The following is a 112,551-nucleotide window of genomic DNA, read 5'->3' on the forward strand; positions in this document are numbered from 1 at the left end:
AGTGAAACGATGCATCGCCGATGGTAGTGTGGGGTTTCCCCATGTGAGAGTAGGTCATCGTCAAGATTCAAACAAAAAGCCCCTGTCTGCGTTGCAGACAGGGGCTTTTTCTTTTCCGGGCTACAGCCCCCTGGCGTTGAGCGCTAGCGGGCGAGTTGTTTGTCCAGGTAGTTTCTGATCACCCGCGATCCATTGTTCAGATGCTGCTCCAGCACCCTTACCGCCTCGTCGACCAATTTGTCAGCAGCGGCATCGACCAGGGCGTTATGGTCGTCCTGAGTCAGCTTACCCAGTCCCATGGATGACAAATGGAAGCGCAAGAAGCGTTCTTCCTCGTTCAGCTCGTTCTCGATCAGGCGCAGCAGTTTCTGGTTGGATGCCTTGCCATAGAGCGCCATGTGGAACAGCCGATTGAGACGGCCGATTTCCGCATGGCTGGTTTCGTTTTCCAACTGCTGGATATAGCCACGCGCGCTGGCAATGTCGCTGGCATCGAGCAACGGAATCGACTGGCGCAAAGCTTCGCTCTCGAGAAGCACGCGCAATGCATAGGTGTCGACTGCATCCTCGCCAATCAACGGTGCGACCACCGCACCCTTGTGCATTTCCACCTTCAGCAGCGATTGCGCCTCCAGCTGGCGCAGCGCCTCGCGCACCGGCATGCGGCTGACGCCGTACAAGTCGGCGATTTCCTGTTGGCGCACAGCGGTGCCAGGTGGCAGGCGGCCATCTAGGATGGCGCTGCGCAGGCGCTCTTCGATGACGCCACGGGCCAGGTGTGCTGGCAGCTGTTCGCTGGCCAGCACGTTACTGAGTTTGATTTTCTCGGCCAAGCGGAGTGTGCCTCGACGACAAAAAAGTTGGATCCAATGACACTAGTGACAGGTATGGGGGCTTGTCAAACCTGTGCCGCGACGAAGCGAGCGGCCTAGGTTCACAATAATGGTGGATGAGTTTTCCCGGCAAAGGAAGCGACACACACTAAGCGCTAACAATAAAGTTATAGCCAGCCGACCATCGGCTACATGATTGCGCGGTGCCATTGTCTTTTATGTGCCCAACCCGCACCATCGCTGCTCTGGACTGATCTGAACAGGGCTTCGCAGTGGCGACATCCTGGTTGCTCAAAACCACCGTGCGCCGCGCCTGCCTTGCGCTGTTGCTTGGCAGTCTGTTGCTGGGCGGCCTGCATGCGGATTGGAACTTCACCGAGATCAGCCGCAAGTCCCAGGCCCTGTATGGTCCGCTAGGGGCAGGCAAAGCCCGCATCGATGCCTGGCAGAACCTGATGGCAACGCAGCGCCAAGGCACCGAATTGCAGCGCCTGCAGGTGGTCAACCTGTTCTTCAATCAGCAGCTGCGTTATGTCGAAGACATCGACCTGTGGCATGAAGTCGACTACTGGGCCACGCCAATCCAGGCCCTGATCAAGGGCGCCGGCGACTGTGAAGACTATGCCATCGCCAAGTACTTCAGCCTGCGCCGCATGGGTATCCCTGCCGATAAGCTGCGCATCACCTATGTCAAAGCCCTGCGCCAGAACCGGGCGCACATGGTCCTGACCTATTATTCAACCCCACAGGCTCAGCCGTTGGTGCTCGACAGCCTGATGGACGCAATCAAACCGGCCAGCCAACGTACCGACCTGCTGCCGGTCTACGCCTTCAATGGCGAAGGCTTGTGGCTGACCGGCGCCGCAGGCAATAAGAAGGTCGGCGACACCAAGCGCCTGTCACGCTGGCAGGACTTGTTGAAGAAAATGCAGGCCGAAGGGTTCCCGGCCGAACCGGTCTACTGAAGGAGCGCAGATGTCACTGTTCAAACAACTGCTGTTGGCCATTTGTCTGTTCCTGATAGTCGCCTTCAGTGGCAGCTTCATGGTCAGCCTGGAAAGCTCGCGTAGCCAGTACGTCAACCAGCTGCGCTCGCATGCCCAGGACGCTGCCACTGCGTTGGCGTTATCACTGACACCTAATATCGATGACCCGGCCATGGTAGAGCTGCTGGTCAGCTCGATCTTCGACAGTGGCTACTATGCCAGCATCAAGGTCGTCGACATGGGCTCCAACGCCGTGCTGGTGGAGCGCCACGCTGAGCCGGACCCAGGTGGCGTGCCTGCCTGGTTCATCCACTTGATCGGCCTGGAAGCGGCTGGCGGCGATGCCATTGTCAGCCGTGGCTGGCAGCAGGCCGCACGGGTCGAGGTGGTCAGCCACCCGATGTTTGCCATTGGTAAAGTCTGGCAGAGCGCGTTGGGCAGCTTGGGCTGGCTGCTGCTGTGCGGTGCTGGCAGTGCGGCGCTGGGCGCCTTGCTGCTGCGTCGCCAACTGCGCCCGTTAGATGCGATGGTTGAGCAATCACAGGCCATTGCCCGGCGTGAGTTCCACAGCCTGCCGGAGCCGCGTACGCCAGAGCTGCGCCGGGTAGTGCAGGCAATGAACCAGATGGTTGAAAAGCTCAAGGCGCTGTTCAGCGAGCAGGCTGAGCGCAGTGAGCGGCTGCGTGCCGAGTCTTATCAGGACAGCCTGACCGGGTTGTCGAACCGGCGCTACTTCGAAATGCAGCTCAACGCCCGCGTCAGCAACATGGAGGAAGCCCGTGCCGGTTACCTGCTGTTGCTGCGTGTACAGGGCCTGGCAGGGCTCAACGCACGTCTCGGCGGCCAGCGTACGGACCAGCTGCTGCAAGCGGTAGGTGAGCAGCTAAGGCGCACCTGCGCCACCTTCCCGGAGACCAACGACCTGATATCCCGCAGCCGTGGTGGTGAATTCGCCGTCCTGGCGCCCGGGATGGTCCACGAAGACGCTGTGCAGCTTGCCCAGGCCCTTGAGGCGGCATTGCACAGCCTGCACGAAACGGGTGCCAGCGATATCTCGCCGGTCGCCTGCATTGGCCTGGCGCCGTTCAGCCCGGGCGATGCGCCGCAGGTGCTGCTGAAGCTGGCTGACGAGGCTTTGGCGCGTGCCGAGAATCAGCCGACGTCGGGTTGGGTATGTCTGGAGCAGGGTGCCGCTGCCGTTGCTGGCGACAGCCAGCACAAGTGGCATAAGCGCCTGGACGAGGCGTTTGTCAAAAGCCGCTTCGAGCTGTTCTTCCAGCCGGTGGTCCAGACCCAGGCCCCTCAGCGGGTGCTTCATTACAAAGTGATCTCGCGGCTGCTCGACGAGCAGGGCGAGGCCTTGCCCGCTGGCCGCTTCCTGCCCTGGCTGGAGCGTTTTGGCTGGATGGCGCGGCTGGACCTGCTGGTGCTGGAAAAAGCGCTCGCGCACCTGCGCAGTCACGGCCCGGTGCTGGCCCTGAACCTGTCTGCTGCAACTTTGGCCGACCCGAAGGCTCTGGAGAGGGTTTATGAGCTGCTGAGCCAGAACACGGCGCTGGGTGCGCGGTTGATCCTGGAGATCGGCGAGGAGCAACTGCCGAATCAGGCCGCGCTGGAACAGTTGACCTGGCGCCTGCGCGAGCTTGGTTTCGGCCTGGCTCTGCAGCGCTTTGGTGGGCGCTTCAGCATGATCGGCAACCTGGCGCATCTGGGCCTGGCCTACCTGAAGATCGATGGCAGCTACATTCGCAACATCGACCAGGAGCAACACAAGCGGCTGTTCATCGAGGCGATCCAGCGTGCGGCGCACAGTATCGACCTGCCATTGATCGCCGAGAGGGTCGAGACCGAAGGCGAGCGGCAGGTACTGCAGGACCTGGGCATCGAAGGGGTTCAGGGCCTGCTGTCTGGGGAGCCCGCGCCCTGGCGCTGATCTCAGATCAACCCGCCTTCCTCCTCTTCTTCGATCAGGTTGTTCAGGCTGCCCAGCGCCTTGCGCGCCGTCGAGCGGCTGAGCAGCTTGGCCTGAGCCCCGGCAGGCAGGTCGGTGATGCTGATCACGCCCTTGGTGGTCAGCACTTCGATCAGGTCTTCGAGCACGCGGATCATGTCCAGGTCGCTCTGCTTGAGTTGCTTGAGGCTGTTCTCGACAACATCGTCGGCGAACCATTCCTGGATTTCCGCATGGTCGGCGGGCAGGATTTCCGTGTACTCGGCATAGGGCGCGGCTTCCACCCGCGCCAACTGCCCCTCGCCGTCGCGTTGCACATAGAACATGGCGTCCATCCTCATCATGTTGAAGCCTTGGGATCGGCTCTGGCGCAGCATAGGCAACTTTGCCCTGCTGCGCCTGCCAGTCGGCTGAGCATCGGCATGGCACGGCACGTCAGATCACGATTGGCAAACGTGTGCGGCAACTCACAAATATCATCTTGACACTATTTTCACCTGGTGCTGTAGAATTGACGGACTAAACCTAAGCCTACTCTGCAGTAGTCGTATTTTTGACACTTTTGCTCGTCAAAAAGTCGCTAGCGCGCACGTGCGGCCTACGTCTTTGAATCAGCTCCGATTTCGAATTCAGAGTCATCGTTTTGACGAAAAGTATTCCGTTGTTGGCTATTCCCGGACTAGGTGCCGAGCATAGTCAGTTCCATGAGCAAGGCCTGTATTGGTTGGCCTGTGACACCACAGAAAACGCCGCTACGCTCTGCCGCCAAGTGATCGAAGCCATGCCTGAACAAGGCCGGGCGGCGTTGCTGGGCGGTGCGCGCGTGATACAAGAGGCCCTCGCAGGCCTGGACCCCGCTTGCGGTCCTGGCGAACTGACGTTGTTCGAGGCTGACACGCGGGCCATTCTGCACCTGAAAAGCGACCTGCCGCGTATCGACTTGCCTGGCCGAGTGCTGCTGGTCATCGTGCCATCGGCTGCCTGGGAAGGTGGCACCGCCGAGCACTGGTGCCAGGCGCTGCGCCAGGCGGCGCTTGCGGCCGGTGCGCTGGTTCTGGTGATCAGTGAAGGGCAGAGTGCCTCGCTGGTCGAGCGCCTGCGCGCATTCAACCAATCGCTCGACGGGCTCGCCCAGCTGTATCGCGGCCAGGGTGGCACGCGTTACCTGCAGCACTTCTGGAGCAACAGGCTCGGCGTTGCCGGCACCCAAGACTTGGAACTCGCACGCCATGCCGGTGGTTTTGCCGTTGCCAGGCGGCCGCTGCCGTTGACCGATGCCGGCGGTGATGAGCTGCTCTGCCTGGCCCAGAGCCAGGTCCTCGAAGGTGCGCCTGCCTTGTCGGAGCACTGGCAGGTGTTCGACAGCATCAGCGAGGTTGGCGCCAAGGCCAGTCGTGCTGTGTCGGCAACCGTGATTTTCGCCATGGATGGGGGCCAGCGCCTGGATGTCCTTGCCCGCCAGTTGCACACGTTGCGACAGCTGCGTGGCAATGCCCTGAAGCTGGTGGTGCGGGAAATGGCGCCAACCCTGCGCTACCAGGACGAACAGCTGTTGCTGGCCTGTGGTGCAAGCCAGATTGTGCCGTTCGGCGCCAGCCTGTCGCGTTTCCTGACCATGGTCGACAGCATCCAGGGTTATGTCTGGCGCCGCCACCTGCCGGCCGACTTCGATGCCTTGCTCGCTCGCCTGCGGCCAATGCCGGTCTGCGGCCTGGTGGCACCTCGGGTGTTTGCCGAAGCGGTGCGGCAGATGTGGCACGGCCATCGTAACGGCGAAATCGTCCACCAGCTCTTGGTGTTGCGCCCGGCACCGGGCCTGAGCCCGCTGCAGGCCTGCTCGCGCACGGTGTTCCGCCGCGATGGCGACATCGCCTGCGTGGTCGGCGAGGTGTTGTTCCTGTTCCTCTTCGCCTGCCGCTCGGAGGGCGTCGAGCAGGCGCTTGACCACATCTTCCAGTTGTCCTGGAAGGAACTGTTCATCAACCAGGATCTGTTGGTCAGCCTCGACAGCCTGGACGCTCCGGCATTTCTCGACGAAACCGTACCGCAGCCGCCACTGGCCGAGTCGGTGGTGCTGCCAGCGGCGCTGAAACGGCCCACCCTGGTGCCTCGGCGGATCGCCCTGGACCCTGGAGGGGCCGCATGAACTTCGTGCAACTGCTTCAGGTAATTGGCATCAGTGCGCTGGTTACCTTGATCCTGGTCCTGTTCGTGGTGAGCATGCGTGCCACCGTGAAGGGCTGGCTGAACCGCCTTTTGCGACCTCGTTACCTGAAGCCGGTGGGTGTACGCCGCCGTGTGGTGCGTCAGGACACTGAATAATGACTAGTTCGACATTTTCCGCCCAGGTGCCGGCCCGTTGGCACGGTCTGGGTGCCTGGAACCTCTATTTCCTGGCCAAGTTCCTGTTGGTCGCGGTTGGCATGCTGGACTTCCAGGCACTGCCCAATCTGCTGTTCGCGGCATTTCTGCTGATCCCGCTGCCGAGACGCTGGCTGCGCGTCGGGCGCCAGGTCGTGGCCGTACCCGTGGGCATCGCGCTGTTCTATCACGACACCTGGCTGCCACCGTTCCGGCGCTTGCTGGCGCAGCCGGGGGTGCTCGATTTCTCGTGGGATTACCTGTTGGAGCTGCTGGCCAGGTTCATCAACTGGAACCTGATCGGCGCCCTGGTGCTGCTGCTGGTGGGCTACCTTTACCTGCGTCATTGGCTGCGCCTGAGCACGCTGAGCTTGGCCGGCCTAGCATGGCTGGCGGTCGGCGGCCTGCCGGCGCTGAGCATCGGTGGTGGCCAGCCAGCCGTCGCCGGTGCTGGCAATCCGGCTGCCACGGCCGCTGTTGCACCGGCTGCGGCCGTGGCCGACACGGCGACCCTGAATGCCTGGCTGGAGCGCTTCTTCGCCAGCGAGCGGCAACGGGTGACCACATTCCCTGCCGTGAAAGCGGACGAGCAGAACTTCGACTTGCTGGTAATCAACGTGTGCTCCCTGGCCTGGGACGACCTCTCGGCTGTCGGCATGCACGACAACGCCTTGTTCTCGCGCCTGGACGTGGTGTTCGATCAGTTCAACTCGGCGACCTCCTACAGCGGGCCGGCGGCGATTCGCATGCTTCGCGCCAGCTGCGGCCAGTCGTCCCATGCGGGCCTGTACCAGCAGGCGCCCGAACAGTGCCTGCTGTTCCAGAACCTGGCCAAGCTTGGGTTCCAGAGCCAGACGCTGCTCAACCACAGTGGGCGTTTCGACAACTTTATCGGCGACATCACCACCCAGCACATGCCGCAGCCAGGTTTCAGCGTCAGCGACTTCCCGCGGGCGCTGGTCAGCTTCGACGGCTCGCCGATCGCTGGCGACCTGGACGTACTGCACGGCTGGTGGGGCAAGCGCAAGAGCTCCGGCGCCGACCATGTTTCGTTGTTCTACAACACCATCAGCCTGCATGACGGCAACCGCATGGTGACCGCCGACGGCGGCACGCGCCCGGCCGATTACGCCACGCGGGCCAACCGCCTGTTCGGTGACCTCGGCAAGTTCCTCGACGAGCTCGAAGGCAGCGGCCGTCGCGTGGTGGTCGCCATCGTTCCCGAGCACGGCGCGTCCTTGCACGGTGACCGCATGCAACTGTCGGGCATGCGTGAGATCCCGACACCGTCGATCACCCATGTGCCGGTCGGCCTCAAGTTCATTGGCATGGGCCAACCGGCGCGTGGCGAGCCTCTGCGGGTCACCGCGCCTACCAGCTTCCTGGCGCTGTCCGAGCTGGTTTCCCGTGTGTATGCGGGCCTCGGGGCGGGGCAGACCCTCGACCTGCCAAGCCTGCTGACCGACCTGCCGACCACCGAGCGCGTGTCGGAAACCTCCGGTGCCCAGGTGCTGGACTACCAGGGCCAAACCTATATGCGCCTGCAAGGCCAGCCGGACTGGCAGCCTGTTCCGAAGGAGAGCCCATGAAGACTGGCAAAGCAGACCCATCCGACCGCAGTGATGATATCGCCCAGTTGCGCCAGTACCTGGCCATGCCTGCCTTGAGCTATCAGGACATTTCCATGATGGTCGGTGTGCAGCAGGCGTTGCAGCGCTGGCCGCTGCTGGGCGAAAGCTGCATGGCCCGCCTGGAAGAAGCTGCCTTGGCGCGGACCGAGCAGTCGAAGGCCGTGCAGTCATGATCAGCCTGGCCTTGCATGGACTGCGTGGTGGGTTGGGCCGTACTGCGCTGCTGGCGGCGCTGGGCTATGCCTTGCGTGAGCTGGGTGAGCGCGTGCTGCTGGTCGACATGAGCCCGGATAACCTGCTGGGCCTGCACTTCAACCTGCCGCTCGAACAGCGCGACGGCTGGGCCTGTGCCGAGCTGCAGGGGCGGCCCTACGACGAGCCCCTGTATGAGGTTCTCGACGGCCTGTGCGTGATGCCCTTTGGTGAAGTGGATCCGCACCGGCTCGGCGAGCTGAACGGCTACCAGCAGCCCGAAGTGTGGCGTACTCGCCAAGCCGCACTGGCCAAGCATTTCGACTGGCTGCTGTTCGACCTGCCTCACCCGTCAGCGACCAAGGCCACACGTGGTTTCGTCACTGACATGCGGGTCCTGGTGGCCGAGGCTGAGATGACCAGCCACATCCTGCTGGGGCGTCAGCAGGTCGAGCGTTTCGACATGCTGCTGGTCAACCGTTTCGACCCGGCCAGCAGCCTGCAGAGCGATGTGCTGATGGTGTGGCGTGACCTGTTCCGCAAGCGCCTGCCGATGCAACTGGTGCACCGTGACGAAGCGTTCGTCGAAGCCTTCGCCTGCAAGGCGCCGGTAGGCCATTACGCGCCGCAATGCCTGGCATCCCGGGATGTGCAAAGCCTGGCGGTACGTTGCCTGGCGAGGCGCGAAGCGTGAACGTGACCCCGCTCTCGGCCTACGCCCACTTCACCGCGCGCGGCGCACAACGTGGGGTCGCACTGCTGTTCACCCTGGGGGTGTGGCTGGCGTTCCTGTTGCTGCGGCTGGAATCACCGGCCTGGCAGGCACTGCTGGCTGAGCGTCAGCGCTTGTTCCCGCAGTTCGTCGGCAAGCGGCCGACGCTGGGCGACCCGCTGCGGCTGTTGATCCAGTGCGGCTGGCTGCTGCTGCGGCGGGTGCCACAGCCGCGCAAACCCGGTCGGCCGCTGCGCATCTTGTCGTTCGCGAGCGGCTATCTGCGCGGCGCCTTGAAGGTGCTGCGCAACTGCCGTGCGCGGGTGGCCGAAGCCATGGGCCAGGTGCCGGCGCGTTTTCGCGACAGCGACTTGCAGCAAGGTGCGGCCCAGCGCCTGAAAAGGCTGGGCGTGTTCGGCCGGCGCCTGTTCTATACCGTGCTCACCTCGTTCGCCGTGCTGCTGGCCGTGCTCTGCGTGACCGAGCCGTTCGGTTACTTGGCACAGCTGGTGTTCATCTTCCTGCTGTGGGGCATCGCCATGCTGGTGCGCTACATGCCGGGCCGCTTCCCGACCCTGATGCTGATCGTACTGTCGACGATCATTTCCTGCCGCTACTTGTGGTGGCGCTATACCTCGACCCTGAACTGGAACGACACCCTCGACCTGGTCTGCGGGGTGATTCTGCTCGCGGCAGAAACCTACTCCTGGTTCGTGTTGATCCTCGGTTACATCCAGACCTGCTGGCCGCTGGAGCGCAAACCGGCGAACCTGCCGGAAGATACGACGCGCTGGCCCAAGGTCGATCTGATGATCCCCACCTACAACGAGGACCTTTCGGTGGTGCGTACCACCGTGCTCGCTGCCCTGGGCCTGGACTGGCCGCGCGAGTGCCTGCGCATCTACATCCTCGACGATGGCAAACGTGCGGAGTTCCGTGCCTTCGCCGACGAGGTCGGCGTGGGCTACATCGTGCGTCCGAACAACAACCACGCCAAGGCGGGTAACCTCAACCATGCGCTGGGGGTCACCGACGGCGAGCTGGTTGCCATCTTCGACTGCGACCACGTGCCGGTACGTTCCTTCCTGCAGATGACCGTCGGCTGGTTCCTCAAGGACCCGAAGCTGGCGCTGGTACAGACGCCTCACCACTTCTTCTCGCCCGACCCGTTCGAGCGCAACCTCGGCTCGTTCCGCCGCCGCCCCAACGAAGGCGAGCTGTTCTACGGGCTGATCCAGGACGGCAACGACATGTGGAACGCCGCCTTCTTCTGCGGCTCCTGTGCCGTGCTGCGGCGCACCGCGATTGAAGACATTGGCGGCTTTGCCGTGGAAACGGTCACCGAGGATGCCCATACCGCGTTGCGCCTGCACCGCAAGGGCTGGACCTCGGCCTACCTGGGCATTCCCCAGGCGGCGGGCCTGGCCACCGAGAGCCTGTCGGCGCACATTGGCCAGCGCATTCGCTGGGCGCGCGGCATGGTGCAGATCTTCCGTACCGACAACCCCCTGTTCGGCCGCGGCCTGAGCCTGTTCCAGCGGATCTGCTACGCCAACGCCATGCTGCACTTCCTCGCCGGCTTGCCGCGCTTGGTGTTCCTCACCGCGCCGCTGGCGTTCCTGCTGTTGCACGCCTACATCATCTATGCGCCTGCCGTGATGATCCTGCTGTACGTGCTGCCGCACATGATTCACGCCAGCCTCACCAACTCGCGCATGCAGGGCAAGTACCGGCAGACCTTCTGGGGCGAGGTCTACGAGACCGTACTGGCCTGGTACATCGCCCGCCCGACCACGGTCGCATTGTTTGCCCCGAAGAAGGGCAAGTTCAACGTCACCGCCAAGGGCGGCCTGATGGAGGAGGGCCAGTTCGACTGGCGCATCGCCCAGCCGTACCTGTTCCTCGCAGGCCTCAACGTGGCCGGCCTGGGCTTTGCCGTCTGGCGCCTGTTCACCGGCCCGGCTGCGGAAATCGGCACGGTGATTGTCAGTTCGTTGTGGGTGACCTACAACCTGCTGATCCTCGGCGCCGCCTGCGCAGTGGCCGCCGAAGTGCGCCAGGTGCGCCGTGCACACCGCGTGCAGATGCACCTGCCGGCCGCACTGCAGCTGGAGAGTGGCCACGGTTTCCCCTGCACCCTGGTCGACTATTCCGATGGTGGTATCGGCCTGCAACTGGGTGACGGTGTGAAGCCTGCCTCAGGGGCGCGCGTGCGCCTGCTGCTGAGCCGCGGGCAGCGAGAGTTTGCCTTCAATGCACGGGTCACCCGTATTGTCGGCCGGCATGTGGGCCTGACCTTCGAGGGCCTCAACCAGCAGCAGCGCATCGACCTGGTGCATTGCACCTTCGCCCGCGCCGATGCCTGGCTGGGTTATCAGGACAAACACGAAGTCGACCGCCCGCTGCGCAGCCTGATGGACGTGCTCAAGTTGGGTGGCGTTGGCTACCTGCGCATGATCGAACACACCCCCATCTGGCTGCGCGGGTGGCTGCTGCCCCTGTACGAACTGCTGCGCTGGCTGGCTAGCTACCTGCCGCATACACCCCGACCTCTTCCTTCCACGACCCTTGCTGACCGAGACGCATGATGACTCGTTATCCCGCACGCACCTGGGGCCTGGCGATGGCGCTGCTTGCCTCGCTGTTCCAGAACGCTGCTGTCGCCGCTGTAGCCCCCCTTGCCATGCCGGCCGAGCCATTGGTGCCCAACTGGCCCGTCACCCAGACCTTCGAGCAGCTTGGCCGATCGGCCGACAGCCTGATGCTGGGCGTTCGCAACAGCGAAAACATCGAGTTCGGCCTGCGCCGGGATCGCCTGGCCACCGACGCGGTGCTGCAACTGGACTACACCCCGTCGCCAGCCCTGCTGCCGAACCTGTCGCATCTGCGCGTGTACCTCAACGACGAGCTGATGGGGGTGGTGCCGATCGAGAAGGACCAGCTCGGCCAGCGCGTGCGTCGTCAGCTGCAGCTGGACCCGAAACTGATCAGCGATTTCAACCGGGTACGCCTGGAGTTCGTCGGGCACTACACCGATATCTGTGAAGACCCGGCGCACAGTGGCCTGTGGCTGAACGTCAACCGCAAGAGCCAGGTGCAACTGCGCGAGCAGGCGCTGGCGCTGGAAAATGACCTGGCCTACTTCCCGCTGCCGTTCTTCGATGCGCGCGATACCAACAAGGTCGAGTTGCCGGTGGTTTTTGCCGACACCCCGACCCTTGGCGAGCAGCGTGCCGCTGCCATCCTGGCGTCGTACTTCGGCAGCAAGGCCGGCTGGCGCAAGGCGACCTTCCCGGTGTCGTTCAACAGCCTGCCTGCCAGCGGCGAAAAACCGCAGCCAGCCATTGTCTTCGCCACCAATGATCGGCGCCCGGCGTTCCTCGCCGACCTGGAAAAATTCCCCGCGGTCGATGGCCCGGTGGTGCAACTGATCGATCACCCGAGCAACCGCTGGAGCAAGCTGCTGCTGGTTCTGGGCCGCAATGACGAAGACCTGGTCAAGGCCGCCTCGGCGCTGGCCGTTGGCAGCGACCTGTTCCGCGGTTCGCGGGTCAAGGTCGAGCAGATGACTGCGCTGCAGCCACGCAAGCCCTACGACGCGCCGAACTGGACGCGTACCGACCGCCCGGTGCGGTTCTCCGAGCTGCTTGACTACCCCGAGCAGTTGCAGGTCAGCGGCTTGCAGCCACGCCCTATCACCCTCGACGTGAACCTGCCGCCCGACCTGTTCGTCTGGCGCAACCAAGGCATTCCGCTGCAGACCCTGTATCGCTACACCCCGCCAGCGGTTACCGATGAGTCGCGCCTGAGCATCAGCGTCAACGACCAGTACATCACCAGCATGCCGCTGGTGGGCAATGACCGCCGCAGCAGCACCCTGGAAGAGATGCGCCTGAACGTGCTGTCCACCGACAGCACCGCGCTGACAGAGCAATCGTTGGTTCCGGCCCTGAAGATCGGCGCGCGCAACCGCCTGCGTTTCGACTTCAGCTTCGCCAGCACCCTGGGCAGCGCCCAGCGCGACCACTGCCAGACTTCGCTGCCGGTAGACGTGCGTGCGGCGATCGACGAAAACTCGACCATCGACCTTTCCGGCTACTACCACTACATGGCCATGCCTGACCTGCGCGCCTTCGTTCGCAGTGGCTTCCCTTACAGCCGCATGGCCGACCTGTCCGAGACCCTGGTCGTGGTGCCAGCTAAGCCGACGGCGATGCAGGTCGGCACGTTGCTTGACGTCATCAGCAGCATCGGCGGGCAGGTGGGCTACCCGGCCCTGAATGTGCGGCTGAGCGACAACTGGAAGCAGGCCGCGGACGCCGATGCCGACCTGCTGCTGATTGGCAGCCTGCCCGAAGACCTGCGCGAGCAGCCGAACCTGGGTTTGTTGCTGAACGCTCAGCGCGACTGGATGGTGCAGGGGCGTGCGGTGGAGCAACCCGGCATCCGCCGCTTCGACACGGCCCCCGTGATGTCCAACAACCGCATCGAAGTCAGTGCGCAGGCGCCGATTGCCGCGATCACCGGGCTGAAGTCGCCGTTCCATGAGCAGCGCAGCGTCGTTGCCTTGCTAGGCAGCTCCGATGAGGCGTATGCCTTGCTGCGTGAAGTGTTGGCCGACTCCGGCAAGCTCGACGCCGTGGCAGGCTCCGTTGCCCTGGTGCGCAGCAGTGGTGTCAGCAGCCAGTTCGTGGGCGAGCACTATTACGTTGGCCAGCTGCCATGGTGGTTGTTGATGTGGTTCCACCTCTCCGATTACCCGGCACTGATCGCAGTAATTGCCGTCATCAGCGTGCTGCTGTTCGCCTTCCTGTTGTGGCGTGCGCTGCGTTGGGCCGGGCGTCGCCGCTTGAGTGGGGCTGATTGACCATGCGCCAGCTGTTGGCCTTGCTGATGGTGTTGTGCATGCCCACCGTCGCCAGCGCGGCGGCGGCTTGCCCGTGGCCGGCCTGGGAGCGCTTCAAGACCGACCTGATGAGTGCGGATGGCCGGGTGCTCGACCGCAGTGATGAGCGCCTGGTCACCACCTCCGAAGGGCAGAGCTATGCGCTGTTCTTCGCCCTGGTCGGCAATGACCGCCAGGCGTTCGACAACCTGCTGCGCTGGACCGGCAACAACCTGGCCGAAGGCGACCTTTCCCGGCATTTGCCGGCCTGGCTCTGGGGCCGCGGCAAGCAGAAGCAATGGCAGGTGCTGGACAGCAACAATGCCAGCGATGCCGACCTGTGGATTGCTTACAGCCTGCTCGAAGCGGGGCGGCTGTGGAACGAGCCGGCGTATGCCCGGCTGGGCACACAGATGCTCTGGCGCATCGCCGCACAGACCGTGCGCAAGTTGCCGGGCCTGGGTGTGATGCTGCTACCGGCGGATTACGGCTTTGACGACAACCGTGGCTGGCGCCTGAACCCCAGCTACCTGCCGCCGCAATTGTTCGACCGCTTTGCCCTGGTAGACCCACTGTGGGGCGAGATGGCCAGCAACGTACGTCGCCTCTGGTTGCAGTCATCGCTCAATGGCTTTGCCCCGGACTGGTTGCTGTGGACGCCAGCGGCAGGCATCGAGCCCGACCCTGAGCACGGCAGTGCCGGGAGCTACGACGCCATCCGCGTGTACCTGTGGCTGGGCATGCTGGCCAACGGTGCAGCGCAGCGCGACGAGCTGCAGCGTCACTTCGCACCGATGGTCGCCGCCACGGCCCAGGGCGGCCTGCCGCCGGAGAGTGTCGATGCCCGCACTGGTACACAGAGCGGTCATGGCCCGGTGGGCTTCTCCTCTGCGCTGTTGCCGTTACTGGCCAGCGCCGCAGATGGCCACGCTGCGCTTGAAGCCCAGCGCAAAAGGTTGCGCGAGCAACCTGCCGAGCCACAGGCGTATTACAACCAGGTCCTTGCCCTGTTTGGGCAAGGCTGGGACCAAGCCCGCTATCGCTTTGACAACCAAGGTCGTCTGCTGCCCGCCTGGAGTGCTCCATGTTCCGAATGATCGGCGTGCTGACGCTGACCGCTTTGTCCTGTGCCGTGGCCGCGCAGCCGAAAGACCGCGATGAGCAACGCCAATGGCTGCTGGAGCAGGTACGTATTGGCGAGGCGCTGCACCGCGACGACCTGATTCACGACGCCCTGGCCAGGCTGCGTTTGTTGGAGCCGCGCAACCCTGATGCCTTGCTGGCCTCGCTGAGCCTGGCGCTGCGTGAGCAGAAACCTGAAGAAGCCGAGCAACTGCGTGCAAGCATCGCTGCAGTGGCACCGGGCAGCCTCCAGGATCGGCAAGCCCGACGTCTGATGGCGCTGCAGCAGCCCGAGCAGGCGCAGCGTTTGCAGCAAGCGCGGCTCATGGCAGTGACGGGGCGCTATGAAGAGGCTCTGGTCGCCTATGACCAGTTGTTCGGCGGCGAACCGCCCAGCCTGGACCTGGCCTTGGACTACTGGCGCGTGCGTGGCAACCTGGCCGGTCAGCGGCCGGAAGCGATCCGCCAGTTGCAGCAGCTTGATCGCCAGTACCCTGGCAATGTCGGCTTGCGCCAGACCTTGGCCGCCTGGCTGTTCAGCGAGGACCGTGACAGTGAAGCCCTGGCCATCCTCGACCAGCTGTCGCGTGACCCGACGGCACGCGATGCCGCCGCCCAGCGCGAGTTCGACTACCTGTCCGAGCAACCGGTGAGTGCCAACAGCGTCGCTGCCTGGCAGGCATTCGCCCAGCGTTATCCGGCGTCGCCGCTGTTGCCGCTGGCCAATGACAACCTCAAGCAGCAACGCACCCTGGTGGGTGACCCGGCCTGGCAGGCTGGGCAGCGTGGCAAGGCCTTGCTCGACCAGGACCGCAACGTCCAGGCCGAAGCACAGCTGCGTCTGGCCCTGCGCCGTTATGCCGATGATGCCAGCCTGCACGGCGCGCTCGGCGTTGCACTGATGCGTCAGCGCCGTTATGGGGAAGCCAACGCGGCATTCCACCAAGCGGTTACCATCGAGCAGAACACCCGCCTGATGAGTAAATGGAAAGACCTCGAAGCCTCCAGCCAGTACTGGGGGATGCTGCAGCGGGCTGACAGCGCGCTGGAGAAGCAGGATTTACGCACCGCCCGTTCGCTCTACCAGCAGGCGCGCCAGCAGCGCCCTGACGATGAGTTCGCCATGCTTGGGCTGGCCGATGTGGCGTTCGCCGAAGGCGACCTGGCCAGTGCCGAACGGCAATACCTGCAGGTGCAGCGCAAGGTCCCTGGCAATGAGAGCGCGGTGCGCGGCCTGATGCGCATCTATCAGGCGCAGTCGACAGACAAGGCCGAAGCGTATCTGAGCAGCCTGCCTGCGGCCCAGCAGGCCCAATTCGCCAGCCTGCGCCGCAGCCTGGAGCTTGGCCGCCTGCGCGAGCAGGCAGATGCCGCCGTGCAGCGGCAGGACTGGGCGACCGCCAGCCGGCTACTGGGGCAGGCTGCCGAGTTGGCGCCTGATGAACCCTGGCTGGCCTACCAATTGGCCAACAGCCTGCGCCAACAAGGCCGCAACGCTGAGGCCGACGCCGCATTCAACCGCGTGTTGCAGCGCCAGCCTGCCGATCCCGCCACACGTTACGCCCATGGCCTGTACCTGGAATCCAGTGATCGCGATGCACAGGTCCAGGACACCCTGCGCACCGTGCCGCAAGGTGCCTGGACCGACGACATGCGCACCCTCGACAAGCGCGTGCGCCGGCGCATGACCCTGGCCCAGGCCCAGCGCCTGCAGGACCAGGGCCGCACCGACGAGGCCAGCGCCGTGCTGGAAGCCGGCCTGGCCCATGGCGAGGGCGACCCGGACGACCTGCTGTTGATGGCGGACTGGGCAGCACAGCGGGGTGATCATCGCAAGGCGCTGGGTTATTACCAGCGCGTGCTGCAGGTTCAGCCGCAGCGTGCGGAGGCGCGCCTGGGCGTGATGGAGAGCTGGATTGCCGAAGGCGATCTGGTTCGCGTGCGTCAGCTATTGGCTGCGCAGCCGCTGCAGTTGACCGACGAGCAGAGCGATGCCCAGCGCCGCTATGCTGAAGTGCTGATTGCCCTGGGCGAGAAGGAAAAAGCAGCCCAGCTGCTGGAGCATGTTGCCGCCAGGCAGACGCTGCCCGACCCGTTGCTGCGCCGCGACGCAGCCCGTCTGGTGGCCGCCAACGACCCACAGCGGGCGCTGGATCTGTATGCCGCGGCAATGGCCGATGCGCAGATGATCAGCCGCTCGCAGGCCTCGCCGCGTGACGACCGGGCCATGACTTTCGCCAGCCGGGCGAAGGACACCGATGACTGGCTGGCGCGCAGCCTGCGCAGCGACGTTGATGAGCTGTACCAGCAGCGCAATACCAACGTCACCCTCATGCATGACTACGGCTGGCGCAAGAGCGACGGCACACCCGGTATCTCCCGCCTGAGCACCCAATCGACCTTGCTGCATGTCGATACCCCTTGGGAAGACGGCAGGGCGTTTGCGCGGGTCGAGCGCATTGGTATGGATGCCGGCTCGTTCGACCTCGACGAAAACGGCAACAACACCGCTGACTTCGGTACCTGCCAGTTTGTCGGCGTCACCCGCAGCGGCGCACCTTTGCCGACCTGCCAGCCGGGCTCGCAGACGGCCAATGGCGGTGTGCTGGCGATGGGGTGGCAGAACAGCCGCTGGGGCTTCGACCTGGGCACGACCCAGGGTTATGAGGTCAATAACTGGCTGGGGGGCGCAATCGTCAATGGCGACCTGGGGCAGGTGGGTTGGTCGCTGGCGGCCTCGCGCCGGCCGATGAGCAACTCGCTGCTGTCGTTCGCCGGCGCGCGCGACCCGGCTACCAACGTGCGCTGGGGTGGCGTCACGGCCAACGGTGCGACGCTGGGCCTGAGCTGGGACCAGGGTGGGGATCACGGTGTCTGGGCAAGCCTTGGCCACCATTGGCTGGTCGGCGAGAACGTTGCCGACAACCAGCGCACCCGCGCCATGGCGGGGTATTACTACCGCGCCGTGGAGAAGGCTGACGAGCGCATGCGCGTGGGCCTCACCGTGATGGACTGGCGCTATGACAAGGACTTGGGCGGCTACAGCCTCGGTCAGGGTGGCTACTACAGCCCGCAACGCTACGAGTCGATCGGTGTGCCGGTCAGCTATGCCTGGCGCAACTATGACTGGTCGTTCCTGCTGGAAGGCTCGGCCAGCTGGTCACATGCCAGCAGCGACAGCAGCCGGCTCTACCCGGACGATAGCCTCAACCGCAAGTTGCTGGCGCGCTACGACATCATCGAGTCGAACATCGATGCGACCACCGATGCCAGCAGCAGCACCGGCGTGGGCTATCGCCTGCATGGTGCCTTCGAGCGGCGCCTGAACGACCGCTGGGCGCTGGGCGGAGGTTTCGACTGGCAGCACAGCAAAGATTATGCGCCCAGCCATGCCATGCTCTACGTGCGCTACCTGTTCGAGCCGTGGCGCGGCAACCTGGCCTTGCCGGTCACCTCGCTGGAGCCTTACAGCGAATGGCGTTGAGGGGCGCCTGGCGCCCCTTTTCAGTGCGTGAACCGTTTCATATGGTTATGCGCTAACGGTATTTAAAATATTTTTCTTATGCCTTTATAGTCATTCCCACTGCGTACCCGTCGACCAATCGATGCGCCGCACGACTTGAACCCACACGGGTAATCCCCGTGCGTTTCTGATCGTTGCGCGCCATAGAAGTCGCGCACTGCGTGGGAGTGACACATGCCAGCCGCCTCGAACGCCTTGTCGTCCATCGACAGCGCCCAGCCGCAAACCTTCGAAATCCGCCCGTTCTCCGGTGCCGTCGGTGCCGAGATCATTGGCCTGGACCTGGCCAAGCCGGTCACCGCCGAGGATTTCACCCGAATTCATCGCGCCCACCTCGACCACCATGTGCTGGTGTTCCGTGACCAGCGCATCAGCCCGCAACAACAGATCGCCTTCAGCCGCCGCTTTGGCGAGTTGCAGATCCATGTGCTCAAGCAGTTCCTGCTCACTGGCCACCCAGAAATCCTGATCGTCTCCAACATCATCGAGAACGGCCAGAATATCGGCCTCGGCGATGCCGGCAAGTTCTGGCACTCGGACCTGTCGTACAAGGAGCTGCCAAGCCTTGGCTCCATGCTGCACGCCCAGGAGCTGCCCAGCGAAGGTGGCGACACCCTGTTCGCCGACATGCACAAAGCCTGGGACGCCGTACCCGAGGCGCTGCGCAAAGTGGTCGAGGGCCGCAGTGCCGCGCACTCCTACACCGCCCGTTACGCCGAAACCAAATTTGAAGGCAACTGGCGCCCGACCTTGACCGCCGAGCAGCTCGCGCAGGTGAAGGAAGTCATCCATCCGGTAGTGCGCACCCACCCGGAAAACGGCCGCAAGGCGCTGTTCGTCAGCGAAGGTTTCACCACCCGCATCGTCGGCCTGCCGGACGACGAAAGCCACGATGTGCTGCAGCAGCTGTACGCGCTGAGCGTGCTTGAGCAGAACATCTACCGCCACCAGTGGCAGCCCCACGACCTGGTGTTCTGGGACAACCGTTCGCTGATCCACCTGGCCACCGGTTGCCCCGCGCACCTGCGCCGCAAACTGTTCCGCACCACCATCCAGGGCGATGCCCCGTTCTGACGACTGAGGAATTCATCATGCGCAAATCCATCAGCCGCCTGGCGGCAAGCATCGGCCTGGGCGCCAGCCTGGTCGTTGGCAGCCTGGCGGCCCCCGCCGTGGCGCAAGCCGAAGGCAAGATCCGCATCGCCGAGCAGTTCGGCATCGTCTACCTGCTGCTCAACGTGGTGCGTGACCAGCACCTGATCGAGAAGCACGGCAAGCAGCAGGGCATCGACATCGAGGTTGACTGGGCGCAGCTGTCCGGCGGCTCGGCGATCAACGACGCACTGCTGTCCGGCTCGGTGGACATCGCCGGGGCCGGGGTCGGCCCGCTGCTGACCGTGTGGGACCGCACCAAGGACCGGCAGAACGTCAAGGCCGTGGCCTCACTGGGCAACTTCCCGTACTACCTGGTCAGCAGCAACCCGAACGTGAAGACCATCGCCGACATTTCCGACAAGGACCGCATTGCGGTGCCTGCTGTGGGTGTTTCGGTGCAATCGCGCTTCCTGCAGTACGCCGCCGCCCAGCAGTGGGGCGACAAGGAATACAACCGCCTCGACAAGTACACCCTGGCCGTGCCGCACCCGGATGCCACCGCCGCGCTGCTGGCCGGTGGCACCGAACTGAACGGGCACTTCTCCAACCCACCGTTCCAGGATCAGGTGCTGGCCAACAAGAACGTGCACGTAGTGCTCAACAGCTACGACCTGCTCGGCCCCAACTCGCCGACCCTGCTGTTCGCTACCGAGAAATTCCGCAACGACAATCCCAAGACCTACAAGGCCTTCGTCGACGCCCTGGCCGAGGCGGCGGACTTCGCCCAGAACGACAAGGCCGCTGCAGCGGATACCTACATCCGCGTGACCAAGGCCAAGATCGACCGCGACGCGCTGATCAAGCTGATCGACAACCCGCAGTACGAGTTCACCGTCACCCCGAAAAACACCTACAAGCTGGCCGAGTTCCTGTATCGGGTAGGCGCCATCAAGCACAAGCCGGCGTCGTGGAAGGACTACTTCTTCCAGGATGAACGCCCGCTGCAAGGGAGCTGACCGACCATGACCGCCCCATTGCCAGGCCACACGGCCAGCAACCTGAGCCGTGTCGCTACACCGCCGTTGCTCAAGGTGGACAACCTGAGCCTCGAATACCGCACCGCCCAGCGCGTGGTGCGGGCCACCCATCAGGTCAGCTTCGAAGTCGACCGCGCCGACCGTTTCGTCCTGCTTGGCCCGTCGGGCTGCGGCAAGTCCACCCTGCTCAAGGCCGTGGCCGGTTTCATCGCCCCCCGGGAAGGGCAGATCCTGCTGCAGGGCCAACCGGTCAATGGCCCCGGCCCTGACCGTATCGTGGTGTTCCAGGAGTTCGACCAGCTGCCGCCGTGGAAGACGGTGAAAGAGAACGTCATGTTCCCGCTGCTGGTGTCTGGCCAGCTCAAGCGTGCCGAGGCCGAGGAGCGGGCCTTGCATTACCTGGACAAGGTTGGCCTGGCCGCCTTTGCCGATGTCTACCCGCACATGCTGTCGGGCGGGATGAAGGCACGCGTGGCGATCGCCCGGGCGTTGGCCACCCAGCCGAAAATCCTGCTGATGGACGAGCCGTTCGCCGCACTCGATGCGCTGACCCGGCGCAAGATGCAGGAAGAACTGCTGCTGCTGTGGGAGGAAGTGCGTTTCACCTTGCTGTTCGTCACCCACTCCATCGAGGAGGCGTTGGTGGTCGGCAACCGCATCCTGCTGCTGTCGCCCCACCCGGGCCGGGTACGGGCCGAGGTGCACAGCCACCAGTACGACCTTGGCAGCCTCGGCGCCGCGGACTTCCAGGCCAGTGCGCGACGCATCCATCGCTTGCTGTTCGACGAGGCCGAAGCCGCTGAACCAACCGATGACCTGGGCTTCAACGACATTCGCATCGCCTACTGACAGGAGCTTCAGCCATGACCCCTACACCTGTACGCCAGGAATACGAGGTGCAGCTGCAGCCTTTGCTCAGTGTGCCCGTGGAACGCAATCTACCGTTGGCCCAGCGGCTGTGGCAGCACGGCTGGCTGCGCAAGGCCGTGATCCTGGTGGTGATCGCCGCCTTGTGGGAGGCGATCGCCCGCTACCAGGGCAACGACCTGCTGCTGCCAACCTTCCTGCAGACCGCCGCCGCGCTGTGGGACGGCCTGCTCAGTGGCGAGCTGCCGGCCAAGGTCGGCGTGTCGCTGGTGATTCTGCTCAAGGGTTACCTGCTGGGTATTGCGCTGGCCTTCGGCCTCACCAGCCTGGCGGTGTCGACCCAGCTCGGTCGTGATCTGCTGGGTACCCTGACCTCGATGTTCAACCCATTGCCGGCGATTGCCCTGCTGCCGCTGGCGTTGCTGTGGTTCGGGCTGGGCGACAACAGCCTGATCTTCGTGCTGGTGCATTCGGTGCTGTGGGCGCTGGCGCTGAATACCTATGCGGGCTTTCTCGGTGTGTCGGAAACCTTGCGCATGGCCGGGCGCAACTACGGCCTGAAAGGGCTGCGCCTGGTCCTGCACATCCTGGTACCGGCGGCGCTGCCGTCGATCCTCTCGGGGCTGAAGATCGGCTGGGCGTTCGCTTGGCGCACGCTGATCGCCGCCGAACTGGTGTTCGGCGCCAGCAGCGGCAAGGGCGGGCTGGGCTGGTACATCTTCCAGAACCGCAACGAGCTGTATACCGACAAGGTGTTTGCTGGATTGGCGGTGGTGATCCTGATCGGTTTGCTGGTCGAGGGGCTGGTGTTCAATACCCTGGAGCGGTTGACGGTGCGCCGTTGGGGCATGCAGAGGTAATACACCTGTGCCGGCCATTTCGCGGGTGACTAATTGATGTACTGTGCTGCCGCATTGCTCAAGGTCCTGGCGATCTCTTCGCGCAGTGCCTGCGGCTCTTCGATCACCAAGCCTTCCCCTTGGCTCAGCACCCACCAGCGTAATGGCCCGCCATCTTCCACCGTGGCCCGCAGCCGGTGCCCCTGGTCCAGCGCAGTCAGCTGCATGTCCACGCTCAACGGCGCCTCGCGCAACTGCCGGGCCAGCAGGTCGCTGACCCACGCCTGCATCTCGATCCCTTCACCCTGAACCGGCTGAAGCGCATCACCGCGCAAATAGCCCTGCAAATCGAAATTCCCCCGCAGCTCGCCCGCAACGTTCGCTGACCAGTGCCAGCCAAACGGAATGCTCTTGTCATTGCGGTCCAGCGGAAAGATCAGCGACAGCTCGTTGAGGTCCCGCTCCACCGTACGTTTGCTGACGTTGAAGCCCACATCGCGCAGGCGCCATACCAGTTCGGCGCTGGTAATACCTGGAGAACGGCTGGGTAACTGGCGCAGCAGCGCCCATTGACGGCTGAGGGTGGCGCGGGTGGTGGCGAACGGCAAAAGGTAACGTCCTTGTCTAGGCTTGCCGCAACAGGATGGCGGCTAGAGCGGGTCATGGCAATTAGCCATAACCCGTTCAGATCAAGGAATGCGCAATTGGTTGCCTTGCCTCGAATCGTTCGCGACAGGTTTTGACGTGACGTCGCGCAGAATCACGCCTCATCACAGCCGCGGTCGGGCCTGTGGGTCGTTCAATGAGGATGAACATGTCTGCTGTCAGCAATATCCACTCGCTGCTCGCCCGTCTTCTGCCAGAGCAGGTCATTTGCCCACCGACGCACGCCGGCAGGCGACAGCGGCTGTTTGCCGGAGTAGGGCTGCCCAGCCAGCGCGCGCTGCTGGTCAACCGCCTGGACGAGGCGCACGACCTGCAGGCGGTATACGCCGACCTGCGCCAACAGGCGCTGGCTGGCAATGTGGCAGCACTCAATGACCTCGGCTGGATCTGGCTCAATGGCAAGTACTGGCGGGCCGACACGGCGCTGGCCGGGCACCTGCTGCGCATGGCGGCGCTGCAGGGCAATGCGGCGGCGTGGTTCAACCTGGGCCAGCAGCATTACTTCGGCAAGGGTGTCGAAACCTCCTATGCGCAGGCCGAGGAATGTTATCGCCAGGCCTTCGAGCGCGGCATGCTGCATGCCGCTGCCGCGCTGGGTGACCTGTACGAAGAAGAAGTCTGCGACGCCACGCTGGGCTGGCAGGTGGACCCGGGCCAGGCCTACCAGTGGTTTTTGCGCGGCGCCGAGCGGGGCGAGGCGCGTTGCCGGTTTGAAGTGGGCTACCGTTTGTTGCATGGCCTGTACGTGGACGCCGATATCAAGGCTGCGCTGTATTGGCTTGAGTTGGCGGCGGCAACCGGGGTGATGCAGGCGGCCGAGGAGTTGGCGGTGCATTTCAGCAGCCGGGATGACGCGCGTTACCAGGACTGGCGTGACCGGGCAGTGCAGATGGGCAGCACCTTGGCCCTGACCATGAAGCTGGAAGACCAGGTTCAGCCCTGAATGAACAACAATTCATCAAAGTCCCTCGTCGCACACGGTTGACGACAGGGGGAGGCGCAGGCGTATATTGATAGTTAGCAAACTATGAATATACTTGGTTCCCCACATGTCCATTGACTCCCTGCGCCTGCAAGTCAGCAGCGGCATGGTGGTTGCCGCTCGCCACTGGCGGCGCATCTGCCACAACGCCCTGATCGGCTACGGTATCTCCGAGGCCTGCGCCGCACCGCTGCTGATGATCGTGCGCCTGGGCGATGGCGTGCACCAGGTGGCCGTGGCCCAGGCTGCCGGGCTGGAAAGCCCGTCGCTGGTGCGCCTGCTCGACCAGCTGTGCAAGGCAGGCCTGGTCTGCCGCAGCGAGGACCCACTGGACCGCCGCGCCAAGGCCCTGAGCCTGACCGCCGAAGGCCGTCGCCTGGCCGAAGCCATCGAAGCCGAGTTGGTGCGCGTGCGTCATGACGTGCTGCAGGGCATCGACGAGGCCGACCTGCAAGCGGCGCTGCGCGTGTTGCGCGCCTTCGAGGCCGCTGGCCTGGGTACTGCAGGCGGGGTGGCATGAACGGCTTCTTCAGCTCGGTGCCGCCGGCCCGCGACTGGTTCTATGGCGTGCGCACCTTCGCCGCATCGATGATCGCCCTGTACATCGCCCTGCTACTGCAGTTGCCGCGACCGTATTGGGCGATGGCCACCGTTTACATCGTCTCCAGCCCGTTCGTCGGCCCCACCAGCTCCAAGGCGCTGTATCGCGCCGTGGGGACGCTGCTCGGTGCTGCCGGGGCGATCTTCTTCGTGCCGCCGCTGGTGCAGTCACCGGTGTTGCTGAGCATCGCCATCGCCCTGTGGACCGGCACCCTGCTGTTCCTCTCGCTGAACGTGCGCACAGCCAACAACTACGTGCTGATGCTGGCCGGCTACACCTTGCCGATGATTGCCCTGGCGGTGGTCGACAACCCGCTGGCGGTGTTCGACGTGGCATCCTCCCGTGCCCAGGAAATCTGCCTCGGTATTGTCTGCGCGGCGGTAGTCGGTGCGATCTTCTGGCCACGCCGGCTGGCCCCGGTGGTGGTGGGTGCAACCGGTAGCTGGTTCACCGAGGCGATCCGCTACAGCGATACCTACCTCGCCCGCGAAGCCAGCGCTGACAAAGTCGGTGGCATGCGCGCAGCGATGGTCACCACCTTCAACTCGCTGGAGCTGATGATCGGTCAGCTCGGCCACGAAGGCGCCGGCCCGCACACGCTGAAGAACGCCCGCGAGCTGCGCGGGCGGATGATCCACCTGCTGCCGGTGATCGACGCCCTCGACGACGCCCTGATCGCCCTCGAAGGCCGCGCCCCGGCCCATTACGCCCAGCTCCAGCCGGTGCTGGAAGCCGCCCGCGAATGGCTCAAAGGCACTGCCGACAGCGCTTCTGTCGCCCGCTGGGCGGCCTTGCACGAGCAGATCGACCGCCTGCAGCCCGGCGCTGCTGCCCTCGACCAGCGTGCCGAGCTGCTGCTGTCCAACGCTCTGTATCGCCTGACCGAATGGGCCGACTTGTGGCAGGACTGCTGCTCCTTGCAGCATGCCCTGCGTACCGACGACCCCAAGCCTTGGCGCGCGGTCTACCGCCACTGGCGCCTGGGCCGCCTGACCGCGTTCTTCGACCGTGGCCTGATGCTCTACTCGGTGGTCTCCACGGTGCTGGCGATCGTCGTCGCCTGCGGCCTGTGGATCGGCCTGGGCTGGAACGACGGCGCCAGTGCAGTGATCCTCGCCGCCGTGTCGTGCAGCTTCTTTGCCGCCATGGACGACCCGGCGCCACAGATCTACCGGTTCTTCTTCTGGACCTTGATGTCGGTGATCTTCTCCAGCCTGTACCTGTTCCTGGTGCTGCCCAACCTGCACGACTTCCCGATGCTGGTACTGGCCTTCGCCATCCCGTTCATCTGTGTCGGCACCCTGACCGTGCAACCGCGCTTCTACCTCGGCACCTTGCTGACCATCGTCAACACCTCGACCTTCATCAGCATCCAGGGTGCCTACGACGCCGACTTCTTCACCTTCCTCAACTCCAACCTGGCCGGCCCTGTTGGCCTGCTGTTCGCCTTCATCTGGACCTTGGTGATGCGCCCGTTCGGCGTCGAGCTGGCGGCCAAGCGCATGACCCGCTTCCTCTGGCGCGACATCGTCGAAATGACCGAGCCGGCGACCCTGGCCGAACACCGCCAGGTCGGCGTGCAGATGCTCGACCGCCTGATGCAGCACCTGCCGCGCCTGTCGCAGACCGGCCAGGACAGCGGCGTGGCGCTGCGCGACCTGCGCGTGGGGCTGAACCTGCTTGACCTGCTGGCCTACCTGCCGCGAGCCGGCCAGCAGGCCCGCGAACGCCTGGGCACGGTGATCGAGGAAGTCGGCGCGCACTATGCCGCTTGCCTGCGCGCCGGTGAACGCCTGCACGCGCCGGCTGCGCTGCTGCGCAACATGGAGCGTGCGCGCCTGGCGCTTAACCTGGATGAACTGTACGAGCGCGGCGATGCCCGCACCCACTTGCTGCATGCCCTGGCAGGCCTGCGCCTGGCCCTGCTGCCGGGGGTCGAGGTGATGCTTGAGCCTGCCGAACAACCACAACTGCCCCCCGGCCTCGACGGAGCGCCCCTGTGATCGGTGAACTGGATATCAGCGGGGTGTTCCTGCCCACGCTGCTGGTGATGATGTTTGGCACCTACCTGCTGTTCCTGGGGGTGCACGCGGTGCTGGTGCGCCTGCATTTCTACCGCCTGGTCTGGCACCGGGCGCTGTTCAACGTTGCCCTGTATGCCGTGCTGCTGGGTGCGGTCGACCACTTTTGCCGAAGCCTGATGCTGCCATGAAAAAACCTTTGCTGACCCTGGGCCGTGTGGTCCTGACCTTGCTGGTAGTGACCTTCGCCGCCGTGCTCGTGTGGCAGATGGTGGTGTACTACATGTTCGCCCCCTGGACCCGCGACGGGCACATCCGTGCCGACGTGATCCAGATTGCCCCGGACGTGTCCGGCCTGATTCAGAAGGTCGAGGTGCGCGACAACCAGACCGTCAAACGCGGCGACGTGTTGTTCACCATCGACCAAGACCGCTTCACCCTGGCCCTGCGCCAGGCCAAGGCGACTCTCGGCGAGCGCCAGGAAACCCTGGCCCAGGCCTCCCGTGAAGCGCAGCGTAACCGCAAGCTCGGCAACCTGGTGGCGGCCGAGCAGTTGGAAGAGAGCCAGTCCCGCGAGGCGCGTGCCCGCTCGGCGGTGATCGAGGCCCAGGTGGCCGTCGACACCGCCCAGCTCAACCTCGACCGCTCGGTGGTGCGCAGCCCGGTGGATGGCTACCTCAACGACCGCGCCCCGCGCGACCACGAATTCGTCAGCGCCGGCCGCCCAGTGCTGTCGGTGGTCGACAGTGCCTCGTACCACGTCGATGGCTACTTCGAGGAAACCAAGCTCGGCGGTATCCACATCGGCGACGCCGTCGACATCCGCGTAATGGGCGATAACACCCGCCTGCGCGGCCATGTGCAGAGCTTCGCCGCCGGCATCGAAGACCGTGACCGCAGCAGCGGCGCCAACCTGCTGCCCAACGTCAACCCGGCGTTCAGTTGGGTGCGCCTGGCCCAGCGCATTCCGGTGCGTATCGCCTTCGACGAAGTGCCGGAAGACTTCCGCATGATCGCCGGGCGTACGGCCACCGTGTCGATCCTTGAGGGCCAGCGCCCATGAAACAGCTGATCCTGGCGGGTTTCTGCCTGTCCCTGGGGGCCTGCATGATGGTCGGCCCCGACTACCAAGTGCCGAAGGACGCGGCGGTGCAACGCAGCGACCTCAACGGCCCGCTGCGCCAGGATGCCGACAGCGTGGTGTCGGCACCGGTGCCCGAGGACTGGTGGCAGCTGTATCAGGATCAACGCCTCAACGAGCTGGTGCGCCAGGCGCTGAGTGCCAACACCGAACTGCGCGTGGCGGCGGCGAACATCGCCAAGGCCCGAGCCCAGGTCGAAGTGGCCGAGTCCCAAGGCGGGTTCAACGGCGGCATCAAGGCCGGCGCCCAGCGCCTGCAGGAGTCCGGCCAAGCGTTCCTGCTGCCTGAGAAGGTACCGGTGGCCAATATTGGCGAGGCGATCATCAGTGCCTCGTACCAATTCGACCTGTGGGGTACTTTCAAGCGCGGCACCGAGGCCGCCAAGGCCAACGCCGACGCGGTGCAGGCCGCCGCCGACACCGCGCGCATTACCCTGGTGGCCGACGTGGTCAAGGCCTACACCCAGGTGTGCTCGGCCAACGAGGAGTACCACATCGCCCGCGAGTCGCTCGACCTGCAGGAGCAGAGCGTGAAGCTCAACCAGCGCCTGCGTGATGCTGGCCGCGGTGACGAAACCCAGGTCACCCGCTCGCAGACCCAGTTCAAGTCATTGCGCGCCGAGCTGCCGCGCTTCAAGGCCGAGCGCGAGACCGGCCTGTACACCCTGGCGGCGCTGCTGGCCAAGCCTGTGGATAAGTTGCCCGCCGGCACCGCTGATTGCGCCGAGCTGCCTCAGCTGAACCAGTTGGTGCCGGTTGGCGACGGCGCCGCCCTGCTCAAGCGCCGTCCTGATGTGCGCCAGGCCGAGCGCCAGTTGGCGGCGGCGACCGCCGAGATCGGTGTGGCCACCGGTGCGCTTTACCCGGACATCAGCATCGGTGCCCAGGTTGGCACCATCGGTATTCTCGAAGACTTGGGCGATCCGTCGACCAACCGCTGGGGCTTTGGTCCGCAGATCAGCTGGAGCATTCCTACCAACGGTACCCGCGCCCGCATTCGCATGGCTGAAGCCTCGACCCAGGCGGCCCTGGCGCATTTTGATGGGGTGGTGCTGAACGCCATTCGCGAGACTCAGACCCGCTTGGCGCAGTACAGCGCGCTGCTGGACCGGCGTGATGCGTTGGCAGAGGCGGAGAAGTCGGCTAAGGAAGCGGCGGACCAGACGCACCGGTATTACCAGGCGGGGCGTGAGTCGTTCCTGGCGGATTTGCAGGCGACGCGGACTTATACCGACGTGCGCTCGCAGCTGGCGGCGGCCAACAGCCAGGTGGCGTTGGGGCAGATTGGTGTGTTCCTGGCGTTGGGTGGGGGGTGGAAGGAAACTGCCAAGCACTGAGATTGCGGCCGTTGTGGGAGCGGTTGTACCCGCTCCCACAAGTATGCCTCGACCTCTCGAGGTATATGACTTTTTTGGAGCTGAACCAGATCCCTCAGTTTTGATCTCCCGCCGAACTATCCTACAGGGCCTGTCGGAAGCAGCTGTCTTGGCTGAAAAGTCTCCCCGGAATAATGTCCTCGGGTCCCCTTTCCAAAGGCATTGACCCTTTCGCAATTCATTCCCTCTGTTCGCTTCCTGCGCCGCAAGCATTGGTCCGGGTACAGTTCCCTGACTTGAATTTATATCGATATCGATATATTTTTTGATCTGCAGCTTCCTGCATGTTCAGCCAAGCCTTGTGAGACGGACGGATGGAGCAGTGTGATTCGGTGCCTTGGAGAGGGCGAGTCATGAATTGCACATCAAGCGTCTGGACCGACGGCATAGGGGATCTGACATGCGGGTCGATGAGAAACCCATCGAGTGGGTGGGCAGCAGTAAAGAGGACTTACGCAGCTTTCCGCTGGTAGCTAGACAGCGCGCTGGGTACCAACTGGATTTGATTCAAGCAGGCGAGGAGCCTGCGGACTGGAAGCCTGTGGAAACGGTAGGACAAGGCGTGCGGGAGATTCGCATCAAATGCAAAGACGGCGCTTTTCGCGTTTTTTATGTCATTAGCCGTCCTGAAGCCATCTATGTCCTGCATGCGTTTCGCAAGACCACTGAGAAGACTGAAAAACGCGACATCGACTTGGCAAGAGCCCGGTTCAAGTCGCTGGGCTGAAAACGGAGGGATTCAACAATGGCAAACGAGCGATCTACCTCGGTTTGGGACGTGTTGGTTGACTCGCCTGAAGAGGCAGAGAACCTACGGCTGCGTTCGAAGCTGATGCGCGAATTGACCAAGGCTGTGCGGGCCTGGGATCTTCCGCAGAAAGATGCAGCTAAGCGGTTGCGAGTGACTCAACCGCGCTTGAGCGAGCTGCTCAATGGCAAGATTGATAAATTTTCACTGGATGCCCTGGTAAACCTGCTGGCCAATGCTGATTTGGAAGTGGATTTCACGGTGAAAGGGAAGGCAGCATAGTTCGGACAAGTGATTCGCTTCGGGCTGGCCTTGCGCTGGCCCGCATTGTTAGCGCTGGCCAGACTTACCTGCGCTGTCAGACATTTCCGAACCTGAAACCAAATGCTTCAGTTCGGGTTCCATGCCGAATTATCCTACGGCACCTGTCGGAAGGTGCTGTCTTGGCTGGGAAGTGCTCCCGGACTAATGTCCCTGGGTCGCCTCGCAAGGCGATCGGGCGTGAGACACCCGTTTGGTACAGGACGCATCGCTTATGGCGGTCGTGCGCGGGCAGGCTTTGGTCTGGCCGGGTCTCCTGTACCCCGGGTCTCACCCCGTGCACGACTGCCACCCAAATCCGTGAGACGAAGAGGAAGGCAGAAATTCTCTAGTACAGGAGTTTCGCCATGAAAAAACTAGTACCCGACCCACCTCCAACCTCTATCCCCCAGCCCGAAATCCCGGGCTTCTCGCTGATCAACCCGCCCAGCACCGAGCAATGCGAAGCGCTGGTCCACGCCCTGACCCTCACGGTGCAGCAAACCTACAGCGTCCTGCTAGACAGCGACCCAGGCCCGCAGCGCGACGCCATGGCCATCAACATTCGCCTGCTGTCGCGAATGGTTTCTGCCTTGGCCGACCACTCGGACCTCCCCATCTAAAGCAAGGAGCGACAGGATGAGCACTTATCCACAAGACGCAGTAACGGCAGGGTTGGAAACCTTCGACCTTTTCAGCCTCAAGCCCAACGTGCCCTTCGACCACGCGTTCTCGCATCTATCGGTACTGCTCGGCTGCATCCGCCACCTGACCACCGAAGCGGAAATGGAGAATGACCGCATGGCTGGCAGCGCGGCACGGATTCTCAGTGAAATGGCCAAGGCCCTGATCGACGATATGGAGCTGGGGCTGAACAAGGTGCGTCAGTAGCTTTCATCCATTTGGGGCTGTTTCAGGAGGCTTCGCGTCAGGGCTGACAGGTGCTTGCCGACAGTTTTGCAGCGGCTGTGAGATCGAGCGCCGCCCGCGCGGCGCATCGCGGGCAAGCCCGCTCCCACATTTGTTTCGGGCCAGTCACTCCAGTACTGCTAACAGGGCCCGCCTTGTTGGTATGGCGATGCATCTCGGTGGTAGCTAACAGGTACAGCCTTGTTGGCATGGCTATGTATCTCGGTTGGTAATGATTCTGTTCCACCTGGCTCCAGTCATGCACCAGGGCGGTCCCTGTTGGCTTCATAGGAGTGATTGGCCCGAAACAAATGTGGGAGCGGGCTTGCCCGCGATGCGCCGCGTGGGCGGCGCTCGATCTCATAGGCGCTGCAAACCTGTCGGCAGGCACCTGTCAGCCTCCCCAGCCTCCCTCTAGGCACCTCAACAATCCACTGCATCCCCCAGCGCTCATCCCTTTCCTCACTTCATCTGATTTGTCTCAAGATTTTTCATGAAATCCACCCCCAGCCCTTGAGCGAAGCAAAGTGGAAGTGAACAATGTTCTCTTTCGCATTCCCTTCGAGACTGCCCATGAAAACCCGTTCCTGTCTGCTTGCCTGGTTGCCGGCTGTACTGCTCGGCCCGGTGCTGGCGCTGTGCAGCACCCTGGCGCAGGCCGAAGCGCCCGCCGAGGCCGCCGAGGCCGCCAAGGCCCTGCATTTGCTGGACTACATTGGTGCCGACTACCCGCCGACCGTGGAAAACGGCAAGGTCATCGACGACGGCGAATACCGTGAGCAGCAGGAGTTCAGCACGGTGCTGGCCGATCTGATCAAAGACCTGCCAACCAACGCCGAACAAGCCGGGCTTCAGCAGGGCGTGCAGGCGTTGCGCCAGGCCATCGACCAGCGCCAGGACGGCGCAGCAGTAGCCAAGCAGGCCCGCCTGCTGGGCGCGCGCCTGGCGGTGGCCTACGAGGTCAGCCAGGCGCCGGTGATCACCCCGGACCCGGCCCGTGGCGCCTCGCTGTATGCGCAGAACTGCTCGATCTGCCATGGCGATACCGGTGCGGGTGATGGCCCGGCGGCTGTGGGCCTGGAGCCAGCACCGGCCAACCTGCGTGACACCGCACGTCTCGACCAGCTGAGCCTGTTCGACCTGTACAACACCCTGGCGCTGGGTATCGACGGCACCGAAATGCCGTCCTTCGCCGACCAGTTGGATGAACGCCAGCGCTGGGACGTGGCAGCTTACATCGCCAGCTTCACGGCCAAGCCTGAAGCCGCCAAGGGCGACAAGACCTGGAACATCGCCGAACTGGCCCGCCAGACCCCGGCCGAAGTCGCCGCCAACGAAGGCGCCGCCGCGGTCCAGGCGTTCCGCGCCCAGCGTGCCCAGCCACCGCAGGTCAAGCGCGGCCCGTCGCAGTTGCTCGATTACACCGCCAGCACCCTGGACAAAAGCCTGGCGGCCTACCGCGCTGGCGACCACGACCAAGCCTACGACCTGTCGGTGGCGGCCTATCTGGAAGGCTTCGAACTGGTCGAAAGCTCGCTGGACAACATCGACACCGTAGCGCGCAAGAGCACCGAAAAGGCCCTGATGGCCTACCGTCAGTCGCTGCAGGACGGCCTGCCGGTCGCCCAGGCCGAACAGCGTCTGAGCGAAGCGAAAACCAAACTCGACCAGGCCGCCAAGCTGTTGGGCAGTGATGGCCTGAGCTGGTCGCTGAGCTTCATTTCCGGCCTGCTGATCCTGCTGCGCGAAGGCTTGGAGGCGATCCTGGTACTGGCCGCAGTGCTGGCCTTCCTGCGCAACACCGGCCAGCAGTCGGCCATGCGCAGCGTCAACATCGGTTGGGGCCTGGCGCTGGTTGCAGGCTTTGCCACCTGGGCCGTGGCGGCCTATGTGATCGACGTTGGCGGTGCCCAGCGTGAGCTTCTGGAAGGCAGCACGGCCTTGTTCGCCAGTGTGATGGTGCTATGGCTGGGGGTGTGGATGCACGACCGCCGCCATGCTGCTGCCTGGCAGGACTACATCAAGAGCAGCCTGGTCAGTGGTGGTGGGCGCTTCGGCTTTGCCGTGCTGGCGTTCTTCTCGGTGTACCGCGAGTTGTTCGAAGTGATCCTGTTCTACGAAACCCTGTGGCTGCAGGCCGGCCCAGCGGGCCACCAGGCGGTGCTGGCCGGTGGTGCCACGGCGCTGGTGCTGCTGGTGGGCCTGGCGTGGGTGATCCTGCGCGGGTCGGCGAAGCTGCCGCTGTCGCTGTTCTTCAGCATCAACGCCGGGTTGCTGTGCGCCCTGTCGGTGGTGTTCGCCGGGCATGGCGTGAAGGCGCTGCAGGAGGCGGGCGTGCTGGGCACGCGGCCGATGGCGTTCATCGAGTTCGACTGGCTGGGGATTCACCCCGATGTGTATTCGCTGAGTGCGCAGGCGGTGGCGCTGCTGGCGATTCTGGTGTTGTATGGGCGTAGTCGCCTGGCCGAGAAGCGTCGGGCTGCCGTTTAAGGTTGATGCTGCTGGCCTCTTCGCGGGTTTACCCGCGAAGAGGCCAGTGCAGGAAAGAAGAGATTTAACTGAATGCGCATCTGGATCGACGCCGACGCCTGCCCCAAGGCAGCCAAGGACCTGATCGTCAAATTCGCCCTCAAGCGTCAGCTTGAGGTAATCATGGTGGCCGGCCAGGCCGTGGCCAAGCCGGCCTTCGCGATCGTACGCCTGATCGTGGTGCCCAGCGGCATGGACGCGGCCGACGATTACCTGGTCGAGCACGCCGTGCCCGGCGAGCTGGTGATCTGTAGCGACGTGCCGCTGGCCGACCGCCTGATCAAGAAGGGCGTGGCGGCCCTGGATCCCCGTGGCCGCGAGTTCGACGAACGCAACATGGGCGAGCGCCTGGCAGTGCGCAACCTGTTCACCGAGCTGCGCGAACAGGGCCAGGTTGGAGGCGGGCAGGCGCCCTACGGCGAACGCGAGAAGCAGGCGTTCGCCAATGCCCTGGACCGCATCCTCACCCGCCTGAGCAAAGGCTGATCACTCCCCTTCGTGGGTCAATTCCAGCACCCGGTCCACCAGCTTGTAGATGCCACTGGCGGCTTCACTGATCGATTTGGCCACCATGTAGGCCGGGGTGGTCACCAGCTTGCGCTGGGTGTCTTCGACGATGTCATGCACATCGCACGCTTCGTGCTTGCCGCCCATCTTCTCCACAGCCGCCGCGGTACCCGCGTCATTGCCAATGGTGCAGACCACGCCCGGGCCATAGATCTTCGCCGCCAACGCCGGCGAGATGCAGATCAGGCCAACCGGCTTGCAGGCCTCGGCAAAAGCTTCGGCCAGGCTCAGTACATCCGGGTTCACTGTGCATTCGCTGCCTTGCACGGCAAAGTTGGACAAGTTCTTCGCCGCGCCAAAGCCACCCGGCACGATCAGCGCATCGAAATCTTCGGCCTTGGCCTCACGGATGTCCTTCACGTCGCCACGGGCGATGCGCGCCGACTCGGTCAGCACATTGCGTGATTCGGGCATTTCCTGACCGGTCAGGTGGTCGATCACGTGCAGCTGCGCGATGTTCGGCGCAAAGCACTGCACCTGGGCGCCGCGCTGGTCGAGGCGCAGCAGGGTGATCACGCTTTCGTGGATTTCGGCGCCGTCGTACACGCCACAGCCGGAAAGAATCACCGCTACTTTCTTGGTCATGCTCATTACTCCATTTTCGAGGCGCTAAATGTCCTCTAGTTTGGCAGATGTGGCCATAGGGATTACCGCGGGCGCATCCTAATCTCTGTGGATAACCCTGCCGAGCGTTGCCCATGGACCTGATTCTGCTGGCCGTGCCGTTCTTCTTCGTGCTGATCGCTGTGGAGCTGGTCGCCGACCGCGTGCGCGGCCAGCGCAACTTCACCCTGGCCGATTCGATCAACAGCCTCAGCACCGGCGCGCTGTCCACCAGCACCGGCCTGCTGACCAAAGGGGTAGGGCTGCTGACCTATGCCCTGGCCTGGCAACACCTGGCGCTGCTGCGCCTGCCGCCGAACGCCGTGTGGGTCTGGTTGCTGGCCTTCGTGCTGTACGACCTTTGCTACTACTGGCTGCACCGCCTGGGCCATGAGCGCAACGTGCTGTGGGCAGCGCATTCGGTGCATCACCAGAGTGAGGAATACAACCTCACCACCGCGCTGCGCCAGACCAGCAGCGGCTTCATCTTCTCGTGGATCTTCTACTTGCCGCTGGCGCTGATCGGCGTGCCGCCCGTGGTGTTCATCACCGTGGCGTCGCTGAACCTGCTGTACCAGTTCTGGGTGCACACCCGGCACATCCCCAAGCTGGGCTGGCTCGAATGGGTGCTGATCACACCGTCCAACCATCGTGTCCACCATGCGCAGAATCCTGCCTACTTGGATCGCAACTACGGCGGCGTGTTCATTCTCTGGGACCGCCTGTTCGGCACGTTCAAGGAGGAGGACCCGGCCGAGCCGGTGGTATTCGGCGTGACCACACCCTTGGCCAGCTGGAATCCGCTGTGGGCCAACCTGCAGTTCTACGCCAAGCTTTACAGCGATGCCCGCCGCACCCGCAGCTGGAAAGACAAGCTGCGCATCTGGTTCATGCCCACCGGCTGGCGCCCGGCCGATGTCGCGGCAACTTATCCACAGGCGAAACAGAACCTGGCGTTGTTCCGCAAATTCGAGATTGCCCTGGGCCGTGCGTGGCAGGTGTACGTGGCGGTGCAGTTCGCCGTCTACATCGCGTTGGGCAGTTATCTGATGGACGTGGCCGAGCGTGTGCCGAGCGCCGCCCTGATGCTGGGCTGGTCACTGATGGCGTTCGGTTTGTTCGTGCTGGGGGCGGCCCTGGAAAACCGGCCGTGGGCCATGCGCCTGGAGCTGGCGCGCCTGTTGACGCTGGTGCCGGCGCTGTATCTGGCCGGCGCGCTGGGCTTAGCGGTGATCGTGCCCGTGTTCTGGCTGCTTCTCGGCGGCTACCTGCTGCTCAGTGCCGGCGGGCTGCTCTTCTGCCGCCGCGCGGCGCTCGGCGCGGATGGTGCGAAAGCGCCGGCGCAGCCAGAGCAGGCCACCCAGCAGCAGCAGGCCGCCGAGCACCCATAGCTCGTACTTCTTGATGCTGCCCAGCATGCCTTCGAGGATGGCGCCGAAGTGGTAGGCCGCCAGGCCCAGCGCCAGGGCCCACACGGCGGCGCCGATACCGTTGAGCAGCAGATAGCGGCGCGGCGAATAACCGGACAGGCCGATGGCGATCGGCATCACCGTGCGCAGGCCGTAGACGAAGCGGAAGCTCAGCACCCAGATGTCCGGGTGGCGGCGGATGTGCTCCAGCGCGCGGTCACCCATGGCCTGCCAGCGCGGCTTGCGCGCGAGGATCTTGCGCCCGTGACGCCGCCCCATGAAGTACCACAGTTGGTCGCCTGCGTAGCTGCCACAGAAGGCCACCAGGACCACCAGCTTGATGTCCATGTATTCGCGGAACGCAAGGAATCCCGCAAGTACCAGAATGGTCTCGCCTTCGAAGAAGGTGCCTAGAAAAAGGGCAAAGTAGCCGAAATCCTGCAGGAATTGTTGGAGCATTTTCTGAGGTGCTGGCGAAATGAACGCGCAGCCTACCCCTTCGCGCGCATTCGTGAAAGTGTCCAAATGTGTCTCGACGTGAACAATTCCTACACGGACAATACCGGCAGCCTTAAGTCGCGGCTTGCGCGAAGCTGTAACGCAGCCGTCATAATGGGCGCTTATCTTGCCGCTCAATTGATCATAGGGCGTTAACGTCCTCAGGAACGTCAGATGAATAATGAAGTGCTAACCCCTGTCGCGATCAAGGATGCCCAGGCAGTCCCCGAAGAGATGGTACAGACCCCGCCAGACCTGCCCGAGGTCGTGGAGCCGGTGGTCGAAGTCGCCGCCCCGGCCCCAGCGCCGACGCCGGCCATCGCCGTCCCGAGCCTGGACGACAGCAGCCTGTACATTCATCGCGAACTTTCGCAGCTGCAATTCAACATCCGCGTGCTGGAGCAGGCGCTGGACGAATCGTATCCGCTGCTCGAACGCCTCAAATTCCTGCTGATCTTCTCCAGCAACCTCGACGAGTTCTTCGAGATCCGCGTCGCCGGCCTGAAGAAGCAGATCAACTTCGCCCGTGAGCTGGCCGGCGCCGATGGCCTGCAGCCGCACCAGGCACTGGCACGCATCAGCGAGCTGGTGCACTTCGAGGTGGAGCGCCAGTACGCGATCCTCAACGATGTGCTGCTGCCAGAGCTGGAAAAGCACGCCATCCGCTTCATTCGTCGCCGCTACTGGACGCCCAAGCTCAAGACCTGGGTGCGCCGCTTCTTCCGCGACGAGATCGCACCGATCATCACCCCGATCGGCCTTGACCCAACCCACCCGTTCCCGCTGCTGGTGAACAAGAGCCTGAACTTCATTGTCGAGCTCGAAGGTGTCGACGCCTTCGGCCGCGATTCCGGCCTGGCGATCATCCCGGCGCCACGCCTGCTGCCGCGCGTCATTCGGGTGCCGGAGGACGTCGGTGGCCCAGGCGACAATTATGTCTTCCTGTCGTCGATGATCCACGCCCACGCCGATGACCTGTTCCAGGGCATGAAGGTGAAGGGGTGCTACCAGTTCCGCCTGACCCGTAACGCCGACCTGGCGCTGGATTCCGAAGAAGTCGACGACCTTGCCCGCGCCCTGCGCGGTGAGCTGTTCTCGCGCCGCTATGGTGATGCCGTGCGCCTGGAAGTCGCCGACACCTGCCCGAAACACCTGTCGGATTACCTGCTCAAGCAGTTCAGCCTGAGCGAAAGCGAGCTTTACCAGGTCAACGGCCCGGTCAACCTGACCCGCCTGTTCAGCATCACCGGCCTCGACAGCCACCCGGAGTTGCAGTACACGCCGTTCACCCCGGCCATCCCCAAATTGCTGCAGAACGCCGACAACATCTTCAGCGTGATCGGCAAGCAGGACATCCTGCTGATGCACCCGTTCGAGTCCTTCACCCCGGTGATCGACCTGCTGCGCCAGGCCGCCAAGGACCCGCACGTGCTCGCCGTGCGCCAGACCCTGTACCGCTCCGGGGCCAACTCGGAGATCGTCGACGCCCTGGTGGATGCGGCGCGTAACGGCAAGGAGGTCACCGCGGTGATCGAGCTGCGCGCGCGCTTCGACGAAGAGTCCAACCTGCAGATGGCCAGCCGCCTGCAGGCAGCCGGTGCGGTGGTGATCTACGGTGTGGTGGGCTTCAAGACCCACGCCAAGATGATGCTGATCCTGCGCCGTGAGCAGGGCGAGATCGTGCGCTATGCGCACCTGGGTACCGGCAACTACCATGCCGGCAACGCCCGCCTGTACACCGACTACAGCCTGCTGACCTCTGACGACGCCCTCACCGAGGATGTCGGCAAGCTGTTCAGCCAGCTGATCGGCATGGGCAAGACCCTGCGCATGAAGAAGCTGCTGCACGCGCCGTTCACCCTGAAGAAGGGCATGCTCGACATGATCGCCCGGGAGACCCAGTTCGCCCTGGAAGGCAAGCCCGCGCACATCATCGCCAAGTTCAACTCGCTGACCGACGCCAAGGTCATCAAGGCGCTGTACAAGGCCAGCCAGTCGGGCGTGAAGATCGACCTGGTGGTGCGCGGCATGTGCTGCCTGCGCCCAGGCATTCCGGGGGTTTCGCACAACATCCAGGTGCGCTCGATCATCGGCCGTTTCCTCGAGCACACGCGGGTGTTCTACTTCCTCAACGGCGGCGAAGAGCAGATCTACCTGTCCAGCGCCGACTGGATGGAACGCAACCTCGACAAGCGCGTCGAGACTTGCTTCCCGGTAGAGGGCAAGAAGCTGTTGCTGCGGGTGAAAAAGGAGCTGGAAGGCTACCTGACCGACAACACCCATGCCTGGACCTTGCAGCCTGACGGGCGCTACGTGCGCAGCACCCCGACCGGCAACCAGAACCCGCGCAGTGCCCAGGCGACCCTGCTGGAGCGCCTGAGCAACCCGCTCCTCAACGTACGCTGAGGACGAAGCCGACCCGGGCCAGCCACTCCGCCTCGTTGGCGAAGTCGGCCTGGGTCAGCTGGTTCTGTTCCAGCCAGCCTTCCGGGAACACCACTTCAAGGCTGTTTTCGCCAGCCTGCAGCTCCACCTTGGGCATCTGCTGGTTGCCACGGATGTGGTGGAACAGGATGGCGAAGCGCAGCAGCACGCACAGGCGGATCAACTGCACGGCGTCGTCGCCGAACTCCGAGAACTTGTCCTTGGGGATGTTGCGCCGATGACCGCGCACCAGCAGGGCCATCATCTGCTGCTCATCGCGAGAAAAACCGGCCAGGTCGGAGTGCTCGATCAGGTAGGCACCATGTTTGTGGTAGTGGTAGTGGGCGATGTCCAGGCCGATTTCGTGGATTTTCGCCGCCCAGCCCAGCAGATCGCGCCAGTTTCCGTCTTCAAGCTTCCATGCCTTGGCCACCTGGTCGAAGGCATGCAGCGCCTTGCGCTCGACGCGTGCTGCCTGGCCCTGGTCGACGTGGTAACGCTCCATCAGTGAATTCAGGGTGCGTTCGCGCACGTCCTCGTGGTGATGGCGGCCGAGCAGGTCGAACAGCACGCCTTCGCGCAGGGCGCCGTCGCAGTGGTCCATGCGCTGTAGCTCAAGGGCATCGAAGATCGCTTCGAGAATCGCCAGGCCGGCCGGGAAAATGGTGCGCCGGTCGGGCTTGATGCCTTCGAAGTCGATCTTGTCGACCTCGCCCAGCTTGAACAGCTTGCGTTTGACCCAGGCCAGGCCCTCGGCATTGACCTCGCCGTTGCCCAGGCCTCCGGCCTTGATTGCGGCACCGATGGCGCGGATGGTGCCGGACGAACCGATGGCCTCGTCCCAGGTCAGGCGGTGCAGGGCGTTTTCGATGCTCATCAGCTCCAGGCGTGCGGCAGTGTAGGCCTGGGCGTAGCGCGCCGGGGTGATCTTGCCGTCGCGGAAGTAGCGCTGGGTGAAGCTCACGCAGCCCATCTGCAGGCTTTCGCGCAGCAGCGGCTCGAAGCGCTGGCCGATGATGAACTCGGTACTGCCGCCACCGATGTCGGCGACCAGGCGCTTGCCGGGCGTGTCGGCCAGGGTGTGCGACACGCCGAGGTAGATCAGGCGCGCCTCTTCACGGCCGGAGATGACCTCCACCGGGTGGCCGAGGATAGCCTCTGCACGCAAGATGAACTCGTTGCGGTTGCGCGCTTCGCGCAGGGCGTTGGTGCCAACGATGCGCACGGAGCCTGCCGGCATGCCGTTGATCAGTTGGGCAAAACGCTTGAGGCATTCCAGGCCTCGCTCCATGGCTTCTTCGCTGAGCTTGCGCTCTTCGTCGATGCCGGCGGCCAGCTGAACCTTTTCGCCGAGCCGCTCGAGAATGCGGATCTCGGTGTGGTGTGCCTTGGCCACGACCATATGGAAGCTGTTGGAGCCCAGGTCGATGGCGGCGATCAGGGACAGGTTCTTCGCGGAGGTATGCGGCATTCTGTGTGTTCTCGGTCGGTAACCCGGCAATCGTGCCACGATCCTTGGCTGACGCCAACGCGCAGCGCACCGGGCCTTGATGCAAGGCAATGTGCCATTCCATGCTATGACACTTGTGTGACAGTTTCGATTCGCGGCGTCTTGCACAACTATAGTTACACTCAATCGTCCGTGACTTCCTGTAGGGCCTGGGTGCCGCTATCATGGGCCACGTTTTTTTGCTTACGACCCTGGAGATATCCATGAGCAGCGATCTGATCAAACACGTCACCGACGCTACCTTCGAAGCCGAAGTCCTACAGGCTCAAGGCGCGGTACTGGTCGACTACTGGGCTGAATGGTGCGGTCCATGCAAGATGATCGCTCCGGTTCTGGACGACATCGCCGCTACCTACGAGGGTAAACTGACCGTCGCCAAGCTGAACATCGACGACAACCAGGAAACCCCGGCCAAGCACGGCGTGCGTGGCATCCCGACCCTGATGCTGTTCAAGAACGGCAACGTCGAAGCCACCAAGGTCGGCGCCCTGTCCAAATCGCAGCTGGCCGCGTTCCTCGACGCCCACCTGTGAGATGAAGTAAAAAAACCCCGCAAATGCGGGGTTTTTTCTTTTTCAGAGCACTAGACGCAGAAAAAAGCAAGTGTTACATTCGGCCTCGCACTGCTTCTCCAGTGCCCTCTGCACGCCGTCGCCGAAGCATCCCTAATTCGAATCAGTACGCGATCCTGTCGCCATCAAGCGGCGCGGCCTCATTAAGCCAAAGCTTAATTCTCCCTTCTTACATGATTACGTCATTCCCCTTATGAACCTGACTGAACTCAAGCAAAAGCCGATTACCGATCTTTTGGAAATGGCCGAACAGATGGGCATCGAAAACATGGCCCGTTCGCGCAAACAGGACGTGATTTTCGCCCTGCTGAAAAAGCACGCGAAAAGCGGCGAAGAGATCTCGGGTGACGGCGTGCTGGAGATTCTCCAGGATGGTTTCGGTTTCCTGCGTTCGGCTGATGCGTCCTACCTGGCCGGCCCTGATGACATCTACGTCTCGCCAAGCCAGATCCGCCGTTTCAACCTGCGTACCGGTGACACCATCGTCGGCAAGATCCGCCCACCGAAGGAAGGGGAGCGTTACTTCGCCCTGCTGAAGGTCGACACCATCAACTTCGACCGCCCGGAAAACGCGAAGAACAAGATCCTCTTCGAAAACCTCACGCCGCTGTTCCCGAACAAGCGCCTGAAGATGGAAGCCGGTAACGGCTCCACCGAGGACTTGACGGGTCGTGTCATCGACCTGTGCGCCCCGATCGGCAAAGGCCAGCGTGGCCTGATCGTCGCTCCGCCGAAAGCCGGTAAGACCATCATGCTGCAGAACATCGCGGCGAACATCACCCGTAACAACCCCGAGTGCCACCTGATCGTCCTGCTGATCGACGAGCGCCCGGAAGAAGTGACCGAAATGCAGCGCACCGTGCGCGGCGAAGTGGTCGCCTCGACCTTCGACGAGCCGCCAACCCGCCACGTGCAGGTTGCCGAAATGGTCATCGAGAAGGCCAAGCGCCTGGTCGAGCACAAGAAGGACGTGGTCATCCTGCTGGACTCCATTACCCGTCTGGCGCGTGCCTACAACACCGTGATCCCGAGCTCTGGCAAGGTGCTGACCGGTGGTGTCGACGCCCACGCCCTGGAGAAGCCGAAGCGCTTCTTTGGCGCCGCGCGTAATATCGAGGAAGGCGGTTCGCTGACCATCATCGCCACCGCGCTGGTCGAAACCGGCTCGAAGATGGACGAAGTGATCTACGAAGAGTTCAAGGGTACCGGCAACATGGAGCTGCCCCTGGACCGTCGCATCGCTGAAAAACGCGTGTTCCCGGCCATCAACATCAACCGTTCCGGTACCCGCCGCGAAGAGTTGCTGACCGCCGACGACGAACTGCAGCGCATGTGGATCCTGCGCAAGCTGCTGCACCCGATGGACGAGATCGCCGCCATCGAGTTCCTGGTCGACAAGCTCAAGCAGACCAAGACCAACGACGAGTTCTTCCTGTCGATGAAGCGCAAGTAAGCTTCGTTCGATCATGCCAGAAGCCGGGGAAACCCGGCTTTTTGCTGTTTGTCACAAAAGACCGTTCGCCAGCATCCTGAACGCAGGCCACCATGCTGTCTGCGGGCTGTCATGCCACCCAAGGCACTCTGCCTCCCGCCAAAAGCCAGCTCGCATAGGCGGCTGACCAAAAAAAACGACACGGAATTGTCTCTTTTAAGGTACAGTGTGGATGTACGCAGTTCATCACGTTCTATCCAGTAATGGCGTGGATCTCTACCAGGCATGGCTGGACACCATTCGCGACACAAGGGTGAAAGCGCGAATCACCACAAGGGTCGACCGGGCCGCGCAGGGTCATTTTGGCGTGACCGAGCCAGTGGGTGATGGCGTGTTCGAGATGAAACTGGATTTCGGGCCAGGCTATCGCATCTATTACGCCACCTTTGGGCGAAGGATAATCTTCCTGCTCGGTGGTGGTTCGAAAGACCGGCAGCAGGCCGATATTGACCAGGCCAGATCACTTTGGCGCAGGCACAAGGTAAAGCTATGACCGGCACACGTCCCCATGAAGAAAGTGTTCTCGAGATGCTCCGCAACGACGAGTCCTTTGCCATCGATTATCTCGCCGTTGCGCTTGAGGAAATCGATGAGCCTGGAGGCGCCGCAGGGTTTCTCACGGCGGTTCGGCGTGTGGCTGAAGCGCGCGGCGGCATGGGCAACCTTGCTCAGGTCACCGGGCTTGCTCGTCCCAACCTCTATCGGGCGTTGGCAGCGGACGGTGACCCAAAGTTGTCGACCGTGCTGAAGGTCCTGCAAGCGCTTGGCATCGGGCTGTCGAAGGTGGTTTCGCATAATCGATGAAGTGCAAGTAAGCTTCCTCACCAGATATCGATTGGGGCCGCTTCGCGCGAAACCTCCGCGAAGGGCTGCGAAGCGGCCCCAATGCATTTTTGCCCCCAAACAAAACCCTATCGGCGCTACACTCTGCACCCCGACCGATACGGCCAACACGAGGCTCATGCATGCAGTATCGCGATTTGCGCGACTTCATCCGTGGCCTGGAGCAGCGCGGTGAACTCAAGCGCATCCAGGTTCCGATTTCCCCTGTCCTGGAAATGACCGAGGTCTGCGACCGCACCCTGCGCGCCAAGGGCCCGGCCTTGTTGTTCGAAAAGCCCACTGGCTTCGACATCCCGGTACTGGGCAACCTGTTCGGCACGCCAGAGCGCGTAGCCATGGGCATGGGCGCCGAGTCGGTCGACGAACTGCGCGAGATCGGCAAGCTGCTGGCCTTCCTCAAGGAGCCGGAGCCGCCGAAAGGCCTGAAGGACGCCTGGTCCAAGTTGCCGATCTTCAAGAAGGTCGTGTCGATGGCGCCCAAGGTGGTCAAGGATGCGGTGTGCCAGGAAGTGGTCATCGAGGGCGACGATGTCGACCTCGGCCAGCTGCCGATCCAGCACTGCTGGCCAGGCGACGTGGCGCCGCTGATTACCTGGGGCCTTACCGTGACCCGTGGCCCGAACAAGGACCGCCAGAACCTGGGCATCTATCGCCAGCAGGTGATCGGCCGCAACAAGGTGATCATGCGCTGGCTGAGCCACCGTGGCGGCGCGCTGGATTACCGTGAGTGGTGCGAGAAGAACCCGGGCCAGCCGTTCCCGGTCGCCGTGGCCTTGGGGGCTGACCCGGCCACCATCCTTGGCGCCGTGACGCCTGTGCCAGACACCCTCTCCGAATACGCCTTCGCCGGCCTGCTGCGTGGCAACCGTACCGAGCTGGTCAAGTGCCGTGGCAGCAACCTGCAGGTGCCGGCCACCGCCGAGATCATCCTCGAAGGCGTGATCCACCCGGGTGAAATGGCCCCGGAAGGCCCGTATGGCGATCACACCGGCTACTACAACGAAGTGGACAGCTTCCCGGTGTTCACCGTCGAGCGCATCACCCACCGGCAGAAACCGATCTACCACAGCACCTACACGGGCCGGCCGCCGGATGAACCGGCGATCCTGGGTGTGGCGCTGAACGAAGTGTTCGTGCCGATCCTGCAGAAGCAGTTCCCGGAAATCGTCGACTTCTACTTGCCGCCGGAAGGTTGCTCGTACCGCATGGCGGTAGTAACCATGAAAAAGCAGTACCCAGGCCACGCCAAGCGCGTGATGCTGGGTGTGTGGTCGTTCCTGCGACAGTTCATGTACACCAAGTTCGTTATCGTCACCGACGACGATATCAACGCCCGCGACTGGAACGATGTGATCTGGGCCATCACCACGCGCATGGACCCCAAGCGTGATACGGTGATGATCGACAACACGCCCATCGATTACCTCGACTTCGCGTCGCCGGTATCGGGGCTGGGGTCGAAGATGGGCCTGGACGCCACGCACAAGTGGCCGGGCGAGACTACACGCGAATGGGGCCGGGTCATCGTCAAGGACGATGCCGTCACCCGCCGTATCGATGAGCTGTGGGATCAGTTGGGAATAGATTGATGCAGGTAACGTTGCAGCCGTCCGGGGCGGTGCTGGCGCTTGAACCCGGGGAACGGATCCTGGATGGAGCGCGGCGGCTGGGCTATGACTGCCCGAACAGCTGCCGCAATGGCAATTGCCATGTCTGCGCCGCGTTGTTGGTCGAAGGAAGTGTGCGTCAGGACGGTGTAGTCCGTGACCATGGCGAGTTGTTCACCTGTATTGCCGAACCGCTGGAGGACTGTGTGTTGCTCTGGGATGGTGTGCTTGCCCTGGGCGAGCTGCCGGTGCGCAAACTGGCGTGCAGTGTGAGCGAATGCGTCGAGGTCGGTGGCGACGTCTGGCGCGTGCGCCTGCGTGCGCCGGCGGGCAAGCCGCCGCGTTACCATGCCGGGCAGTACCTGATGATCGAGCGCGAGGGCGGCAAGCCAGCAGCCTTCTCGCTGGCCTCCGCGCCGCATTCCGGGCGAGAGCTCGAGCTGCATGTACTGGCCCGCGAAGCCAGCGCGTTGCAGCTGCTGGCGCAGTTGCAGCGTGACCGCTTGGTGCGTATCGAAATGCCGTTCGGCGATACCCACCTGGCCGAGCTGCCTGACGGGCCGCTGGTGCTGATTGCTGCTGGCACCGGCATGGGCCAGATGCACAGCCTGGTCGAACATTGTCGTGCCCAGGGCTTCAAGCACCCGGTGCACCTGTACTGGGGCGTGCGCCGCCCGGAAGACTTCTACAGCATCGAGCACTGGGCCGAATGGGAGCGCTTGCCCAACCTGTTCCTGCACAAGGTGGTCAGTGACCTGTGCGGCTGGGAAGGGCGTTGCGGCATGCTGCATGAAGCAGTGTGCGAAGACGTGAAAGACCTCAATACCGTGCATGTGTATGCCAGCGGTTCGCCAAACATGGTCTACGCCACCCTCGACGCCCTGGTCGAGGCCGGCATGGATGCACACCGCATGCGTGCCGATGTGTTTGCCTACGCACCGCGCGGTTAATAACCGAAGTTTGAACTAGTGGGTATAAGGCGGTAATTGTTACCGCCTGCGCCAATAACTTTCACCGCCTTCGAAATAATAACTCCCAGTCGTCGGGACTGTGCGTGAAACTTTCACGCCAGGGCTTGAGCATTGCCCGGTTTCTATTCTATGGTTAATGCAAGCGTCCGTGGCGCGGCGGCGCAGGCCGCATGGCACACGGCTCTCGCTACATCTGTAGTACACGGGGAATAATGGCGGCAGTTATGTCGGCACTTGAAAGTTTGTCCTGGGAAGTTGCTTATCCTCCGACGCTCGACTTCGGTCAGCAACTGACCCGTGAGCAATTGCTCAACTCCATGCATACGACCATGTCGCGCCATGAAGGTGGCCCGGTCTGGCTGTTTGCCTATGGTTCGTTGATCTGGCGCCCGGAATGTAATTCCGTGGAGCGCCAGCGGGCGCGCGTGCATGGTTATCACCGCGGGTTGTACTTATGGTCGCACGAGCACCGGGGTACACCGGAAACGCCCGGCCTGGTCTTTGGCCTGGATCGCGGGGGCTCTTGCAGCGGGTTTGCCTATCGCCTCGATGAAAGCAACCTTGATGATTCGCTGATGGCCCTGTGGCAGCGGGAGATGCCTTATCCGGCCTATCGGCCGCACTGGCTCAGCTGCCGGCTGGGTGATGGCAGCAAGGTGCAGGCCTTGGGGTTCGTGCTGGAGCGGCACCTGCCATGCTATGCAGGCAACTTGCCGGATACGTTGCTTAGCCAGATTCTGGCCAGTGCCAAGGGGCGATACGGCACCACGCGCGATTATGTCGAGCAGACCTTGAATGCGCTGCGTAGCCATCAGATGCCCGATCGCAATCTCGAGGCGCGGTTCAGGCGTTGTCATAGCCTGCACGGACCTCTTCGCGGGTGAACCCGCGAAGAGCCCGAACCTGCCTTACTGGGCCAGTACCACCAACTTACCCACAGCCCGCCGCTGCCCCAACGCTTCAATGGCAGCCCCGGCTTCAGCCAGTGGATAAGTCTGCGACACCAATGGCTTCAACTTGCCTTGCGCGTGCCAGGCAAACAGCTGCTGGAAGTTGGCCGCATTGTCCTCGGGTTGTCGCTGGGCAAACGCCCCCCAGAACACCCCAAGTACCGCCGCCCCCTTGAGCAGCACCAGGTTCGCCGCCATCTGCGGTATCGTCCCGCTGGCAAACCCCACCACCAGCAGCCGGCCCTGCCACGCCAGCCCGCGCACGGCTTGGTCGAACAGCTCGCCGCCCACCGGGTCGTAGATTACATCCACGCCCTGGCCGCTGGTCAGGCGTTTGATCTCATCCTTGAGGCTGGCCTGGCTGTAGTCGATCAGTTCGTCAGCCCCTGCGGCCTTGGCAACGGCGAGTTTCTCGGCGCTGCTGGCTGCAGCAATCACTTTTGCGCCCATGGCCTTGCCGATTTCCACCGCTGCCAGGCCAACGCCACCGGATGCACCGAGCACCAGCAGGGTTTCGCCGGGCTGCAGCTGGCCGCGCTGCCTGAGTGCATGCATCGAGGTGCCATAGGTCATGCCGAACGCAGCGGCAGTAGCAAAATCCATGTGCTCGGGGATCGGCATGACGTTGTAGAACGGCACCGCCACCTGCTCGGCAAACGCCCCCCAGCCGGTCAGGGCCATCACCCGGTCGCCCACCTTGAAGGTACCGGCCCGTTCGCCGACCGCAGCGATCACACCAGCGGCTTCGCCACCCGGCGAAAACGGCAGGGGTGGCTGGAACTGGTACTTGCCTTCGATGATCAGCGTGTCGGGGAAGTTGACCCCGGCAGCTTGCACGTCGAGCAGGATCTCGTTCTTCTTCGGCACCGGGCTGGCCACCTCTTCCAGCACCAGGTCACGAGCTGGGCCCAGGGTTTTGCACAACACAGCTTTCATCGGGGCTATTCCTTTGCGTGTAGTGGCCGATAAGTGTAGGAGGGGCGCCTGCCCGGTCAACGAGCATGCCCTGCCCTGATGTGCGGGTATAAGTGTTGGCACAAGCCCGGGCTTGGGTTTGTCCGGCATGCTGGGTAAGCTGGCGCCAACTGTTTCTAGGAGCGAATTCGTGAAAGCGTGGATCTTGATGGTACTGGCGCTGATGCTGCCAGCGGCGGCCATGGCCGAGGAAGCCAAGGAAGGGGAGCCGAAGGTTTCCTACATCACCCTGAGCCCGCCCTTCGTCGGCAACTACGCCCTCGATGGCAGCCCCAAGCTGCGCGTGTACAAGGCCGATGTGGCCCTGCGCGTAACCGGCGACGCTGCGGCAGCTGCGGTCAAACACCAGGAGCCGTTGATCCGTAATCAGCTTGTCGCACTGTTTACCCAGCAGACGGTGGATAGCATGAGCAACGTCGAGGCCAAGGAGAAGCTGCGCCAGGAAGCATTGAAGCAGGTGCAGCAGGTGATGGAGTCGGAAGAGGGCAAGCCGATTGTCGAGGATCTGCTGTTCAATAACCTGATTGTGCAGTGATTTGGCCTGGCTTTAGAGATTTGGCGTCTGTGACATCGAGCGCCGCCCGCGCGGCGCTCGATCGCAAGCGCGCTGCAGCACTAAAGCCGAACTCATCGCGCCAGCGCAATGATCGCCGCCCACTGCTCCGCAGTCACCGGCATCACCGACAACCGCGTGCCTTTCTGCACCAGCGGCAATTCTGCCAGCGCACTCTGTTGCTTGAGCAAACCCAGCCCCAGCACCTGACGGAAAGTTTTCACGTGGGCCACATCTACCGCGCTCCACGGGTTCTTCTCGGCATTGGCCTTGGCGTCGAAATAGTGGCTTTCCGGGTCCAGTGCCGTCGGGTCCGGGTAGGCCGCTGCGGTGATTCGAGCGATGCCGGCAATGCCCGGCTGCGGGCAGCTGGAGTGGTAAAAGAAGAACTCGTCACCTACGCCCATGGCCCGCATGAAATTGCGCGCCTGATAGTTGCGTACGCCATCCCAGCGCGCCTCGCCCAGGCGGCCCAGACCCTCGATCGAGAGCTCGTCGGGCTCGGACTTCATCAGCCAATAGGCCATGGATACTGCTCCTGAAAAGGTTTGAAATAACCTGTTGCACGAAACCGACAGCCGGTTGGCGTCAACGTTTGCGTGTCGACTCAGGTTGTCGGAAAATGCGCCGATTTTAAAGCTAGACGCTCCGGCGGCACCTAGAAGGTCGCCGAGCCTGAACGTATGCCTAGGGGGGCATTCTTCGATGAATCAACGCAAACCGGATCTCCTGTGGATCCTGGTCTTCATCTTTGGTCTTGGTGTGGTCACCACCGGTTATGCTCAGGGTATCTGGGAGCGCAAGCTGGACACCGCCTATCAGACGCCGGTCGACGCCAGCCCGCAGAAGCGCTGACTTCCCCGCTGACGCCGTCAGTTCGGCGCCAGGTACCAGCCACGGTCGCTGACCGTCCCCTGCAGTGGTACATCCCAACTGGCTTGCGCCAGTCGCTCGACCTTCTGGCATTCATGCGCCAGCCCCAACAGCAATGGTTTCTTCCAGGTCTTGCGACGTGCCTGGTAGGCCAGGCTGCGGTCGTAGAAGCCCCCTCCCATGCCCAGTCGACCACCGACTTCATCGAAACCGACCAGCGGCAACAGGATCAGGTCCAGCGACCAGATCGGGCGCTGGCGCCGACGATCGGTCAACGGCTCGGGAATACGGAAGCGGTTGCGCTTGAGCTTTTCGCCCTGTTCAAAACGCTGGAACACCATGCGCGTGCGCGGCCAGGCATGCAGTACCGGCAGGTAGGTGCGCTTGCCCCGGCGCTGGGCCTCGCGCAGCAGCAGGCGCGGGTCGATTTCACCGTCGTTGGGCAGGTACAGGGCGATATGCCGGGCGCGGCGGAACAAGGGGTGCTGCGCCAGCTGGCGGAACAGCCCGCGTGAGGCCTGGTGTTGCTGGGCGGGTGTAAGGGCGCGGCGGGCATTGCGAAGCAGGCGACGAAGCTGGGGGCGGGTAAGCGGCGCAGTTTCGGTCATGGCACTGGTTATCCCAGGTGTCGGATTGCCCAGCTGAGCGCTGGGCAGGAAGAATCAGGCTCCCCGATAAGACCGCTATCGGTGTAGCCCTTGAACCCGAAAGTTCAAGGTGGAGATTGCAGGGGGCGTTAAGGCTTTCCGTCGGGCGGACATGCACACCGGCCCCAGCGTGCAACCCCCGTGGTTGTGCGTATCGGCTCAGGGACATAACCGACTGGCGCATCCCCCAGGGAGTGGCGCCAGTATACCAATCTCAGCCGTTTTTGGTACCCGCGTCGTCGGACAAAGCCTGATCGACCCGCTCCAGCAGGTCACGCACCTGCTCACGGTTGGTGCCACTCACCGGCGCGTCGGTACGTTCTTCCTGGCGGTGCAGCATTTCATGAGTGATGTTCAACGCCGCCATGACCGCAATACGGTCGGCACCGATCACCTTGCCGCTGCTACGGATCTCGCGCATCTTGCCGTCCAGGTAGCGCGCGGCGCTGACCAGGTTGTTGCGCTCTTCCGGCGGGCAGATGATCGAATACTCCTTGTCGAGGATCTGCACGGTGACGCTATTGCTTGAACTCATGAGTCTTGCTCCAGGGCCTTCAGGCGTAAAATCATCGACTCGACCTTGCGCTTGGCGATCTCGTTTTTTTCGATGAGGTGGGCGCGCTCCTCGCGCCAGGATTTTTCCTGAGCTACTAGGAGTGCATTTTGCCGTTTTAGTTGCTCGATGCGTTCAATCAGCAACTCGAATCGGCTCATCAGCGCTTGCAGGTCGTTCTCTTGCGTGGGTTGCACTCGATTCGCTCCGTCGTTGAATCACCCTGCGATGATGCCTCTCCCTGCGCAGCGGCGGCCAGTGCCGATGGTCTTGGCGCGCCTGCCGGTGCTAGGATACAAGGTCTTCATTCTAGTCAAATGCGCCGTCTGGCGCCTAGCCGACCATGCCTAATACTCAATCGCCTTACGTTGCCTTCGCCATGCTGCTTTCGAGCAATGGCCACCCTGTAACCCCTGCCGAGCTGCACGGCCTGCTGATCGGCCGCAGCTGCGCCGGTGCCGGCTTCGATGCCGAGGCCTGGCTGGCCGATGCCGCCCAGCTGCTGGAAATCGAACCCGGTGACACCGTGCGCAATGCCCTGATCGGCCTGCAAGAGATGGTCAAGGGCGAGCTGAACAGCGAAGACATGGCCATCGTCCTGCTGCTGCCGAGCGACGATGCCGCACTCGCTGACCGCGCCGAGGCGCTCGGCCAGTGGTGCCAGGGCTTCATCACCGGCTTCGGCCTGAACGCGGGTGGCAAGGACCTGTCTACCGAAGCCAAGGAAGTGCTGCAGGACCTGGTGGCCATTTCCCAGGTCCAGGAAGCCCTTGAAGAATCCGAAGACGGCGAGAGCGACTACATGGAAGTCATGGAGTACCTGCGCGTCGCGCCGCTGCTGCTGTACACGGAGCTGGCCGCGCCTGCCGCACCTGCACCAAAACCTTCGCTGCACTGATCAACCGGGGGTAGTCCTGCCCATGAGCCACATACCCAAGGCCGAGTATGCCCGTCGGCGCAAGGCGCTGATGGCGCAGATGGTCCCCAACAGCATCGCCATCCTGCCCGCCGCCGCAGTTGCCATCCGCAACCGCGACGTCGAGCACGTGTACCGCCAGGACAGCGATTTCCAGTACCTCAGCGGTTTCCCCGAGCCTGAGGCGGTGATCGCACTGATCCCTGGCCGCGAGCATGGCGAATACGTGCTGTTCTGCCGCGAGCGCAACCCGGAGCGCGAGCAGTGGGACGGGCTGCGTGCTGGCCAGGAAGGCGCAGTGCGTGACTTTGGCGCGGACGACGCCTTCCCGATCACCGATATCGACGAGATCCTGCCAGGCCTGATTGAAGGCCGCGAGCGGGTCTACAGCGCCATGGGCAGCAACGCTGAGTTCGATCGCCGCTTGATGGACTGGATCAACGTGATCCGCTCCAAGGCGCGCCTCGGCGCCCAGCCGCCGAACGAGTTCGTTGCGCTGGATCATCTGCTGCACGACATGCGCCTGTATAAATCGGCAGCGGAAGTGAAGGTCATGCGTGCCGCTGCGGAGATCTCTGCGCGCGCCCATGTGCGGGCCATGCAGGCCTGCCGGGCCGGGCTGCACGAGTACAGCCTGGAAGCCGAGCTGGACTACGAGTTCCGCAAGGGCGGGGCGAAGATGCCGGCCTACGGTTCGATCGTCGCCGCCGGGCGCAATGGCTGCATCCTGCACTACCAGCAGAACGATGCCCCGCTCAAGGATGGCGACCTGGTGCTGATCGATGCCGGTTGCGAGATCGACTGCTACGCCAGCGACATCACCCGCACCTTCCCGGTCAGCGGGCGTTTTTCGCCCGAGCAGAAGGCCATCTACGAGCTGGTGCTCAAGGCCCAGGCCGCGGCCTTTGCCGAGATTGCCCCAGGCAAGCACTGGAACCATGCCCACGAGGCGACCGTGCGGGTCATCACCGAAGGCCTGGTGGAGCTCGGCTTGCTCAAGGGTCAGGTGCAGGCGCTGATCGACAGCGAGGCCTACCGGGCCTTCTACATGCACCGCGCCGGGCACTGGCTGGGCATGGATGTGCATGATGTCGGCGAGTACAAGGTTGGTGGCGAGTGGCGGGTGCTGGAGCCCGGCATGGCGCTGACTGTCGAGCCAGGCATCTACATAGCCGCCGACAATCAGGAGGTCGCGAAGAAATGGCGCGGCATCGGCATCAGGATCGAGGACGACGTGGTAGTGACCAAGCAAGGTTGTGAAATTCTGACCTCGGGTGTGCCCCGCACGGTCGCCGAGATCGAGGCGCTGATGCAGGCTGCGCGCAAGGACGCGGCATGAGTCGGGTCAACCTGGCGATCATCGGCGGTGGCCTGGTGGGCGCAAGCCTGGCGCTGGCCCTGCAGGCCGGCGCCAAGGCGCGGGGCTGGAAGATCCTGCTGATCGAGCCGTTCGCCCCCGGCGACAGCTTCCAGCCCAGCTACGATGCACGCTCCTCGGCGCTGTCGTTCGGCACCCGGCAGATCTACCAGCACCTTGGCCTGTGGCAGACCATCAGCCCGCGTGCCGAGCCGATCCGGCAGATCCAGGTTTCCGACCGTGGCCGCTTCGGCGCCACCCGCCTGGACGCCCTGGAAGAAGGCGTGCCGGCTCTGGGGTACGTGGTGGAGAACGCCTGGCTCGGCCAATGCCTGTGGCAAGGGCTGGACAGCGAGGTAGTGAGCTGGCGCTGCCCCGCCGAGGTGAAGGCGATGCAGGCCATCGAAGGTGGTTACCGCCTGCTGCTGGACGACGACACCAGCCTGGAATGCGACCTGGCAGTGCTGGCTGACGGTGGCCGCTCCGGCCTGCGTGAGCAACTGGGTATCCATGTGCGCCGTACGCCCTACGAGCAGAGCGCGCTGATCGCCAACATCACCCCAGGCGAGGCCCACTGCGGCCAAGCCTTCGAGCGTTTTACCGAGCAAGGCCCGATGGCGTTGCTGCCATTGCCGGACAACCGCTGCGCGCTGGTCTGGACGCGGCAAGGGATGGATGCCCGGCGCCTGGCCGAAATCGACGAGCGCAGCTTCCTGCGGGAGCTGCAGGATGCCTTTGGTTATCGCCTCGGCGCCCTGCGCCAGGTCGGTGCCCGGCATCTCTACCCGCTGGCGCTGATCGAAGCCCAGGAGCAGGTACGCCCACATCTGGTGGTGCTGGGCAACGCTGCGCACAGCCTGCACCCGATCGCCGGGCAGGGCTTCAACCTGTCGCTGCGTGACGTGCAGTCGCTGGCCGATGCGCTGCTGGCCGGCCCGCAGCACCCAGGCGATCTCGCCACCCTGCAGGCCTATCACCAGCGCCAGCGCCTCGACCAGGCCCTGACCATCGGCTTCTCCGACCAGGTCACCCGCCTGTTCGGCAGCAACCAGCCGCTGCTGGCTGCCGGGCGCAATATCGGCCTGCTCGGGCTCGACCTGTTGCCACCGGCAAAAAGCTGGTTCGCCCGCCAGGCCATGGGCCTTGGCACCCGCCCCGATCCGCGGGGCCAGGCATGAGCAGCCCGCGCAGGCTGGCGCGCCGGGCGCGCATGTTGCGCTGGCTGCTGAATTTCTACCCGCCGTACCTCGGCGCTGGCATCCACATCCAGCACATCAGCCCGGACATGCGCAGCGTCAAGGTACGCATGAAGCTGACCCGCTGGAACCGCAATTACGTCGGCACCCAGTTCGGCGGCAGCCTGTACTCGATGGTCGACCCGTTCTACATGCTGCTGCTGATCGAGCAACTGGGCCGCGAGTACATCGTCTGGGACAAGGCCGCCAGCATCGATTTCATTGCGCCGGGCAAAGGCACGGTGTACGCCGAATTCCACGTCGATGACGCGCTGCTGGGCGAGATCCGCCAGCAGACCGCCACCGGCAAGAAGTACCTGCCGCGTGTGCAGGTCGATATCCGTGACGAAGCCGGCGAGCTTGTGGCACGAGTCGATAAAACCCTATACGTGCGGCTCAAGCCGCAAGCGAGGCAGGCGTAAGGCATGGAAATGCGCGCAGATCTGTTGATTGTCGGTGCCGGTATGGTCGGCAGCGCACTGGCCCTGGCGCTTCGCCACAGCGGCCTGGAGATTCTCCTGCTCGATGGCGGCCCGCTGTCGGTCAAACCGTTCGACGGTGCCGCACCGTTCGAGCCACGGGTCAGTGCCCTGTCGGCGGCCAGCCAGCGCATTCTCGAGCGCCTGGGTGCCTGGGACGGTATCGCCGGGCGGCGCGTGTCGCCGTATTCCGACATGCATGTGTGGGACGGCAGCGGTACCGGTCAGATTCATTTCTCGGCAGCCAGCGTACATGCCCAGGTGCTCGGCCATATCGTCGAGAACCGGGTAGTGCAGGACGGTCTGCTGGAACGCCTGCACGACAGCGACATCGGCCTGTTGCCCAATGCCCGCCTGGAGCAGCTGCGCCGCTCCGGTGACGAATGGCTGCTGACCCTGGCCGATGGCCGCCAGCTGCGTACACCGCTGGTGGTGGCTGCCGACGGCGCCAACTCGGCGGTGCGCCGGCTGGCCGGCTGCGAGACCCGCGAGTGGGATTACCTGCACCACGCGATCGTCACCAGCGTGCGCTGCAGCGCCGCGCACCAGGCCACCGCCTGGCAGCGCTTCACCGACGAGGGGCCGCTGGCGTTCCTGCCGCTGTCGCGTGACGGCAAGCAGGACTGGTGCTCGATCGTCTGGTCGACGACCCCGGAGCAGGCCGAGCAGATCATGGCGTTGGATGACCAGGCCTTCCTCAAGGCCCTGGAGCGCGCCTTCGAGGGGCGCCTGGGCGATGTGCTGGAGGCCGACCCGCGCGTCTGCGTGCCGTTGCGCCAGCGCCACGCCAAGCGCTACGTGGACGAAGGGCTGGTGCTGATCAGTGATGCCGCGCACACCATTCACCCGTTGGCCGGGCAGGGCGTCAACCTGGGCTTCCTCGATGCTGCGGTGCTGGCCGAGGTGCTGGAGAATGCCTGCGAGCGCGGCGAGCGCTTGGCGGATGTGAAGGTGCTCAGCCGTTATGAGCGCCGGCGCATGCCGCACAACCTGGCGTTGATGGCGGCGATGGAAGGCTTCGAGCGGCTGTTCCAGGCCAATCCGTTGCCGTTGCGCTGGTTGAGAAACAGCGGGTTGAAGCTGGTGGAACAGATGCCGGAGGCCAAGGCGATGTTCGTGCGCCAGGCGCTGGGGCTTACGGGTGACCTGCCGGATCTTGCCAAGGCTTGAGATCGCTGGGGCCGCGAAGCGGCCCTTTGCAACATCCGGTAACTGCTCGGATGATGAGTCGGAAAATGGGATTCACTACCATTTGCACCTCTCATACGATCCGAGGAGTGCTTTCCATGTTGCCACGCAAGCCCCTACTGGCCGCCCTGGCCCTGACCCTGTTCGGCGGCACCGCCCAGGCCGCGGACGAAGTGGTGGTGTACTCCTCGCGCATCGACGAGCTGATCAAGCCGGTATTCGACGCCTACACCGCCGAGACCGGGGTCAAGGTGAAGTTCATCACCGACAAGGAAGCCCCGCTGATGCAGCGCATCAAGGCCGAGGGCGAGAACGGTGTGGCCGACCTGCTGCTCACCGTCGATGCCGGCAACCTGTGGCAAGCCGAGCAGATGGGCATCCTGCAGCCGATCAAGTCCGACATCATCGACCAGAACATCCCGCCACAGTACCGCGCCTCGTCCCATGACTGGACCGGCCTTAGCCTGCGCGCGCGGACCATCGTCTACTCCACCGAGCGGGTCAAACCGGCCGAACTGACCACCTACGAAGCCCTTGCCGACAAGCACTGGGAAGGCCGCCTGTGCCTGCGCACGGCGAAGAAGGTGTACAACCAATCGCTGACTGCCACGCTGATCGAGAACCACGGTGAGGCCAAGGCCGAGCAGATCGTCAAAGGCTGGGTCGGCAACCTGGCCACCGATGTGTTCTCCGACGACAACTCGGTGATCCAGGCCATCGAGGCTGGCCAGTGCGATGTCGGCGTGGTCAACACCTACTACTACGGTCGCCTGCACGCCCAGAACCCGAAATTGCCGGTGAAGATCTTCTGGCCCAACCAGGGCGACCGTGGCGTGCACGTCAACCTGTCGGGCATCGGCCTGACCAAGCATGCACCGCACCCGGAAGCCGCCAAGCAGCTGGTCGAGTGGATGACCGGCGAGAAAGCGCAGAAGCTGTTCGCCGACATCAACCAGGAGTTCCCGGCCAACCCGAAGGTCAAACCGTCGGCTGAAGTGGCGGCCTGGGGCAGCTTCAAGGCTGACAGCATTCCCGTGGAAGTGGCCGGCAAGCGCCAGGCCGAGGCCATTCGCCTGATGGATCGCGCTGGCTGGAACTAAGCGCCCGGCTTTAAGCTTCCGGGGCCTGTCAGGGCCCTTTCGCGGGTAAACCCGCTCCACAGGAACACCACCGCCCTTCAGGATGGCGCAAAACCCTGTGGGAGCGGGTTTACCCGCGAACGACCGCGCAGCGGTCGCCACCGCAATCGAGAATTCAACCTTGCCCCACACCCCCCAACGCCGCTGGTACCTCCCGGTCACCTTGACCGCCGCCCTGGTCCTTCTGCCCCTGAGCGTGCTGCTGCTGTCCTGGCAGTCGGTCGACCTGCAGATCTGGTCGCACCTGCTCGACACCCAGATGGCCCGCCTGCTGGGCAATACCGCGACCCTGGTGGTCGGCGTTGGCATCGGCGTCACCCTGCTCGGCGTCAGCCTGGCCTGGCTTACCAGCCTCTGCGAGTTCCCCGGCCGGCGCTGGCTGGACTGGGCACTGATGCTGCCGTTCGCCATCCCGGCCTACGTGCTGGCCTTCGTCTTCGTCGGCCTGCTCGACTTTGCTGGCCCCGTGCAGAGTGCCTTGCGCGAGGTATTCGGGCCGATGCGCCTGCCACGGGTACGCTCCACCGGTGGGGTGATCATCGTCCTGGTGCTGGTGTTCTACCCCTATGTCTACCTGCTGGCGCGCACGGCATTCCTGGCCCAGGGCAAGGGCTTGATGGAGGCCGCGCGGGTATTGGGCCTGTCGCCCCTGCAAGCCTTCTGGCGGGTGGCCCTGCCGATGGCGCGGCCAGCGATTGGTGCGGGCATCGCCCTGGCGTTGATGGAGACCCTGGCCGATTTCGGCGCAGTGGCTGTGTTCAACTTCGATACCTTCACCACGGCCATCTACAAGACCTGGTACGGTTTCTTCAGCCTGTCCAGCGCGGCCCAGCTGGCCAGCCTGCTGCTGTTGGCGGTGATGCTGGTGCTGTACGGCGAGCGCCGCGCGCGTGGCGCGACCCGCAGCGGCAACGAGCGCCCACGCGGGCAGGCGCTCTATCACTTGCGCGGGGTCAAGGCGCTGCTGGCCAGCGGCTGGTGCATGCTGGTGTTCGCCTGCGCATTCGTCATCCCACTGCTGCAGTTGCTGGTGTGGTGCTGGCAGCGCGGCCGGCATGATCTGGACGAGCGGTATGTCGGGCTGGTGCTGCACACGTTGTACCTGGGCTGCATGGCTGCGTTGATCACCGTTTGCGTGGCGCTGCTGCTGGCCTTCGCCCGCCGTCAGGCGCCGACGGGCGGTATTCGCGCCGGCGTCGGCCTGGCCAACCTGGGCTATGCCTTGCCCGGCTCTGTGCTGGCGGTGGCGATCATGCTGGCGTTCAGTTACCTGGACAATCAGCTGGTCATTCCCCTGTCCACTTGGTTGGGGGGGGCGGGCAAGCCGCTGTTGCTGGGCAGTCTGGCGGCCTTGCTGCTGGCTTACCTGGTGCGCTTCATTGCTGTGGCCTATGGCCCGCTGGAGAGCAGCCTGGAACGTATACGCCCCTCGTTGCCGGAGGCTTCGCGCAGCCTCGGCGTCGGTGGCGTGGGGTTGTTTTTCAAGGTGTATCTGCCGCTGCTGGTACCCGGGGCCTTGAGCGCTGCGTTGCTGGTGTTCGTCGATGTGCTCAAGGAAATGCCCGCCACCTTGCTGATGCGCCCGTTCGGCTGGGACACCCTGGCGGTCAGGGTGTTCGAGATGACCAGCGAAGGCGAATGGGCACGCGCCTCGCTGCCGGCGCTGACGTTGGTGCTGGTGGGGCTGTTGCCGGTCATCGGGCTGATCCGCCGTTCGGCTCGTCGTCCGGGTCACAGTCACTGAGGATGCCAGCTTGCGCCCTTGCGGCTACAATGCGCGGCATTCGCGCGGCGGGTCCTACAAGAAGAGCTGACGATCAAACGTCATCGACCGCTGCCGCTTCGCCACGCCCGGAAGGAGAAACCCATGGGACAGCGCACGCTTTTGTACGACTTGCACCTGGCGCTCGGCGCCAAGACGGTCGATTTCGGCGGCTGGGACATGCCGCTGCATTATGGCTCGCAGGTCGAGGAGCACCATCAGGTGCGCAGCGACTGTGGTGTCTTCGATGTTTCCCACATGACGGTCATCGACATCGCAGGTGACGATGCCACACCTTGGCTGCAGCGTCTGCTGGCCAACGACGTGGCCCGTCTCGACGGCACCGGCAAGGCGCTGTACAGCCCTTTGCTCAATGAAGACGGCGGGGTCATCGACGACCTGATCGTCTACCGCACCCAGAGTGGCTACCGCCTGGTCACCAACGCGGCCACGCGGGCCAAGGTCAAGGCTTGGCTGGAGCGGCAGAGCGCCGGTTTCAGTGTCTCGTTCGACGTTCGTCCCGACCTCGCCATCCTCGCCATCCAGGGGCCCCACGCCCGCGAGAGAGTCGCTGAGCTGCTGAGCCCCGCACGCGCCGCGCTGATCCGTGAATTGCGCCCGTTCGAAGGTGTTGCCGAAGGTGACTGGTTCATCGCCCGCACCGGCTACACCGGTGAAGACGGCCTGGAAATCATCCTGCCGGGTGATCAGGCCGTCGCCTTCTTCAACGACCTGGTCGGCGCCGGTATTGCGCCGAGCGGCTTGGGCGCCCGCGATACCCTGCGCCTGGAGGCCGGCATGAACCTGTATGGCCAGGACATCGATGAAAGCCACACCCCGCTGACCTCCAACCTGGGCTGGTCCATCGCCTGGGAGCCGGCTGAACGCAACTTCGTCGGCCGTGCCGGTCTGTTGGCGGAAATCGAGCGCGGTGTGCAGGAAAAACTGGTTGGCCTGGTGCTCGAAGAGCGCGGTGTTCTGCGTGCCCACCAGGTGGTGCGTGTAGCCGGGATTGGCGAAGGGGAGATCACCAGTGGTAGTTTCTCGCCTACGCTGAGCAAATCCATCGCCCTGGCGCGCGTGCCCATGGCGACCGGTGACCGTGCCGAGGTCGAGATCCGCGGCAAATGGTACCCGGTGCGGGTGGTCAAACCGACCTTCGTGCGCCATGGCAAGATTCTGATCTGAACATTCAACGGCGGGCCGAACCGCTGACCCAAACGAGGAATTCAAGACATGAGCAATATCCCCGCCGATCTGCGTTTCGCCGAAAGCCACGAGTGGGCGCGCCTGGAAGCTGATGGCACTGTCACCGTCGGCATCAGCGACCACGCCCAGCAAGCGCTGGGTGACGTGGTATTCGTCGAACTGGCTGAAGTCGGCAAGGTGTTCGCTGTTGGCGACGCTGCTGGCGTGGTCGAGTCGGTCAAGGCCGCTTCCGACATCTACGCCCCGGTTGCCGGTGAAGTGATCGCGGTCAACGAAGAGCTTGCCGACAGCCCGGAACTGCTCAACGAACAACCTTACGATTCGTGGATCTTCAAGCTCAAGCCGAGCAATCCGGCTGATCTGGACAAGCTGCTGGATGCCGCTGGCTATAAAGCCGCTATCGGCGAGTAAGACCGCGTTGCCTGCTTCGCGGCTTTAGCCGCGAAGAGGCCGAGCCTGCTGAAACAAGTTTTCCCGCACCTTCGCCGATCCCTTCCTAGACTTATAAGTCTCCATGAGACCTGGTCTAGGAAGAGAGCGTCGACATGTCCCAGTCGCCATCCCTGCATCAACTGCAAGAGCTCAACCCTTTCCTGCGCCGCCACCTGGGGCCCGATGCCTCGGAGCAGCAGGCAATGCTCAGCACGCTCGGCCTCAACAGCCGCAGCGAGCTGATCGAGCAGACCGTGCCGCCGGGCATCCGCTTCAACCGCGCCCTCGACCTGCCGCCAGCCCTGGATGAACAGGCTGCGTTGGCCAAGCTCGCGGGCTTCGCCGAGCAGAACCAGGTGTGGACCAGCCTCATCGGCATGGGCTACCACGGCACCGTCACGCCTACGGTCATCCTGCGCAACGTGCTGGAAAACCCCGGCTGGTACACCGCTTACACGCCCTATCAGCCGGAAATCGCCCAAGGTCGCCTGGAGGCGCTGCTCAACTTCCAGCAGATGGTCATCGACCTTACCGGGCTGGCGCTGGCTAACGCGTCATTGCTCGACGAGGCGACGGCTGCTGCCGAAGCCATGGCCTTGGCCAAACGAGTGGCGCGCAACAAGAGCAACGCGTTCTTTGCCGATGAGCACTGCCATCCGCAGACGTTGTCGGTACTGAAAACCCGCGCCGAAGGGTTTGGTTTCCAGTTGATCGTCGACTCTGTGGATAACCTCGCCAAACACCAGGTCTTCGGTGCCTTGCTGCAATACCCGGATACCCACGGCGAGGTGCGCGATCTGCGTCCGCTGATCGACCTGTTGCACAGCCAGCAGGCCCTCGCCTGCGTGGCCGCCGACCTGCTCAGCCTGGTGGTGCTGACACCGCCCGGCGAGCTCGGTGCCGATGTGGTGCTGGGTTCGACCCAGCGCTTTGGTGTACCGATGGGATACGGCGGCCCGCACGCGGCCTACTTCGCCTGCCGTGACGACTACAAGCGGGCGATGCCCGGGCGCATCATCGGCGTGTCCCGCGATGCCCGTGGCAACACTGCATTACGCATGGCCCTGCAGACGCGCGAGCAGCATATCCGCCGCGAAAAGGCCAACTCCAACATCTGCACCGCCCAGGTGCTGCTGGCCAACATCGCCGGTTTCTATGCGGTGTATCACGGCCCGGAAGGCCTGCAGCGCATCGCCCAGCGGGTGCACCGGCTGACCTTCGTGCTGGCCGCAGGCCTTGAGGCCAAAGGCATCAAGCGCCTCAACCAGCACTTTTTCGACACCTTGACCCTGGATGTCGGTGGCGCACAGGCAGCGATCATCGAGAGTGCCGAGGCCGCCCGCATCAACCTGCGCATCCTGGGGCGTGGCCACCTGGGCGTCAGCCTGGACGAAACCTGCAACGAAGCCACCGTGCTGCGGCTGCTGGATATTTTCCTGGGCGTCGATCACGGCCTGGACATCGCCACGCTCGACCAGCACGCGCTGCCCGAAGGCATCCCCGCTGCGCTGGTGCGACGCACGCCGTTCCTCAGCCACCCGGTGTTCAATCTGCATCACAGCGAAACCGAGATGCTGCGCTACCTCAAGCAGCTGGAAAACAAGGACCTGGCGCTGAACCAGTCGATGATCCCGCTCGGCTCCTGCACCATGAAGCTCAATGCCACCAGCGAGATGATCCCCATCACCTGGCCTGCGTTCGCCCAGCTTCACCCCTTTGCCCCCGCCGCACAGGCCACGGGCTACAAGGCGATGATCGACGAGCTGGAAAGTTGGTTGTGCGCCATTACCGGCTTCGACGCCATCTGCATGCAACCCAACTCAGGCGCCCAGGGTGAATACGCAGGGCTCATGGCCATCACCCGTTATCACCGCAGCCGTCATGAGCCGCAGCGTACGCTGTGCCTGATCCCGTCGTCGGCCCACGGCACCAACCCGGCCTCGGCGCAGATGGCGGGCATGGAGGTGGTGATCGTCGATTGCGACGATGCCGGCAACGTCGACCTCGAAGACCTCAAGGGCAAGGCCCATGCCGCCGGGGCCAGGCTGTCGTGCCTGATGATTACCTATCCCTCGACCCATGGTGTGTACGAAGAGGGCATCCGCGAGATCTGCGAGGTGGTCCACCAGCACGGTGGCCAGGTGTACATGGATGGCGCCAACCTCAACGCCCAGGTCGGCCTGACGCGGCCGGCGGACATCGGCGCCGATGTTTCGCACATGAACCTGCACAAGACTTTCTGTATCCCCCATGGCGGTGGTGGCCCGGGCATGGGGCCTATCGGCATCCGTGCTCATCTGAAGCCGTTCGTCGCCAGCCATCCGGTAGTGCCGGTTCCGGGCCTGGACCCGAACAACACTGCGGTCAGTGCAGCGCCCTGGGGCAGTGCGAGCATCCTGCCGATCAGCTGGATGTACATCGCCATGATGGGCCCGCAACTGGCCGATGCCAGTGAAGTGGCGATCCTCTCGGCCAATTACCTGGCCAGCCAGCTCGGCGGCGCGTTCCCGGTGCTGTATCGCGGGCGCAACCAGCGCGTGGCGCATGAGTGCATCCTCGACCTGCGGCCGCTCAAGGCGCAGACCGGCATCACTGAGGAGGACGTTGCCAAGCGCCTGATGGACTATGGCTTCCATGCGCCGACCATGTCGTTCCCGGTGCCGGGGACCTTGATGGTGGAGCCCACTGAAAGCGAGTCCAAGGCCGAGCTGGACCGCTTCGTCGAAGCGATGCTGGCGATTCGGGCAGAGATTGCCGAGGTGCAGGAGGGTAACTGGCCGGCAGAGGACAACCCGCTCAAGCATGCGCCGCATACCCTGGCCGATGTGCTGGCGCCGTGGACCCGGGCTTACAGCCTGGAGCAGGCGATTGCGCCCAGTGCCCACGTGCGCATGCACAAGTACTGGCCAGCGGTGAACCGGGTCGACAACGTGTATGGGGACAGGAATCTGTTCTGTGCTTGCGTGCCGGTGGAGGCTTACCGCTGAAATCTGGGGGCGCAGAGCGCCCCCAAAGTCTTATTCGGCGACCGCGTTCTTGGCCAGGATGGCGTTGGCCAGCTCCATGTCCGAGGCTTGCATCCCTGGGTTTTCGGCTCGCACTTGCTGCAGCGCCTGCTCCAGGAACGGCCCGCGAATCGCGCCCTCACTGGCGACGAAGCTGCCGGCGTCATCCTGCGCCGCGAGCACCAGCTTGTGGTCGTGCGAAGTGATGTAGCTCGACGCGGTGGTCGCGCCGGAAGTCATTACGTTACGCCAGAAGGTATCGGCCATGGCAGAGCCAACAGGCAGCGAAAGCAGGGCAGCAGCTGCGATGGCGGTTTTGAGACGCATGATGAAACACCTCGAAGGGTGAGGGTTGAGGATGGTCGGTTTGATCCAGCAAAATGGGTGCAAGTTCCTTGAATACAAGGGTTTTTTGCTCAGGAGCAGACCCGCAACACCTCCTCGGAACGGGTCAGCCCGCGGGCCACTTTCGCCTCCCCGCAGCTGCGCAGATCCTGTAACCCTTCAGCTAGAGCCTGCCGTTGCAGTTCTGCCAGATCGGTGCTGGCGCTTATCCGTGCACGCAGGCGTTCGCTCGGGATCAACAGTTCGAACAGCCCCATACGGCCACGGTAGCCGGTGCCCCGACAGACCTGGCAAGGATCGCTCGATGGGACGCCCTGGCATGCCTGGCACAGCAAGCGTACCAGGCGCTGGGCCATGACCCCGCCCAGGGTCGCCCTGATCAGGTAATCGGCCACGCCCAGCTCCAGCAGGCGGGTAATGGCGCTGCACGTGTCATTGGTGTGCAGGGTCGAAAGCACCAGGTGCCCGGTGAGAGCCGCCTGAACCGCCACCAGTGCTGTCTCGCGGTCGCGTATTTCGCCGATCATGATGATGTCCGGGTCCTGGCGCAGCAGGGCGCGCACGCCATCGGCAAAGCCCAGGCCCAGGGCAGGCTGCACCTGCAACTGGTTGAACGCCGGCTCCAGCCGCTCGATCGGGTCTTCGATGGTGCACAGGTTGACCTGCGGCGTGGCCAGCTGCTTGAGGCTGGCGTAAAGCGTGCTGGTCTTGCCAGAACCGGTAGGCCCGGTGACCAGCAGGATGCCCTGACGGCGCTGCAGCAGCATTTGCCACTGGGCCAACTGCTCGCCCTCCAGGCCTAACTGGTCGAAGTCCTCCTGCAACTGGCGCGGGTCGAACAAGCGCAGCACCAGTTTTTCACCAAACGGCGTCGGCAACGTCGAGAGGCGCAGTTCCACTTCACTGCCGCCTGGCAGGCTGCTCTTTACCCGACCATCCTGCGGGCGACGTTTTTCCGCTACATCCATGCGGCCCAGGTGTTTCAGGCGGCTGACCACGGCCAGGGTGACGTTGGCCGGAAAGCTGTAGACCGTGTGCAACAGCCCGTCGATGCGGTAGCGCAGGCGGCCTTGTTCGCGGCGTGGCTCCAGATGGATATCGCTGGCGCGTTGCTCGATGGCGTACTGCAGCAGCCAGTCGACGATATGCACGATGTGCGCGTCGTCTGCCGTGGCCTCTGCCTGGCGCTTGCCGAGTTCAAGCAAGTGTTCGAGCTCACCCAGGCTGGCCGCTTGCTGGTGCTGCGCACCTTGTACCGAGTGGGCGAGGCGAAACAGCGACTGGCCCAGTTGGCGGATTTGCAGCGGGCTGGCCAGCACACGGCGGATTGGCTTGCCCAGGCTGCGCGTCAGGTCGGCCTGCCACAGCTGTTGATAAGGCTCGGCGCTGGCCACGGTGATGGCGTTGGCGTCGTTGGCCACGATCAGGATGCCATGGCGTTGCGCGAAGGCGGGGGAGATCAGGCCATTGACCTGGGCCAGGTCGAGTTGCATGGGGTCGATGCGCAGGTAGGGCTGGCCAACCTTTTGCGCCAGCCATTGGCACAGGGTGTCCAGATTCAGTAACTGGCCAGGCTGGCTGCGGTCTTCCAGGCCCAGGGCCGCGATGGTCTCAAGCGGGTGGTGAGCACTGTAACGGGACGCTTGTTCGCGAATCTGGCATGAATCGTTGGCGGTCAGGTGCTGGTCGGCTTGCAAGGCGTCCAGCAGGCTTTTGAGGTCGAGGGGTTGCTCGTTGGGGGTGAACATCGGCGGCGTCCGTGACTTGGGGGAGTCCTGTGTCAAGGCTAGCCGGGCCTGGCGCAGCGAGCCTCGGGAAAGGGTTTCGGGTTTTTTCGCCGTTGGGTTTCAGACCGCAGCCAGCTCCAGACGGGCCAGGTTTTCCAGGCTCACGTCCCCGACACACACCAGGTTGCGCAGTTTTTGCGCAATCACTTGCGCCCGGTGCCAGCTCAGCCCACCGATGCCGACCTCGATGTCGAGCCAGTCGTCCTGCTGGCTGACCAGCACGCTGTGCGGCGTGAGGAACTGCAGGGCAAACAGGTTGAGCACCCGGCACAGGGTATCCGGCTCGGCTTCGGCCTGCAGGCGATAGCGCACGGTGCTGTGGCTGGCGTTGGCGGCCCAGGCATCGCTGCGGGGCTGGGGGCGTTCGAGTGCGTTCATGCTGGGTCTCCGCGAATGTGGGAGAAATTCTTGCACGTCGACGCCGGTATTTTTTCGCTATGATTCCATCGATTTGCAGGTATTGCAGATCAAACAATTCGGGCAAATGTATTTTGGAGAATTATTCATGCAAGGCGAACTGGATGCCTACGACCGGCGCATTCTTGAGCTGCTGCAAGAGGACGCGTCGCTGTCCAGCGCGCAGATCGCCGAGCGTGTGGGGCTTTCGCAATCGCCCTGCTGGCGCAGGATTCAGCGCTTGAAAGAGGAGGGGGTGATCCGTGGGCAGGTGACCCTGCTGGATCGCAAGAAGGTTGGCTTGAATACGCAGATCTTCGCCGAGGTGAAACTCAATGCCCACGGCCGCTCCAACTTCACCGAATTCACCGAGGCGATTCGCGGGTTCCCGGAAGTGCTGGAGTGCTATGTGTTGATGGGAGCGGTGGATTTTTTGCTACGCATCGTCACCTCGGATATCGAGGCTTATGAGCGCTTCTTCTTCGAAAAGCTGTCGAACGTGCCAGGGATCCAGGAGGTGAACTCAATCGTCGCGTTATCGGAGATCAAGTCCACCACCAGCCTGCCGCTATCGAGGTGAAGCCTTCGCGTTATCAGGCCTTGAGCAGGTGCTTCCAGCCCCGGCTCTGATCAACCGCCCGAGCCTGCTCGATCCGCGCTTCCAGCACTTCATCGCTGATCGGCAGCTCTGCCAGCTCATGCAGCTTCTTCAGGTCGCCATACAAGCGGTCCATCTGCGGCGCTTCGAGCACCTGGCGGGCATGGTGCAGCCAGGCCAGCAGCTGTTCGATGCGCGGTAGCTGTTCGGCCAGGTCTTCCGGGCGCTGGGTGTACAGCGGCAGCTTCAGCGAGCGGCCTTCTTCGCCCAGCAGGTGCGCCAGCCAGCTGGCCAGCTGCGCCTTGCCCTGGCGCTCGCCACGGCCCTTGCGCTCCACGGTCCAGGCACGGGCCAGCAGCCAGCGCGAGGTTTCCAGGGAGAACTGGCCCCAGCGTACATCCTCGAGTTCTTCGATGAACTGTTCGGGCGCGGCACGGCGGATGTCTTCGTCGTCATTGCCGGCCTGCACCAGCGGGCGCCAGTCTTCCAGCAGCGCATCGAGGCTGGCGCGCAGCTCGCGGGTGGTCGCGCGCGGCGCGGCCTGGCCCAGGCTGGCAACCAGTGCGCGCAGTTCGGCCAGGCACTGCACCCAGTCCTGCAGCAGGCGCCAGTGGCCATTGTGGCGGTACTGCTCGGCCAGGCGCTGGCTGCTGCCCAGCAATTGCCAGGCGAGTGCGGCGAAGGCATCGTCCACGGCCATCTCGGCGCTCAGCTCGGTAGCCGGGAGGCCCAGCTCGTAGCTGTCCGGCTCCAGCAGGCGGTAGCCGCGCTCGGCCTTGCTGATGTCGCACGGCATCAGCGGCAGGCTGGCGGCCAGTTCGGCGGCCAGCTCCAGCAGCGCTTCAGGGGCACCTTCGCGCAGCTCCAGCTCCACCTCGCAGATTTCTTCCTTGCGCTTGCCGGCAATCACGAAACCCTGGTCCAGCGCCGCCTCGATCACCACCTTGCTCTTGCCGCGGCCCCAGCTGATTTCAGCGTATTCGCGGGTGAAGTCGGTGGTGAACAGCGGCTTGATGGTTTTCTTGTCCAGCTCGGCCAGTTGTTCGGGCCAGCAGGTGGCGTCGAGCTTTTTCAGGTCGAGCTTGGCCTTGTCCAGATTCCATTCGTATTCGTTGCGCTCGGACAGCCCGGCGACGCTCTGGCCACGGCACTTCAGGGTCTGGATGATCGCCTCGCCGTCGCGGCGCAGGCGCAGGGCGACACGGGCGGCGGAAAGGGCGCGCTCGGGGGTGTCGAAGTACTGGTTGAGCAGCTCGCGGGTCTGCCAGCCGGACTTGTTGCGCTTTTTCAGCAGGGGGTGCTCGCGCAGGGCGGCCAGGGTCTCGCGGCTGGCGCGGAGCTTGAGTTCGGTTTCTTTGTGCATCACAGGCTCGAAGGAGGGGCGTCGTTGCAGGGCAGTCTACAGGAGTCGGCCGGCAACGGTTTATTCCAGACGGCGGATAGTCCTATGATGGGCAACGCTTCCGAGGAGTATGTGCATGCCGTTGCCGACGCTGAAAGACCAGTTTGCCGCCTTGATCGCCGCGCCCTCGGTCAGTTGCACCCAACCGGCGCTGGACCAGTCCAACCGCCAGGTCATCGACCTGCTGGCCGGCTGGCTGGGCGATCTGGGTTTCAGTTGTGACATCCGGCAGGTCAGCCCCGGCAAGTTCAACCTGCTGGCCAGCCGCGGTAGTGGCCTTGGCGGCCTGGTGCTGGCCGGCCATAGCGACACGGTGCCCTACGACGAGCAGCTGTGGTCCAGCGACCCGCTCAAGCTCACCGAAGCCGATGGCCGTTGGGTCGGCCTGGGCAGCTGCGACATGAAAGGCTTTTTCGCCTTGATCATCGAGGCGGTGATCCCGCTGCTGGAGCACGATTTCAAGCAGCCGTTGCTGATCCTCGCCACCTGCGATGAAGAGAGCTCCATGTCCGGCGCTCGCGCCCTGGCCGCTGCCGGCCAGCCGCTCGGCCGCGCGGCGGTGATCGGCGAGCCTACGGGCCTGCGGCCGATCCGCATGCACAAGGGCATCCTCATGGACCGCATCGACATCCTCGGGCGCAGTGGCCATTCGTCCGACCCGAGCCTGGGCCACAGTGCGATGGAGGCCATGCACGAGGTGATGGGCGAGTTGATGGGCCTGCGCCGGCAGTGGCAGGCAACCTTCAGCAACCCGCAGTTCACCGTACCCACGCCGACCATGAACTTCGGCTGCATCCATGGCGGTGACAACCCCAACCGCATCTGTGGCCAGTGCGCCCTGGAGTTCGACCTGCGCCCGCTGCCAGGCATGGATGTGGAACAGCTGCGCGCCGCCATTCGTGGCAAGCTGCAGCCGGTGGCAGAGCGTCATGAGGTACGCATCGACTACGCACCGCTGTTCCCTGAAGTACCACCTTTCGAGCAGGCTGCCGATGCCGAGCTGGTGCAAGTGGCCGAGCGCCTCACCGGTCATCGGGCTGAAGCGGTGGCGTTCGGTACCGAAGCGCCTTATCTTCAGCAGCTGGGTTGCCAGACCATCGTGCTGGGCCCTGGCGACATCGCCTGCGCCCACCAGCCCGGTGAATACCTTGAAATGTCACGAATCGAGCCTACCGTGCGTCTATTGCGTGACCTGATCCGGCACTATTGCCTGAATTAAACGTCCACCCTGCTGATTCGTTCTTGCCTAGAGGAGACCGCGCGTGACCGCAAGCCTGTTCCGACGATGATCCTGAACGCCGTGTGATTCACCGTTCTCCGTCCACTTTATCCACAGGCCCTGTCATGCCCGAATACGTCAACTGGCTACGTCATGCCTCCCCGTACATCAATGCCCATCGCGACTGCACCTTCGTGGTCATGCTCCCCGGCGACGGCGTTGAACACCCGAATTTCGGCAACATCGTCCACGACCTGGTGCTGCTGCACAGCCTGGGTGTGCGCCTGGTGCTGGTGCACGGTTCGCGCCCGCAGATCGAAAGCCGCCTGGCGGATCGCGGCCTGACCCCGCACTACCATCGGGGCATGCGCATTACCGATGCCGCCACCCTGGACTGCGTGATCGATGCCGTCGGCGCCCTGCGCCTGGCCATTGAGGCGCGCCTGTCGATGGACATCGCCGCCTCGCCGATGCAGGGTTCGCGCCTGCGCGTGGCCTCCGGCAACCTGGTCACTGCGCGGCCGATCGGCGTGCTTGAAGGGGTGGACTACCACCACACCGGCGAAGTGCGCCGGGTAGACCGCAAGGGCATCAGCCGCCTGCTCGACGAGCGCTCCATCGTGCTGCTGTCGCCACTGGGCTACTCGCCCACCGGGGAGATCTTCAACCTCGCCTGCGAGGACGTCGCCACTCGCGCTGCAATCGAGCTGGGCGCCGACAAGCTGCTGCTGTTCGGGGCCGAGCCTGGCCTGCTGGACGAAAACGGCAAGCTGGTGCGTGAACTGCGCCCGCAGCAGATCGCCCCGCACCTCGCGCGCCTGGGCAGCGATTACCAGGGCGAGCTGCTGGATGCTGCCGCCGAGGCCTGCAAAGGCGGCGTGGCGCGTAGCCATATCGTCAGTTATGCCGAAGATGGTGCGCTGCTGACCGAGCTGTTCACCCGCGAAGGTGGCGGTACGCTGGTCTCGCAGGAACAGTTCGAAGTGGTGCGCGAGGCGACCATCGACGATGTCGGTGGCTTGTTGGAGTTGATCAGCCCGCTGGAAGAGCAGGGCATTCTGGTGCGTCGTTCGCGCGAGGTGCTGGAGCGTGAGATCGAGCAGTTCAGCGTGGTCGAGCGTGAGGGCATGATCATCGCCTGTGCGGCGCTGTACCCGATTGCCGATTCGCAGGCGGGTGAACTGGCGTGCCTGGCGGTTAACCCGGAGTACCGCCATGGCGGGCGCGGGGATGAGCTGCTCGAACGCATCGAGGGGCGGGCGAAGCAGATGGGTTTGACTACCTTGTTCGTGCTTACCACGCGCACGGCGCACTGGTTCCGGGAGCGCGGCTTTGCGCCCAGCGGCGTCGAGCGGCTGCCGGCGGCGCGGGCTTCGCTGTACAACTACCAGCGCAACTCGAAGATTTTCGAGAAGTCCCTGTAGCCAGTACGGCCAGCACAACCCCTGAAACGAAAACGCCGCCCTCAGGGGCGGCGTTTTTGCTTACACGGTATGCAGATACCAGTTGTACTCGAGGTCGGAGATCGAGTGCTCGAACTCCTCCAGCTCGCTCTCCTTGCACGCGACGAAGATGTCGATGTACTTCGGATCGATGTACTTGTTGAGGATCTCGCTGTCGTCCAGCTCGCGCAGGGCATCGCGCAGGTTGTTCGGCAGGCTTTGCTCCAGCTGCTCGTACGAGTTGCCTTCAATTGGCGTGCCTGGCTCGACCTTGTTGGTCAGGCCGTGGTGAACGCCTGCCAGTACGGCAGCCATCATCAGGTACGGGTTGGCGTCGGCGCCGGCTACGCGGTGCTCGATACGCACGGCATCTGCAGAGCCGGTCGGCACGCGCAGGGCCACGGTACGGTTGTCCAGGCCCCAGCTCGGTGCGTTCGGCACGTAGAACTGAGCACCGAAGCGGCGGTACGAGTTGACGTTCGGGCAGAGGAACGCCATGGACGCGGGCAGGGTCTCGAGCACACCGCCGATAGCGTGACGTAGCGCGGCGTTCTGCTCGGGATCCTCGCTGGTGAAGATGTTGTTGCCATCTTTGTCCAGCACGGAAATGTGCACATGCAGGCCGTTGCCAGCCTGACCCGGGTAGGGCTTGGCCATGAAAGTGGTGTCCATTTCATGGTCGTAGGCGATGTTCTTGATCAACCGCTTGAGCAACACCGCGTAGTCACAGGCCTTGAGCGGGTCGGCAACGTGGTGCAGGTTGACTTCGAACTGCGCCGGGGCGCTTTCCTTGACGATGGCGTCGGCCGGGATGCCTTGCTCTTTCGCGCCTTCCAGGATGTCCTGCAGGCAGTCGGCATATTCGTCGAGGTCGTCGATCAGGTACACCTGGGTCGACTGTGGGCGCTTGCCCGAAATTGGCGAGCGTGGCGGCTGCGGGCGGCCGTTCACGTTCTCCTGGTCGATCAGGTAGAACTCCAGCTCGAACGCGGCGCAGATGGTCAGGCCCATATCGGTGAACTTGCTCACCACCTGACGCAGCACTTCGCGCGGGTCGGCGAAGAACGGCTCGCCTTCCAGTTCGTGCATGGTCATCAGCAGCTGCGCGGTCGGGCGCTTTTGCCATGGCTCATTACAGAGCGTATCGGGGATTGGATAGCAGATGCGGTCAGCATCGCCGATGTCCAGGCCCAGCCCGGTGCTTTCGACGGTGGAACCGTTGATGTCCAGGGCGAAGAGGGAGGCAGGCAGGTTGATGCCTTTCTCGTAAACCTTGTGGAGGCTGGTGCGCTCAATGCGCTTGCCACGCACCACACCATTCATATCTGCAATCAGAAGGTCAACGTAGAGAACCTCAGGATGTTCCTTAAGGAACGCGTTCGCTTCGTTAAGCTGAACGGCACGCGGGGGTACCGACATGATGCAACACCTTTGTTGTTAAAAATATCAATCAAGGGGGGCTTGCAGGACCAGTCAATCGAAAAGACAAACTGATGTCAAGCCAACCCCATGATGCCTCGAAATGGCACATCGACGGCAGATTTGCTGCATATCGGGGGCGTGCCATTATCCGCTATTTCCCTCGCAAAGGGCTATCTCCGACGTGCCGTGTTTTATTTTTTACGGAGGTGTTGTGTAAAAAAATTAACAAGGCTAAGCTCGGACTCAACCCAGAACACAATAATACGAGGGTCACATGGTCCGCTTGTCGCGACCTGAACGCGCTGCCTGCGCAGTGCAGTCGGGTATCCCTGCCGTTCCCGCACGCATCAGTCGAGCTGTGGCTTGCATGGCCGCAATAATTGACGCTTTGCGCCTTCGGACCACACCTCGTAACGCTTTTTCGTTGCTCTTCTCGTATTCCTGCCCTTTGATTTCACTACGGACACGCTTAATTTCAGTGTATCCACAGTGCGCCTGCGCGTGGGTTTTTGCTTTAGCAATCTACTCCATCCAGAATCAGGGCGCGGACCACCTTACCTCCTGAGGTATTTATGAGTAACAACCTCGACCAGCTCACCGATTGGTTGAAAGAGCACAAGATCACCGAAGTCGAATGCATGATCAGCGACCTGACCGGCATCACCCGCGGCAAGATCTCACCGACCAACAAATTCATCGCCGAAAAAGGCATGCGCCTGCCCGAGAGCGTACTGCTGCAGACCGTGACCGGCGACTATGTTGACGATGACATCTATTACGACCTGCTCGACCCGGCCGACATCGACATGATCTGCCGTCCCGATCAGGACGCGGTGTTCCTCGTGCCGTGGGCCATCGAGCCGACTGCCCAGGTGATCCACGACACCTACGACAAGAAGGGCAACCCGGTCGAACTGTCGCCGCGCAACGTGCTGAAGAGAGTCCTCAAGCTCTACGCCGACAAGGGCTGGCAGCCGATCGTCGCGCCGGAGATGGAGTTCTACCTGACCAAGCGCAGTGAAGACCCGGACTTCCCGCTGCAGCCACCGGTCGGCCGCTCTGGCCGCCCGGAAACCGGCCGCCAGTCGTTCTCGATCGAAGCCGCCAACGAATTCGACCCGCTGTTTGAAGACGTGTACGACTGGTGCGAACTGCAGCGCCTGGACCTCGATACGCTGATCCACGAAGATGGCACGGCGCAGATGGAAATCAACTTCCGTCATGGTGACGCCCTGCACCTGGCCGACCAGATCCTGGTGTTCAAACGCACCATGCGCGAGGCCGCGCTCAAGCACAACGTGGCCGCCACCTTCATGGCCAAGCCGATGACCGGCGAGCCGGGCAGCGCCATGCACCTGCACCAGAGCGTGGTCGACGTGACCACCGGCAAGAACATCTTCAGCAACGAAGACGGCAGCATGAGCGAACTGTTCCTGCACCATATCGGTGGCCTGCAGAAGTTCATCCCCGAAGCGCTGCCGCTGTTCGCCCCCAACGTCAATTCGTTCCGCCGCTTCCTGCCCGACACCTCGGCGCCGGTGAACGTCGAGTGGGGCGAGGAGAACCGTACCGTCGGCCTGCGCGTACCGGACGCCGGCCCGCAGAACCGCCGCGTCGAGAACCGCCTGCCGGGCGCCGATGCCAACCCTTACCTGGCCATCGCCGCCAGCCTGCTGTGCGGCTATATCGGCATGGTCGAGGGCATCGAGGCCAGCGCACCGGTCCAGGGCCGTGGCTACGAGCGCCGCAACCTGCGCCTGCCGCTGACCATCGAGGACGCCCTCGAACGCATGGAAAACAGCCGTGCGCTGGTGCAGTACCTGGGCAAGAAATTCATTACCGGCTACGTCGCCACCAAGCGCGCCGAGCACGAGAACTTCAAGCGCGTCATCAGCTCCTGGGAACGTGAGTTCCTGCTGTTCGCTGTCTGATCAACCCTGAGGCCGCGGGTGCGGCCGCCGGAAAATGGAGAGGCACATGAGCGTCAACAACCCGCAAACCCGTGAATGGCAAACCCTGAGCGGCGAGCACCACCTTGCACCTTTCTCTGACTACAAGCAGTTGAAGGAGAAGGGGCCGCGCATCATTACCAAGGCGCAGGGTGTGCATTTGTGGGACAGCGAGGGGCACAAGATCCTCGATGGCATGGCCGGCCTGTGGTGCGTGGCGGTCGGCTATGGCCGTGAAGAACTGGTGCAGGCGGCAGAAAAGCAGATGCGTGAGCTGCCGTACTACAACCTGTTCTTCCAGACCGCTCACCCGCCAGCCCTGGAGCTGGCCAAGGCGATCACCGACGTGGCGCCGGAAGGCATGACCCATGTGTTCTTCACCGGCTCCGGCTCCGAAGGCAACGACACCGTGCTGCGCATGGTCCGCCACTACTGGGCGCTGAAAGGCAAGCCACAGAAGCAGACCATCATTGGCCGCATCAACGGCTACCACGGCTCCACCTTCGCGGGTGCGTGCCTGGGCGGCATGAGCGGTATGCACGAGCAGGGCGGCCTGCCGATCCCGGGCATCGTGCACATTCCTCAGCCGTACTGGTTCGGTGAGGGCGGCGACATGAGCCCCGACGATTTCGGCGTGTGGGCTGCCGAGCAGCTTGAGAAAAAGATTCTGGAGGTGGGCGAAGACAACGTCGCCGCCTACATCGCCGAGCCGATCCAGGGCGCCGGCGGGGTAATCATTCCGCCAGAAACCTACTGGCCGAAGGTCAAGGAGATCCTGGCCAAGTACGACATCCTGTTCGTCGCCGACGAAGTGATCTGCGGTTTCGGCCGCACCGGCGAGTGGTTCGGCTCCGACTACTACGACCTCAAGCCCGACCTGATGACCATCGCCAAGGGCCTTACTTCCGGTTACATCCCCATGGGCGGCGTAATCGTGCGTGACAAGGTGGCCAAGGTGATCAGTGAAGGGGGTGACTTCAACCACGGCTTCACCTATTCCGGCCACCCGGTGGCGGCTGCGGTGGGCCTGGAAAACCTGCGCATCCTGCGCGACGAGAACATCGTCGAGAAGGCGCGTACGGAAGCGGCACCGTATTTGCAAAAGCGTTTGCGTGAGCTGCAAGACCACCCGCTGGTTGGCGAGGTACGCGGCCTGGGCATGCTCGGCGCGATCGAGCTGGTCAAGGACAAGGCGACCCGCAGCCGTTATGAGGGCAAGGGCGTCGGCATGGTCTGCCGAAACTTCTGCTTCGAGAACGGCCTGATCATGCGTGCGGTCGGCGACACGATGATCATCGCTCCGCCGCTGGTGATCAGCCATCAAGAGATCGACGAGTTGGTGGAAAAGGCGCGCAAATGCCTCGATTTGACGTTGGAAGCGATTCGATAAGCGTTTGCTAGGCTAGCGATGTGACATTAAGTCGTTACAAGGCCCTGCTTTCCTTGATACAGAGCCTTGTAACTTGCCAGACTAGCGGTTGTTTCAGTCGCCGCGCGCTCTGCACCGTGGGTTCTGGCTGCTGGACAGTTGCTAACATAAAAATTCTGGAGCACTACGCATGAATAAAATGGGCAAAACGTTGCTGGCCGCCGCCCTGATGGGTGGCATGGCTACCGCTGTTCACGCTGACGATACCGTGTTGAACGTCTACAACTGGTCGGACTACATCGCTCCGGACACCATCGCCAAGTTCGAGAAGCAGACCGGTATCAAGGTCAAGTACGACGTGTTCGACAGCAACGAAACCCTGGAGGCCAAACTGCTGGCCGGCAAGTCGGGCTACGACATCGTCGTGCCGTCGAACAACTTCCTGGCCAAGCAGATCAAGGCCGGCGTCTACGAGGAACTGGACCGCTCCAAGCTGCCTAACTGGAAGAACCTCGACAAGGACCTGCTCAAGGCCGTTGGCGACGCCAGCGACAAGGACAACAAGCACGCCTTCCCGTACATGTGGGGTTCGATCGGCATCGGCTACAACCCGGAGAAGGTCAAGGCCGCACTGGGCGTCGATCACATCGACTCGTGGGATGTCGTGTTCAAGCCTGAGAACATCGCCAAGCTCAAGAGCTGCGGCGTGAGCTTCCTGGACGCCCCGACCGAAATGCTCCCGGCCGCGCTGCACTATCTGGGCAAGCCGACCAACAGCACCAGCAAGGAAGACCTGAAGGCCGCCGAAGACCTGTTCCTCAAGGTCCGTCCTTCGATCACCTATTTCCACTCGTCCAAGTACATCGGCGACCTGGCCAACGGCAACATCTGCGTAGCCGTCGGTTACTCGGGTGACGTCGAGCAGGCCAAGGCCCGCGCCCACGAAGCTGGCGACAAGGTCAAAGTGGACTACATCATTCCGAAAGAAGGTGCCGGTACCTTCTACGACATGGTCGCCATCCCTAAAGATGCCGAGCACAAGGACGCAGCCTACAAGTTCATGGACTTCCTGATGCAGCCGGAAGTCATGGCTGAAATCACCAACGCCGTGCGCTTCCCGAACGGCAACGAGGCCGCTACACCGTTGGTCGACAAGGCCATCACCAGCGACCCAAGCATCTATCCGCCAGCTGAAGTGAAGAAAGAGCTGTATGCCATCGCTGCACCGGATGCCAAGGTCCAGCGTGACATCACCCGTAGCTGGACCAAGATCAAATCGGGCAAATAACCCCGATGCGTGACCTCTGGGCCGGGGTTTCCCGGCCCGGAGCCAGTGAATGGCAATTGATGATTGCGGCATCGAAGCTGCGCAGGTAAGTTGCGCGCCGGTTTTGTGTGCGCGGCAACCCTTGTACCCAAAAAGTACGCCGTCACCAAGGCACTGATTGTGAGGACCACCCACTTGTCTATTTCTGTATTACGCAAGGCCTTGATGGCTGGAGCGGGCCTGACGCTGGCATGCAGCGTCCAAGCGGCGCCTACGGTGCACTTTTACAACTGGTCGGACTATGTCGGCCCGAACACCCTCGCGGACTTCGAGAAAGCAACGGGCATCAAGCCCGTGCAGGACGTTTTCGATTCCAACGAAACCCTGGAAGGCAAGCTGCTGGCCGGCAACACCGGCTATGACGTGGTAGTGCCGTCCAACCATTTCCTCGGCAAGCAGATCAAGGCGGGCGCGTTCCAGAAGCTCGACAAGAGCCTGCTACCCAACTATTCCAACCTGGACCCGGCGCTGATGAAGCGCCTGGAAAAGAACGACCCGGGCAACCAGTACGCCGTGCCTTACCTGTGGGGCACCAACGGTATCGGTTACAACGTCGACAAGGTCAAGGCCACGCTGGGCGTGGACAAGATCGACTCCTGGGCCGTACTGTTCGAACCCGAGAACATGAAGAAGCTCTCCAAGTGCGGTGTGGCCTTCCTCGACTCGGCGGATGAAATGCTCCCGGCGGTGCTCAACTACATGGGGCTCAATCCCAACAGCACCGACCCCAAGGATTACGCCAAGGCCGAACAGAAGCTGCTGGCCGTACGCCCGTACGTGACCTACTTCCATTCGTCCAAGTACATCACCGACCTGGCCAACGGCGACATCTGCGTCGCGGCAGGTTTCTCGGGTGATGTGTTCCAGGCCAAGGCCCGCACCGTAGAGGCGAAGAAGGGCGTGAACCTGGCCTACGCCATTCCCAAGGAAGGCGGCAACCTCTGGTTCGACGTGCTGGCGATCCCCAAGGACGCCAAGAACGTCAAGGAGGCCCACGCCTTCATCAACTATTTGCTGAAACCTGAGGTTATCGCCCAGGTCAGTGATTACGTCGGTTACGCCAACCCGAACCCCAAGGCTGGCGACCTGATGGACCAGGCCGTGAGGACTGACGCTGCGGTTTACCCACCGCAGGAAGTGCTGGACAAGATGTTCGTGAACTCAGAGTTGCCGCCCAAGGTGCAGCGTCTGATGACCCGCAGCTGGACCAAGGTCAAGTCGGGCAAGTAATTATCCAGACCCGCTGCGGTACCTGAAACTCAGGCCGCGCGGGCACAAAAATCTTGTTGGGAGTTTCACTCATGGCAGTTGCCTCCGGTGCCTATAAAAAAGCCCTCGAGGGTGGCCAGCAACCCAAGCAGGTGCTGGTCAAGATCGACCGGGTTACAAAAAAGTTCGACGAAACGGTCGCCGTGGACGATGTGTCCCTGGAAATCCGCAAAGGCGAGATTTTCGCCCTGCTGGGTGGCTCCGGTTCCGGCAAATCGACCTTGCTGCGTATGCTGGCCGGCTTCGAACGCCCGACTGAGGGTCGGATTTTCCTCGATGGCGTCGACATCACCGATATGCCGCCGTACGAGCGGCCGATCAACATGATGTTCCAGTCCTATGCGCTGTTCCCGCACATGAGCGTGGCGCAGAACATCGCCTTCGGCCTGCAGCAGGACAAGATGCCCAAGGCCGAGATCGACGCCCGTGTGGCCGAGATGCTCAAGCTGGTACACATGACCCAGTATGCCAAGCGCAAGCCACACCAGCTCTCCGGTGGCCAGCGCCAGCGGGTGGCCCTGGCCCGTTCCCTGGCCAAGCGCCCCAAGCTGCTGCTGCTCGACGAGCCGATGGGCGCGCTGGACAAGAAACTGCGATCGCAGATGCAGCTGGAACTGGTGGAAATCATCGAGCGCGTGGGCGTGACCTGCGTGATGGTGACCCACGACCAGGAAGAGGCCATGACCATGGCCCAGCGCATCGCCATCATGCACCTGGGCTGGATCGCCCAGATCGGTTCGCCGGTGGATATCTACGAGACCCCGACCAGCCGCCTGGTGTGCGAATTCATCGGTAACGTCAACCTGTTCGACGGTGAAGTGGTCGACGACGCCGAAGGCCACGCGATCATTGCCAGCCCGGAGCTGGAGCGCAAGATCTACGTCGGCCACGGCATCACCACCTCGGTGGAAGACAAGCACATCACCTACGCCCTGCGCCCGGAAAAGATGCTGGTCACCTCCCAGCAACCGACCTGCGAGCACAACTGGTCGCGCGGCAAGGTCCACGACATCGCCTACCTGGGCGGCCACTCGGTGTTCTACGTCGAGCTGCCAAGCGGCAAGATCGTCCAGTCGTTCGTCGCCAACACCGAGCGCCAGGGCGCCCGCCCGACCTGGGGCGATGAAGTGTACGTGTGGTGGGAAGACGACAGCGGCGTGGTACTGCGGTCATGAAACCTCGCAAGCTCAAGCGAGCCTTCCAGCGCCTTATCCCGGAGGGACGGCACCTGGTGATCGGCGTGCCGTTCATCTGGCTGTTCCTGTTCTTCATGCTGCCGTTCTTCATCGTGTTGAAGATCAGCTTCGCCGAAGCCGACGTGGCGATCCCGCCGTACACCGAGATCTATACCTACGTCGAAGACAAAGTCCAGTTGGTGCTCAACCTGGCCAACTACGGCCTGCTGACCGAGGATGAGCTGTACATCTCGGCCTACCTGGGCTCGTTGAAGATGGCCTTCTTCAGCACCTTGCTGTGCCTGCTGATTGGCTACCCGATGGCCTACGCCATCGCCAACGCCAAAAAGGAGACGCAGACGGTCCTGCTGCTGCTGATCATGATGCCGACCTGGACCGCGATCCTGATCCGCGTCTATGCCTGGATGGGCATCCTCAGCAACAACGGGCTGCTCAACGGCTTCCTGCTGTGGACCGGCTTGATCGATCAGCCATTGCAGATCCTCAACACCAACCTGGCGGTGTATATCGGCGTGGTCTATTCGTACCTGCCGTTCATGATCCTGCCGCTGTTCGCTAACCTGGTGAAGCACGACCAGAGCCTGCTTGAAGCCGCTTCGGACCTGGGTTCGAGCACCTTCAACAGCTTCTGGAAGATCACCGTGCCGCTGTCGAAGAACGGCATCATCGCCGGCTGCATGCTGGTGTTCATCCCGGTGGTGGGCGAGTTCGTCATTCCTGAACTGCTCGGCGGCCCGGAAACCCTGATGATCGGTAAAGTGCTGTGGCAGGAATTCTTCAACAACCGTGACTGGCCGGTGGCATCCGCCCTGGCGGTGGTGATGCTGGCGATCCTGATCGTGCCGATCCTGCTGTTCAACCGCAGCCAGGCCAAAGAAATGGAGGGCAGAGCATGAAGCGTTTCAGTTTCTCCAAGCTGATGCTGGTGCTCGGCTTGCTGTTCATCTACCTGCCGATGCTGATCCTGGTGATCTACTCGTTCAACGCCTCCAAGCTGGTAACGGTATGGGGCGGCTGGTCGGTGAAGTGGTATGTCGGCCTGCTCGACAACACCCAGCTGATGGGGTCGGTGATGCGCTCGCTGGAAATCGCCTGCTACACGGCGGTGGCCGCAGTGGCACTGGGTACCCTGGCGGCCTTCGTGCTGACCCGGGTCACCCGCTTCAAGGGCCGCACGCTGTTCGGCGGCCTGGTCACTGCACCGCTGGTCATGCCTGAGGTGATCACCGGTCTGTCGCTGTTGCTGCTGTTCGTGGCCATGGCGCAGATGATCGGCTGGCCGCAGGAGCGCGGCATCGTCACCATCTGGATCGCCCACACCACGTTCTGTGCGGCGTATGTGGCGGTAGTGGTGTCGGCACGCCTGCGTGAGCTGGACCTGTCGATCGAGGAAGCGGCGATGGACCTGGGTGCCAAGCCGTGGAAGGTGTTCTTCCTGATTACCATCCCGATGATCGCACCGTCGCTGGCGGCGGGCGGCATGATGTCGTTCGCCCTGTCGCTGGACGACCTGGTGCTGGCGAGCTTCGTGTCCGGCCCCGGCTCGACCACCCTGCCGATGGAAGTGTTCTCGGCTGTGCGCCTGGGCGTGAAGCCTGAGATCAACGCCGTGGCCAGCCTGATTCTGCTGTCGGTGTCGCTGGTGACCTTCTTTGTCTGGTTCTTCAGCCGCCGCGCCGAAGAGCATCGTCGCAAGGCGATCCAGCAGGCGATCGAAGAGGGTGCGGCGGCAAATGCCTCGCAGCCACAGGTCAAGCGCCCGACTCAAGTGGCCGCTTCGGCCTGATCCGGCCCTTTCGCGGGTGAACCCGTTCCCACAGGTACTGCGCAAGCTTTGAAGGCTGCGCATGACCCTGTGGGAGCGGGTTCACCCGCGAATGCTCCAGCACATATTCACAGCCAGACCGCATCCCAGTGAGGGTAGTCCCTTACACTTTTGACCAGTCCAGCCCGCAATGGGTTGGCAACGATATGCCTGGCGACATGCTGTGCTGCAGTCACCCTGCAATTGTTGGTTTCTAGATATGGCAGTGACTTACATGTGGTTGTACCCGCGAAAGGGCCGGCACAGGAGCTGAAAATGCCGAACTGATCCCGGTCAGTGCCGTTTATCCAACCCTGAACTACGCTGACAGTCGCATCCCAAGAATCATTTGCGCGCAAAGCAAGGAGCCTGCATGACGTTGATGCGTCCGCTGTCGGTCGTTTGCCTGGGGCTGCTGTATATGCTCACCGGCTGTAGCAAGGAAGAAACCCCCGAAACCCTGCCAAGGGTCGGCGTACAACAGGTATCCCCCACCGATTTCGCTGCCAGGGTCACCCTGACCGGCGACGTGCAGGCGCGGGTGCAGACCGACCTGTCGTTCCGCGTGGGCGGCAAGATCATTTCCCGCAGCGTCGACGTCGGCGACCACGTCAAGGCCAACCAGGTCCTGGCGCGGCTCGACCCGAAAGACCTGCAGAACAACGTCGACTCGGCCAAGGCCGAAGTGTTCGCCGCCCAGGCGCGGGTCACCCAGACCAGCGCCGCCTTCGTGCGCCAGCAAAAGCTGCTGCCAAAGGGCTACACCAGCCAGAGTGAATACGACTCCGCCGAAGCCGCGCTGCGCAGTAACCAGAGCGCACTCAAGGCGGCCCAGGCAGAGCTGGCCGATGCCAATGAGCAACTGAGCTACACCGCGCTGGTGTCCGATGCCGATGGCGTGATCACCGAGCGCCAGGCCGAGGTCGGCCAGGTGGTGCAGGCGACCATGCCGATCTTCAGCCTGGCCCGTGACGGCGACCGCGACGCGGTCTTCAACGTCTACGAATCGCTGCTGGTGGCACCGCCCAGCGACGCAGGGGTCATCGTCAGTCTGTTGGACGACCCCAAGGTCCAGGCTCACGGCTTTGTCCGTGAGATCACCCCCACCGTCTCGGCGCAAAGCGGCACCGTGCAGGTCAAAGTGGGCCTGAAGGATGTGCCGCCGGGCATGCAACTGGGCGCGCCAGTCACTGCCAGCACCAATGCGGTGGGGCGGCCTAGCGTCGAGTTGCCGTGGTCGGCATTGACCAAGGCGGTGCATGAGCCGGCAGTCTGGGTGGTGGGCGAGGGCGACAAGGTCGAGCTGCGCAAGGTCGAGGTCAGCCGTTACCTGACCGGCAAGATCGTGGTCGCCAGCGGCCTGAAGGCTGGCGAGACCGTGGTGGTGGTCGGTAGCCAGTTGCTGCATCCCGGCATGCAGGTGCAGAAGGTCGATGCCAAGGCCCAGGGAGGTGAGCTATGAAGCGCCTGCTGCTGATGCTGTCGGCTGGCATGCTGCTGGCCGCCTGCGGTAAAGAGCAGGAAGTGGCCGAGCCGATCCGGCCAGTGCTGTCGGTCAAGGTTGAGCCACAGATGCAGTCGCAGTTGGGCCGCTTCGCCGGCCTGGTCGAGGCGCGCTTCGAAAGCACCTTGGGCTTCCGGGTTGGCGGGCGCATTGCCCGGCGTTGGCTGGATGTGGGGGCCCAGGTCAAACCGGGCGACACCCTGGCCACGCTCGACCCCACCGACCAGCAGAACCAGCTGCGTGCCGCCGAAGGCGACCTGGCCAAGGTGCAGGCGCAGTGGATCAACGCCCAGGCCGATGCCCGCCGCCAGCAGCAGCTGTTCGACCGCGGCGTCGGTGCCCAGGCCCAGCTGGATATCGCTCAGACCAACCTGAAAACCACCAGCGCCGCATTGGAGCAGGCGCGCTCGGCACTCAGCCAGGCCCGCGACCAGCTCGACTACAGCACCCTGCGCACCGACCATGCGGCGGTCATCACCGCTTGGCAGGCTGAAGCCGGGCAGACCGTCACCGCCGGCCAGGCCGTGGTGACCCTGGCGCGGCCGGATGTGAAGGAGGCGGTGATAGACCTGCCGATCGGCCTGGCCGAGCAACTGAACAAGGGCCTGACCTTCACCGTGGCTTCGCAGCTCGACCCGACCATCAACACCACCGCCACCCTGCGCGAGCTGGAGCCGCAGGCCGATGCGACGACCCGGACCCGCCGCGCGCGCCTGACCTTGGCCAGCACCCCGGCGGCCTTCCACCTGGGCACCGCGATCAGTGTGACCCTCAGCTCGGAAGTGACCCCGCGCAGCGAACTGCCGCTGAGCGCCTTGTTCGAGCGTGATGGCAAGACTCAGGTCTGGGTGATCGACACCCAGCAGAAAACCGTAGGTACCCGCGACGTCACCTTGATCGACCGTACCGCCGACAGCATCGTCCTGACTGCAGGCGTGCAGCCGGGTGAGCGCGTGGTGACGGCGGGCGTGAACAGCCTCAAGCCTGGCCAGAAGGTCACCTTCGACGAGGATGCGCAATGAAAGGAAGCTTCAACCTGTCCGAATGGGCGCTCAAGCATCAATCGTTCGTCTGGTACCTGATGTTCGTTGGCCTGCTGATGGGCATTTTCTCGTACTTCAACCTTGGCCGTGAGGAAGACCCTTCGTTCACCATCAAGACCATGGTGATCCAGACCCGCTGGCCGGGTGCGACCCAGGACGAAACCCTCTACCAGGTCACCGACCGCATCGAGAAGAAGCTGGAGGAGCTCGACTCCCTCGACTACACCAAGAGCTACACCCGCCCGGGCGAGTCGACGGTGTATGTGTACCTGCGCGACACCACCAAGGCCAAGGACATCCCGGAAATCTGGTACCAGGTGCGCAAGAAGATTTCCGACATCCGTGGCGAATTCCCTGCCGGTATCCAGGGGCCTGGGTTCAACGACGAATTCGGCGACGTGTTTGGCTCGATCTACGCCTTCACCGCCGACGGCCTCACCCTGCGTCAGCTGCGTGACTACGTGGAACAGGCGCGCGCCGAAGTCCGCGATGTGCCCAACATCGGCAAGATCGAGCTGGTCGGCACTCAGGACGAAGTGCTGTACCTGAACTTTTCGACCCGCAAACTGGCGGCCCTGGGCATCGATCAGCGCCAGGTCATGCAGGCCCTGCAATCGCAGAACGCGGTGACCCCGGCCGGGGTGATCGAGGCTGGTCCCGAGCGCATTTCGGTACGCACCACCGGGCAATTTGCCTCGGAAAAGGACCTGCAGACGGTCAACCTGAAGATCAACGACCGCTTCTTCCGCCTGGCCGACATCGCCGATATCCAGCGCGGTTATGTCGACCCGCCGTCACCGATGTTCCGTTACAACGGCCAGACCGCCATCGGCCTGGCCATCGGCATGAAGGCCGGCGGCAACATGCAGGTATTTGGCGCGGCGCTGAAAAAGCGCATGGACCGGGTGGTCGAAGACCTGCCGATTGGCGTCGGCGTTCACACCGTGTCGGACCAGGCCGTGGTGGTCAAGCAAGCGGTCGGCGGCTTCACCAGCGCGCTGTTCGAGGCGGTGGTGATCGTACTGGCGGTGAGCTTCGTCAGCCTTGGCATGCGTGCTGGCCTGGTGGTGGCCTGCTCGATTCCGCTGGTGCTGGCGATGGTCTTCGTATTCATGGAATACAGCGGCATCACCATGCAGCGGATTTCGCTGGGTGCGCTGATCATCGCCCTCGGCTTGCTGGTGGATGACGCGATGATCACCGTCGAGGTGATGGTCACACGCCTGGAAATGGGCGAGAGCAAGGAGCAGGCGGCCACGTTCGCCTACACCTCGACGGCGTTCCCCATGCTCACCGGTACCTTGGTGACGGTAGCCGGTTTTGTGCCCATTGGCCTCAACGCCAGCTCTGCGGGTGAATACACCTACACGCTGTTCGCGGTGATCGCGGTGGCGCTGATGGTGTCGTGGGTGGTGGCGGTGTTCTTCGCCCCGGTGCTGGGCGTGCACATACTCAGCAGCTCCAAGCTGAAGGCTCATGAAGCCGAGCCTGGGCGTGTTGGCCGGGCCTTCGAGCATGGCCTGCTGTGGTGCATGCGCAACCGCTGGCTGACCATCATCGGCACCATCGTGCTGTTTGCCCTGGCGATCTTCTGCGAGCGCTTCGTGCAGAACCAGTTCTTCCCGTCATCGGACCGCCCGGAAATCCTCGTCGACCTCAACCTGCCGCAAAACGCCTCGATCGAAGAAACCCGCAAGGTGGTGGACCGCTTCGAGGCCCGCATCAAGGATGACCCGGACCTGGTGAGCTGGAGCACCTACATCGGCCAGGGTGCTATTCGTTTCTACCTGCCCCTCGACCAGCAGTTGCAGAACCCGTATTACGCACAGCTGGTGATCGTCAGCAAGGGCTTCGAAGAGCGCAAGGGCATGATGCAGCGGCTGCAGAAGATCCTCCATGAGGACTTCGTCGGCATCGGCGTCAACGTGCAATCGCTGGAAATGGGCCCGCCAGTAGGCCGGCCGATCCAGTACCGGGTCAGCGGCGCCAATATCGACGAGGTGCGCAAGCATGCCATCGACCTGGCCACCTTGCTCGACCAGAACAAGCACATCGGCGAGATGATCTACGACTGGAACGAGCCCGGTAAGGTGCTGCGGGTGGAAATCGCCCAGGACAAGGCGCGCCAGCTGGGGTTGTCGTCGGAGGACGTGGCCAAGGTGATGAACAGCATCGTCAGTGGCGTGGAGATCACCCAGGTCAACGACAACATCTACCTGGTCGACGTGGTCGCCCGTGCCGAGGACAGCGAGCGGGGCTCACCCGATACCCTGCAGAACCTGCAGATCCTGACGCCTAGCGGTACCTCGATCCCGCTGCTGTCGTTCGCGACCGTGCGCTACGAGCTGGAGCAACCGCTGGTGTGGCGCCGCGACCGCAAGCCGACCATCACCATCAAGGCCTCGGTCAACGGTGATATCCAGCCTACCGACCTGGTGGCCCAGCTCAAGCCGCAGATCGACGAGTTCGCCAGCAAGCTACCAGTGGGCTTTGAAGTGGCCACTGGCGGTACCGTGGAGGAGAGCGCCAAGGCCCAAGGGCCGATCCGCAAGGTCATCCCGTTGATGCTGTTCCTCATGGCGACCTTCCTGATGATTCAGCTGCACAGCGTGCAGAAGCTGTTCCTGGTGGTCAGCGTGGCGCCGCTGGGGCTGATCGGGGTGGTGCTGGCGCTGGTGCCGACGGGCACGCCGATGGGCTTTGTGGCGATCCTCGGCATCCTCGCGCTGGCGGGCATCATCATTCGTAACTCGGTGATTCTGGTGACCCAGATCGACGAGTTCGAGGCCCAGGGCTTCTCGCCGTGGGATGCGGTGGTGGAGGCGACCAACCACCGGCGCCGGCCGATCCTGCTGACGGCGGCGGCAGCGAGCCTGGGCATGATCCCGATTGCCCGCGAGGTGTTCTGGGGGCCGATGGCCTACGCCATGATCGGCGGGATCATCGTCGCGACCCTGCTGACGCTGCTGTTCCTGCCGGCGTTGTATGTGGCCTGGTACAAGATCCGCGAGCCTGAAAACAGCACCAGGACGCAACACTGAACCCTGTGGGAGCGGGCATGCCCGCTCCCATAGAGGCATGTGATCGCCCGCAGGATCGCCGTTTTATTCTGGTTATATAAACATTCTTAAACAGTATTTTTAAGAATAACTCCGCATCACTACTATTGCCTTCAAGCCAGGCAATAAACCCCTTCAAATCCATGCCCGGCACCCTCATTCCAAGGAGAACGAGCATGAGTGCATCGCTGCGTAGCATCGACGGTCAGGACGAAGCCACCATTCTGCGTGAAATCCAGAGCGCCTTGCGCGACCTGCGTTTCGGTGCGGTGGAAATCACCGTGCACAACGCTCAGGTCGTGCAGATCGAGCGCAAGGAGAAGTTCCGCCTGCAACAGCCTGGCAACAAGGCCGGCTGATTCGCGCCACAACATCCGAAACTAGAAAAATGCCAATCGGGAGCTTCACCATGTCCATCCGCCGTTATGCGCTCGCCGCCCTGGCCAGTGCTGTTTTTGCCGGTTCCGCCATCGCCAAGGACTACGAACTGCTGAACGTGTCCTATGACCCGACCCGCGAGCTGTACCAGCAGTACAACGCCGAATTCATCAAGCACTGGCAACAGGCCCACCCGGGCGACAAGGTGAAGATCCAGCAATCCCATGGCGGCTCGGGCAAGCAGGCCCGTGCAGTGATCGACGGCCTGCGCGCCGACGTGGTGACCCTGGCCCTGGCCGGTGACATCGACGAAGTTGCCAAGCTCGGCAAGACCCTGCCCGAGGACTGGCAGAAGCGCCTGCCGGACGCCAGCACGCCGTACACCTCGACCATCGTGTTCCTGGTGCGCAAGGGCAACCCGAAAGGCATCAAGGACTGGGGTGACCTGATCAAGAAGGACGTGTCGGTCATCACGCCCAACCCGAAAACCTCCGGTGGCGCCCGCTGGAACTTCCTCGCCGCCTGGGCCTACGGCCTGAAAACCGGTGGTAGCGAAGACAAGGCCAAGGCCTACGTGCAGGAGCTGTTCAAGCATGTGCCAGTGCTGGACACCGGCGCTCGCGGCTCGACCATCACCTTCGTCAACAACGGCCAGGGCGACGTGCTGCTGGCCTGGGAAAACGAAGCCTTCCTGGCGTTGAAGGAAGACGGTGGTGCTGACAAGTTCGACATTGTCGTGCCGTCGCTGTCGATCCTTGCCGAGCCACCGGTGGCGGTGGTCGACAAGAACGCCGAGAAGAAGGGCAATACCGAGATTGCCAGCGAATACCTCAAGCACCTGTACAGCCCGGCTGGGCAGAAGATTGCCGCCGAGAACTTCTACCGCCCACGTGACGAGAAAGTCGCTGCCGAATTTGGCAAGCAATTCCCGAAACTGGATTTGGTGACCATCGACAAGGACTTCGGTGGCTGGAAGACTGCACAACCGAAATTCTTCAATGATGGCGGTGTGTTCGACCAGATCTATCAGGCACAGTAACGCGGTCATTGTAGGCGCGGCCTTCAGCCGCGAAAGGGCTGCATAGCAGCCCCAGGATTCAGAAGCCTGCACCGGCCCGGAATTGTTTCCGGGCTTCGTGCGTTCAACCAGGGATATTTATGTCACGTCGCATTTCCCCCGTCATACCCGGCTTCGGGCTGACGCTGGGCTACACCTTGGTGTACCTCAGCCTGATCGTGCTGATACCGCTGGCCGCCATGTTCGTGCATGCCGCGCAGCTCACCTGGGAGCAGTTCTGGAACGTCATCAGTGCGCCGCGGGTAATCGCCGCGCTACAGTTGAGTTTCGGCACCGCCCTGTTCGCCGCCATCATCAATGGTGTGATCGGTACCCTGCTGGCCTGGGTGCTGGTGCGCTATACGTTCCCCGGGCGCAAGATCATCGACGCGATGATCGACCTGCCGTTCGCCCTGCCTACTGCCGTTGCCGGTATTGCCCTGACCGCCCTGTACGCGCCTGCGGGCTGGGTCGGCCAGTTCGCCAGCGACCTCGGTTTCAAAATTGCCTACACGCCGCTGGGCATCACCCTGGCGCTGACCTTCGTCACCCTGCCGTTCGTGGTGCGTACGGTGCAACCGGTGCTGGCCGACATCCCGCGTGAAGTCGAAGAGGCCGCGGCATGCCTGGGCGCGAAGCCGTTGCAGGTGTTCCGCCACATCCTCGCACCAGCGCTGCTGCCCGCCTGGCTGACCGGTTTCGCCCTGGCCTTCGCCCGTGGCGTTGGCGAGTACGGTTCGGTGATTTTCATTGCCGGCAACATGCCGATGAAGACCGAAATTCTGCCGTTGCTGATCATGGTCAAGCTCGACCAGTATGACTACACCGGCGCCACTGCCATCGGCGTGTTGATGCTGGTGGTTTCCTTCATCCTGCTGCTGCTGATCAACCTGCTGCAGCGCCGCATCGAAACCCCTTGAAGGAGGCCGCATGTCCAGTTCAACCCTGAGTGCAAGCGCCGCCGCCAACGCCGCCCGGCGTGGCAGCGCCACCTCGCGGCGCGTTCTGATCGGCCTCGGCTGGCTGGTGTTCGCGCTGTTCCTGCTGCTGCCGCTGGTGATCGTGGTGTCGCAGGCGCTGAAGAACGGCTTCGGCACCTTCTTCGAGGCGATCTTCGAGCCGGATGCCCTGTCGGCGCTCAAGCTCACCTTGTTCGCCGTGGTCATTTCGGTGCCGCTGAACCTGGTGTTCGGTGTCAGCGCCGCCTGGTGCGTGAGCAAGTACAGCTTCCGCGGCAAGAGTATCCTGGTGACGTTGATCGACCTGCCGTTCTCGGTGTCGCCGGTGATCGCCGGCCTGGTCTACGTGCTGATGTTCGGTGCGCAAGGCCTGTTCGGCCCCTGGCTGCAGGACCACGACATCCAGATCGTGTTCGCCTTGCCGGGCATAGTCCTGGCGACCATCTTCGTCACTGTGCCGTTCGTCGCCCGCGAGCTGATCCCGCTGATGCAGGAGCAGGGTACGCAAGAGGAGGAGGCCGCGCGCCTGCTCGGCGCCAACGGCTGGCAGATGTTCTGGCACGTGACCCTGCCGAACATCAAATGGGGCCTGATCTACGGCGTGGTGCTGTGCACCGCGCGGGCCATGGGCGAGTTTGGCGCGGTGTCGGTGGTGTCCGGCCATATCCGTGGCGTGACCAACACCTTGCCGCTGCACGTGGAGATCCTCTACAACGAGTACAACCACGTCGCGGCCTTCAGCGTGGCCAGCCTGTTGCTGATCCTGGCGCTCTTCATCCTGCTGCTCAAGCAGTGGAGCGAGAACCGTATTAACCGCCTGCGCCAAAGCGCCGCGGAGGAATGATTCATGTCGATCGAAGTTCGTAACGTCAGCAAGCGCTTCAACAGCTTCCAGGCCCTGAACACTATCAACCTGGACATCAACAGCGGCGAATTGGTGGCCCTGCTTGGCCCGTCCGGCTGCGGCAAGACCACCCTGCTGCGCATCATTGCCGGCCTGGAAACCCCGGACCAGGGCAACATCGTGTTCCATGGCGAGGATGTGTCCGGCCATGACGTGCGTGATCGCAATGTCGGCTTCGTGTTCCAGCACTACGCGCTGTTCCGCCACATGAGCGTGTTCGACAACGTCGCCTTCGGCCTGCGCATGAAGCCCAAGGGCGAGCGCCCGAGCGAAAGCAAGATTGCCGAGAAGGTCCATGAACTGCTGAACATGGTGCAGCTCGACTGGCTGTCCGACCGCTACCCCGAGCAGCTGTCCGGTGGCCAGCGCCAGCGTATCGCCCTGGCCCGCGCACTGGCGGTGGAGCCCAAGGTGCTGCTGCTGGACGAGCCGTTCGGTGCGCTCGACGCCAAGGTGCGCAAGGAGCTGCGCCGCTGGCTGGCGCGGCTGCACGAGGACATCAACCTGACCTCGGTGTTCGTCACCCATGACCAGGAAGAGGCCATGGAAGTGGCAGACCGCATCGTGGTGATGAACAAGGGCGTGATCGAGCAGATCGGCTCGCCGGGCGAGGTATACGAGAAGCCGGCCAACGATTTCGTCTACCACTTCCTCGGCGATTCCAACCGCCTGGCCTTGAGCGAAGGGCACCACGTACTGTTCCGCCCGCACGAGGTATCGTTGTCGCGGCATGAGACCGAGGGCCACCATGCTGCCGAAGTGCGCGACATCCGCCCGTTGGGCGCCACTACCCGAGTGACCTTGAAGGTGGAAGGGCAGAGCGAGCTGATCGAGGCCGAGGTGGTCAAGGACCACGACAGCCTGACCGGGCTGGCGCGCGGGGAGACACTGTTCTTCCGGCCGAAGGTGTGGCAGAAGGTGGCGGATATCTAAGCCGCTGTGAGTGATGAGAACCCGGGCCTGCTCCCGGGTTTTTTATTGCCTCAAGCTTGACGCGGCCCCTGTAGGAGCGGGTTTACCCGCGATCGAGGGCGCAGCCCTCGCGGCAATCTGATGCCTTGCACGAATATTTCATATGCCTGTAAAGCATCGCCTGATCGCTGCAAACCCACACCCCGCGAAACCCGCGGCCTAGAGCCAAACCGGCAAAATTAATATTCCAAAAAGCTCTAACTTTAATTTTAAACATTACTTTCAGAGATAAGCCCCTGCCCCCGATGATTCAGCCACACACCTGAATCAAGAACCCCCAGGAGTTTGATCAATGGGTAATGTCCAGTCGGCCGTCAGGGCCTACGACCAGCCATGGCGCCCAAGCCCGGGTGACCTGGTCGAGCTTGGACGGACGCTTCGCCTGCCACTGGGCCAGCTGCGCCTGCAACGCACCCCGGTCAGCGGCCTCAAGCGCCGTGACAAGCTGGCGCTGGGCCTGCTGGTGCTGGCCCTGCATGGCGCCGCCGCCTACTGGGTCAGCCAGGCGCCCACGCCCGCGCTGCCCGTGGTACCGCCACAGATTCCGCCCATGACCATCGAGTTTGCCGCGCCCGCGCCGCCGGTGGTGCAACCGCCACCCCCTGCGCCCGCGCCGCCGGTAGTCGAGCCGCCGCCGCCGGTGATCGACGAACTGGCCGCCAAGCCCAAGCCCAAGCCTAAACCCGTGCCCAAGCCGGTCGCCAAGCAACCGCCCAAGCCACAGCCCAAGCCGGTCGAGGCGCCGCCGCCTGCTCCGGTTGCGGCCCCGGCGCCGCCTGCGCCACCCGCCCCGGCACCGGTCACGCCGCCATCGGCCAACGCCGCGTACCTGAAGAACCCGGCGCCGGAGTACCCGCAAATGGCCCTGCGCCGTGGTTGGGAAGGCACCGTGCTGCTGCGCGTCGAGGTACTGCCCAGCGGTAAGCCGGGGCAGATCCAGATCCAGCAGAGCAGCGGCCGCGATGCCCTCGACGCCGCCGCACTGGCTGCGGTCAAGCGCTGGAGCTTCGTCCCCGCCAAGCAGGGCGACGTGGCCCAGGCCGGCTGGGTCAGCGTGCCGATCGATTTCAAGCTTCGCTAACTTTTCGCAGAACACAGGAAGACATCATCATGAGCCTGCTGGCATCCCCCCTCGAATCCGTTGAAAGCGCAGTCATCTGGCTGCTGGTCGGTTTTTCCGTTGCCACCTGGGGCCTGGCCCTGGTCAAGCTCGCGCAGTTCGTGCGGCTCAAGAATCAGGACAAGCGCTTCCACCAGCAATTCTGGGCTGCATCGAGCCTCGACTCGGCGGCGGAAATCAGCCACGAGCTGCCTGGCCCGGCCGCCCGCGTGGCCCAGTCCGGTTATGCCGCAATTGCGGTCGGTGATACCCACGCCAATGACCTGAGCCATGCCATCAATCATCAGGACCGCCTTGAGCGTGCCCTGCGCCAGCAGATCGTGCGTGAACGCAGGTCGCTGGAAACTGGCCTGGCAGTGGTCGCCAGTATCGGCAGCACCTCGCCCTTCATCGGCCTGTTCGGCACCGTGTGGGGCATCATGGAAGCGCTCAAGGGCATCAGCGCGGCCGGTTCCGCCAGCCTGGAAACCGTGGCCGGGCCGATCGGCGCGGCGTTGGTCGCTACTGGTGTGGGTATCGCTGTCGCCGTGCCGGCGGTGCTGGTCTACAACTACTTCCTGCGTCGCCTCAAGCTGACCGCGGCCGACCTCGATGACTTCGCCCACGACTTCTACAGCCTGGCGCAGAAGAGTGCCTTCCGCGTGCTGGTGCACCCGGCTGTGCACAAGGCCCAGGGTGGTTTCACCCAGCCAGTGAAGGAGGCGTCCTGACATGGCCTTTTCGACCCAGGACAGCGACGAAGTCCTCAGTGAAATCAACGTCACGCCGCTGGTGGACGTCATGCTGGTGCTGCTGGTGGTGTTCATCGTCACCGCGCCGCTGCTGACCAATGCCATCCCGATCAACCTGCCCAAGACCGAGGCCGTGGCCCCGGTGGAGCAGAAGGACCCGCTGGTAGTGAGCATCGACGGTGGCGGCAAGCTGTTCATCAACAAGGACGAGATCCAGCCGGAGCTATTGGAAACCAACCTCAAGGCAGCCAAGGACAAGGACGCCGACGTGCGTGTGCAGTTACAGGCCGACGATGGCGTGAATTATGGCGAAGTGGCGCGGGCCATGGCCGCGATCGAGCGCGCCGGGATCAGCAAACTGGCGGTCATTACGGCACGCTGACTGGCAACCCTCTTCAGGCAAGGCTTTATGGGCCATATCTCTTGGCAGGGGTTGGCCCTTTTTTTTGCCTGTCATCTGTCTGTGGTTTTTGGTTATTAATAAATAGCTTCTTATTCCTTTACGGATATAACTGCCTCCCTATACTGATCACCAAGCACGCAAACTTACTGGAGGCGTCCCCATGCGCAATGAGTCGATTCGTTACCTGATTGTGCCGGGCTGGCAAGGATCGCCAGACAACCATTGGCAGAGTCACTGGCAGCGCACGCTGCCCAACAGCGCCCGGGTCGAGCAGCAGGACTGGCTCACCCCACAGCGCCGTGACTGGGTGCAGGCGCTGGAGCAGGCGATTGCCGCCGAACGCTCGCCGGTGATTCTCATCGCACACAGCCTGGGCTGCGTCACCGTTGCCCACTGGGCTGCACAAGCCAGCCCGGCCCTGCTGCGCCGGGTGCGCGGTGCCTTGCTGGTGGCCCCGGCAGATGTCGAGCGGCCCACCTGCGCGCCGGCCCTGCGCAACTTCGCGCCGATCCCGCTGCAGGCGCTGCCGTTCCCCAGCCAGGTGGTCAGCTCCGACAACGATCCGGCAGTGAGCGTGCCGCGTGCGTTGTACCTGGCCCAGGCCTGGGGCGCCGAGGCAGGCCTGCTGAGCAATGCCGGGCACATCAACGTGAAGTCTGGCCACGAGCGCTGGGAACAAGGCTTCGCCTACCTGTATCGCCTGCAAAGCCGGGTCGAGCAGCGCGCATTGCGCCGCGCCTGATCGGCCCCGACCGTTCACCGTTTGCCTGACGCCCGGCCACAGATGGCCTGGGGCGGGAGTTCGTCATGACTTTTCAAAACCCGTTCGGCCAGCCACTGCTGACCTTCCCTGAACTGGACAAGAGCCCCCTGAGCATCCGTGCCAAGGCGCTGGTGTTCATCGACCCGCGCTCGCAGCAGTTGCGCCAGGCCCTGGAGCAATTGGCGCCGCAACCGGTACCGGTGCTGATCCGCGGCGAGACCGGTACCGGCAAGGAACTGCTGGCACGGCAGATTCACCGCGCCAGTGACCGCCCCGGCCTGTTCGTCTCGGTCAACTGCGCGGCCATCAGCCCGACCTATGCCGACGCCGAGTTGTTCGGCTATAGCGCCGGCAGCCAGGGCGGTACGGCCAGCAGCCGCGCCGGCTGGTTCGGCTCGGCCAATGGTGGCACTTTGTACCTGGACGAGATCGCCGACTTGCCGTTGGCGATCCAGGGCAAGCTGCTGGCGGCACTGGAAAACCGCGAGGTCACCCGTGTCGGCGCGCAGCAACCACAGCCAGTGGACGTACGCCTGGTGGCTGCGACCAGCATCGACCTGGCGCGGGTGGTGAAGTCCGGGCGTTTCAACGAGCGCCTGTACCAGTACCTGCGCGAGGGCGCGCTGGAGCTGCCGCCGCTGCGCGAGCGCCCGGGCGATATCCTGCCGCTGGCCGAATATTTCGTGGGCATCTACAGCGTGCGCCTGCAGCGCCCGCTGGCGTTGATCAGCGAGGCCGCGCAGCAGGTGCTGGAAGCGCATGCCTGGCCAGGCAACACCCGCGAACTGGAGAACGTGATCCACTTCGCGCTGTTGGTGAACGACGGGGACGAACTGTTGCCGGAGGACCTCGACCTGCCAAACCCCGCGCGCTAGACGAGCTAATAAGCAAACAGGATGGTGGCAGTTTGTTTTTGGAATAAGCAGCTAATTAAAAGGTATTGTTACGGAATAAAAAATCTCGGTATCGTCCGCCTCACGCCCGCCGGTGAAACGGTTGGGCACCCGACTTCGCCATCCCCGATGGCCCAGAACCAGAACAAGGAACACCATGAAGAAGACCCTGCTGACCACTGCCCTGGCCGCCGCCCTGTCGTTCGCTGGCCTGGCATCCGCCGCCGAGAAACTGGTGGTTGCCGCGACCCCGGTGCCGCACGCCGAGATCCTCGAGCTGATCAAGCCGACCCTGGCCAAGGAAGGTGTGGACCTGCAGATCAAGGTCTTCACCGACTACGTACAGCCGAACGTGCAGGTTGACCAGAAGCGCCTGGACGCCAACTACTTCCAGACCCTGCCGTACCTGCAGAACTTCAACGAAGGCAAGGGCACCCACCTGGAAACCGTGATCGGCGTGCACGTCGAACCGTTCGGTGGCTACTCGAAGAAGGTCAAGAGCCTGAGCGAACTGAAAGAAGGCGCCAGCGTTGCCATCCCGAACGAGGGCAGCAACAGCGGCCGCGCCCTGCTGCTGCTGCAGAAGGCTGGCCTGATCACCCTGAAAGACCCGAAGAACGCCCTGGCGACCCCGAAAGACATCGCCGAGAACCCGAAGAAGCTGAAGTTCCGCGAGCTTGAGTCGGCCATGCTGCCGCGCGTGCTGGACCAGGTCGACCTGGACATGATCAACACCAACTACGCCCTGGAAGCCGGCCTGAACCCGGCCAAGGATGCGCTGGTGATCGAAGGCAGCGACTCGCCATACGTGAACTTCCTGGTAGCCCGCCCGGACAACAAGAACAGCGAGGCCATCCAGAAGCTGGCCAAGGCGCTGACCAGCCCTGAGGTGAAGGAATTCATCGCCAAGAAGTACCAGGGTGCGGTACTGCCTGCGTTCTGATTCGCGCTGGGTGATGTGAAAACGCCGACGCATTTGCGTCGGCGTTTTTGTGTGTGGCTGGCAGCCGATCAGCGCGGGTTGCCCAGCGCCCGGCGCAGTGCCAGCAGCCACAGCAATTGTTCGTTCGAGTCAGGCGAGCAGGGGCTATTCATCGTTATCGTCCTTGTGGGTGATGGCCTTGCAAGTCACGGTCTGAAGCTGTTTGAGAGGCGTCATGCAGAAAAGTTTCGATAGCCCAGCCAGTGATATCAATATGCAATAAAGGTATTTAGAGAAAGCTTTTTATACCTTTAGAGTCTACTGATCGCGCCTGGCGCATCGTTCAGACTTTCCTATGTCGTACTCTGCAAACCGGGTGTCGAGGCTAACTCCATGACCTTCGACACCGCTTTCATTCTCGGCACATTGCCAGCATTCTTCAAGGCTGTCGGCGTGACCTTGCAGGTCGGGCTGATCGCCATCGCCACCTCGCTGCTGGTGGCGCTGCTCAACGCCGCGATCCTGGTACTGCGCACGCCTTACCTGCGGCACCTGGTCAAAGGCTATGTGGAACTCGCACGCAACACCCCGCTGCTGATCCAGCTGTTCTTCATCTACTTCGCCTTGCCCAGCCTGGGTGTGAAGATCTCCGGTTTTGCCGCGGCGATCATCACCATGACCTTCATGGGCGGTGCCTACCTCACCGAGGTGCTGCGTGCCGGTGTCGAGGCCGTGCCGCGTGCGCAGCTGGAATCGGGCCGTTCCATCGGGCTTTCGGAAGGCCAGTTGCTGCGCCATGTGATCCTGCCCCAGGCCGGCATCCTCAGCCTGCCGGCACTGTTCGCCAACTTCATCTTCCTGCTCAAGGAAACCACCGTGGTCTCGGCCGTGGCGGTGCCGGAAATCCTCTACACCACCAAGAGCTACATCGCCCTGTACTACAAGACCTACGAGATGCTCGCCGTACTGACGCTGCTTTGCGTGCTGTTGTTCCTGCCGCTGTCGCTGCTGCTGCGCTACCTGGAAAGGAGGCTGCAACATGGCCAGTTCGGCAACTGAACTGCTGCTGACGTCATTGCCACTGCTGGCCAAGGGGGCGGCGCAGACGCTGGCCATCTCGGCACTGGGGATTGTCTTGGCAACGCTTGGCGGCGTGCTGTACGGCACCCTGGCGACGTTGGGCAACCGGCTGTTGAACATCGCCTTGCAGGTGTACCTGGAGCTGTTCCGGGCGATTCCGGTGCTGGTCTGGCTGTACCTGGTGTTCTTTGGCTTGCCGATCTTCTTCGCCCTGAGCATTCCCAGCTTCTGGTGCGCGGTGCTGGTACTGGGTTTGTGGGGTGCCAGCGAGGTCGGCGAGGTGGTGCGTGGCGCGTTGCAATCGCTGCCGCGTGGGCAACGTGAGGCGGGGCTGTCGATCGGGCTTTCTACTGGCCAGCTGTACGGCTATGTGCTGCTGCCCCAGGCCCTGAAGCGCATGACTCCGCCGACCATCAACATCTACACGCGGATCATCAAGACCAGTTCGCTGGCGGTGCTGATCGGCGTGGTTGAAGTGATCAAGGCCGGCCAGCAGATCATCGAGCGCACCTACGAATCGCTGCTGATCTACGCCGTGCTGTTCCTGTTCTTCTTTATCGTCTGCTACCCGCTGTCCGCCGCCTCGCGCGTGCTGGAGCGCCGCGGGGCTCACTCATGACTGCACTGATCGAATTCCAGGGTTTCAACAAGTATTTCGGCGCACACCAGGTGCTGGATAACGTCGACCTCAAGGTCCGTACCGGCGAAGTGGTGGTGATTCTCGGCCCCAGCGGCTGCGGCAAAAGCACCTTGCTGCGTTGCCTCAATGGCCTGGAACAGGCACACAGCGGGCACCTGCGCCTGGAGGGCAAGGAACTGTTGAGCGTGGATACCGACTGGCGCCAAGTGCGCCAGCGGGTGGGCATGGTGTTCCAGAGCTATCACCTGTTCGGCCACATGAGCGTGATGGACAACCTGCTGCTCGGCCCGCTCAAGGTGCAGAAGCGTGAACGCGCCGAAGCCCAGGCCCAGGCCGAAGCGCTACTGGCGCGGGTCGGCCTGCTGGACAAGCGTGACGCCTACCCACGGCAGTTGTCCGGTGGCCAGCAGCAGCGCATCGCCATCGTCCGTTCGCTGTGCATGAACCCGCAGGTGATGCTGTTCGATGAAGTCACCGCAGCGCTTGACCCGGAAATGGTCAAGGAGGTGCTGCAAGTGATTCAGGGCCTGGCCCGCGACGGCATGACCCTGCTCATCGTTACCCACGAAATGGCCTTCGCTCGCGCGGTGGCCGACCGAATCGTGTTCATGGAGGCCGGCAGGATCCTTGAACAGAGCGACCCCGAGAGCTTCTTCAGCCAACCGCGGACCGCACGCGCGCAGCAGTTCCTGGACAAATTCTCCTTTGTCGAAAGCCTGCCGAAGACAACGCAAAAGGAACTGTCATGAAAACTGCCCCGCTTACCAAACTGCTGGCGCCGTTGTTCGGCCTGGCCCTGCTGGCCGGCTGCAACAAAGCCGAGGAACCGCCCAAGCCGGCCGCTGCATCGCCGGCCACCAGCTACCTGGAAACCATCAAGGCCCGCGACAAGCTGATCGTCGGCGTGTTCACCGACAAGCCGCCGTTCGGCTTCGTCGACGCGAGCGGCCGTTACGTCGGCTTCGACACCGACATCGGCCGGCGCCTGGCCAAAGACCTGCTGGGCGACGAGAACAAGGTGGAGTTTGTCGCCGTCGAGCCGGCCAGCCGTATTCCGTTCCTGCAAAGTGACAAGGTCGACCTGATTCTCGCCAACATGACCGTGACCCCGGAACGCAAGGAGGCGGTGGACTTCACCAACCCCAACCTGCGCGTGGCCGTGCAGGCTATCGTTGCCGACGGCAGCCCGGTGCAGAAGCTCGATGACCTGGCGGACAAGACCATCATCGTCACCACCGGTACCACAGCTGATATCTGGCTGACCATAAACCATCCGGACTGGAAGCTGCTCAAGTTCGAGAAGAACAGTGAGTCGTTGCAAGCGCTGGCCAATGGCCGTGGCGATGCCTATGCCCAGGACAACCTGATCCTGTTCAGCTGGGCCAAGCAGAACCCGGGCTACCGTGTATTGCCGCAGTTGCTGGGTGAGGAGGCGCCGATTGCGCCAGCGGTGAAGAAGGGCAATACCGAACTGCGCGACTGGGTGAATGCCGAGCTGGCCAAGCTGGGGGAGGAGAAGTTCCTGCTGAAGCTGTATGACCAGTATGTGCGCAAGGAGCTGAGCGATGACACCAAGCCGGAGAGCGTGATCGTCGAAGGCGGCAAGTGGCAGGGTTGATCCGGCCATTGGGGCTGCTTTGCAGCCCATCGCTGGCTGCCGGCGATGGGCCGCAGAGCGGCCCCAGCAATATCAGGCCTTGCGCGGCAGCCAGTTCAACAAGAACTCATTCACCACTCGCGGGTTCTCCAGGCTGGAGATATGCCCCGCAAACGGAATCTGCGCCGCCAGGCAACCAATGATCCGCGCCATTTCGTTGGACTCTTCAGGCGGCCGCGGAATGTCCTGGTCACCACAGATCACAATGGTCTTGTCACCCTTCAGTTCACCCAGCCGCCCCAGCAGGTCGGGCCGCCCGAAGATTATCCGCCCCATCGGGTCGAGGCCGTTGCGAATTACCTCGGCACTGCTCGCCTTCAACGCCGCCCGGAAGCTGTCGCGCACTGTGGGCACGGTCTGCCCGCCGGCATGGAAGAAGATCGGCACGACGATGTCCAGCAGTGGCTCTGGGAACAAGCCCGCCGCACTCGCCGCATCCAGCAAACCGAAGTACTTCAGCCGGGTCGCCTCTGGCTCGGCGCCGAGGTAGGTATCCATCAGCACCAGGCGGTCGATCCGCTCGGGGTGTTCGATGGCCAGCTGCGCGCCCCACATGCCGCCGACCGACAAGCCGACCAGGTGGCACTGGGGGATGTCCAGCGCGTCCAGCAGTGCCAGGTGCTGGCGGGCCAGGGCGCTCATGTCGGTGGTGGTAGCGGGCGGCGCATCGGAGTCGCCGTGGCCCCAGAGCTCGGGGACGATGACGCGGAAGTGTTCAGACAGCGCCTCGATCTGCGGCTGCCACATCTGGGCCGACCACAGGTAGCTGTGGCCGAGCAGCACCGGGACGCCCTGGCCCTGGTCGACATAGCTCATGCGTGCGCCGTCGATTTCGATGAAGTGTTTTTGCATGGAATAGGTCTCGGCAAGAGATGCTTCAGGGTATTCGAAATGGCGTGCCAGAGCAGTTGCACCTGGATGTCATGGCACCAGCCTGAGGGTGCTTTGTGCTGGGATCACGCCCATCTGCGCCCGCTGGTACTTCCCTTCGACATACCCCTCGGCCTGGTCTGCGTAGTGCTTGTCGAACAATACCCCGCTCTGCCCGACCGGGTTGACGCTCAGCGCCTGCCCGGCATCGGCGAAATCGATCAGGCGCCGGGTCGAAGGCCCGTAGGTCACCGGCCACGGCGCCGGGCCGATCTTCGCCGACAGGTTGTTCGGCACCTCGTGGGTGCCGGGGGCGGCAAACGGGCCGACATTGAACAGCAGGTTCAGCGGTTTTTTCGAGCCCAGCGGATGGTTGTGGGTCAGGGTATGGGCCTTGCCCCATTGCCAGCTGGCCGGGTCTTTGCCGAGGGTGTCACGCAGGTGGGCAAGGCTCTTCTGCCAGGCCATGCGCACGATGGCGCTGCGGTCAGTGCGCTGGTTGGTGCCGCGGGTGTTCCACCAGGGCGAATCGGCATCGGCAGCCAGGCGCGGCAGCGCGGCATCGATGGTGCGGGTACTGAGCAGCACCGGGAACCAGGTGTCGCCCAGTTCGTCATGCAACGCGGCATAGGCCAGGTCGTAGAGGAACTGGTTGAATAACGTCGCGCTGGTGGAATCCAGCGGATAGTCGCCGCGCCAGGCGGCAAGCTGCTCGACCAGTTCCTTTTCCTCGTCACCCTCGGCGATCTGGCGCAGGGTCGCCAGCAGCGGTGCCAAGGTACGCGGGCCGTAATCGCTGGCCGTATCGAGTTGCAGGCTCTGGCTGTTCTGCGTGTCCCATTTCACTTCCGGGTTGGCCAGCTGGCGATCGAGCTGGCGACCGCGGTCGGGCAGGTTGTAGTAACCGGGTATCGGCACCACGGCCGGTGGCTGGTAGTTGGCCGAGACGATGTAGCCGCTGGCCGGGTTCTCCTGTTGCGGGTTGACGCTGAAAGGGTAGAAACCGGGTTTGTCGGCCTGGCTGCTGGCGCCGTCGAGGATGAACGCCGGGTTCACACCGTCCGGGCGAATCGGCAGTTTCGCCGCCGCCCACCAGCCGATATCGCCACGGGCATTGGCCCAGACGAAGTTCAGCCCCGGCGCCTGCACCTTGGCAGCCGCCTCGCGCATCTTGGCCAGGGTGTCGGCGCGATTGAGCTGGTAGAAGCCTTCGAGGATCGGGTTCTCGGTTTCGAGGAACGCCCACCACATGGCAATCGGCGTGGCCCCTGCCGTAGCGCCGAGGACCTCGTTGACGATGGGCCCGTGGGGTGAGCGGCGCAGTTTGATGGTGACCGGTTGCTCGCCTTTGACTGCAATCTGCTGCTCGGTCTTTTCCAGCGTTTGCCACTGGCCGTTGATCATTACCTGGTCGGCGTTGGCGGGGTTGGCCTTTTCCGCGATCAGGTCGACGTCATCGTTCTGGAACATGGTCAGGCTCCAGCCGAAATCACGGTTGTGCCCCAGCATGGCGAACGGGTTCAGCGCCTGGAAGTAGCCGTACAGGTTGAAGCCGGGCGCCGAAAGCTCAGCCTCGTACCAGACGGCGGGTACGGCAAAACTGATGTGCGGGTCACCGGCCAGCAAGGGTTTGCCGCTGCGGGTGCGGCTGCCGGAAACCGCCCAGGCATTGCTGCCTTCGAACTGCGGGATGCCGGCTTCGACCAGCGCCTCGTGGCTGGCGCGGGCCACGGCTTCGAGGCTTTGCCAGTCGACCGCCGCCAGTGGCGTGCCGAGGGCGCCCTGCGGTTGCCAGTCGAGGTCGAAGATCTTCAGGTATTGCGGACCGAGTTGATCGCGTATGTAGGTCAGTGCGGGTTCGGTGCGAAATGCGGCGGCGAAGCTGTAGGCCAGGTAGCCGGCGATGCTGAGGGTGTCCTCGGCGGTAAATGGCCGTGGCGTGATGCCGATCAGGTCGAACTCCATCGGTTTGGGGTGGCTGGCCTGCCAGGCGTTGACGCCGTCGAGATAGGCCTGCAAGGCCTGCCAGGAGGGTGACTGGTGGTCCTGGCGCTGGGCCATGAGTGCGGCCTGTTCACGGATGCGCAAGCTGCGGAACAGCGTATCGGTGGGCAGCAGCTTGTCGCCAAGCACTTCGGCCAGCTCGCCACGGGCCAGGCGGCGCATGATCTCCATCTGGAACAATCGGTCCTGGGCATGCACGTAGCCCAGGGCGCGGTACAAGTCCGCCTCGCTCTGCGCTTGCAGATGGGGCACGCCACGTGCGTCGTAGCGCACGCTGACCGGCGCCTGCAGCCCGGCCATGGCCACTTCGCCTTCGCGCTGTGGCAGCTTGCCTTGCACGTACCAGTAACCAGTGCCAGCGGCCACGGCAATGACCACGGCCAACAGGGTCAGGCTGCGCTTCATCGAGACTCCTTGTGCATTCGAGCGGAAACTGTGGTCCGATCATCGACGGATTCGCGAACAGAGCATAGCCCCCGGAAGGAGTTTCCATGTCCCTCAGCGAAAAACAGAAAATGCTCACAGGCCAGCTCTACCACGCTGGCTGCCCCGAGCTGCAAGCCGAACAGATCGCCAACAAGCATTGGATGCACCGCTACAACAACAGCGTCGAGCTGCTCAACGACGCGCGCAACGGCCTGCTGGCCGAGCACTTCGGCCATGTCGGCGAAGGCACGGTGATCCGCCCGCCGTTCTATTGCGACTACGGCTACAACATCAGCGTCGGGCGCAACACGTTCATGAACTTCAACTGCGTGATCCTCGACGTGGTGCCGGTGCGTATCGGCGACGACTGCCAGATCGGCCCCAATGTGCAGATCTACACGGCCGACCACCCGCTCGACCCCGAGGTCCGACGCAGCGGGCTGGAAAGCGGGCGGCCAGTGACCATTGGCAACAACGTGTGGATCGGCGGGGCGGCGATCATCCTGCCGGGGGTGACCATTGGTGACAACGCCGTAATTGGTGCCGGCAGTGTGGTGACCCGTGATGTGCCTGCGGGGGTGACGGCAATGGGCAATCCGGCGCGGGTGCGTCAGCCGGCCCAGGGGCAATAGCAGCCTACGGCCAGCGTATTGGAGGCGGTGACTTTGCGGCCGGCCAGCAGCGCCTTGAGGATCGGCTCGATGAAGCTGTTGCTGGCGTTGCACACCGCGCCCTCGCTGTAAGGGCCGAAATAGGCGAGGTTGCCTTGGCGGTCCCAGATGGCCACCGCGGGGGAGGCGGGCAGGTGTTCGCTGCCGGGCAGTTGGGCGATAGGCTGCAGGTTGATGAGGTTGGCAGGGAGCTGGCCGTGGCTGCCGGGCTTTTGCACGACGTGGAAGGCCACGCCCTGGCCTGCGAACTGGGTAATCAGGTCGCCCAGGTGCTGCTGGTTGCCAACGTTGCACGGGCAGGCCGGGTCCCAGAAGTGCACCACGCGGATCGGGCCGGGGCCGGCGAGTTCGGCGGGCAGTTGCAGCTGGCTACCATCGAACAGCGTGGTCTGGTTGTCGAACGGGCGCAGGTAGCTGGACTGGAAGGTGGAGTAGGCCTGCCAGAGCACAATGGCGCAGATTACAAGCACTGACACCATCAGTGTCCGTTTGATACGGTTCGACATGAGTTATCCACAGTGCCGGCGATGAGGCCGGTGCAGGCAGCGCATCTGCCTGATGAAAAGGTGCCCAAGCTTGCCACGATGCGGCCAACAGCTGAATATCCCAGATCAATACTCGCTCCGCCTTGGATGTACCCGATGCCCGCTGCCTTTCACCCCGATCCCCTGCGTGCCAGCCTCGCGCCGTTGGCCAAACGTCAGCCGTTGTCCACGCAGGCGCAGGACTATCAGCGCTTCTATGGCCTGAACCTGCCGGCGCAGAGCTGGCTGGGCGGTTTCCAGGCCGCGGGGTTCGAGCTGGTCGGGCAGGTCTGGCTACCGGAAAAGCCGGTCGCGACGTTGTTGCTGCTGCATGGCTACTACGATCACATGGGCCTCTATCGGCATGTGATCGAGTGGGCGCTAAAGCTCGGTTACGCGGTGATCAGCTGCGACCTGCCAGGCCACGGCCTGTCCAGTGGCGAGCGCGCCAATATCAGTGATTTCGCGGTGTACCAGCAGGTGCTGGGAGCCTTGTTCGAACAGGCGCGTGGCCTTGACCTGCCACGCCCCTGGCATCTCTGCGGGCAGAGCACCGGTGGCGCCATCGCCGTGGATCACCTGCTGAATGAAGGCGAGCGTAGCCCCATCGACGGCGAGGTGATCCTGCTGGCGCCGTTGGTGCGGCCACAGTCCTGGCGCTGGTCGAAACTCAGCTATCGGGTACTGCGCCACTTCGTCGACGGCATCGAGCGGCGCTTCAGCGAGAACACCAACGACCCGACTTTCCTGCCCTTCCTCGAAGCCGACCCGCTGCAACCGCGGCGGCTGCCCACGGCCTGGGTCGGCGCGTTGATCGCCTGGGTCAAGCGTATCGAGGCGGCGCCGCATTGCGCGCGACGGCCGTTGATCGTGCAGGGGGAAGCGGATGGTACGGTGGATTGGCCCCACAACCTCGAAGTGCTCAAGGCCAAGTTCAGCGAGCCGCAGATCCTGATGTTGCCCGAAGCTCGTCATCACCTGGCCAACGAGCTGCCGGACATTCGCCGACGCTACTTCGACTTCATCGAGCAGCGCCTGGGCTGATCACTTGAGGTCGGCGCTGTTCTGGCCCACCGCCAGGCCGGCACGCACAGCAGCCACGGCGGCCTGGTAATAGGCCTTGCCGTCCGGTGACTCGGCGAAGGTGGCGAACTCTTCCAGCTCGTCGTCGGACAGGTCGCGGTAGACGTACAGCAGGGTGTTGTTCAGGTCTTCACCGATCTGCCCCATAAGACGCTGGCGCTGGCCGTCGAGCAGGCCCTGTGCCTGGCTGGCGCCGAACAGGCCGGGAATCATCGAGCTCAGGCTGTCAGCGGCCACCCCGGCGATCGCCAGGCTGACTTCGGCGCCGGCTTCGCGGGCTGGCAGGGCCTGGGCCAGGTGGCCGATGACCAGCATGCGGTTGTCGCTGGCCTGCATCTTCGGCAGGCCCTTGGCATTCTTGGCCAACTGGTCCTTGCTGGTGGCCAGCAGTTCGGCGGCGACAATCTTGCGCCCCAGCGGCGACTGGAAGAAGGCCAGGGCCGGCGCCGGGTTGGGCAACGTACTGCGCAGTTTGGCCAAGGCACGCTTGTCCATCGCCTGGGCCTGGAAGCGCTGGTTGCTGTTGTTGACCAGCGCCTGGTAAACCGCAGGCGGCAGGCTGCTGCGGTAGCGCTGCTGGGCGGCGCTCACGGCATCGGAAAAATGGGCGCGCTGGTCGGGCCAGCCGGCGGCTTTGTACAGTTGATCGAGGCTGTCTGCCCAGACAGGCATGGTGCAGATCATCAGCAGAAGCAGGGAAAACAGACGGTGCATTCAGGACTCCTGTCGGCAGGTGGCTATTGTCCTAGGCCCGGCGCCGTTTTGTCGAGCAATCCGAACGCTTCTCAGCCAAGTGGCGCTGTGCGCCGACAGGGTGAATGGATATGATGCGCGCCATGCACATCTCCCCTGAAAACCCGATGTTTGCGGCCGTCGTCGACGATCTGGCCACCCATGGCTGGTCGCAGCAGGCGCTCTTTCTGCCTGCCGACCTGGTGCGCGCGCTGGCGGCCGAATGCCGGCGGCGTGATGCCGAAGGCGAACTCAACCCGGCCGGGGTCGGGCGCGGGGATGCCCAGGAGGTGCGCGAGAGCATTCGCGGTGACCAGATCCAGTGGATCGATCCCGGTCAGGCCGAAGCCTGCGACCAGTACCTGGCGGCCATGGACCAGTTGCGTCAGGCCATCAACCAGGGCCTGTTCCTCGGCCTGGAAGATTTCGAATGCCACTTCGCCCTGTACCCACCGGGGGCATTCTATCGCCGGCACCTGGACCGCTTCCGCGACGATGACCGGCGCATGGTGTCGGCGGTGCTTTATTTGAACGAAGACTGGCAGCCGGAAGACGGCGGGCAGCTGCGCATGTTCCTGGCGGATGATGTCGAGCACGATGTGCAGCCGGTGGCAGGCTGCCTGGCGATATTCCTTTCCGGTGAGGTGCCGCACGAGGTGCTGCCGGCCAGGCGCGAGCGCCTGTCGTTGACCGGCTGGTTCCGGCGCCGTGGCAATGACCCGTTCTGATCTGCCCAAAGTATTGGTGAGCGCCTGCCTGTTGGGGCAGCCGGTGCGCTATGACGGCCGGGCCAGCGGGCATCCCGACCTGTTGCAGCAGTGGCAGGCCGAAGGGCGTGTGCTGCCATTGTGCCCCGAAGTGGCGGGTGGTTTGCCAACACCTCGACCACCGGCGGAGATCCCTGGTGGTCAGGGCGCGCAGGTGCTCGATGGTGGTGTGCAGGTGCTGACGGTGGCCGGCGAGGATGTCACTGCCCAGTTTCTGGCCGGGGCGCAGCAGGCGTTGGCGCTGGTGCGGCAGCATGGGATTCGGGTGGCGGTGCTGAAGGCGGGTAGCCCTTCGTGTGGCAACCACCTGACCTATGATGGCACCTTCAGCGGGGTGAAGGTGCCGGGCGCGGGGGTGACCACGGCGTTGCTGCGGCGTGAGGGCGTGCAGGTTTTCAGTGAGCTGGAGCTGGAACAAGCGCGGCAGGCGCTGGCTCGCCTGCCTGCATCGCCTTGAACCACTTCTTCTCCAGTTCCGCCGTGCGGCCGTTTTTCTCAAGGCGCTCAAGCGCGTTGTTCACCGCGCTCTCGAACGCCGGGTTGTCCTTCTGGAACGGGATCACCAGCTTCTTGTCGCCAAACACCTGGCTCACGTCGAACGGGCCATCCGCCTTGGGTGACTCGCTCGACGGTATCAGCGAGATGTCGTATTTGCCACTCTCCACACCCGGCAGCACTTCTGCAGCGGTCGCTTCGACGAACTCTGCGCGCAGGTCCAGTTCCCGGGCCAAGTCCTGGCCAAACTCGATTTCAAAGCCAGTCAGGCGGTCGCTTTCCTTGTCCTTGTATGCATACGGTGCGTGGTCGGCCTGCACGGCAATGCGCAATTCGCCCCGGTCGTTGATGTCGTCTATCAACTCGGCCTGAGCCAATGGCGTGATCAGTACTGCCAGCAGTACGCCTATGGTCGAACGCATGTAATGCCCCTTTTTGTTCAGCAGATGAATAACTTTCGCCGCGACTTTCTTCCCCGTCGCGGTCGAGCGCAGCCTATGACCTTGAAGCCTTGGCGAGGTTTAACCCTAACTGAAATATTTCTCTTTGTGGGCTATCGTGAACTTCCCAGCGGTCAATAAGTGAATCACAGGAGAAGTGAATGAACAGCCTATTTTCGCGTGCTGCCGTTGCCGGTCTGCTGATGGGCGCTTCGGTGTTCGCCAGCGCCGCCGATGCCCTGAAGAGCCAGGAGCCGCCCGCGGGTGCCAAGGTTTCCATCCTTTCCCCCAAAGATGGCGAGCAGGTCGCCGGGACGTTCACCGTCAAGTTCGCCATCGAGGGCATGGAGCTCAAGCCTGCCGGAGACCAGACCCCGCATACCGGCCACCACCACCTGCTGGTGGATGTGGACAAGGAACCTGTGGCCGACATGCCGCTGCCGGCCAGCCTGATGCCGGCAGCCGGTACCGCGTTGCCGGCCGGCCCGCAAGTGCTGCACTTCGGCAAGGCGCAGACCGAAACGACCATCACCCTGACGCCGGGCAAGCACACCCTGCAACTGGTGCTGGGTGACCAGTATCACGTACCGTTCAAGCCGAGTGTCGAATCGAAGAAGATCACGGTTGAAGTGAAATAAAAAAAAGGGAGGCCACCAGGGCCTCCCTTTTTCATACCGCCAGCGGCCTTAGAACAGGACGCGCGAACGGATGGTGCCTTTGACCTGTTGCAGTTTCTCCTGCGCCAGGTCGGAGTACTCGGCGTCAACGTCGATGACCACGTAACCGACTTTCTCGTTGGTCTGCAGGAACTGACCGGAGATGTTGATGCCGTTCTCGGCGAAGACTTTGTTGATCTCGCTGAGCACGCCCGGAATGTTTTCGTGGATGTGCAGCAGGCGGTGCTTGCCTGGGTGCGCTGGCAGGGCAACTTCCGGGAAGTTGACCGAGGACACCGACGTACCGTTGTCGCTGTACTTGACCAGCTTCTCGGCCACTTCCAGGCCGATGTTGGCCTGGGCTTCGGCGGTGGAGCCACCGATGTGCGGGGTCAGGATCACGTTGTCCAGGCCACGCAGCGGGCTTTCGAATTCTTCGTCGTTGGAGCGCGGCTCGACCGGGAACACGTCGATGGCGGCGCCGATCAGGTGCTTGTCCTTGATCGCGGCGGCCAGGTGGTCCAGTTCGACCACGGTGCCACGGGCGGCGTTGATCAGGATCGAGCCCTTCTTCATTGCACGGATTTCCTTCTCGCCGATCATCCACTGGGTGGACGGCAGCTCAGGTACGTGCAGCGAAACGATGTCGGCCAGGCCCAGCAGCTCGTTGAGGCTGGTGACCTGTACGGCGTTGCCCAGCGGCAGCTTGGTCAGCGGGTCGTAGAAGTACACCTGCATGCCCAGGTTTTCTGCCAGGACCGACAGTTGGGTACCGATCGAGCCGTAGCCGACGATGCCCAGCTTCTTGCCGCGGATCTCGAACGAGTTGGCCGCGCTCTTGATCCAGCCGCCACGGTGGCAGGAAGCGTTCTTCTCAGGGATGCCGCGCAGCAGCAGGATGGCCTCGGCCAGCACCAGCTCGGCCACCGAACGGGTGTTGGAGTACGGTGCGTTGAAGACGGCGATACCGCGCTCGCGGGCCGCAGCCAGGTCGACCTGGTTGGTGCCGATGCAGAAGCAGCCGACGGCGACCAGTTTCTTGGCGCAGTCGAAGATTTCTTCGGTCAGTTGGGTGCGCGAGCGGATGCCGATGAAGTGGGCATCGGCGATCTTTTCCTTCAGCTCGGCATCCGGCAGGGAACCCGTGAGGTATTCGATGTTGGTGTAGCCGGCAGCCTTGAGGGTATCGACTGCATTCTGGTGCACACCTTCAAGAAGAAGGAACCGGATCTTGCTCTTGTCGAGAGAAGTCTTGCTCATCTGCGTAAACCTGTATCCCGGAGAAAAAATGGCGAGGACTGATGCCAGGCGCTACGGCAGCCTTAGCATGAACAGCGGGAGGGCTATGCTAGCATACGCGACACAATCTGAGCTTATCCCGACAGGTGAAGAGTGCTCAGGGTGACTATGAATAAGTCGAGAGTTCCAGCGATGACCCACCCCGCTGTAATTGATGAACTGATGACCCTTGTCGACCCTGGCAAGGTCCTGACCGACCCCGTTTCCCTGGAAGCCTACGGCAAGGACTGGACCAAGCATTACCCGCCAGCGCCCTCGGCCATCGTGTTCCCCAAGACAGTAGAGCAAGTACAGGCCATCGTCCGCTGGGCCAACCAGCACAAGGTTGCGCTGGTGCCGTCCGGCGGGCGAACCGGGCTTTCCGCTGGCGCCGTGGCGGCCAATGGCGAAGTCGTCGTCGCCTTCGACTACATGAACCAGATTGTTGAATTCAATGCCTTCGACCGCACGGTGGTGTGCCAGCCGGGGGTGATCACCCGCCAGTTGCAGGCCTTCGCCGAAGAACAGGGCCTTTATTATCCGGTGGACTTCGCCTCCAGCGGCTCCAGCCAGATTGGCGGCAACATCGGCACCAATGCCGGCGGTATCAAGGTCATCCGTTACGGCATGACCCGCAACTGGGTGGCCGGGCTGAAAGTGGTCACCGGCAACGGCGAACTGCTGGAACTGAACAAGGGCCTGATCAAGAACGCCACCGGCTACGACTTGCGCCAGCTGTTCATCGGCGCCGAAGGCACTCTGGGCTTCGTGGTCGAAGCGACCATGCGCCTGGACCGCGCGCCGCGCAACCTCACCGCCATGGTGCTGGGCACGCCGGATTTCGACTCGATCATGCCGGTGCTGCATGCGTTTCAGGGCAAGCTCGACCTGACCGCCTTCGAGTTCTTCTCCGACAAGGGCCTGGCCAAGATCATGGGCCGTGGCGATGTACCGGCCCCGTTCGCCACCGACTGCCCGTTCTATGCCTTGCTGGAGTTCGAAGCCAGCACCGAGGAGGTGGCCAACGAAGCGCTGGCCACCTTCGAGCACTGCGTCGAGCAGGGCTGGGTGCTGGATGGGGTGATGAGCCAGAGCGAAACCCAGCTGAAAAACCTGTGGAAGCTGCGCGAATACCTGTCCGAGACCATCTCCCACTGGACGCCCTACAAGAACGACATTTCCGTCACCGTTTCCAAGGTGCCCGCGTTCCTGCGCGATATCGATGCCATCGTCAGCGAGCATTACCCGGACTATGAAGTGGTCTGGTACGGCCACATCGGCGACGGCAACTTGCACCTGAACATCCTCAAGCCCGAGCACATGAGCAAGGACGACTTCTTCGCCTCGTGCACCAAGGTCAACAAGTGGGTGTTCGAGATCGTCGAACGCTACAACGGCTCGATCTCGGCCGAGCACGGCGTGGGCATGACCAAACGCGACTACCTGGGCTACAGCCGTTCGCCGGAGGAAATTGCCTGCATGAAGGCAATAAAGGCCGTCTTCGACCCGAATGGCATCATGAATCCGGGTAAGATCTTCGCTCCTGAACAAAAGCAGTAATCAAAGGAGTCGGCCATGAGTTACCAGCACCAGTATGTAGACGGCACGCGCATTCATTTCCCGCTGGGCAAGGTAGTGTGCATCGGCCGCAACTACGCCGAACACGCCAAGGAACTGGACAACCCCATTCCTTCCGAGCCGCTGCTGTTCATCAAGCCGGGCAGCTGCGTGGTGCCACTGGAAGGCGGGTTCAAGATCCCGACCGACCGTGGCTCGGTGCACTACGAGGCCGAAATCGCCGTGCTGCTGGGCAAGCCGCTGTCGTCCAATGCGTCCGAGGAAGAAGTGCTGGACGCCATCTCCGGTTACGCCCCGGCGCTGGACCTGACCCTGCGCGACGTGCAGGCGAAACTCAAGGAAAAGGGCCTGCCGTGGGAACTGTGCAAGAGCTTTGACGGTGCTTGCGTGCTGCCACCGTTTGTTTCCGCAGCGTCTTTTGAAGATGTGACCGATATTCCGGTGCGCCTGACCATCAATGGTGAAGTCCGCCAGGATGGCAACAGCGCGATGATGCTCAACCCGATCGTGCCGATCATCCAGTACATGGCGGCGCATTTCTCGCTGCAGGCGGGGGATGTGATCCTGACCGGTACTCCGGCCGGTGTCGGGCCGTTCACTGTCGGGGACGAGCTGGTGCTGGAGCTGCCGGGCGTTTGCCGCTTCGAGAGCCGGGTGCTCTGACCTGAAACCGCGTCGCCTTCTTCGCGGGTAAACCCGCGAAGAGGGCCGGTCCTGTTTACCGATTTTTCACACCCCATCCGGATAATGCGCGGATCTTCGCCCATTCCCCCAGGATTTTTGCATGCCAGCATCCACCAGTGCACCCGCATCCCCCAAGCGCCGCTTCTACCTGCGCTGGCCTTTCGGCCTGGCCGTTGCGGCGCTGATCGGTTACGGCGTGGCCGTTGCCATGCACTGGGATGACCGCGGCATGCTGTGGGTCAAGGAAGGCTTCGAAACCAGCGCCGAACGTAGCGAAAGCGTGTGGCTGCCGGACTATCAGGTCGACATCGACGCCAAGGTGCTGCCGGGCATGGAAGATGACGAAGCTTCGGACGTCGCCTACAGCCCGCACACGCGCACGCTGTTCGCGGTGATGGGCAAGAACCCTTTCCTGGTCGAGCTCAGCCTCGACGGCGACGTGCTGCGCAAGATCCCGCTGGTAGGCTGGAGCAACCCGGAAGGCGTCGCCGTGATGGAAGACGGCCATGTGGCGATCACTGATGAGCGTCTGCATGACCTGACCGTGGTCAAGGTGGATGCGCAGACCGCTTCGCTGAACCGCGCGGACTTCCAGAGTTACGACCTGGGCGAGTCGGTGAAGCGCAACAAGGGCTTCGAAGGCGTGGCCTGGGACCCGATGCGCCAGCGCCTGGTGATCGGCGAGGAGCGGCCGCCGAAGCTGTACAGCTGGAGCACCGACGGGCGCAGCCCGCTCAAGGGTGACAAACAGGTCTTGGCCAACGACGAGCTCGACCTGCGCAACCTGTCGGCCCTGGGGGTCGACCCGCGCACCGGGCATCTGCTGGTGTTGTCGGCTGATTCCAACATGCTGCTGGAGCTTGACGAGCAAGGCCAGCAGGTCAGCTTCATGACCTTGCTGGGTGGCTTCAACGGCCTGCAGCACACCATCCCGCGTGCCGAAGGCGTTGCCATGGACGATCAGGGCAACCTGTACATGGTCAGCGAGCCGAACCTGTTCTATCGCTTCAAGAAGAACGACTGACCGGTGACTTCGGCTCGCTCGCGAATGCCGTTACTCGGCCTTCAGGGTCTTCACGCCTTCGGCGGTACCCAGCAGCAGCAAGTCTGCCGGGCGCGCCGCGAACAGACCGTTGGTCACCACGCCGACGATGGCGTTGATCTGTGCTTCCAGCTCCACCGGGTTGGTGATCTGCAGGTTATACACATCGAGGATCACGTTGCCGTTGTCGGTCACCACGCCTTCACGGTACACCGGGTCGCCGCCCAGCTTGACCAGCTGACGCGCCACGTGGCTGCGGGCCATCGGGATGACCTCGACTGGCAGCGGGAAGGCGCCCAGCACGGGTACCAGCTTGCTGCCGTCGGCGATGCAGATGAAGGTCTTGGCCACGGCCGCGACGATCTTCTCGCGGGTCAGGGCTGCGCCGCCGCCCTTGATCAGGTTCAGGTGCGCGTCGCTTTCGTCGGCGCCGTCAACATAGAACTCCAGCTCGCTGACGCTGTTCAGCTCGTAGACCGGGATGCCATGGCCCTTCAGACGCTGGGCAGTGGCCTCGGAGCTGGCGACCGCGCCATCGAAGGCGGTCTTGTGCTGGGCCAGGGCGTCAATGAAGAAGTTGGCGGTCGAACCGGTGCCGACGCCGACAACGCTCTT

The 112,551-nt window shown here is 63.3% G+C and carries 106 protein-coding genes, 1 other RNA gene and 2 pseudogenes (1 of these 109 only partly in view); 84 read left to right on the forward strand and 25 right to left on the reverse strand.

Annotated elements, in window-relative coordinates; all coding sequences use genetic code 11:
- Positions 1–143: 143 nt before the first annotated feature.
- On the reverse strand, positions 144–833 hold the full coding sequence (locus tag F6X59_RS05860) for a GntR family transcriptional regulator (RefSeq protein ID WP_152955339.1): 690 nt from the start codon (positions 831–833) through the stop codon (positions 144–146).
- A 272-nt stretch (positions 834–1,105) separates the two neighbouring features.
- On the opposite strand from F6X59_RS05860, the gene lapG reads away from it, so the two are divergent.
- Both lapG and lapD read left to right on the forward strand, forming a co-directional pair.
- Complete coding sequence (gene lapG, locus F6X59_RS05865; protein WP_372240315.1) at positions 1,106–1,798, forward strand: cysteine protease LapG; 693 nt, start codon at positions 1,106–1,108, stop codon at positions 1,796–1,798.
- A gap of 10 nt (positions 1,799–1,808) precedes the next feature.
- Positions 1,809–3,752, forward strand: coding sequence for a cyclic di-GMP receptor LapD (gene lapD / locus F6X59_RS05870; protein ID WP_152955341.1), 1,944 nt, complete (start codon positions 1,809–1,811; stop codon positions 3,750–3,752).
- 2 nt (positions 3,753–3,754) lie between these two features.
- Here the strand turns inward: lapD and F6X59_RS05875 are convergent, their stop codons facing one another.
- Positions 3,755–4,096: a tryptophan synthase subunit beta gene (locus F6X59_RS05875; RefSeq protein WP_152955343.1), complete on the reverse strand. Its 342-nt coding sequence runs from the start codon at positions 4,094–4,096 to the stop codon at positions 3,755–3,757.
- A 329-nt stretch (positions 4,097–4,425) separates the two neighbouring features.
- Here F6X59_RS05875 and bcsE point away from each other — a divergent pair, with 329 nt between their 5' ends.
- From bcsE to F6X59_RS05940, 13 genes are all read left to right on the forward strand, one after another.
- Complete coding sequence (bcsE, locus tag F6X59_RS05880) at positions 4,426–5,916, forward strand: cellulose biosynthesis protein BcsE (RefSeq protein ID WP_346654515.1); 1,491 nt, start codon at positions 4,426–4,428, stop codon at positions 5,914–5,916.
- Positions 5,913–6,092: a cellulose biosynthesis protein BcsF gene (gene bcsF, locus F6X59_RS05885; RefSeq protein WP_152955355.1), complete on the forward strand. Its 180-nt coding sequence runs from the start codon at positions 5,913–5,915 to the stop codon at positions 6,090–6,092. Before bcsE ends, bcsF begins: the two co-directional genes overlap by 4 nt.
- Entirely contained in the window at positions 6,092–7,720 is a 1,629-nt protein-coding gene (gene bcsG, locus F6X59_RS05890; RefSeq protein ID WP_152955357.1) for a cellulose biosynthesis protein BcsG, read from the forward strand. The genes bcsF and bcsG overlap by 1 nt, the downstream gene beginning before the upstream one ends.
- Entirely contained in the window at positions 7,717–7,935 is a 219-nt protein-coding gene (gene bcsR / locus F6X59_RS05895; RefSeq protein WP_103446213.1) for a cellulose biosynthesis protein BcsR, read from the forward strand. The genes bcsG and bcsR overlap by 4 nt, the downstream gene beginning before the upstream one ends.
- Positions 7,932–8,648, forward strand: a complete 717-nt coding sequence (bcsQ, locus tag F6X59_RS05900) for a cellulose biosynthesis protein BcsQ (protein ID WP_152955359.1) — start codon at positions 7,932–7,934, stop codon at positions 8,646–8,648. The genes bcsR and bcsQ overlap by 4 nt, the downstream gene beginning before the upstream one ends.
- A complete protein-coding gene (gene bcsA, locus F6X59_RS05905) occupies positions 8,645–11,254 on the forward strand; it encodes a UDP-forming cellulose synthase catalytic subunit (protein ID WP_346654507.1) in 2,610 nt (869 codons plus the stop codon). Before bcsQ ends, bcsA begins: the two co-directional genes overlap by 4 nt.
- Positions 11,251–13,533, forward strand: a complete 2,283-nt coding sequence (bcsB, locus tag F6X59_RS05910) for a cellulose biosynthesis cyclic di-GMP-binding regulatory protein BcsB (RefSeq protein ID WP_152955363.1) — start codon at positions 11,251–11,253, stop codon at positions 13,531–13,533. Before bcsA ends, bcsB begins: the two co-directional genes overlap by 4 nt.
- 2 nt (positions 13,534–13,535) lie before the next feature.
- Complete coding sequence (gene bcsZ / locus F6X59_RS05915) at positions 13,536–14,648, forward strand: cellulose synthase complex periplasmic endoglucanase BcsZ (protein WP_152955364.1); 1,113 nt, start codon at positions 13,536–13,538, stop codon at positions 14,646–14,648.
- Positions 14,636–18,157 (forward strand): cellulose synthase complex outer membrane protein BcsC, encoded by a 3,522-nt coding sequence (gene bcsC / locus F6X59_RS05920; protein WP_152955368.1) that lies wholly within the window; start codon positions 14,636–14,638, stop codon positions 18,155–18,157. Before bcsZ ends, bcsC begins: the two co-directional genes overlap by 13 nt.
- 213 nt (positions 18,158–18,370) lie before the next feature.
- Positions 18,371–19,270, forward strand: coding sequence for a TauD/TfdA family dioxygenase (locus tag F6X59_RS05925; protein WP_152955370.1), 900 nt, complete (start codon positions 18,371–18,373; stop codon positions 19,268–19,270).
- A 17-nt stretch (positions 19,271–19,287) separates the two neighbouring features.
- Positions 19,288–20,307 carry an ABC transporter substrate-binding protein gene (locus F6X59_RS05930; protein WP_152955372.1) on the forward strand — a complete coding sequence of 340 codons (1,020 nt, stop codon included), beginning with the start codon at positions 19,288–19,290 and terminating at the stop codon, positions 20,305–20,307.
- Between the two features lie 6 nt (positions 20,308–20,313).
- Positions 20,314–21,177, forward strand: a complete 864-nt coding sequence (locus F6X59_RS05935) for an ABC transporter ATP-binding protein (protein ID WP_152955374.1) — start codon at positions 20,314–20,316, stop codon at positions 21,175–21,177.
- Positions 21,178–21,191: 14 nt separating this feature from the next.
- Positions 21,192–22,055: an ABC transporter permease gene (locus F6X59_RS05940; protein ID WP_152955376.1), complete on the forward strand. Its 864-nt coding sequence runs from the start codon at positions 21,192–21,194 to the stop codon at positions 22,053–22,055.
- A gap of 29 nt (positions 22,056–22,084) precedes the next feature.
- On the opposite strand, the gene F6X59_RS05945 is transcribed toward F6X59_RS05940, so the two are convergent.
- Positions 22,085–22,642: a WYL domain-containing protein gene (locus F6X59_RS05945; protein ID WP_152955378.1), complete on the reverse strand. Its 558-nt coding sequence runs from the start codon at positions 22,640–22,642 to the stop codon at positions 22,085–22,087.
- A gap of 206 nt (positions 22,643–22,848) precedes the next feature.
- Here F6X59_RS05945 and F6X59_RS05950 point away from each other — a divergent pair, with 206 nt between their 5' ends.
- The 12 genes from F6X59_RS05950 to F6X59_RS06005 all read left to right on the forward strand — a co-directional run bounded on the left by F6X59_RS05950 (position 22,849) and on the right by F6X59_RS06005 (position 33,793).
- Entirely contained in the window at positions 22,849–23,643 is a 795-nt protein-coding gene (locus F6X59_RS05950; RefSeq protein WP_152955380.1) for a tetratricopeptide repeat protein, read from the forward strand.
- A gap of 106 nt (positions 23,644–23,749) precedes the next feature.
- Entirely contained in the window at positions 23,750–24,202 is a 453-nt protein-coding gene (locus F6X59_RS05955) for a MarR family winged helix-turn-helix transcriptional regulator (RefSeq protein WP_060486199.1), read from the forward strand.
- Entirely contained in the window at positions 24,199–26,286 is a 2,088-nt protein-coding gene (locus F6X59_RS05960; protein ID WP_152955382.1) for an FUSC family protein, read from the forward strand. Before F6X59_RS05955 ends, F6X59_RS05960 begins: the two co-directional genes overlap by 4 nt.
- The gene (locus tag F6X59_RS05965; RefSeq protein WP_016392395.1) at positions 26,283–26,495 is read left to right on the forward strand and encodes a DUF1656 domain-containing protein; all 213 of its coding nucleotides are present in this window, start codon (positions 26,283–26,285) and stop codon (positions 26,493–26,495) included. The genes F6X59_RS05960 and F6X59_RS05965 overlap by 4 nt, the downstream gene beginning before the upstream one ends.
- Positions 26,492–27,367 (forward strand): HlyD family secretion protein, encoded by an 876-nt coding sequence (locus F6X59_RS05970; RefSeq protein WP_152955384.1) that lies wholly within the window; start codon positions 26,492–26,494, stop codon positions 27,365–27,367. Before F6X59_RS05965 ends, F6X59_RS05970 begins: the two co-directional genes overlap by 4 nt.
- Complete coding sequence (locus tag F6X59_RS05975; protein ID WP_152955385.1) at positions 27,364–28,782, forward strand: efflux transporter outer membrane subunit; 1,419 nt, start codon at positions 27,364–27,366, stop codon at positions 28,780–28,782. Before F6X59_RS05970 ends, F6X59_RS05975 begins: the two co-directional genes overlap by 4 nt.
- 439 nt (positions 28,783–29,221) lie before the next feature.
- On the forward strand, positions 29,222–29,548 hold the full coding sequence (locus tag F6X59_RS05980; RefSeq protein ID WP_152955387.1) for a type II toxin-antitoxin system RelE/ParE family toxin: 327 nt from the start codon (positions 29,222–29,224) through the stop codon (positions 29,546–29,548).
- Between the two features lie 18 nt (positions 29,549–29,566).
- Positions 29,567–29,851, forward strand: a complete 285-nt coding sequence (locus F6X59_RS05985; RefSeq protein ID WP_054883914.1) for a helix-turn-helix domain-containing protein — start codon at positions 29,567–29,569, stop codon at positions 29,849–29,851.
- Positions 29,852–30,237: 386 nt separating this feature from the next.
- Complete coding sequence (locus F6X59_RS05990) at positions 30,238–30,492, forward strand: hypothetical protein (protein ID WP_152955389.1); 255 nt, start codon at positions 30,238–30,240, stop codon at positions 30,490–30,492.
- 16 nt (positions 30,493–30,508) lie between these two features.
- Positions 30,509–30,760, forward strand: a complete 252-nt coding sequence (locus tag F6X59_RS05995) for a DUF3077 domain-containing protein (protein ID WP_152955391.1) — start codon at positions 30,509–30,511, stop codon at positions 30,758–30,760.
- A 558-nt stretch (positions 30,761–31,318) separates the two neighbouring features.
- A complete protein-coding gene (locus F6X59_RS06000) occupies positions 31,319–33,268 on the forward strand; it encodes an FTR1 family protein (RefSeq protein WP_152955393.1) in 1,950 nt (649 codons plus the stop codon).
- Between the two features lie 72 nt (positions 33,269–33,340).
- Positions 33,341–33,793: a YaiI/YqxD family protein gene (locus F6X59_RS06005; protein ID WP_060513176.1), complete on the forward strand. Its 453-nt coding sequence runs from the start codon at positions 33,341–33,343 to the stop codon at positions 33,791–33,793.
- Here F6X59_RS06005 and elbB read toward each other — a convergent pair whose 3' ends face one another.
- Complete coding sequence (elbB, locus tag F6X59_RS06010; protein WP_152955395.1) at positions 33,794–34,459, reverse strand: isoprenoid biosynthesis glyoxalase ElbB; 666 nt, start codon at positions 34,457–34,459, stop codon at positions 33,794–33,796.
- A 113-nt stretch (positions 34,460–34,572) separates the two neighbouring features.
- On the opposite strand from elbB, the pseudogene F6X59_RS28605 reads away from it, so the two are divergent.
- Positions 34,573–35,199, forward strand: a pseudogene (locus F6X59_RS28605) (sterol desaturase family protein); the annotation flags it as partial.
- A gap of 501 nt (positions 35,200–35,700) precedes the next feature.
- On the opposite strand, the gene F6X59_RS06020 reads toward F6X59_RS28605, so the two are convergent.
- A complete protein-coding gene (locus tag F6X59_RS06020) occupies positions 35,701–36,345 on the reverse strand; it encodes a DedA family protein (protein ID WP_178120039.1) in 645 nt (214 codons plus the stop codon).
- Between the two features lie 213 nt (positions 36,346–36,558).
- On the opposite strand from F6X59_RS06020, the gene ppk1 reads away from it, so the two are divergent.
- Entirely contained in the window at positions 36,559–38,790 is a 2,232-nt protein-coding gene (gene ppk1, locus F6X59_RS06025; protein WP_152955399.1) for a polyphosphate kinase 1, read from the forward strand.
- Here ppk1 and ppx read toward each other — a convergent pair.
- Entirely contained in the window at positions 38,777–40,279 is a 1,503-nt protein-coding gene (gene ppx / locus F6X59_RS06030) for an exopolyphosphatase (protein ID WP_152955401.1), read from the reverse strand. The two genes, ppk1 and ppx, sit on opposite strands and share 14 nt — an antisense overlap.
- Positions 40,280–40,521: 242 nt before the next feature.
- On the opposite strand from ppx, the gene trxA reads away from it, so the two are divergent.
- From trxA to F6X59_RS06065, 7 genes are all read left to right on the forward strand, one after another.
- A complete protein-coding gene (gene trxA, locus F6X59_RS06035) occupies positions 40,522–40,851 on the forward strand; it encodes a thioredoxin TrxA (protein WP_152955403.1) in 330 nt (109 codons plus the stop codon).
- 232 nt (positions 40,852–41,083) lie between these two features.
- On the forward strand, positions 41,084–42,343 hold the full coding sequence (gene rho / locus F6X59_RS06040) for a transcription termination factor Rho (protein ID WP_003253661.1): 1,260 nt from the start codon (positions 41,084–41,086) through the stop codon (positions 42,341–42,343).
- Positions 42,344–42,554: 211 nt separating this feature from the next.
- Positions 42,555–42,875 (forward strand): type II toxin-antitoxin system RelE/ParE family toxin, encoded by a 321-nt coding sequence (locus F6X59_RS06045; protein WP_152955405.1) that lies wholly within the window; start codon positions 42,555–42,557, stop codon positions 42,873–42,875.
- Positions 42,872–43,186 (forward strand): addiction module antidote protein, encoded by a 315-nt coding sequence (locus F6X59_RS06050; RefSeq protein ID WP_152955407.1) that lies wholly within the window; start codon positions 42,872–42,874, stop codon positions 43,184–43,186. The genes F6X59_RS06045 and F6X59_RS06050 overlap by 4 nt, the downstream gene beginning before the upstream one ends.
- Positions 43,187–43,347: 161 nt before the next feature.
- Entirely contained in the window at positions 43,348–44,814 is a 1,467-nt protein-coding gene (ubiD, locus tag F6X59_RS06055; protein WP_152955409.1) for a 4-hydroxy-3-polyprenylbenzoate decarboxylase, read from the forward strand.
- Entirely contained in the window at positions 44,814–45,782 is a 969-nt protein-coding gene (locus F6X59_RS06060; RefSeq protein ID WP_152955412.1) for a CDP-6-deoxy-delta-3,4-glucoseen reductase, read from the forward strand. The genes ubiD and F6X59_RS06060 overlap by 1 nt, the downstream gene beginning before the upstream one ends.
- A 245-nt stretch (positions 45,783–46,027) precedes the next feature.
- Complete coding sequence (locus F6X59_RS06065; protein WP_152955414.1) at positions 46,028–46,687, forward strand: gamma-glutamylcyclotransferase; 660 nt, start codon at positions 46,028–46,030, stop codon at positions 46,685–46,687.
- Between the two features lie 24 nt (positions 46,688–46,711).
- Here the strand turns inward: F6X59_RS06065 and F6X59_RS06070 are convergent, their stop codons facing one another.
- Complete coding sequence (locus F6X59_RS06070; RefSeq protein ID WP_152955416.1) at positions 46,712–47,689, reverse strand: NADPH:quinone oxidoreductase family protein; 978 nt, start codon at positions 47,687–47,689, stop codon at positions 46,712–46,714.
- A 169-nt stretch (positions 47,690–47,858) separates the two neighbouring features.
- Here F6X59_RS06070 and F6X59_RS06075 point away from each other — a divergent pair, with 169 nt between their 5' ends.
- Positions 47,859–48,263 (forward strand): flagellar basal body-associated protein FliL, encoded by a 405-nt coding sequence (locus F6X59_RS06075; RefSeq protein ID WP_176507537.1) that lies wholly within the window; start codon positions 47,859–47,861, stop codon positions 48,261–48,263.
- 92 nt (positions 48,264–48,355) lie between these two features.
- Here F6X59_RS06075 and F6X59_RS06080 read toward each other — a convergent pair whose 3' ends face one another.
- Complete coding sequence (locus F6X59_RS06080) at positions 48,356–48,808, reverse strand: EVE domain-containing protein (protein ID WP_152955420.1); 453 nt, start codon at positions 48,806–48,808, stop codon at positions 48,356–48,358.
- A 178-nt stretch (positions 48,809–48,986) separates the two neighbouring features.
- Between F6X59_RS06080 and F6X59_RS28350 the strand changes: the two genes are divergently transcribed.
- On the forward strand, positions 48,987–49,136 hold the full coding sequence (locus F6X59_RS28350; protein ID WP_178120040.1) for a hypothetical protein: 150 nt from the start codon (positions 48,987–48,989) through the stop codon (positions 49,134–49,136).
- A 17-nt stretch (positions 49,137–49,153) separates the two neighbouring features.
- On the opposite strand, the gene F6X59_RS06085 is transcribed toward F6X59_RS28350, so the two are convergent.
- The 4 genes from F6X59_RS06085 to F6X59_RS06100 form a co-directional block, all read right to left on the reverse strand.
- On the reverse strand, positions 49,154–49,762 hold the full coding sequence (locus F6X59_RS06085; RefSeq protein ID WP_085676402.1) for a 5-formyltetrahydrofolate cyclo-ligase: 609 nt from the start codon (positions 49,760–49,762) through the stop codon (positions 49,154–49,156).
- A gap of 56 nt (positions 49,763–49,818) precedes the next feature.
- Positions 49,819–49,998: non-coding RNA, 6S RNA (ssrS, locus tag F6X59_RS06090), on the reverse strand.
- A 17-nt stretch (positions 49,999–50,015) separates the two neighbouring features.
- On the reverse strand, positions 50,016–50,336 hold the full coding sequence (locus F6X59_RS06095; protein WP_152955422.1) for a cell division protein ZapA: 321 nt from the start codon (positions 50,334–50,336) through the stop codon (positions 50,016–50,018).
- Entirely contained in the window at positions 50,333–50,515 is a 183-nt protein-coding gene (locus F6X59_RS06100) for a TIGR02449 family protein (protein ID WP_031322377.1), read from the reverse strand. Before F6X59_RS06100 ends, F6X59_RS06095 begins: the two co-directional genes overlap by 4 nt.
- 182 nt (positions 50,516–50,697) lie before the next feature.
- Between F6X59_RS06100 and F6X59_RS06105 the strand changes: the two genes are divergently transcribed.
- The 10 genes from F6X59_RS06105 (at position 50,698) to gcvP (ending at position 63,058) form a co-directional block, all read left to right on the forward strand.
- Positions 50,698–51,252: a YecA family protein gene (locus tag F6X59_RS06105; RefSeq protein WP_152955424.1), complete on the forward strand. Its 555-nt coding sequence runs from the start codon at positions 50,698–50,700 to the stop codon at positions 51,250–51,252.
- 22 nt (positions 51,253–51,274) lie between these two features.
- Positions 51,275–52,609, forward strand: a complete 1,335-nt coding sequence (gene pepP / locus F6X59_RS06110) for a Xaa-Pro aminopeptidase (RefSeq protein WP_152955426.1) — start codon at positions 51,275–51,277, stop codon at positions 52,607–52,609.
- Entirely contained in the window at positions 52,606–53,805 is a 1,200-nt protein-coding gene (gene ubiH, locus F6X59_RS06115; RefSeq protein WP_152955428.1) for a 2-octaprenyl-6-methoxyphenyl hydroxylase, read from the forward strand. Before pepP ends, ubiH begins: the two co-directional genes overlap by 4 nt.
- On the forward strand, positions 53,802–54,284 hold the full coding sequence (locus tag F6X59_RS06120; protein ID WP_152955430.1) for a DUF4442 domain-containing protein: 483 nt from the start codon (positions 53,802–53,804) through the stop codon (positions 54,282–54,284). Before ubiH ends, F6X59_RS06120 begins: the two co-directional genes overlap by 4 nt.
- Positions 54,285–54,293: 9 nt before the next feature.
- Entirely contained in the window at positions 54,294–55,511 is a 1,218-nt protein-coding gene (locus tag F6X59_RS06125) for a 2-octaprenyl-3-methyl-6-methoxy-1,4-benzoquinol hydroxylase (RefSeq protein WP_178120044.1), read from the forward strand.
- 116 nt (positions 55,512–55,627) lie between these two features.
- Positions 55,628–56,629 (forward strand): extracellular solute-binding protein, encoded by a 1,002-nt coding sequence (locus tag F6X59_RS06130; RefSeq protein ID WP_152955434.1) that lies wholly within the window; start codon positions 55,628–55,630, stop codon positions 56,627–56,629.
- A 160-nt stretch (positions 56,630–56,789) separates the two neighbouring features.
- Positions 56,790–58,412 (forward strand): iron ABC transporter permease, encoded by a 1,623-nt coding sequence (locus F6X59_RS06135; protein ID WP_152955436.1) that lies wholly within the window; start codon positions 56,790–56,792, stop codon positions 58,410–58,412.
- A 123-nt stretch (positions 58,413–58,535) separates the two neighbouring features.
- A complete protein-coding gene (gene gcvT, locus F6X59_RS06140; RefSeq protein WP_152955438.1) occupies positions 58,536–59,618 on the forward strand; it encodes a glycine cleavage system aminomethyltransferase GcvT in 1,083 nt (360 codons plus the stop codon).
- Between the two features lie 48 nt (positions 59,619–59,666).
- The gene (gcvH, locus tag F6X59_RS06145) at positions 59,667–60,050 is read left to right on the forward strand and encodes a glycine cleavage system protein GcvH (protein ID WP_152955440.1); all 384 of its coding nucleotides are present in this window, start codon (positions 59,667–59,669) and stop codon (positions 60,048–60,050) included.
- Between the two features lie 134 nt (positions 60,051–60,184).
- Complete coding sequence (gcvP, locus tag F6X59_RS06150; RefSeq protein ID WP_152955443.1) at positions 60,185–63,058, forward strand: aminomethyl-transferring glycine dehydrogenase; 2,874 nt, start codon at positions 60,185–60,187, stop codon at positions 63,056–63,058.
- A gap of 30 nt (positions 63,059–63,088) precedes the next feature.
- Here the strand turns inward: gcvP and F6X59_RS06155 are convergent, their stop codons facing one another.
- From F6X59_RS06155 to F6X59_RS06165, 3 genes are all read right to left on the reverse strand, one after another.
- Positions 63,089–63,403, reverse strand: coding sequence for a DUF2388 domain-containing protein (locus F6X59_RS06155; protein WP_110632695.1), 315 nt, complete (start codon positions 63,401–63,403; stop codon positions 63,089–63,091).
- 89 nt (positions 63,404–63,492) lie between these two features.
- The gene (locus F6X59_RS06160; RefSeq protein ID WP_152955445.1) at positions 63,493–65,169 is read right to left on the reverse strand and encodes a GspE/PulE family protein; all 1,677 of its coding nucleotides are present in this window, start codon (positions 65,167–65,169) and stop codon (positions 63,493–63,495) included.
- Between the two features lie 99 nt (positions 65,170–65,268).
- Entirely contained in the window at positions 65,269–65,586 is a 318-nt protein-coding gene (locus tag F6X59_RS06165) for a hypothetical protein (RefSeq protein WP_152955447.1), read from the reverse strand.
- Positions 65,587–65,713: 127 nt separating this feature from the next.
- Between F6X59_RS06165 and F6X59_RS06170 the strand changes: the two genes are divergently transcribed.
- Positions 65,714–66,184, forward strand: a complete 471-nt coding sequence (locus F6X59_RS06170; RefSeq protein WP_079230134.1) for an Lrp/AsnC family transcriptional regulator — start codon at positions 65,714–65,716, stop codon at positions 66,182–66,184.
- A 13-nt stretch (positions 66,185–66,197) separates the two neighbouring features.
- On the opposite strand, the gene F6X59_RS06175 is transcribed toward F6X59_RS06170, so the two are convergent.
- Positions 66,198–67,565 (reverse strand): CYTH domain-containing protein, encoded by a 1,368-nt coding sequence (locus F6X59_RS06175; protein WP_152955449.1) that lies wholly within the window; start codon positions 67,563–67,565, stop codon positions 66,198–66,200.
- 115 nt (positions 67,566–67,680) lie between these two features.
- Here F6X59_RS06175 and argE point away from each other — a divergent pair, with 115 nt between their 5' ends.
- Positions 67,681–68,823 (forward strand): acetylornithine deacetylase, encoded by a 1,143-nt coding sequence (gene argE, locus F6X59_RS06180; RefSeq protein WP_152955451.1) that lies wholly within the window; start codon positions 67,681–67,683, stop codon positions 68,821–68,823.
- Between the two features lie 125 nt (positions 68,824–68,948).
- Positions 68,949–70,247: an amino-acid N-acetyltransferase gene (gene argA, locus F6X59_RS06185; RefSeq protein WP_152955454.1), complete on the forward strand. Its 1,299-nt coding sequence runs from the start codon at positions 68,949–68,951 to the stop codon at positions 70,245–70,247.
- Between the two features lie 60 nt (positions 70,248–70,307).
- On the opposite strand, the gene F6X59_RS06190 is transcribed toward argA, so the two are convergent.
- Positions 70,308–71,684 (reverse strand): glutamine synthetase family protein, encoded by a 1,377-nt coding sequence (locus F6X59_RS06190; protein ID WP_152955456.1) that lies wholly within the window; start codon positions 71,682–71,684, stop codon positions 70,308–70,310.
- A gap of 575 nt (positions 71,685–72,259) precedes the next feature.
- Between F6X59_RS06190 and F6X59_RS06195 the strand changes: the two genes are divergently transcribed.
- From F6X59_RS06195 to F6X59_RS06225, 7 genes are all read left to right on the forward strand, one after another.
- Positions 72,260–73,618, forward strand: a complete 1,359-nt coding sequence (locus F6X59_RS06195; RefSeq protein WP_152955458.1) for a glutamine synthetase family protein — start codon at positions 72,260–72,262, stop codon at positions 73,616–73,618.
- A gap of 46 nt (positions 73,619–73,664) precedes the next feature.
- Positions 73,665–75,026, forward strand: a complete 1,362-nt coding sequence (locus F6X59_RS06200) for an aspartate aminotransferase family protein (RefSeq protein ID WP_152955460.1) — start codon at positions 73,665–73,667, stop codon at positions 75,024–75,026.
- Between the two features lie 169 nt (positions 75,027–75,195).
- On the forward strand, positions 75,196–76,293 hold the full coding sequence (locus tag F6X59_RS06205) for a polyamine ABC transporter substrate-binding protein (protein WP_152955462.1): 1,098 nt from the start codon (positions 75,196–75,198) through the stop codon (positions 76,291–76,293).
- A 174-nt stretch (positions 76,294–76,467) separates the two neighbouring features.
- On the forward strand, positions 76,468–77,562 hold the full coding sequence (locus tag F6X59_RS06210; protein WP_152955464.1) for a polyamine ABC transporter substrate-binding protein: 1,095 nt from the start codon (positions 76,468–76,470) through the stop codon (positions 77,560–77,562).
- A gap of 71 nt (positions 77,563–77,633) precedes the next feature.
- Positions 77,634–78,776: an ABC transporter ATP-binding protein gene (locus F6X59_RS06215; protein ID WP_152955466.1), complete on the forward strand. Its 1,143-nt coding sequence runs from the start codon at positions 77,634–77,636 to the stop codon at positions 78,774–78,776.
- 35 nt (positions 78,777–78,811) lie between these two features.
- The gene (locus F6X59_RS06220; RefSeq protein ID WP_346652607.1) at positions 78,812–79,693 is read left to right on the forward strand and encodes an ABC transporter permease subunit; all 882 of its coding nucleotides are present in this window, start codon (positions 78,812–78,814) and stop codon (positions 79,691–79,693) included.
- Positions 79,690–80,583: an ABC transporter permease subunit gene (locus F6X59_RS06225; protein ID WP_060510034.1), complete on the forward strand. Its 894-nt coding sequence runs from the start codon at positions 79,690–79,692 to the stop codon at positions 80,581–80,583. The genes F6X59_RS06220 and F6X59_RS06225 overlap by 4 nt, the downstream gene beginning before the upstream one ends.
- Before the next feature lie 107 nt (positions 80,584–80,690).
- Here F6X59_RS06225 and F6X59_RS28610 read toward each other — a convergent pair.
- Positions 80,691–80,783: pseudogene (locus F6X59_RS28610) on the reverse strand (transposase); the annotation flags it as partial.
- Positions 80,784–80,974: 191 nt separating this feature from the next.
- Between F6X59_RS28610 and F6X59_RS06235 the strand changes: the two are divergent.
- The 18 genes from F6X59_RS06235 (at position 80,975) to F6X59_RS06320 (ending at position 98,647) form a co-directional block, all read left to right on the forward strand.
- Complete coding sequence (locus tag F6X59_RS06235; protein ID WP_152955470.1) at positions 80,975–82,063, forward strand: efflux RND transporter periplasmic adaptor subunit; 1,089 nt, start codon at positions 80,975–80,977, stop codon at positions 82,061–82,063.
- Positions 82,060–83,127 (forward strand): efflux RND transporter periplasmic adaptor subunit, encoded by a 1,068-nt coding sequence (locus F6X59_RS06240; protein ID WP_152955472.1) that lies wholly within the window; start codon positions 82,060–82,062, stop codon positions 83,125–83,127. The genes F6X59_RS06235 and F6X59_RS06240 overlap by 4 nt, the downstream gene beginning before the upstream one ends.
- The gene (locus F6X59_RS06245) at positions 83,124–86,189 is read left to right on the forward strand and encodes an efflux RND transporter permease subunit (RefSeq protein ID WP_152955475.1); all 3,066 of its coding nucleotides are present in this window, start codon (positions 83,124–83,126) and stop codon (positions 86,187–86,189) included. The genes F6X59_RS06240 and F6X59_RS06245 overlap by 4 nt, the downstream gene beginning before the upstream one ends.
- A gap of 194 nt (positions 86,190–86,383) precedes the next feature.
- A complete protein-coding gene (oscA, locus tag F6X59_RS06250) occupies positions 86,384–86,566 on the forward strand; it encodes a sulfur starvation response protein OscA (RefSeq protein WP_016712582.1) in 183 nt (60 codons plus the stop codon).
- Positions 86,567–86,616: 50 nt separating this feature from the next.
- Positions 86,617–87,624 (forward strand): sulfate ABC transporter substrate-binding protein, encoded by a 1,008-nt coding sequence (locus F6X59_RS06255; RefSeq protein WP_060510025.1) that lies wholly within the window; start codon positions 86,617–86,619, stop codon positions 87,622–87,624.
- Positions 87,625–87,743: 119 nt separating this feature from the next.
- Positions 87,744–88,562: a sulfate ABC transporter permease subunit CysT gene (gene cysT, locus F6X59_RS06260; RefSeq protein ID WP_152955477.1), complete on the forward strand. Its 819-nt coding sequence runs from the start codon at positions 87,744–87,746 to the stop codon at positions 88,560–88,562.
- Positions 88,563–88,572: 10 nt separating this feature from the next.
- Positions 88,573–89,445: a sulfate ABC transporter permease subunit CysW gene (gene cysW, locus F6X59_RS06265; RefSeq protein WP_152955478.1), complete on the forward strand. Its 873-nt coding sequence runs from the start codon at positions 88,573–88,575 to the stop codon at positions 89,443–89,445.
- A 3-nt stretch (positions 89,446–89,448) separates the two neighbouring features.
- Positions 89,449–90,438, forward strand: coding sequence for a sulfate/molybdate ABC transporter ATP-binding protein (locus tag F6X59_RS06270; RefSeq protein WP_152955479.1), 990 nt, complete (start codon positions 89,449–89,451; stop codon positions 90,436–90,438).
- A 331-nt stretch (positions 90,439–90,769) separates the two neighbouring features.
- A complete protein-coding gene (locus F6X59_RS06275; protein ID WP_110632756.1) occupies positions 90,770–91,558 on the forward strand; it encodes an energy transducer TonB in 789 nt (262 codons plus the stop codon).
- A gap of 29 nt (positions 91,559–91,587) precedes the next feature.
- Positions 91,588–92,307 carry a MotA/TolQ/ExbB proton channel family protein gene (locus F6X59_RS06280; RefSeq protein ID WP_152955480.1) on the forward strand — a complete coding sequence of 240 codons (720 nt, stop codon included), beginning with the start codon at positions 91,588–91,590 and terminating at the stop codon, positions 92,305–92,307.
- 1 nt (position 92,308) lies between these two features.
- Entirely contained in the window at positions 92,309–92,710 is a 402-nt protein-coding gene (locus F6X59_RS06285; protein ID WP_079230116.1) for a biopolymer transporter ExbD, read from the forward strand.
- A gap of 181 nt (positions 92,711–92,891) precedes the next feature.
- On the forward strand, positions 92,892–93,473 hold the full coding sequence (locus tag F6X59_RS06290) for an alpha/beta hydrolase (RefSeq protein ID WP_152955481.1): 582 nt from the start codon (positions 92,892–92,894) through the stop codon (positions 93,471–93,473).
- Positions 93,474–93,538: 65 nt separating this feature from the next.
- On the forward strand, positions 93,539–94,369 hold the full coding sequence (locus tag F6X59_RS06295) for a sigma 54-interacting transcriptional regulator (RefSeq protein ID WP_152955482.1): 831 nt from the start codon (positions 93,539–93,541) through the stop codon (positions 94,367–94,369).
- A 175-nt stretch (positions 94,370–94,544) separates the two neighbouring features.
- Positions 94,545–95,330, forward strand: a complete 786-nt coding sequence (locus F6X59_RS06300; RefSeq protein ID WP_054885481.1) for a MetQ/NlpA family ABC transporter substrate-binding protein — start codon at positions 94,545–94,547, stop codon at positions 95,328–95,330.
- Positions 95,331–95,702: 372 nt separating this feature from the next.
- A complete protein-coding gene (locus tag F6X59_RS06305) occupies positions 95,703–96,368 on the forward strand; it encodes an amino acid ABC transporter permease (RefSeq protein WP_152955483.1) in 666 nt (221 codons plus the stop codon).
- Positions 96,349–97,008 carry an amino acid ABC transporter permease gene (locus F6X59_RS06310; RefSeq protein ID WP_152955484.1) on the forward strand — a complete coding sequence of 220 codons (660 nt, stop codon included), beginning with the start codon at positions 96,349–96,351 and terminating at the stop codon, positions 97,006–97,008. The genes F6X59_RS06305 and F6X59_RS06310 overlap by 20 nt, the downstream gene beginning before the upstream one ends.
- Positions 97,005–97,778: an amino acid ABC transporter ATP-binding protein gene (locus F6X59_RS06315; protein ID WP_152955485.1), complete on the forward strand. Its 774-nt coding sequence runs from the start codon at positions 97,005–97,007 to the stop codon at positions 97,776–97,778. The genes F6X59_RS06310 and F6X59_RS06315 overlap by 4 nt, the downstream gene beginning before the upstream one ends.
- Entirely contained in the window at positions 97,775–98,647 is an 873-nt protein-coding gene (locus tag F6X59_RS06320; protein ID WP_152955486.1) for a transporter substrate-binding domain-containing protein, read from the forward strand. Before F6X59_RS06315 ends, F6X59_RS06320 begins: the two co-directional genes overlap by 4 nt.
- 72 nt (positions 98,648–98,719) lie before the next feature.
- On the opposite strand, the gene F6X59_RS06325 is transcribed toward F6X59_RS06320, so the two are convergent.
- Together F6X59_RS06325 and F6X59_RS06330 are read right to left on the reverse strand one after the other, a co-directional pair.
- Complete coding sequence (locus F6X59_RS06325) at positions 98,720–99,538, reverse strand: alpha/beta fold hydrolase (protein WP_152955487.1); 819 nt, start codon at positions 99,536–99,538, stop codon at positions 98,720–98,722.
- Between the two features lie 69 nt (positions 99,539–99,607).
- Positions 99,608–101,965, reverse strand: a complete 2,358-nt coding sequence (locus F6X59_RS06330; RefSeq protein WP_152955488.1) for a penicillin acylase family protein — start codon at positions 101,963–101,965, stop codon at positions 99,608–99,610.
- 86 nt (positions 101,966–102,051) lie between these two features.
- Between F6X59_RS06330 and F6X59_RS06335 the strand changes: the two genes are divergently transcribed.
- A complete protein-coding gene (locus F6X59_RS06335) occupies positions 102,052–102,618 on the forward strand; it encodes a sugar O-acetyltransferase (RefSeq protein ID WP_152955489.1) in 567 nt (188 codons plus the stop codon).
- Here F6X59_RS06335 and F6X59_RS06340 read toward each other — a convergent pair.
- The gene (locus tag F6X59_RS06340) at positions 102,597–103,163 is read right to left on the reverse strand and encodes a DUF6436 domain-containing protein (protein WP_152955490.1); all 567 of its coding nucleotides are present in this window, start codon (positions 103,161–103,163) and stop codon (positions 102,597–102,599) included. The genes F6X59_RS06335 and F6X59_RS06340 overlap by 22 nt on opposite strands.
- 135 nt (positions 103,164–103,298) lie before the next feature.
- On the opposite strand from F6X59_RS06340, the gene F6X59_RS06345 reads away from it, so the two are divergent.
- Positions 103,299–104,225, forward strand: coding sequence for an alpha/beta hydrolase (locus tag F6X59_RS06345; protein ID WP_152955491.1), 927 nt, complete (start codon positions 103,299–103,301; stop codon positions 104,223–104,225).
- Here F6X59_RS06345 and F6X59_RS06350 read toward each other — a convergent pair whose 3' ends face one another.
- On the reverse strand, positions 104,226–104,978 hold the full coding sequence (locus tag F6X59_RS06350; protein ID WP_152955492.1) for a DUF2059 domain-containing protein: 753 nt from the start codon (positions 104,976–104,978) through the stop codon (positions 104,226–104,228).
- A gap of 113 nt (positions 104,979–105,091) precedes the next feature.
- Here F6X59_RS06350 and F6X59_RS06355 point away from each other — a divergent pair, with 113 nt between their 5' ends.
- Both F6X59_RS06355 and F6X59_RS06360 read left to right on the forward strand, forming a co-directional pair.
- A complete protein-coding gene (locus F6X59_RS06355) occupies positions 105,092–105,724 on the forward strand; it encodes a 2OG-Fe(II) oxygenase (protein ID WP_152955673.1) in 633 nt (210 codons plus the stop codon).
- Positions 105,711–106,220, forward strand: coding sequence for a DUF523 domain-containing protein (locus tag F6X59_RS06360; protein WP_152955493.1), 510 nt, complete (start codon positions 105,711–105,713; stop codon positions 106,218–106,220). The genes F6X59_RS06355 and F6X59_RS06360 overlap by 14 nt, the downstream gene beginning before the upstream one ends.
- Here the strand turns inward: F6X59_RS06360 and F6X59_RS06365 are convergent.
- Positions 106,159–106,680, reverse strand: a complete 522-nt coding sequence (locus tag F6X59_RS06365) for a transporter substrate-binding domain-containing protein (RefSeq protein WP_152955494.1) — start codon at positions 106,678–106,680, stop codon at positions 106,159–106,161. The two genes, F6X59_RS06360 and F6X59_RS06365, sit on opposite strands and share 62 nt — an antisense overlap.
- Before the next feature lie 179 nt (positions 106,681–106,859).
- On the opposite strand from F6X59_RS06365, the gene F6X59_RS06370 reads away from it, so the two are divergent.
- Positions 106,860–107,336 (forward strand): DUF4399 domain-containing protein, encoded by a 477-nt coding sequence (locus F6X59_RS06370; protein ID WP_152955495.1) that lies wholly within the window; start codon positions 106,860–106,862, stop codon positions 107,334–107,336.
- A 48-nt stretch (positions 107,337–107,384) separates the two neighbouring features.
- Here F6X59_RS06370 and serA read toward each other — a convergent pair whose 3' ends face one another.
- The gene (serA, locus tag F6X59_RS06375; RefSeq protein WP_054885495.1) at positions 107,385–108,614 is read right to left on the reverse strand and encodes a phosphoglycerate dehydrogenase; all 1,230 of its coding nucleotides are present in this window, start codon (positions 108,612–108,614) and stop codon (positions 107,385–107,387) included.
- Between the two features lie 171 nt (positions 108,615–108,785).
- Between serA and F6X59_RS06380 the strand changes: the two genes are divergently transcribed.
- The 3 genes from F6X59_RS06380 (at position 108,786) to F6X59_RS06390 (ending at position 111,918) form a co-directional block, all read left to right on the forward strand.
- Entirely contained in the window at positions 108,786–110,192 is a 1,407-nt protein-coding gene (locus tag F6X59_RS06380; RefSeq protein WP_152955496.1) for an FAD-binding oxidoreductase, read from the forward strand.
- Between the two features lie 15 nt (positions 110,193–110,207).
- Positions 110,208–110,873, forward strand: a complete 666-nt coding sequence (locus F6X59_RS06385) for a fumarylacetoacetate hydrolase family protein (protein WP_152955497.1) — start codon at positions 110,208–110,210, stop codon at positions 110,871–110,873.
- Positions 110,874–110,994: 121 nt separating this feature from the next.
- A complete protein-coding gene (locus F6X59_RS06390) occupies positions 110,995–111,918 on the forward strand; it encodes an SdiA-regulated domain-containing protein (RefSeq protein ID WP_152955498.1) in 924 nt (307 codons plus the stop codon).
- 30 nt (positions 111,919–111,948) lie between these two features.
- Here the strand turns inward: F6X59_RS06390 and rpiA are convergent, their stop codons facing one another.
- Positions 111,949–112,551, reverse strand: partial view of a ribose-5-phosphate isomerase RpiA gene (rpiA, locus tag F6X59_RS06395; protein ID WP_152955499.1) — the 3' portion only. Its footprint extends 72 nt past the window's final position; the window shows 603 of its 675 coding nt (coding positions 73–675); its start codon lies beyond the right edge, outside the window — the gene reads right to left on this strand; the stop codon is at positions 111,949–111,951.

This window comes from Pseudomonas sp. MN1F (genome assembly GCF_009391885.1).
Taxonomy (GTDB): Bacteria; Pseudomonadota; Gammaproteobacteria; order Pseudomonadales; family Pseudomonadaceae; genus Aquipseudomonas.

What these genes read in the sequence shown, in the direction of transcription:
- bcsR (WP_103446213.1), top strand. Translation starts at nt 7,717, where the DNA reads ATGAAGACTGGCAAAGCAGACCCATCCGACCGCAGTGATGATATCGCC.
- F6X59_RS05925 (WP_152955370.1), top strand. Translation starts at nt 18,371, where the DNA reads ATGCCAGCCGCCTCGAACGCCTTGTCGTCCATCGACAGCGCCCAGCCG.
- F6X59_RS06120 (WP_152955430.1), top strand. Translation starts at nt 53,802, where the DNA reads ATGAGCAGCCCGCGCAGGCTGGCGCGCCGGGCGCGCATGTTGCGCTGG.
- F6X59_RS06360 (WP_152955493.1), top strand. Translation starts at nt 105,711, where the DNA reads ATGACCCGTTCTGATCTGCCCAAAGTATTGGTGAGCGCCTGCCTGTTG.
- F6X59_RS06245 (WP_152955475.1), top strand. Translation starts at nt 83,124, where the DNA reads ATGAAAGGAAGCTTCAACCTGTCCGAATGGGCGCTCAAGCATCAATCG.
- F6X59_RS06295 (WP_152955482.1), top strand. Translation starts at nt 93,539, where the DNA reads ATGACTTTTCAAAACCCGTTCGGCCAGCCACTGCTGACCTTCCCTGAA.
- F6X59_RS06280 (WP_152955480.1), top strand. Translation starts at nt 91,588, where the DNA reads ATGAGCCTGCTGGCATCCCCCCTCGAATCCGTTGAAAGCGCAGTCATC.
- lapD (WP_152955341.1), top strand. Translation starts at nt 1,809, where the DNA reads ATGTCACTGTTCAAACAACTGCTGTTGGCCATTTGTCTGTTCCTGATA.
- F6X59_RS05970 (WP_152955384.1), top strand. Translation starts at nt 26,492, where the DNA reads ATGAAAAAACCTTTGCTGACCCTGGGCCGTGTGGTCCTGACCTTGCTG.
- F6X59_RS06100 (WP_031322377.1), bottom strand. Translation starts at nt 50,515, where the DNA reads ATGAGCCGATTCGAGTTGCTGATTGAACGCATCGAGCAACTAAAACGG.
- bcsC (WP_152955368.1), top strand. Translation starts at nt 14,636, where the DNA reads ATGTTCCGAATGATCGGCGTGCTGACGCTGACCGCTTTGTCCTGTGCC.
- F6X59_RS06130 (WP_152955434.1), top strand. Translation starts at nt 55,628, where the DNA reads ATGTTGCCACGCAAGCCCCTACTGGCCGCCCTGGCCCTGACCCTGTTC.
- F6X59_RS06385 (WP_152955497.1), top strand. Translation starts at nt 110,208, where the DNA reads ATGAGTTACCAGCACCAGTATGTAGACGGCACGCGCATTCATTTCCCG.
- pepP (WP_152955426.1), top strand. Translation starts at nt 51,275, where the DNA reads ATGAGCCACATACCCAAGGCCGAGTATGCCCGTCGGCGCAAGGCGCTG.
- F6X59_RS06240 (WP_152955472.1), top strand. Translation starts at nt 82,060, where the DNA reads ATGAAGCGCCTGCTGCTGATGCTGTCGGCTGGCATGCTGCTGGCCGCC.
- ubiD (WP_152955409.1), top strand. Translation starts at nt 43,348, where the DNA reads ATGCAGTATCGCGATTTGCGCGACTTCATCCGTGGCCTGGAGCAGCGC.
- F6X59_RS06065 (WP_152955414.1), top strand. Translation starts at nt 46,028, where the DNA reads ATGTCGGCACTTGAAAGTTTGTCCTGGGAAGTTGCTTATCCTCCGACG.
- F6X59_RS06085 (WP_085676402.1), bottom strand. Translation starts at nt 49,762, where the DNA reads ATGACCGAAACTGCGCCGCTTACCCGCCCCCAGCTTCGTCGCCTGCTT.
- bcsB (WP_152955363.1), top strand. Translation starts at nt 11,251, where the DNA reads ATGATGACTCGTTATCCCGCACGCACCTGGGGCCTGGCGATGGCGCTG.
- F6X59_RS06020 (WP_178120039.1), bottom strand. Translation starts at nt 36,345, where the DNA reads ATGCTCCAACAATTCCTGCAGGATTTCGGCTACTTTGCCCTTTTTCTA.
- bcsZ (WP_152955364.1), top strand. Translation starts at nt 13,536, where the DNA reads ATGCGCCAGCTGTTGGCCTTGCTGATGGTGTTGTGCATGCCCACCGTC.
- F6X59_RS06165 (WP_152955447.1), bottom strand. Translation starts at nt 65,586, where the DNA reads ATGAACGCACTCGAACGCCCCCAGCCCCGCAGCGATGCCTGGGCCGCC.
- F6X59_RS06105 (WP_152955424.1), top strand. Translation starts at nt 50,698, where the DNA reads ATGCCTAATACTCAATCGCCTTACGTTGCCTTCGCCATGCTGCTTTCG.
- serA (WP_054885495.1), bottom strand. Translation starts at nt 108,614, where the DNA reads ATGAGCAAGACTTCTCTCGACAAGAGCAAGATCCGGTTCCTTCTTCTT.
- argE (WP_152955451.1), top strand. Translation starts at nt 67,681, where the DNA reads ATGCCGTTGCCGACGCTGAAAGACCAGTTTGCCGCCTTGATCGCCGCG.
- trxA (WP_152955403.1), top strand. Translation starts at nt 40,522, where the DNA reads ATGAGCAGCGATCTGATCAAACACGTCACCGACGCTACCTTCGAAGCC.
- argA (WP_152955454.1), top strand. Translation starts at nt 68,949, where the DNA reads ATGCCCGAATACGTCAACTGGCTACGTCATGCCTCCCCGTACATCAAT.
- ubiH (WP_152955428.1), top strand. Translation starts at nt 52,606, where the DNA reads ATGAGTCGGGTCAACCTGGCGATCATCGGCGGTGGCCTGGTGGGCGCA.
- rho (WP_003253661.1), top strand. Translation starts at nt 41,084, where the DNA reads ATGAACCTGACTGAACTCAAGCAAAAGCCGATTACCGATCTTTTGGAA.
- F6X59_RS06050 (WP_152955407.1), top strand. Translation starts at nt 42,872, where the DNA reads ATGACCGGCACACGTCCCCATGAAGAAAGTGTTCTCGAGATGCTCCGC.
- F6X59_RS06350 (WP_152955492.1), bottom strand. Translation starts at nt 104,978, where the DNA reads ATGCACCGTCTGTTTTCCCTGCTTCTGCTGATGATCTGCACCATGCCT.
- F6X59_RS06125 (WP_178120044.1), top strand. Translation starts at nt 54,294, where the DNA reads ATGCGCGCAGATCTGTTGATTGTCGGTGCCGGTATGGTCGGCAGCGCA.
- F6X59_RS06205 (WP_152955462.1), top strand. Translation starts at nt 75,196, where the DNA reads ATGAATAAAATGGGCAAAACGTTGCTGGCCGCCGCCCTGATGGGTGGC.
- bcsF (WP_152955355.1), top strand. Translation starts at nt 5,913, where the DNA reads ATGAACTTCGTGCAACTGCTTCAGGTAATTGGCATCAGTGCGCTGGTT.
- F6X59_RS05960 (WP_152955382.1), top strand. Translation starts at nt 24,199, where the DNA reads ATGAACGGCTTCTTCAGCTCGGTGCCGCCGGCCCGCGACTGGTTCTAT.
- F6X59_RS06215 (WP_152955466.1), top strand. Translation starts at nt 77,634, where the DNA reads ATGGCAGTTGCCTCCGGTGCCTATAAAAAAGCCCTCGAGGGTGGCCAG.
- F6X59_RS06080 (WP_152955420.1), bottom strand. Translation starts at nt 48,808, where the DNA reads ATGGCCTATTGGCTGATGAAGTCCGAGCCCGACGAGCTCTCGATCGAG.
- F6X59_RS06370 (WP_152955495.1), top strand. Translation starts at nt 106,860, where the DNA reads ATGAACAGCCTATTTTCGCGTGCTGCCGTTGCCGGTCTGCTGATGGGC.
- F6X59_RS06005 (WP_060513176.1), top strand. Translation starts at nt 33,341, where the DNA reads ATGCGCATCTGGATCGACGCCGACGCCTGCCCCAAGGCAGCCAAGGAC.
- F6X59_RS06285 (WP_079230116.1), top strand. Translation starts at nt 92,309, where the DNA reads ATGGCCTTTTCGACCCAGGACAGCGACGAAGTCCTCAGTGAAATCAAC.
- F6X59_RS06095 (WP_152955422.1), bottom strand. Translation starts at nt 50,336, where the DNA reads ATGAGTTCAAGCAATAGCGTCACCGTGCAGATCCTCGACAAGGAGTAT.
- ppx (WP_152955401.1), bottom strand. Translation starts at nt 40,279, where the DNA reads ATGCCGCATACCTCCGCGAAGAACCTGTCCCTGATCGCCGCCATCGAC.
- cysW (WP_152955478.1), top strand. Translation starts at nt 88,573, where the DNA reads ATGTCCAGTTCAACCCTGAGTGCAAGCGCCGCCGCCAACGCCGCCCGG.
- F6X59_RS06175 (WP_152955449.1), bottom strand. Translation starts at nt 67,565, where the DNA reads ATGCACAAAGAAACCGAACTCAAGCTCCGCGCCAGCCGCGAGACCCTG.
- F6X59_RS05975 (WP_152955385.1), top strand. Translation starts at nt 27,364, where the DNA reads ATGAAACAGCTGATCCTGGCGGGTTTCTGCCTGTCCCTGGGGGCCTGC.
- F6X59_RS06195 (WP_152955458.1), top strand. Translation starts at nt 72,260, where the DNA reads ATGAGTAACAACCTCGACCAGCTCACCGATTGGTTGAAAGAGCACAAG.
- F6X59_RS06390 (WP_152955498.1), top strand. Translation starts at nt 110,995, where the DNA reads ATGCCAGCATCCACCAGTGCACCCGCATCCCCCAAGCGCCGCTTCTAC.
- F6X59_RS05935 (WP_152955374.1), top strand. Translation starts at nt 20,314, where the DNA reads ATGACCGCCCCATTGCCAGGCCACACGGCCAGCAACCTGAGCCGTGTC.
- F6X59_RS05985 (WP_054883914.1), top strand. Translation starts at nt 29,567, where the DNA reads ATGGCAAACGAGCGATCTACCTCGGTTTGGGACGTGTTGGTTGACTCG.
- F6X59_RS05990 (WP_152955389.1), top strand. Translation starts at nt 30,238, where the DNA reads ATGAAAAAACTAGTACCCGACCCACCTCCAACCTCTATCCCCCAGCCC.
- F6X59_RS06000 (WP_152955393.1), top strand. Translation starts at nt 31,319, where the DNA reads ATGTTCTCTTTCGCATTCCCTTCGAGACTGCCCATGAAAACCCGTTCC.
- F6X59_RS06325 (WP_152955487.1), bottom strand. Translation starts at nt 99,538, where the DNA reads ATGCAAAAACACTTCATCGAAATCGACGGCGCACGCATGAGCTATGTC.
- gcvH (WP_152955440.1), top strand. Translation starts at nt 59,667, where the DNA reads ATGAGCAATATCCCCGCCGATCTGCGTTTCGCCGAAAGCCACGAGTGG.
- F6X59_RS06365 (WP_152955494.1), bottom strand. Translation starts at nt 106,680, where the DNA reads ATGCGTTCGACCATAGGCGTACTGCTGGCAGTACTGATCACGCCATTG.
- F6X59_RS06170 (WP_079230134.1), top strand. Translation starts at nt 65,714, where the DNA reads ATGCAAGGCGAACTGGATGCCTACGACCGGCGCATTCTTGAGCTGCTG.
- ppk1 (WP_152955399.1), top strand. Translation starts at nt 36,559, where the DNA reads ATGAATAATGAAGTGCTAACCCCTGTCGCGATCAAGGATGCCCAGGCA.
- F6X59_RS06290 (WP_152955481.1), top strand. Translation starts at nt 92,892, where the DNA reads ATGCGCAATGAGTCGATTCGTTACCTGATTGTGCCGGGCTGGCAAGGA.
- F6X59_RS06235 (WP_152955470.1), top strand. Translation starts at nt 80,975, where the DNA reads ATGACGTTGATGCGTCCGCTGTCGGTCGTTTGCCTGGGGCTGCTGTAT.
- cysT (WP_152955477.1), top strand. Translation starts at nt 87,744, where the DNA reads ATGTCACGTCGCATTTCCCCCGTCATACCCGGCTTCGGGCTGACGCTG.
- F6X59_RS06305 (WP_152955483.1), top strand. Translation starts at nt 95,703, where the DNA reads ATGACCTTCGACACCGCTTTCATTCTCGGCACATTGCCAGCATTCTTC.
- bcsQ (WP_152955359.1), top strand. Translation starts at nt 7,932, where the DNA reads ATGATCAGCCTGGCCTTGCATGGACTGCGTGGTGGGTTGGGCCGTACT.
- oscA (WP_016712582.1), top strand. Translation starts at nt 86,384, where the DNA reads ATGAGTGCATCGCTGCGTAGCATCGACGGTCAGGACGAAGCCACCATT.
- F6X59_RS05980 (WP_152955387.1), top strand. Translation starts at nt 29,222, where the DNA reads ATGCGGGTCGATGAGAAACCCATCGAGTGGGTGGGCAGCAGTAAAGAG.
- F6X59_RS06225 (WP_060510034.1), top strand. Translation starts at nt 79,690, where the DNA reads ATGAAGCGTTTCAGTTTCTCCAAGCTGATGCTGGTGCTCGGCTTGCTG.
- F6X59_RS06275 (WP_110632756.1), top strand. Translation starts at nt 90,770, where the DNA reads ATGGGTAATGTCCAGTCGGCCGTCAGGGCCTACGACCAGCCATGGCGC.
- F6X59_RS06045 (WP_152955405.1), top strand. Translation starts at nt 42,555, where the DNA reads ATGTACGCAGTTCATCACGTTCTATCCAGTAATGGCGTGGATCTCTAC.
- F6X59_RS06300 (WP_054885481.1), top strand. Translation starts at nt 94,545, where the DNA reads ATGAAGAAGACCCTGCTGACCACTGCCCTGGCCGCCGCCCTGTCGTTC.
- F6X59_RS06335 (WP_152955489.1), top strand. Translation starts at nt 102,052, where the DNA reads ATGTCCCTCAGCGAAAAACAGAAAATGCTCACAGGCCAGCTCTACCAC.
- F6X59_RS06270 (WP_152955479.1), top strand. Translation starts at nt 89,449, where the DNA reads ATGTCGATCGAAGTTCGTAACGTCAGCAAGCGCTTCAACAGCTTCCAG.
- F6X59_RS05875 (WP_152955343.1), bottom strand. Translation starts at nt 4,096, where the DNA reads ATGTTCTATGTGCAACGCGACGGCGAGGGGCAGTTGGCGCGGGTGGAA.
- F6X59_RS06070 (WP_152955416.1), bottom strand. Translation starts at nt 47,689, where the DNA reads ATGAAAGCTGTGTTGTGCAAAACCCTGGGCCCAGCTCGTGACCTGGTG.
- F6X59_RS06160 (WP_152955445.1), bottom strand. Translation starts at nt 65,169, where the DNA reads ATGTTCACCCCCAACGAGCAACCCCTCGACCTCAAAAGCCTGCTGGAC.
- F6X59_RS06200 (WP_152955460.1), top strand. Translation starts at nt 73,665, where the DNA reads ATGAGCGTCAACAACCCGCAAACCCGTGAATGGCAAACCCTGAGCGGC.
- F6X59_RS06330 (WP_152955488.1), bottom strand. Translation starts at nt 101,965, where the DNA reads ATGAAGCGCAGCCTGACCCTGTTGGCCGTGGTCATTGCCGTGGCCGCT.
- F6X59_RS05955 (WP_060486199.1), top strand. Translation starts at nt 23,750, where the DNA reads ATGTCCATTGACTCCCTGCGCCTGCAAGTCAGCAGCGGCATGGTGGTT.
- F6X59_RS05995 (WP_152955391.1), top strand. Translation starts at nt 30,509, where the DNA reads ATGAGCACTTATCCACAAGACGCAGTAACGGCAGGGTTGGAAACCTTC.
- elbB (WP_152955395.1), bottom strand. Translation starts at nt 34,459, where the DNA reads ATGACCAAGAAAGTAGCGGTGATTCTTTCCGGCTGTGGCGTGTACGAC.
- F6X59_RS06060 (WP_152955412.1), top strand. Translation starts at nt 44,814, where the DNA reads ATGCAGGTAACGTTGCAGCCGTCCGGGGCGGTGCTGGCGCTTGAACCC.
- gcvP (WP_152955443.1), top strand. Translation starts at nt 60,185, where the DNA reads ATGTCCCAGTCGCCATCCCTGCATCAACTGCAAGAGCTCAACCCTTTC.
- F6X59_RS06380 (WP_152955496.1), top strand. Translation starts at nt 108,786, where the DNA reads ATGACCCACCCCGCTGTAATTGATGAACTGATGACCCTTGTCGACCCT.
- F6X59_RS06255 (WP_060510025.1), top strand. Translation starts at nt 86,617, where the DNA reads ATGTCCATCCGCCGTTATGCGCTCGCCGCCCTGGCCAGTGCTGTTTTT.
- F6X59_RS06155 (WP_110632695.1), bottom strand. Translation starts at nt 63,403, where the DNA reads ATGCGTCTCAAAACCGCCATCGCAGCTGCTGCCCTGCTTTCGCTGCCT.
- gcvT (WP_152955438.1), top strand. Translation starts at nt 58,536, where the DNA reads ATGGGACAGCGCACGCTTTTGTACGACTTGCACCTGGCGCTCGGCGCC.
- F6X59_RS06320 (WP_152955486.1), top strand. Translation starts at nt 97,775, where the DNA reads ATGAAAACTGCCCCGCTTACCAAACTGCTGGCGCCGTTGTTCGGCCTG.
- F6X59_RS06355 (WP_152955673.1), top strand. Translation starts at nt 105,092, where the DNA reads ATGCGCGCCATGCACATCTCCCCTGAAAACCCGATGTTTGCGGCCGTC.
- F6X59_RS05950 (WP_152955380.1), top strand. Translation starts at nt 22,849, where the DNA reads ATGTCTGCTGTCAGCAATATCCACTCGCTGCTCGCCCGTCTTCTGCCA.
- F6X59_RS06315 (WP_152955485.1), top strand. Translation starts at nt 97,005, where the DNA reads ATGACTGCACTGATCGAATTCCAGGGTTTCAACAAGTATTTCGGCGCA.
- F6X59_RS05930 (WP_152955372.1), top strand. Translation starts at nt 19,288, where the DNA reads ATGCGCAAATCCATCAGCCGCCTGGCGGCAAGCATCGGCCTGGGCGCC.
- F6X59_RS06310 (WP_152955484.1), top strand. Translation starts at nt 96,349, where the DNA reads ATGGCCAGTTCGGCAACTGAACTGCTGCTGACGTCATTGCCACTGCTG.
- F6X59_RS06345 (WP_152955491.1), top strand. Translation starts at nt 103,299, where the DNA reads ATGCCCGCTGCCTTTCACCCCGATCCCCTGCGTGCCAGCCTCGCGCCG.
- F6X59_RS28350 (WP_178120040.1), top strand. Translation starts at nt 48,987, where the DNA reads ATGAATCAACGCAAACCGGATCTCCTGTGGATCCTGGTCTTCATCTTT.
- bcsG (WP_152955357.1), top strand. Translation starts at nt 6,092, where the DNA reads ATGACTAGTTCGACATTTTCCGCCCAGGTGCCGGCCCGTTGGCACGGT.
- F6X59_RS06190 (WP_152955456.1), bottom strand. Translation starts at nt 71,684, where the DNA reads ATGTCGGTACCCCCGCGTGCCGTTCAGCTTAACGAAGCGAACGCGTTC.
- F6X59_RS06340 (WP_152955490.1), bottom strand. Translation starts at nt 103,163, where the DNA reads ATGTCGAACCGTATCAAACGGACACTGATGGTGTCAGTGCTTGTAATC.
- F6X59_RS05940 (WP_152955376.1), top strand. Translation starts at nt 21,192, where the DNA reads ATGACCCCTACACCTGTACGCCAGGAATACGAGGTGCAGCTGCAGCCT.